The organism is Streptomyces sp. NPDC031340 (assembly GCF_055569945.1).
The window spans coordinates 1-112,539 of sequence record NZ_JBVIIE010000013.1; the positions used below are offsets into that span (position 1 = coordinate 1).

The window sequence follows — 112,539 nt, forward strand, 5'->3', positions numbered from 1 at the left end:
CTCTTCCCCCTTCTTTTCTCCAGGAGGGAGGACAGACACACACCCCAACCCCCCCCCCCCCCCCCCCCCCCCCCCCCCCCCCCCCCCCCCCCCCCCCCCCCCCCCCCCCCCCCCCCCCCCCAGGACGGCTACCAGTTCGGGGGGCTGGTGATCGCCCGCGCCAGCACCTCGTCCAGCACGTGGGCGGTCTGTGCCACGTCCAGCTGGGAGTTGTCGATGATCGGCAGTCCCGAGCCGTACCAGCCCGCCATGCGGCCGTGGATGCGGGCGACCTCCTCGTCGCTGAGGCGGCGGTTGCCGGTGCGCTCGGCGTTGCGCTCCAGGACGACCTCCAGGCCGGGCAGCAGCACCACCGGGAGCAGGCCGGGGCCCACGTGGCGCTTCCAGCCGCCGAGGCCGACGACCGGGCGGTCGGGGAAGACGGCGTCGTCGAGGATGCACGAGATGCCGTTGGCCAGGAAGTTGCGCGCGGCGAACCCGCAGGTGCGGCGGGCCAGGCGGTACTGCGCCTCGGAGTTGTCGTTCCAGCCGGACTGCGGGTCGGCGAAGCCGGAGCGGACCCATTCGCGCACGTCGTCGAGGCTGATGTGGGCGGTGGGGACCCGGCGGTGGTCGGCCCAGTACTTGGCGACGCTGGTCTTGCCGGCGCCCGCGGGGCCGATCAGCAGCACCGCGAGGATCGTGGTGGTCGGATCGGGCGCGGCGGTGGCGGGCGGGACGCTGGGCATGCCGACCGGGCCGCCGGGCGGCAGCGGCACGTGCCCCGTGGTCTCGGGGACCGGCGGGGCCGGGGCCTGGTGCGCGGCGGGCGGTGCCGCGGGCGGCGCGGCGGGGAAGCCCGGTGCCGGGGGCACGGGGGCCGAGCCCTGCTGGGGGGCCGGGGGGTGCTGGCCCGGGTGATGTGCGGCCGACGACCAGCCGGCGGCCGGTCCGTGCCCCGGCTGGTGGGGCGGCGGCAGCGGAGAACCCACTGCGTGCTGCATCCGGTGCCACTCCGTCTCGTACAGGCAATTGGCGCTCGCCGCGGGGCACGCGTTGCGCGGACCCCGCTCGCTACCGAACGGTACCGTCCCCCGCCGTCGTTCGGTGAAACGGCCGGGGACGGTGCGAAGTGCCCGTCGGGGACAGGGGATTTCGGGTGGCCGGTGTTCCGGCCGGGCCTACTGGCCCACTTCGCCGTACGCGGCGACGAGCACGGCCGGGTCGGGGCCCTCCAGAACGGTGGGCTTGGCCAGTCCGTCCAGCACGACGAAGCGCAGCAGGTCGCCGCGGGACTTCTTGTCGACCCTCATGTTCTCCAGCAGCTTGGGCCACTGGTCGTGGCGGTAGTGCAGCGGGAGCCCGACGGCCTGGAGGATCGTGCGGTGGCGGTCGGCGGTGGCGTCGTCCAGACGGCCCGCGAGCCGCCCGAGTTCGGCGGCGAAGTGCATGCCGACGGCGACGGCCGCGCCGTGCCGCCACTTGTAGCGCTCGTTCTTCTCGATGGCGTGGCCGAGGGTGTGGCCGTAGTTGAGGATCTCCCGCAGCCCCGACTCCTTCAGGTCGGCGGAGACGACCTCCGCCTTGACCCGGATGGAGCGCTCGATGAGTTCCGCGGTGTGCGGGCCGGACGGGCTGCGGGCGGCCTGCGGATCGGACTCGATCAGGTCGAGGATCACCGGGTCGGCGATGAAGCCGGCCTTGATGATCTCGGCGAGGCCGGAGACGTAGTCGTTGACCGGGAGGGACTCCAGCGCGGCCAGGTCGCACAGCACGCCCGCCGGCGGGTGGAAGGAGCCGACGAGGTTCTTGCCCTCGGCGGTGTTGATGCCGGTCTTGCCGCCGACCGCCGCGTCCACCATGGCCAGCACGGTCGTCGGGACCGCGATCCAGCGCACCCCGCGCAGCCAGGTGGCGGCCACGAAGCCGGCCAGGTCGGTGGTCGAGCCGCCGCCGACGCCGACGACGACGTCGGTGCGGGTGAAGCCGGACTGACCGAGCGCCTTCCAGCAGTAGGCGGCGACCTCGGCGGTCTTGGCCTCCTCGGCGTTGGGCACCTGGATGGCGACGGCGTCGTAGCCCTGCCCGGCGAGATCGGCGCGCAGCGCCTCGCCGGTCTCGGCGAGCGCCTCCGGGTGGATCACCGCGACCCGCTTGGCCTTGGTCCCGATCAACCCGGCCAGCTCTCCCAGGAGCTGACGGCCCACCAGGACCTCGTAGGGGTCGCTGCCCGCGCTGCCGCCGACCTGGATCCTTGTCACTTCGTTCGCCACAGCGTCCTCCGGCCGGGGGTCCGGGGGTTGCCCCCCGGGAGATGCAGTCAACTCCATTGCGTCCAGGGCGGCTTGGGTGACCTCTTCGGGCGTGCGGCCGTCCGTGGGCACGACGGCCGTGGCGACCTCCTCGTACAGGTGCCGCCGCGCCTCCATCAGCTCCCGCCACTGCTTGCGCGGGTTGACGGCGAGCAGCGGGCGGGCCGCGTTCAGGCCGGTGCGCCGGACCGCCTCCTCGACGTCCATCGAGAGGTAGACGACGCGCCGTCCGGCCAGCAGTTCGCGGGTGTCGGCGTCGAGGACGGCGCCGCCGCCGAGCGCGAGGACGCCGTCGTGCGCGGCCAGCGCGGTGCGCACGGCCTGCTTCTCGAGCGCGCGGAAGGCCTGCTCGCCCTCGTCGACGAAGATCTCGGCGATGGCGCGGCCCTGCTCGGCCACGATGTCGTCGTCGGTGTCCCGGTAGGCCACGCCGAGCCGCTCGGCGAGCATCCGGCCGACGGTGGACTTGCCCACGCCCATCGGCCCGACCAGGACGACCAGCGGCCCGCTCATCGGATCGGCAGGTGGTCGAGGTACGACCGCACGTTGCGGCGGGTCTCGGCCACGCTGTCGCCGCCGAACTTCTCCGCCACGGCGTCCGCGAGGACGAGCGCGACCATGGCCTCCGCCACGATCCCGGCCGCCGGCACCGCGCACACGTCGGAGCGCTGGTGGTGGGCCTGCGCCTGCTCGCCGGTGGCGACGTCGACGGTCTGCAGGGCCCGCGGCACGGTCGCGATCGGCTTCATCGCGGCGCGCACCCGCAGCAGCTCACCGGTGGTCAGCCCGCCCTCGGTGCCGCCGGAACGACCGGACGTCCGCCTGATGCCCTCGGGTGTGGTGACGATCTCGTCGTGCGCCTTCGAGCCCGGCACCCGCGCCAGCTCGAACCCGTCGCCGACCTCGACGCCCTTGATCGCCTGGATGCCCATCAGGGCCGCCGCCAGCCGCGCGTCCAGCCGGCGGTCCCAGTGCACGTGCGAGCCCAGGCCGACCGGCACGCCGTAGGCCAGCACCTCCACCACGCCGCCGAGCGTGTCGCCGTCCTTGTGCGCCTGGTCGATCTCCGCGACCATCGCCTTCGACGCGTCGGCGTCCAGGCAGCGCACCGGGTCGGCGTCCAGCTTCGTGACGTCCGCGGGGGTCGGGTACACGCCGCGCGGCGCCTTCGCCGCCGCCAGCTCCACCACGTGCGAGACCACCTCGATGCCGGCCGTCTCCTTCAGGTAGGAGCGGGCCACCGCCCCCAGCGCCACCCGCGCCGCGGTCTCCCGGGCGGAGGCGCGCTCCAGGATCGGCCGGGCCTCGTCGAAGCCGTACTTCTGCATGCCCGCCAGGTCGGCGTGGCCGGGCCGCGGGCGGGTCAGCGGGGCGTTGCGGGCGAGCCCGGCGAGCACCTCGGGGTCGATCGGGTCGGCGGCCATCACCTGCTCCCACTTCGGCCACTCGGTGTTGCCGACCATGATCGCCACCGGGGAGCCGAGGGTCAGGCCGTGCCGGACGCCGCCGAGGAAGGTGACCTCGTCCCGCTCGAACTTCATCCGCGCACCGCGGCCGTAGCCGAGCCGCCGCCGCGCGAGGTGGTCGGCGACCAGCTCGGTGGTGATCGGCACGCCGGCGGGGAGGCCCTCCAGCGTCGCGACAAGGGCGGGACCGTGGGACTCCCCCGCGGTCAGCCAACGCAGCCTGCTCAACGATGCTCCTCAGTGCTCGCGCCCTGGTACTGCCTTGCGTACGCGCGTCCTCGCGTACGGCGACGGCGCGACCAGGTGCGCGGTCCCGGCCCGCCTTCTCCGATCCTCCCACGTCCGGGCCCCGGACCCGGCCGACGGTCCACAAAGCGGACGCGAGCCGGTCAGGTCACGACCGGGCGGAGCCGTCCTGCGGGCGGGGCCGGGGCGCGTACGCGCCCAGATGATCGGCGCCGCTGCCCTGCTGCCCCGGTGCCGGCGCGTACGCGCCCAGGTGGTCCGCGCCGCTGCCCTGCTGCCCCGGTGCCGGCGCGTACGCGCCCAGGTAGTCGGCGCCCCGCCCCTGCCCGTACTGCGCCGCGGCGTGGATCGGCCGTCCCTCGCGCACCGCGCGCCGGAAGGCGAGCTTCCGTGTGAGCTTGACGACCCACGACGCGACGACCGCGAGCAGGACCAGGCCGATCACGGTGAACTGCACCCAGTCGGGCAGGAACCCGAGCAGGGCCTCGAAGATCTGGCTCTTGGCCGACGCGACGGACATGCCTGCGGACACGGAACGCTTCCCCTCCCCGGCTGCGCCCCCTGCGCGGCCGAGCGGATCCTAGCGGGCGGCCAGGGCCTGCTCGCCGGCTTTTCGCATGGCGGCGACGGGAGCCGGGCTGCGGCCCGTCATCTGCTCGACCTGCAGCACCGCCTGGTGCACCAGCAGGTCGAGGCCGCTGACGACCGCTCCGCCGTACGCCGACCAGCGGGCCGCCAGCTCGGTCGGCCACGGGTCGTAGAGCACGTCGAAGAGGGTGGCGGGCCGCTCGGGGACGGCGGCGGCGAGGGCGTCGGTGGTGCCGGCCGGGGTGGTGGCGACGACCAGCGGGGCGCGCAGCGCGGAGGCGGCGTCCGTCCAGTCCGCGATGCGCACCTGGACGTCGAGCCGCTTCCCCCACTGCCGCATCTCGGCGGCCCGCGCCTCGCTGCGGACGTGGACGACGACCTCGCCGGTGCAGATCCGGGCCAGCGCGGCCAGGGCGGAGGAGGCGGTGGCGCCGGCGCCGAGGATCGCCGCCGAGTCGACCTGCTCGATGCCGCGCTCGCGCAGGGCGGCGACCATGCCGGGGATGTCGGTGTTGTCGCCGAAACGGCGGCCGTCCCCGGTGAGGACGACCGTGTTGACGGCCTCCACGGACGCCGCCGTGTCGCTGATCCCGTCGAGCAGCGGGATGACGGCCCGCTTCAGCGGCATGGTCAGCGACAGTCCGGCCCACTCCGGCCCGAGGGTGTCCAGGAACCCGGGGAGGGCGGCCTCGTCGATCTCGAAGCGGTCGTACGACCAGCCGACCAGACCCAGTTCCCGGTACGCGGCGCGGTGCAGCACCGGGGAGAGGGAGTGGGAGATGGGCGAACCGAGCACGGCGGCCCGGCGGGCGTCACTGGCCCGTGCTGTCATTGAACTTTTCCTTGAGTTTCAGGAATTCCGCGTGGGTCCTGGCGAATTCCGTCTTGTTCACGCCGTCGGTCGCGACGAAGTAGTACCAGCCCTGGTGGGTCGGATTCATTGCGGCCTTCAGCGCGAGGTCGCCCGGATTGTCGATCGGACCCGGCGGCAGACCCTTGTTCGTATACGTGTTGTACGGGTCCTTGTTGCTGTTGATCTCCGACTCGGAGATGTTGATGTTGCTCTGACCCTTCGCGTAATTGAAGGTCGAGTCGAACTGCAAAAGCCCGTACGTCTCGGGGTTGGCGCGATCGAGGCGGTTGTAGACCACCTCCGCCATCTTGCGGTAGTCGTCCTCGGTCTTGCCCTCGGCCTCGACGAGGCTGGCCACGGTGATGAGCTGCAGCGGACTGTCCAGCTTGAGGGCCTCGGCCTTGGCGGCCAGGTCGTACGCGCGGTACTTCCGCGCGGCCTGGGTGACCATCGCCTTGAGGACCGTCTCGGGCTTCATTCCCTTTGCGGCCGGATAGGTGCCCGGGGAGAGGAAGCCTTCGAGCGGGTCCTTTATCTTGCTGTTGTCGTTCGCCCAGTCCGGCAGACCGAGGCTCTTGTACTTCTTCTGCGCGGCCTTTCTGGTGGTGCCGGATTTCAGCTCGAGTTTCTCGTCGATCGCCTTGTAGACGGCCACGTTCCGGTCACCCGGTCTGACCAGGACGTTGTTCTGGCTCTTGGGGTCGAGCATCAATTCCACGGCGCTCGCGGCGGACATCTGCTTCTTCAGCAGATAGGCGCCGGCCTGGATCTTGTTGCCCTCGGGGTTCTTCTGCTGCGCGGACACGAAGGCGTCGACGCTCTTGACGACGCCGGCGTCCTTCAGTCGCCGTCCGATCTCGTAACCGCCCGCGCCCTTGGGGATCTGGACGGTCACCTGCCCGCCGCTGCCGTCTCCGGCGTAGTCCGGCGCCGCGCCGAAACGATCCTGGTAGAACTGGTACCCGAAATATCCGACACCACCGACGCCGCCGCCGAACACCAGCAGCACCACCAGGCAGGCGCATCCGCTGCGGCGCTTCTTGGGCTTGCCGCCGCGGCCCCTCCGGTCGCCGCGGCCGTCCCGCGGGTCGTCGGCCTCGTCGTCAGCGTCATCGTCATCGTCGCCGCCGGCGAAGAACGCGTGCTCGCCCTGGTCGGGGCCGGGGTCCCAGTCGGTCTGCGGCTGGGCTTCGGCCTGCCTGCGGGCGGGCGGCTCCGGCGGCGGGTAGGCGTCCGGAGTGCCGTAGTGGTCGGGCTGGTCACCGCCGTACGCGGCGGGCTGATGACCATAGGCGTCCGCGGGGTCCGCCGGGTAGGGGACCTGCGGCTGCGCCGCACCCCAGCCGCCCTCAGCATACGGCTGCTGTCCCTGGCCGTTGTCGTATCCCTGCTGACCCTGACCGTCGCCGTACGCCTGCTGTCCCTGGTCCGGGTAGTACGGCTGCTGCCCCTGGTGCGGGTAGTGCTGCTGCTGGTCCTGGCCCGGGTAGTGCTGCTGGTTCTGGCCCGGGTAGTGCTGCGGTTCCTGGCCGTCGTACTGCTGTGGCTCCTGCCCTGCGTACTGCTGCTGGTCGTACTGCTGGTCGTACTGCGGGTAGTACTGCTGCGGCGGGTGACCGTATACGGCCTGCCCGCCGTCGTCCCAGTGGCCGTACTGCGTCTGCTGCGGCTGCTGCGGGTAGTGCTGCGGCTGGCCGCCGTGCGCAGCGTGGTGGCCCACCTGGGCCTGCTGCCCTTCCCATCCGCCGTCCCCGTACAGCGGGTCCTCGGGATGCCACGGTTCGGAGCCTGGGCCCCGGCCATACTCAGTCATCGATCCCCTAGAGCCGCGAGGCGGCGGTCAACGCGGCCCGGGAAGATCGGGTTCCCGTCCCGCCTCTCTCTGTGCTCCGGCTGTTCGAACACCGGCGCATCGCGCGGAACGTTACCGTATCGCGATCAGATGACCACTTCGACGCCCTCGCCGGGTGCTTTACCTGACACCCGTTCGGATTCCAGCGCCTGCTGAAGGATGATCACCGCGGCCGCCTGGTCGATGACGGCCCGGCCCTTCTTGGACTTCACGCCGGAGGCGCGCAGTCCTTGGCCGGCCGTCACCGTCGTCATGCGTTCATCGACGAGCCTGACCGGAACGGGCGCGATCATGCGCGCCAGTTCCTGGGCGAAGCCGCGGACCTTGACGGCCGCCGGCCCCTCGCCCCCCTTGAGGGAGCGCGGGAGGCCGACGACGACCTCGATCGGCTCGTACTCCTCCACCAGTTGCTTCAACCGGCGGTGAGCCGCGGGAACGTCCCGGCCGGGGACGGTCTCCACGGGGGTGGCGAGGATCCCGTCGGGGTCGCACGAGGCGACCCCGATACGGGCGTCCCCGACGTCGATCGCGAGTCGGCGGCCCCTGCGCATCGCTGGGCTCACTTGGCGGTTTCCGCCACGAGTCGCTCGACCGCGTCGACGGCCTCGCCGATCGCGGCCGGGTTCTGGCCGCCTCCCTGGGCGACGTCCGGCTTGCCGCCACCGCCGCCGCCGAGCGTCTTGGCGGCGGCGCGGACCAGGTCGCCGGCCTTGAGGCCCCGCTCGCGGGCGGCCTCGTTGGTGGCGATGACGGTGAGCGGCTTGCCGTTGTTGACCGTGAACAGGGCGACCACGGCGGCCCGTCCGCCCTGGATGCGGCCGCGCACGTCGAGGACCAGCTTGCGCAGGTCGTCGGGGGTGGTGCCGTCCGGGACCTGCCCGGTGACGACGGCGACCCCGCGGACGTCCTTGGCGGACTCGGCGAGACCGGCGGCGGCCTGGAGCACCTTCTCCGCGCGGAACTTCTCGATCTCCTTCTCGGCGTCCTTCAGCTTGCCGAGCATGGCGGAGACCTTCTCCGGCAGCTCCTCCGGGCGGCCCTTGAGCAGTTCGGTGAGCTGGTTGACGACCGTGTGCTCACGGGCGAGGAAGCTGTAGGCGTCGACGCCGACCAGGGCCTCGATACGGCGCACGCCGGAGCCGATGGAGGACTCGCCGAGCAGCTTCACCAGACCCAGCTGGGCGGTGTTGTGCACGTGCGTGCCGCCGCACAGCTCCTTGGAGAAGTCGCCGATGGTCACCACGCGGACGCGCTCGCCGTACTTCTCGCCGAACTCGGCGATGGCGCCCTGCTTCTTGGCCTCGTCGATGCCCATGACGTCGGCACGGACGTCGAGGTCGCGGGCGAGCACCTCGTTGATCTTCTGCTCGACGTCGGTCATCACGGCCGTCGGGACGGCGGAGGGCGAGCCGAAGTCGAAGCGGAAGCGGCCGGGCTGGTTCTCGGAGCCGGCCTGGGCGGCCGTCGGGCCGAGGGCGTCACGCAGGGCCTGGTGGGTGAGGTGGGTGGCCGAGTGGGCGCGGGCGATGGCCTTGCGGCGGCGGTTGTCGATGGCGGCGTGCGCCTTGGCGCCCACCGTCACCTCGCCGACCTGGACGACGCCCTTGTGGACGTAGACGCCCGGCACCGGCTTCTGGCAGTCGCGGACCTCGATGACGGCGCCGGAGTCGGTCCTGATGCGGCCGGTGTCGCCGATCTGGCCGCCGCCCTCGGCGTAGAACGGGGTGCGGTCGAGGACGATCTCGACCTCGTCGCCCTCGGTGGCGGCCGGGGAGGACAGGCCGTCGACGAGGATGCCGACGACCGTGGACTCGCCCTCGGTGTCGGTGTAGCCGATGAACTCGGTCGCGCCGGCGGCGTCGGCGATCTCGCGGTAGGCGCCCAGGTCGGCGTGGCCGGTCTTCTTGGCCTGGGCGTCGGCCTTGGCGCGCTCCCGCTGCTCCTTCATCAGGCGGCGGAAGCCGTCCTCGTCCACGGAGAGGCCCTGCTCGGCGGCCATCTCCAGGGTGAGGTCGATCGGGAAGCCCCAGGTGTCGTGCAGCAGGAACGCCTTGTCGCCGGGCAGCACGGTCTGGCCGGCGGCCTTGGTCTCGGTGACGGCGGTGTCGAGGATGTTGGTGCCGGCCTTCAGCGTCTTGAGGAAGGCGTTCTCCTCGGCGAGGGCGACCTTCTCGATGCGCTCGCGGTCGGTGACCAGCTCCGGGTACTGCTGCCCCATCATGCCGATGACGACGTCGATGAGATCCTTGACGACCGGGCCGGTGGCGCCGAGCAGGCGCATGTTGCGGATGGCGCGGCGCATGATGCGGCGCAGGACGTAGCCGCGGCCCTCGTTGCCGGGGGTGACGCCGTCGCCGATGAGCATGGTGGCGGTGCGCATGTGGTCGGTGACCACGCGCAGGGAGACGTCCGAGCCGTGGGCGTCGCCGTAGGCCACACCGGTCAGCTCGGTGGCCTTGTCGATCACGGCCATGGAGGTGTCGATCTCGTACATGTTCTGCACGCCCTGCAGAATCATGGCGAGCCGCTCCAGGCCGAGGCCCGTGTCGATGTTCTTGCTCGGCAGGTCGCCGAGGATCTCGAAGTTGTCCTTGCCGGTGCCCTCGCCGCGCTCGTACTGCATGAAGACGAGGTTCCAGATCTCCACGTACCGCTCGTCGTTGACGGCGGGACCGCCCTCGGCGCCGAACTCGGGGCCGCGGTCGTAGTTGATCTCGGAGCAGGGGCCGCACGGGCCGGGGACGCCCATGGACCAGAAGTTGTCCTTCATGCCCAGGCGCTGGATGCGCTCCTTGGGCACGCCGACGACCTCGTGCCAGATCCGCTCGGCCTCGTCGTCGTCCTGGTAGACGGTGATCCAGAGCTTCTCCGGCTCCAGGCCGTAACCACCCTTGCCCTGGGGCGTGGTGAGCAGCTCCCAGGCGAGCTTGATGGCGCCTTCCTTGAAGTAGTCGCCGAAGGAGAAGTTGCCGCACATCTGGAAGAAGGTGCCGTGCCGCGTGGTCTTGCCGACCTCTTCGATGTCGGGCGTGCGCACGCACTTCTGCACGCTCGTCGCGCGCGGGAAGGGCGGCTTGACCTCACCCAGGAAGTAGGGCTTGAAGGGAACCATGCCGGCCGGGACGAGGAGCAGAGTCGGGTCGTCCGCGATGAGCGACGCCGAAGGGACGACGGTGTGCCCGCGCTCCTCGAAGAAGCTCAGCCAGCGGCGGCGAATCTCGGCCGACTCCATCAGTGGTCCTCATTCCGGTTGTACGAGTACGTCTGGTACGTCGTGTCGTCGACGTGCTTCGGATTGCTGCGGTTCTCGATGGCGGGGTAGCGCCGGGGCGCCGGCAGTTCGGGATTCGCGTCGATCCCGAGCGCGTCGCCCAGTTCGGCCTCCCGCTGCGCCATGTTGTCGCGGACGTCGAGCGCGAAGCCGACCGCGCGGTCCTTGATGCGGTGACCCGCGTCGAGCGCCTTGTTGGCCGCGGTCACGGCGAGGCTCTCCGGGCTCAACTGCTTCAGCTTGCGGTTGACCTTGGTGGTGGCCCACACCCCGGCGGCCACGCCTGTGGTGAACCAGAACGTACGGCGGAACATCCCTGACCTAGTCCTTCTTTCCGCGGAGATTCTCACGGAGGTTCTCGCGGACGTTTCGTCTGCCCCGCCGCGCGGCCGGGACGGTGCGGCCCACGATCACGGTACGCCTCGACGTCCTGGCGGGCACGTCCTCCTTGCCGCCGCCCAGGGCCCGGCGCACCCCGTAGCCGAAGGCCGCGACCTTGACCAGCGGGCCGCCGAAGGTGGAGGCGACGGTGGTCGACAGCGCCGAGGCGTTCGCCGTGACCTCCTGGACGTCGGAGGCGATCGCGTCGACCCGGTCGATCTGGGTCTGCGCGGAACGCACCGCCGCGGAGGCGTCGGCCAGCAGCGGGACCGCCTGATCGGTCACGTCCGCCACGAGCTTGGTGGTCGCCTTCAGCGTCTGGGCCAGCCTCACCAGTGCGGCGGCGAGGAAGGAGACCAGGATCGCCCAGAAGACGGCCACCAGGATCCCGGCCACCTCGCCACCGGACACCGTGTGCACCTGCTCCCTGAAACGTGCCTGAACATCGGGAAAGTCGTACCGAGCCTATCGCGCCGGGGGCGCCGCTCCGTACCGGTTTCCCGCTCGCGGGAGGGCAAGTTGCGCGGCGTGCGGCGGCCCGCGGGCGGGCCGGCCCGGGAGACGCGGGAACCTGCGGTCGCGGGGGCCCTGGAGACGCAGGAACCCGCCGCCTCGCCCACCCGGAGAGGTGGGGAGACGGCGGGCTGAGGTGCTACGGCCTGCCGGTGATCAGCGGGCGTAGTACTCGACGACGAGCTGCTCGTCGCAGATCACCGGGATCTCCTTGCGGTTCGGCTCGCGGTCCAGGCGGAACGCCAGGGCCTTGAGGTTCACCTGGAGGTAGCGCGGGGTCTCGCCGTCGGGGGCGAAGCCGCCCTCGCGGGCGATCGCGAAGAGGGTCTTCTCGCGGCTGCGCTCGCGGACCATCACGACGTCGTCGGGACGGACGCGGAACGAGGGCTTGTCGACCTTCTGGCCGTTGACCTCGATGTGGCCGTGGACGACCATCTGGCGGGCCTGGTAGATGGTGCGGGCGATGCCCGAACGCAGGACCAGGGCGTCGAGACGGCGCTCGAGCTCGATGATCAGGGCCTCACCGGTCTTGCCCTGAACCTTGGAGGCACGCTCGTAGGCGCGGACGAGCTGGCGCTCGGACACGTCGTACTGCGCGCGCAGACGCTGCTTCTCGAGCAGACGGACCTTGTAGTCCGAGTTCTGCTTGCGGCCACGGCCGTGCTCACCCGGCGGGTAGGGGCGGGCCTCGAAGTACTTGACGGCCTTCGGGGTCAGCGCGATGCCGAGCGCACGCGACTTCTTGACCTTGGGGCGGGACTGGTTCGCCACTGTCTCTCTTTTCCTGGTGTTCGGCTTGTCAGAGTCGAGGGAGGTCGCATCCGCAGCCGGGGAGACCCGTCAGGTCCGCGTGGGACCTTGCGGGCAGCCGCTCCCCTGGTCTGGGCACTATGTGCAGCACGCGAGTGGCCCACCGCCCCTCCCGGGATCCCGGGTGGTGGTGGGCTGCCCGCGACACCGTTCGACGGTGCGCGACGCTCCTGGAGCCCGCCCCCGAAGGACCGGGGCTCCGGCTGACTGTCCCGCTCTGACTGCGCGGGACTCAGCGCTACGGCGAATCCTACAGGGCGTTCAGGACCGCTTTCGACCCAGGTGCTTGCGGGTCCACTCGACCGCGTCCGCGTACCGTGCCTCGGCGCCGTGCCGGGTCGGGGTGTAGTACTCGCGGTCCTTGAGGGCGTCCGGGGCGTACTGCTGCTGGGCGATGCCCTCGGGCAGGTCGTGCGGGTACACGTAGCCCTGCGCGTGCCCCAGTTCGGCGGCGCCCTTGTAGTGGCCGTCGCGCAGGTGGCGCGGCACCGGGCCCGCCAGTCCCTTGCGCACGTCGCCCATGGCGGCGCCGATCGCGGTCGTCGCGGAGTTGGACTTGGGGGCCAGGGCGAGGGCGATGGTGGCGTGGCTGAGGGTGAGGGCGGCCTCGGGGAACCCGATCATGGCGACGGCCTGGGCGGCGGCGACCGCGATCGGCAGGGCGTTCGGGTCGGCCAGGCCGATGTCCTCACTCGCGGAGATCATCAGGCGGCGGGCGATGAAGCGGGGGTCCTCGCCGGCCTCGATCATGCGGGCGAGGTAGTGCAGCGCCGCGTCGACGTCGGAGCCGCGAATGGACTTGATGAGGGCGCTGGCGACGTCGTAGTGCTGGTCGCCGTCGCGGTCGTACTTCACCGCCGCCCGGTCGACCGTCTCCTCCAGGGTGCGCAGGCCGATCTCCGTCTCGCCCTTGTCGAGCGTGGCCCCGGCGGCGGCCTCGAGTGCGGTCAGGGCGCGGCGGGCGTCGCCGCCGGCGATGCGCAGCAGGTGCTCCTCGGTGTCCTCGGGGAGCGCGACGGCGCCCTTCAGGCCGCGCTCGTCGCCGACGGCGCGGCGCAGCAGGCCGCGCAGGTCGTCGTCGGTGAGCGGTTCGAGGGTCAGCAGCAGGGAGCGGGACAGCAGCGGGGAGATCACCGAGAAGTACGGGTTCTCGGTGGTCGCCGCGATCAGCGTCACCCAGCGGTTCTCGACCGCGGGCAGCAGGGAGTCCTGCTGGGCCTTGGAGAAGCGGTGGATCTCGTCGAGGAAGAGGACGGTCTCCTTGCCGTAGCCGCCGGTGGCGCGGCGGGCGCCGTCGATGACCGCGCGGACCTCCTTGACGCCCGCGGTGATGGCCGACAGTTCCACGAAGCGCTTGTCGGTGGCCTTGGAGACGACGTAGGCCAGGGTCGTCTTGCCGGTGCCGGGCGGGCCCCAGAGGATCACCGAGGAGGGCCCCGCGGGTCCCACCCGTCCCTCGCCACCGCCCTCGCCGACCAGTCTGCGCAGCGGCGAGCCCGGCTTCAGCAGGTGCTGCTGACCCACCACCTCGTCGAGGGTGCGCGGACGCATCCGCACGGCCAGCGGGCTCGCTGCCGGATCCTTCTCCTGGCGTTCTTCTGCTGCGGCGGTGAACAGGTCGGGCTCCACGTCCCAAACCCTAAATCACCGCACCGACAATCCCTTCGGGCCGGTCAGCTGGTCCAGAAGTCCCACCAGCGGGTCAGGATCAGCATGCCGATGATGCCGATGTGCAGCACCGGCAGGACCCAGGTGAACTCGCCGAAGAAGCCCTTGAGCCATTTCGGCGCGGGCAGGAAGCCGTTGCGCACGTTGAACGAGGTCACGTACCAGAACATGATGATCGTCGCGACCCAGGCCAGGTTGCACCACAGGCACAGGGCGTTGATCCGGTACAGCGACTGGAACATCAGCCAGGCGCAGAAGCCGACGCCGAAGAGGGTGCCGGCGTTGAAGGTGAGCCAGTACCAGCGCGGGAAGCGGGCGCGGGCGAACAGGCTCATGGCGACGCAGATCACGATGCCGTAGCAGACCAGGCCGAGCATCGGGTTGGGGAACCCGAAGGCGGCGGCCTGCTTGCTCTCCATGACGCTGCCGCAGGAGACGACGGGGTTGAGGCTGCAGCCGGGGGTGAAGGTCTTGCCCGCGACCTTGGCCTCGAGGAGCTTGAACTTGTCGATCGTGATGACCCACGAGGCGAGCAGGCCGGCCGCGCCGGTGATCAGCAGCAGGACGGCGAAGGCACGGCTGCCGCCCGCCGTCCGCGGTTCCGCCGCGCTGCGCTCCGCCGGCGGCTCGGGCTCGGGCTCCGTGGAGACGTCTTTGACTGTCGTCTTGCTCATCACGCCGATTCCGTCTGCTCGGGGACTGGACCTTCTTCGGGCAGGGCCATTGTGCCGTACCGCACGCCCCGTTCACCGTTCGGTGGGCATAAGGACGTGCGCGGGCAGGCCCCCGACCGTTCGGTTCCGGCCGATGCCGCAGGGCATCCGGCGCCCGCGCGCGGAATCGGCGGGACCGGCGGGATCATCAGCACGGACGAACCGGCACCCGCGGAGTTGACGTCCGCGGATGCCGCCGTCGCGCCGGAGGGGTCCGTGCTAGCCGAGCCTGGACTCCAGCTCGGCCACGATCTCGTTGACCCCGATCGCCGCCTGCTCGCCGGACTCCATGTCCTTGAGCTGGACGACGCCCTCGGCGAGGTCGCGTTCGCCGGCCACGATCGTGTAGCGGGCGCCGCTGCGGTTGGCGTTCTTCATCGCGCCCTTGAGGCCCTTGTGGCCGTAGGAGAAGTCGGCGGCGATGCCGACCTTGCGCAGCTCGGTGACCTTGCCGAACAGCACGCGGCGGGCGTCCTCGCCGAGCGGGACGGCGAACACGCTGGTGGTGGAGGGCAGCGCGAGTTCCACGCCCTCGGCCTCCAGGGCGAGCACGGTGCGGTCGACGCCGAGTGCCCAGCCGACGGACGGCAGGGCGGGGCCGCCGATCATCTCCGACAGTCCGTCGTAGCGGCCGCCGCCGCCCACCGCGGACTGCGAGCCGAGACCGTCGTGGACGAACTCGAAGGTGGTGCGCGTGTAGTAGTCCAGGCCGCGCACCAGCTTGGGGTCGTCCTCGAAGGCGACGCCCGCGGCGGTGATCAGCTCGCGGACCTCCTCGTGGTACGCCTTGCAGGCGTCGCAGAGGTAGTCGCGCAGCAGCGGGGCGTCGGTCAGCTGCTTCTGCACGTCCGGGCGCTTGTCGTCCAGGACGCGCAGCGGGTTGATCTCCGCGCGGCGCAGGGTGTCCTCGTCGAGGTCCAGTCCGCGCAGGAAGTCCTGCAGCGCGGCCCGGTACACCGGCCGGCACTCCTTGTCGCCCAGGCTGTTGAGCAGGATGCGGAAGTGGCTCAGGCCCAGCGAGCGGTACGCCTGGTCGGCGAGGATGATCAGCTCGGCGTCCAGCGCCGGGTCCTCCGCGCCGATCGCCTCGGCGCCGACCTGGGAGAAGTGCCGGTAGCGGCCCTTCTGCGGGCGCTCGTAGCGGTAGTAGGAGCCGGAGTACCAGAGCTTGACCGGGAGGTTGCCCGCCTTGTGCAGGTTCGCCTCCAGCGCGGCGCGCAGCACGGAGGCCGTGCCCTCGGGACGCAGGGCGAGCTTGTCGCCGCCCTTGGTCTCGAAGGCGTACATCTCCTTGGTCACGATGTCGGTCGACTCGCCGACACCGCGTGCGAAGAGCTCCACGCTCTCGAAGCCGGGCGTCTCGATGTATCCGTAACCGGCGCCGCGCAGGGGCGCGGCGATCGCCTCGCGGACGGCCAGGTACTTGGCGCTGTCCGGCGGGATCAGGTCGTACGTGCCCTTGGGGGCCTTGAAGGTGCTCACGGAAGGTCTCTCGTCACATTCCTCGTCGGGGAGCGGGCTGGGCACCGGGGCCCCGGCTGCCCGCGGCCAGTTGCCGCAGGTACGGGTTGGTGGCGCGCTCCTGGCCGATGGTCGTCTGGGGGCCGTGGCCGGACAGCACCACGGTCGAGTCGTCGAGCGGCAGGCACACGCGGGCCAGCGAGTCGAGCATCTCGGCCATGTCGCCGCCGGGCAGGTCGGTGCGTCCGATGGAGCCGGCGAAGAGCAGATCGCCCGAGAAGAAGACCTGCGGGACGTCCGCGGTCTCGGGCATCCGGAAGGTCACCGACCCCTTGGTATGGCCCGGGGCGTGCGCGACGGAGAAGCCCATCCCGGCGAGCGAGAGCTCCGCGCCGTCGGCCAGCTCCCTGACGTCGTCCGGCTCCCCCACCGTCAGCTCGCCCATCAGCGGCATTCCGATGGAACGGCCGAGCGCCTTCTCGGGGTCGCTCATCATGTAGCGATCCGCGGGGTGGATCCAGGCGGGCACGTCGTGCGCGCCGCACACCGGGACGACCGAGGCCACGTGGTCGAGGTGGCCGTGGGTGAGGACGACGGCGACGGGCTTGAGCCGATGCTTCTTCAGCGCCTCTTCGACTCCCGCGGCGGCCTGGTGGCCCGGGTCGATGATCACGCACTCCTCACCGGCGGCGGGGGCGACGAGGTAACAGTTCGTCCCCCAGGCACCGGCGGGGAACCCGGCAATGAGCACGATCGTCCTTCGTTTGTGTCGGTACGGGGGCGCTTTTCGGTGGTCGCGCCTGTCGTCGAAGCCTACCGGCGCTGCCGAATCCTCAGCGAACCCATATACGGTACGGGGCACACGCAGGCGGTCGGCTCACCAGTCGCACGCGTCCCAGTCGGCGTACCAGACGCATGAGGAGATAACCCCGTGGTCACCCAGGAACAGCGAAAGCGGCAGCTCGCGCGGGAGAAGTTCTTGCGGCAGCAGCAGCGGCGCACGGAGGCGCGGCGCAAGGCGCGCGTCCGCAACTCCGTGATCGCGTCGGTGCTCGGCGTCGTCGTCATCGGCAGCCTGGCGCTGTACACGACCGGGGTCCTGAAGAACGACGACAAGTCCGACGCGAGCTCCAAGGCCAGCCCGAGCGCCTCCGCGCCCAGCAAGGCGCCGGACCCGTGCGAGAAGGCGGCCAAGGGGTCGGTGGAGAAGATGAGCTGGAAGAAGGAGCCGGCCATGACCATCGACGAGTCGGCGAAGTACACGATGAAGCTCGCCACGACGTGCGGTGAGATCGACATCGCGCTGAAGGCGTCGGCGGCCCCGCACACCGTGAATTCCTTCGACTTCCTGGCCGGCAAGGGCTACTTCGACCACACGAAGTGCCACCGGCTCACCACCAACGGCATCTACGTGCTGCAGTGCGGCGACCCGACGGGCAGCGGCAGCGGTGGTCCCGGCTACACCATCCCGGACGAGAACCTGAAGGACAAGAGCCTGAAGAACAACGTCTACCCGGCGGGCACCGTGGCGATGGCGAACACCGGGCAGAAGCACACCGGCGGCAGCCAGTTCTTCCTCGTCTACCAGGACAGCCAGCTCCCGCCGAGTTACACCCCGTTCGGTACGGTTTCGGCCTCCGGGATGAAGGTACTGAAGAAAATCGCCGCGGCCGGCGAGAGCACGGGCGCGGGCGACGGGGCCCCGAATGCGACGGTCGTGATCGACAAGGCGACGGTCACGAAATCCTGAGCCATCCCGACCCCGAAGTGCGGAATTTCGGTCGCGCGGGATGCGGACAGGCAACCCGCCGGTCGCCTATGTTGGCCGTGACGAAACTGTGGACGATGCCCGGGGGCGCTGAGACCTCCCGTCGGCATCATGTGGAGGAGGCGCTGTGAGCAGCGACCCGTGGGGCCGCGTCGACGAGACGGGGACCGTGTACGTGCGTACGGCCGACGGCGAGCAGGTCGTCGGTTCCTGGCAGGCGGGCTCCCCCGAGGAGGCGCTGGCCTATTTCGAGCGCAAGTACGAGGGCCTGGTTGTCGAGATCGGCCTCCTCGAGAAGCGAGTGAAGACCACCGACCTGTCCGCGAAGGACGCGCTGGCGGCGATCGAGCACATCCGTGAGCAGCTCGACGCCCATCACGCGGTCGGTGATCTGGACGCCCTGCGTACGCGTCTGGACGGCCTCGTCCGGACCGTCGAGGCGCGTCGTGAGGAGCGCAAGCAGCAGCGCGCCAAGCAGTCCGACGAGGCTCGGCACGCCAAGGAGGCGCTGGTCGAGGAGGCGGAGCAGCTGGCGCAGTCCGACCAGTGGCGGGCGGCCGGCGAGCGGCTGCGGGCGCTGGTGGACACCTGGAAGGGTCTGCCGCGGCTGGACCGCAAGTCGGACGACGAGCTGTGGCACCGCTTCTCGCACGCCCGGTCGGCGTTCTCCAAGCGCCGCAAGGCCCACTTCGCGTCGCTGGACGCGCAGCGCGAGGACGCCCGCAGGATCAAGGAGCGGCTGGTCTCGGAGGCCGAGGCGCTGTCCGGGTCGACGGACTGGGGGCCGACGGCCGCCCGTTACCGCGAGCTGATGGCGGAGTGGAAGGCGGCGGGCCGCGCCCAGCGCGAGCACGAGGACGACCTGTGGAACCGCTTCCGCGGCGCCCAGGACGTGTTCTTCGCCGCCCGCAGCTCGGTCTTCGCCGAGCGGGACGCCGAGCAGGGCGAGAACCTGAAGCTGAAGGAGGGGCTGGCCGAGGAGGCCGAGAAGCTGCTCCCGGTGACGGATCTGAAGGCCGCCCGCGCCGCCTTCCGCTCGATCAACGAGCGCTGGGAGGCCATCGGTCACGTGCCGCGGGACGCGCGTCCGCGGGTCGAGGGCCGGATGCACGCCGTCGAGCGGGCCATCCAGGAGGCGGAGGACGCCGAGTGGCGCCGGACGAACCCGGAGGCACGCGCGCGTGCCGAGGGCCTCACCGGCCAGCTGCAGGCGGCCGTGGACAAGCTCCGGGGCCAGATCGAGCAGGCACGCGCCCAGGGCAACACGGCCAAGGCCGACAAGCTGGAGCGCGAGCTGGAGGGCCGTCAGGCGCTGCTGGACCAGGCTCTGAAGGGCCTGCAGGAGTTCGGCGGCTGAGCCGCCGGAACACCTGAGGAGGGCGCCCGCACCTGGTGCGGGCGCCCTCTTCGTCGTCTCGTCGCCTGCTTCCGCGTTGTGTGTTTCCGCGTCCTGCTCTACGACCTGTTGCGGGCCGACGTCACCCGGTACACGTCGTAGACGCCCTCGACGCCCCGTACCGCCTTCAGGACGTGCCCGAGGTGCTTGGGGTCGCCCATCTCGAAGGTGAAGCGGGAGGTGGCGACACGGTCGCGGGAGGTCTGCACGGCCGCGGAGAGGATGTTGACGTGCTGGTCGGACAGGACGCGGGTGACGTCCGACAGCAGCCGGGAGCGGTCCAGCGCCTCGACCTGGATGGCGACCAGGAAGACCGAGGACTGCGTGGGCGCCCACTCGACGTCGAGGATGCGCTCGGGCTCCCGGGACAGTGACTCCACGTTGACGCAGTCGCTGCGGTGAACCGATACGCCGCTGCCCCGCGTGACGAAACCGATGATCGGGTCGCCCGGCACGGGCGTGCAGCAGCGGGCGAGCTTGACCCACACGTCCTCGACGCCCTTGACGATGACGCCGGGGTCGGAGCTGGCGCGGCGCTTGCGGCTGCGGGTCGGCGGGACCGACTCGTCGATCTCCTCGGTGGCCGCCTCCTCGCCGCCGAGCGCCTGGACGAGCTTCTGCACGATGTTCTGCGCGGAGACGTGGCCCTCGCCGATCGCCGCGTACAGCGCGGAGATGTCGGAGTAGCGCATCTCGTGCGCGAGCGTGACCAGCGAGTCGCCGGTCAGGATGCGCTGGATCGGCAGGTTCTGCTTGCGCATGGCGCGGACGATGGCGTCCTTGCCCTGCTCGATCGCCTCGTCGCGGCGCTCCTTGGAGAACCAGGCCCGGATCTTGTTGCGGGCGCGCGGCGACTTGACGAAGCCGAGCCAGTCGCGGGAGGGGCCGGCGCCGGCTGCCTTGGAGGTGAAGACCTCGACCAGGTCGCCGTTGTCGAGCGTCGACTCCAGCGGTACGAGGCGGCCGTTGACCCGTGCTCCTATCGTGCGGTGGCCGACCTCGGTGTGGACGGCGTACGCGAAGTCGACCGGGGTGGCCCCGGCCGGGAGCGCTATGACGTCACCCTTGGGGGTGAAGACGAAGACCTCGTTGCGGGACAGGTCGAAGCGCAGGGACTCCAGGAACTCGCTGGGGTCCTCGGTCTCCTTCTGCCAGTCCAGCAGCTGCCTCAGCCACGCCATGTCGTTGATGGCGTCCTTGTCCTTGGCGGACGTGCGGGGCGCGTCGGTGCGCACCTTCGAGGCGCCGGCGACGGCCTCCTGCTTGTACTTCCAGTGCGCGGCGATGCCGTACTCGGCGCGGCGGTGCATGTCGAACGTGCGGATCTGGAGTTCGACCGGCTTGCCGTTGGGGCCGATCACCGTCGTGTGCAGCGACTGGTACATGTTGAACTTGGGCATCGCGATGTAGTCCTTGAACCGCCCCGGAACCGGGTTCCAGCGGGCGTGGACGGTGCCCAGTGCCGCGTAGCAGTCGCGGACGGTGTCGACGAGGACGCGGATGCCGACCAGGTCGTAGATCTCCGCGAAGTCGCGGCCGCGGACGATCATCTTCTGGTAGACGCTGTAGTAGTGCTTCGGGCGGCCGGTGACGGTCGCCTTGATGCGGGCGGCGCGCAGGTCCTGCTGCACCTCGTCGGTCACTATGGCGAGGTACTCGTCGCGCTTGGGGGCGCGCTCGGCGACCAGGCGGACGATCTCGTCGTACATCTTGGGGTAGAGGATCGCGAAGGCGAGGTCCTCCAGCTCCCACTTGATGGTGTTCATGCCCAGGCGGTGGGCGAGCGGCGCGTAGATCTCGAGGGTCTCGCGGGCCTTCTTCTCCTGCTTCTCGCGCTTGAGGTAGCGCATGGTGCGCATGTTGTGCAGGCGGTCGGCGAGCTTGATGACCAGGACGCGGGGGTCCTTGGCCATGGCGACGACCATCTTGCGCACGGTCTCGGCCTGGGCGGCCTCGCCGAACTTGACCTTGTCCAGCTTGGTGACGCCGTCGACGAGGAGGGCGACCTGGTCGCCGAAGTCGCGGCGCAGCTGGTCGAGGCCGTACTCGGTGTCCTCGACGGTGTCGTGCAGCAGGCCCGCCATCAGGGTGGCCGGATCCATGCCCAGCTCGGCGAGGATGGTGGTCACCGCGAGCGGGTGCGTGATGTACGGGTCGCCGCTCTTGCGCTTCTGTCCGCGGTGCCAGCGCTCGGCCACCTGGTAGGCGTTCTCGATCTGGCGGAGCGTGGCCGTCTCGATCTTCGGGTCGTTGCTGCGCACTATCCGCAGCAGCGGCTCCAGCACCGGGTTGTAGGGGTTGGAGCGCTGGACTCCGAGGCGGGCGAGGCGGGCGCGGACGCGGTTGGAGGAGCCGCTGCGGGCGGGCGGGCCGGCGTTCGGGCGGACGGCGGGGGCCGTCTGGGTGCGCTCCGCGGGGGCGGGCTTGGGGCGCGCGTGGTCGGCCGGCTTGTCGACGGGCGTGACGGCGCCTTCGACCGGCCCGCGGGTGTCGTTCTTCGCGTGCGGCGTGTTCGGCGCGGGCTTCGCCGCGGCTGCCGAGGCGGACTCGGGCTTGGCGGCGGTCAGGTGCTGGGCCTCGTCTGGCAAGAGGACTCCTCGTGCGCGATCCGGGTCCCCGGTCAGGCTCCGGAGATCCCATGGTAGCGATCCTGGGCCTGAGGATCGCCGTCAGGCCACTGTGAGGGCCGTACACCAGGGAAACGCACGGGGCGGGCGCCGGATTCCTCCGGCACCCGCCCCGTTGCCCGGCAAGGGCGTTCAGACCACGAGCAGCGCCTCCAGCGGAGCGCTGCCGAGCGCGGGCTCCAGGCGGGTGCGGCCGCCGAGGAAGCCGAGCTCCATCAGGACGGCGAGGCCCGCGACCTCGGCGCCGGCCCTGCGGATGAGCTGGATGGACGCCTCCGCGGTGCCGCCGGTGGCGAGGACGTCGTCGACGATCAGGACGCGGTCCTCGGCGGTGAGGTCCTCGGCGTGCACCTCGATCTCCGCCGAGCCGTACTCCAGCTCGTAGGACTGGGCGAGGGTGGCCCCGGGGAGCTTGCCCGCCTTGCGTACCGGGACGAAGCCCAGGCCGGCGCGGACGGCGACCGGGGCGCCGAGGATGAAGCCGCGGGCCTCCAGGCCGACGACCTTGGTGGCGCCGGTGCCGGAGGCGAACCGGGCGAGGGTGTCGGTGAGCGCCGTGAAGGCCGCCGGGTCCGCCAGGAGCGGGGTGATGTCCTTGAACATCACCCCCGGCTCCGGGTAGTCGGCCACGTCACGGATGCGGCTCAGCAGCAGTTCCTCGATGCCGGTCATCGGCGCTTGCCCGAGGAGCGGCCGCGGCCCCGGGTGCGGGACGCGGGCTGGTTGCGCGGGCCGACGACCGCCGGGGCGGCGTCCTCGGGCTCGTCGTCGTGGAGCGCGCCGCCGTCCTCGGGCTCCAGCGGCTCGCCCTGCGCGGCGGCCTGGGCGCGCTTGGCGAGGACGCGCTTCTTGAGCGCCTTCATCTGCGGCTCGCGCTCCTTGAGGTCGGCGACCAGGGGCGTGGCGATGAAGATCGAGGAGTACGCGCCCGCCGCGAGACCGACGAACAGCGACAGCGAGATGTCGTTCAGCATGCCCGCGCCGAGGACGCCGCCGCCGATGAACAGCAGGCCCGCGACCGGCAGCAGCGCGACCACCGTGGTGTTGATGGAACGCATCAGGGTGCCGTTGATGGAGCGGTTGGCGACATCGCTGTACGTCCAGCGGGTCTGCTTGGTGATGTCCTTCGTCTGCTCCTTGAGGCTGTCGAAGACGACGACCGTGTCGTAGAGCGAGTAACCGAGGATCGTCAGCAGACCGATCACCGTGCCCGGCGTGACCTCGAAGCCGACGAGGGCGTAGATGCCGGTGGTGATGGTGATGTCGTGGATCAGTGCGACGAGCGCCGCGACCGCCATGCGCCACTCGAAGGCGATCGCCAGGTAGATCACCACGAGGATCATGAAGATCGCCAGGCCCTGCCAGGCCTTGTTGGCGATCTGGTCGCCCCAGCTCGGGCCGACCAGGTCGGCGTTGATCTTCTCCGTGTTGACCTTGAGGTCCTTGGCCAGCTGGTCCTTGATGCGGTCCGACTTGTCGGTGTCGATGCCGGCGATCTGGATGCGCAGGCTGCCGTCGCCGAGCTTCTGGACGATGGCGTCGTGACCGGAGGCGTCCTGCGCGAACGTCTCGGTCTGGGCGACGGAGACGCTCATGTTCTTGGGCGTGGTGAAGACCGCGCCGCCCTGGAACTCGATGCCCATGTTCAGGCCGCGCACCGCCAGGCCGAGGACGGCCGTGATGGTGATCAGGATCGAGATGCCGTACCAGAGCTTGCGGTTGCCGACGAAGTCGTAGCCGACCTCGCCGCGGTGCAGTCGGGCGCCGAGGCTGCCGAGCTTGGACATCTCACGCCTCCTTCGGGTCGGCGGGGCGGGCGGGACGACGGGTGCGGCGCAGCGGCGCCTTGGCGCCCAGGGCCTTGGGGTCCAGGCCGGAGAGCTTGTGGCCGTTCGCGAAGAACTTCCGGCGCGCGAGGATCGTCATCAGCGGCTTGGTGAACAGGAAGACGACGACCACGTCGAGCACGGTGGTCAGGCCGAGCGTGAACGCGAAGCCCTGGACCTTGCCGACGGTGACGATGAACAGCACCGCGGCGGCGAGGAACGACACGAAGTCGGAGACCAGGATGGTGCGCCGGGCACGCGGCCAGGCCCGCTCCACGGCCGGCCGCAGCGAGCGGCCCTCGCGGATCTCGTCGCGGATGCGCTCGAAGAACACGATGAACGAGTCCGCGGTGATGCCGATGGCGACGATCGCGCCGCAGACGGCCGGCAGGTTCAGCGCGAAGCCGATGGCCGGGCCGAGCAGCGTCATGATCACGTACGTGAGGAGCGCGGAGACCAGCAGCGAGGGGATCGCGATGACCGACAGGCCGCGGTAGAAGACCAGCAGGTAGACGACGACCAGGGCGAGGCCGATGGCGCCCGCGATCAGACCGGCGTGCAGCTGCTCACCGCCGAGCGCGGCGGTCACCGTGGTGACGCTGTCCTCCTTGAAGGTCAGCGGCAGGGCGCCGTACTTCAGCATGTTGGCGAGGCTCTGGGCCTCCTCCTGGCTGAAGTTGCCGGAGATCTCCGCGTTGCCGCCGGTCAGCGCCTCGTTGACGCGGGGGTCGGAGACGACGTCGCCGTCCAGGACGATGGCGAACTGGTTCTGCGGGGGCTGGTTCTTGGCCAGCTTGCCGGTGACGTCGCCGAACTTCTTGGTGCCCTTGGACGTGAAGTCCATGGTGACGGTCCACCCGGCGGCGGTCTGCGTGTTGAAGACGGCCTGCGCCTTCTTGACGTCGGTGCCGTCGACCTCGGCGGGGCCGAGGACGTACTTCTGCCACTGGCCCGGCGAGGTCTCGCCGCAGGCGACGGTGGGCTCGGTGGGCTTGGCGCCCTTGCCGGCCTTGGCGCGGACGGACTTCTTGCTGCAGTCGAGCGCGGCGTACTGCGCTTCGAGCTTGCTGGTGGCTGTGCTGCCGCTCGCGGACGGAGAGGCGCTGGAGGACGCGCTCGCACTCGCGCTGGCGCTGGCGCTCGGGGACGAGTCCGCCTTGAGCGCGTCGGTGACGGCGCGGCCCTGGGAGGTCGAGGAGGCCGAGGGAGTGGCCGACGAGGTGGACTTGTCCGTCGCCTTTTCGGTCGCCTTGCCCGAGGCGCTGCTGGAGACGCTCGGCGACGGGCTGGCCGTGGCGGCGCCACCGGAACTCTCGGTCGCGATCACCGGGCGGAAGTACAGCTTGGCGGTGGTGCCGACCTGCTGCCGTGCCTCCTTCGAGTTCGTGCCCTTGGGGATGTTGACGATGATGTTCTTGTCACCCTGGGTCTGAACCTCGGCCTCCGAGACGCCAAGACCGTTGACACGGCGGTTCATGATCTCCACCGCGGTGTCCATGTTGGTCTTGTTGATCGCGGACGCCTGGCCCGGCTCGGCGACCGCCCGCAGCGTGATGCTCGTGCCGCCGGCCAGGTCGATGCCGAGACGCGGGGTGGTGTGCCCGGAGGCGAACATCCCTGCGGTGAGCGCCACGATGGCGATCAGGATGAGGGCTAGCGAGCGCCATGGTTTGCTCTGGGCGCTCGCGATACGGCCCCTCTTAGGTGCTGCCACCTTCTCGTACTCCCTCTCGGGCCGCCGCGCGCCGGATCTGCGGGCGGGCGGCCATGACATGGTGTCGGGATCCCGTGCGAGCCGCGCATGATCCGGGGCGCGCGGTGCCTGTCCGCGCGCCCCGGGGCACGGCTACTTCGCGTCGGAGTCGCCGTCGGTCTTCTTCGGATCGTCCGACTTCGCCTCGGCGGCCGGGGTCTCGTCGGCCGGCTCCTCGGGCGCGTCCTTCTTGCCGAGGTCGACGGACTTGTCGTCGGAGGCGGCGGCAGCTTCGTCGGCGGAGTCGTCGGTCTCGGTGAGGGAGGAGGCGTCGTCGGGGACGACGTCGGCGTCGGACTTCAGGTCGTGCTCGATGCCGTGGACGATGCGGTTGTACTCGTCGTCGGTGAGGACGGCACCGATGGAGTTCTTCGCGAAGAGGAGCTCGACGCCCGGACCGGCGTCGAGGAGGACGGTCTCCTCGTTGACCTCCTTGACCGTCGCGTACATGCCCCCGATGGTGCGGACGCCGCTGCCGGGCTGCATCTCGTTTCGCATCTGCGCGGCCTGCTGCTGCTTGCGCTTGGCCGAACGGGTCATGAGGAACATGGCCCCGATGAGCACGATGAACGGGAGGAGCATGCCGATGTTATTCACGGGACGGAATTTCCTTCGCACGACCGCGGCGGACAGCGGCCTGTTGGATGGGGGTATGTATGCCGTCGACAACGGCGGCATCGGCGGAGTCTAAGCGAGTCCACGCGCAGGGAACAACGCTCAGCATGGCACCTGGGTTCCTGCTCCGGCCAATGCCCGCGCCGTGAGAAAGGCGTCACGTCCCGAACAGGTCCTGTTGTCCGTTTCCCACGGTCGACGAGCCGGGCGGGGTGAGGCCGAGATGCGCCCATGCGGCGGGCGTCGCGACCCGTCCGCGCGGGGTGCGGGCGAGCAGGCCCTCCCGTACCAGGAAGGGCTCGGCGACCTCCTCGACGGTCTCCCGCTCCTCTCCCACGGCGACGGCGAGCGTGGACAGGCCGACGGGGCCGCCGCCGAACAGCTTCAGCAGCGCCTCCAGCACGGCGCGGTCGAGGCGGTCGAGGCCGCGGGCGTCGACCTCGTAGACCGCGAGGGCGGCCGCGGCGATGTCCCTGGTGACCAAGCCGTCGGCCTTGACCTGCGCGTAGTCGCGCACGCGGCGCAGCAGGCGGTTGGCGATGCGGGGCGTGCCGCGGGAGCGGCCGGCGATCTCGGCGGCGCCGGGGCCCTCGATCTCGACGTCGAGCAGGCCGGCCGAGCGGTGGATGACGCGCTCCAGTTCGGCGGGCTCGTAGAACTCCATGTGCGCGGTGAAGCCGAAGCGGTCGCGCAGCGGGGGCGGCAGCAGGCCCGCCCGGGTGGTGGCGCCGACCAGGGTGAACGGCGGGAGTTCGAGGGGGATGGCGGTGGCGCCGGGGCCCTTGCCGACGATGACGTCGACGCGGAAGTCCTCCATCGCCATGTACAGCATCTCCTCGGCGGGCCGGGACATGCGGTGGATCTCGTCGAGGAAGAGGACCTCGCCCTCCTGCAGGGAGGACAGGATCGCGGCCAGGTCGCCGGCGTGCTGGATGGCGGGGCCGGAGGTGATGCGGATGGGGGCGCCCATCTCGGCCGCGATGATCATGGAGAGGGTGGTCTTGCCGAGGCCGGGGGCGCCGGACAGCAGCACGTGGTCGGCGGTGGCGCCACGCGCGCGTGCCGCGCGCAGCACGAGGTCGAGCTGTTCGCGGACCTTCTCCTGGCCGATGAACTCGCCCAGGTCCTTGGGGCGCAGGGCGGCCTCGACGGCCTGGTCCTCGCGATCGGCGACGGAGGCCACCAGCCGCTCGGGGGCGGCGGCGTCGGTCGGGTCGTCCCAGTTCATGTGGTGTGCCTCGGGGTCGGGTCGGTCAGCGGGCTCGGTTCAGGGTCTGCAGGGCGGCTCTCAGCAACTGGCCGACCTGCGGGGCGCCCTCGGCGGCCTCCGCCTGCGGGGTCACGGCGGCCACCGCCTCGTCGGCCTCACGGGTGGCGTACCCGAGGCCGACCAGCGCGGCGTGCAACTGGTCGCGCCAGCCGACGCTGCCGGCCGTGGTGCCCGCGGCCGGGGCGCCGACCGGCTCACCGAGGCGGTCCTTGAGCTCCAGCAGGAGTTTCTGGGCGCCCTTCTTGCCGATGCCGGGGACGGCGGTGAGTGCCTTCTCGTCGCCGGTGGAGACGGCCCGGCGCAGGGCGTCCGGGGAGTGCACGGCCAGCATCGCCTGGGCGAGGCGGGGGCCGACGCCGCTCGCGGTCTGCAACAACTCGAAGGTCTGGCGCTCGTCGTCGTCGGCGAAGCCGTACAAGGTGAGCGAGTCCTCGCGGACCACCAGGGAGGTGGCCAGCTTGGCGTGCTGGCCCGCGCGCAGCCCGGAGAGCGTGTTCGGCGTGCACTGGACGGCGATGCCGATCCCGCCCACCTCGACGACCGCGGAGTCGGGGGCGAGGGCGGCGACCGGTCCGCTGACGAAGGCGATCATGCGCTACGGCCTTTCGATGCTCTGGCCGCCTGCAGGGCGACGGCCTGCTGCAGCCGGTTCTGGGCGGGGGCGCGCCAGATGTGGCAGATGGCGAGGGCGAGGGCGTCGGCGGCGTCGGCGGGCCTGGGCGGCGCGTCGAGCCGGAGCAGCCGGGTGACCATGGCGCCGACCTGGGCCTTGTCGGCGCGGCCGGAACCGGTGACGGCGGCCTTGACCTCGCTGGGGGTGTGCAGGGCGACGGGGATGCCGCGGCGGGCGGCGCAGAGCATGGCGACGGCGCTGGCCTGGGCGGTTCCCATCACCGTGCGCACGTTGTGCTGGCTGAACACCCGCTCCACGGCGACGTATTCGGGCCGGTGCAGATCCAGCCATTCTTCGAGGCCCTGCTCGATGGCGACCAGGCGATGGCCCAGGTCGGCCTCCGGCGGTGTGCGGACGACGCCGACGGAGACCATGGTGAGCGGCCGGCCGGCGACCCCCTCGACCACGCCGACACCGCACCGGGTCAGTCCCGGGTCGACCCCCAGTACGCGCACGCGCCCTCCCTTCGCCCGCCTGTTCGTGCAGGCTATCGGGTGCCACCGACAACGCGGCGGCCCGACATGAAGGGAGGACGGACGAGGTCCACGACGACGAGCGAGGAACGCGCCTCGGCTCAGGCGTCGACCTTCTCCATGATCTCGTCGCTGACGTCGAAGTTGGCGAAGACGTTCTGCACGTCGTCGCTGTCCTCCAGCGCGTCGATCAGCTTGAAGATCTTCTTGGCGCCGTCCTCGTCCAGTTCGACCTGGACGGACGGCACGAAGCTGGACTCCGCGGAGTCGTAGTCGATCCCGGCGTCCTGGAGGGCGGTGCGGACCGCGACCAGGTCGGTGGCCTCGCTGATCACCTCGAAGGACTCGCCGAGGTCGTTGACCTCCTCGGCGCCCGCGTCCAGGACGGCGCCGAGCACGTCGTCCTCGGTCAGCTCGCCCTTGGGGACGATGACGACACCCTTGCGGCTGAACATGTACGACACCGAGCCCGGGTCCGCCATGGAACCGCCGTTGCGGGTCATGGCGACGCGGACGTCGGAGGCGGCCCGGTTGCGGTTGTCGGTGAGGCACTCGATGAGCACCGCGACGCCGTTCGGGCCGTAGCCCTCGTACATGATCGTCTCGTAGTCGGCGCCGCCGGCCTCGAGACCGCCGCCGCGCTTGATCGCGGAGTCGATGTTCTTGTTCGGGACCGACTGCTTCTTGGCCTTCTGGACGGCGTCGTAGAGCGTCGGGTTGCCGTCCAGGTCGACGCCGCCCATCCGCGCCGCGACCTCGATGTTCTTGATCAGCTTCGCGAAGAGCTTGCCGCGCTTGGCGTCGATCACGGCCTTCTTGTGCTTCGTCGTAGCCCATTTAGAGTGGCCGGACATCTGCCTGTCTCCTTCGCGTAACCATCCACATGACGAACTCCCCCAGGCCTTGAGGGCCCGGGGGGACCCCCCGAGATCCTACAAGGACTCCGCTGCCCGGTTCGCGCGCACCATGTCGACGAAGAGCCCGTGCACGCGGTGGTCGCCGGTCAGTTCCGGGTGGAAGGACGTGGCCAACGCGTTTCCCTGGCGGACGGCGACGATGTGGCCGTCGTGCTCGGCGAGCACCTCCGTCTCGGCGCCGACGGACTCGACCCAGGGGGCGCGGATGAAGACGCCCTCCACGGGATCCCCCGCGACGCCCTTGACGTCGACCGCCGCCTCGAAGGACTCGTTCTGGCGTCCGAAGGCGTTGCGGCGCACGATCATGTCGATGCCGCCGATGGTCTCCTGGCCGGAGCGCGGGTCGAGGATCTTGTCGGCGAGCATGATCATGCCCGCGCAGGTGCCGTAGACGGGCATGCCGGCCCGCACGCGGGCGCGCAGGGGCTCCATCACGCCGAAGAGGACGGCCAGCTTGGAGATGGTGGTGGACTCCCCGCCGGGCACGACCAGGCCGTCGACCTCGGCGAGTTCCTCGGGGCGCCGCACCGGCCTGGCCACAGCGTCGGCCGCGGCCAGGGCGATGAGGTGCTCCCGTACGTCGCCCTGGAGGGCCAGGACGCCGATGACGGGCGCTTCGGATGAATCCGCCATGGTGACTACCAGCCGCGGTTGGCGTAGCGCTCGGACTCGGGGAGGGTGTCGCAGTTGATGCCGACCATGGCCTCGCCGAGGTTGCGGGACGCGTCCGCGATGATCTTCGGGTCGTCGTAGAAGGTGGTGGCCTTCACGATGGCGGCGGCACGCTTGGCCGGGTCGCCGGACTTGAAGATGCCGGAGCCGACGAAGACGCCCTCGGCGCCGAGCTGGCGCATCAGGGCGGCGTCGGCGGGGGTGGCCACGCCGCCGGCGGAGAACAGCACGACCGGCAGCTTGCCGAGCTCGGCGACCTCCTTGACGAGCTCGTAGGGGGCGCGCAGCTCCTTGGCGGCGGCGTACAGCTCGTTGTTGTCGTAGCCGCGCAGGCGGGCGATCTCGTTCTTGATCTGGCGCAGGTGGCGGACGGCCTCTACGACGTTGCCGGTGCCGGCCTCGCCCTTGGAGCGGATCATGGCCGCGCCCTCGGCGATGCGGCGCAGGGCCTCGCCGAGGTTGGTGGCGCCGCAGACGAAGGGGGTCGTGAAGGCCCACTTGTCGGAGTGGTTGACCTCGTCGGCCGGGGTGAGGACCTCGGACTCGTCGATGTAGTCGACGCCGAGGGACTGCAGGACCTGGGCCTCGACGAAGTGGCCGATGCGGGACTTGGCCATGACCGGGATCGAGACGGCCTCGATGATGCCCTCGATCATGTCCGGGTCGGACATGCGGGCCACGCCGCCGTCCTTGCGGATGTCGGCGGGGACCCGCTCCAGTGCCATGACGGCGACGGCGCCCGCGTCCTCGGCGATCTTCGCCTGCTCCGGCGTGACGACATCCATGATCACGCCACCCTTGAGCTGCTCGGCCATGCCGCGCTTCACGCGGGCGGTGCCGGTCTCGGGGGCCTGGTTTTCGGAGAGCGTGCTGGACACGGGTTTACCTCACTCGGTGAAAGAGGGTTGCTGCGAGCACCGAGGAAACGCGAGTGGACCAGTCCACAGCAAGGGCCAATGGCAAGCCGGTGGATCCTTTTCTCCGCGCGGAGGGGGGCGGCTGCTGTCGCGCAGGGGTGCGGCTGCTCGGCGCAGAAGGGTGCGGCGGGCCCGCGCAGGGGGTGCGGCAGATCCGCGCGCAGGGATGCGGCAGGCCCGCGCGCAGGGATGCGGCAGGCCCGCGCGCAGGGGATGCGGCAGATCCGCGCGCAGGGGATGCGGCAGATCCGCGTGGAGGGGTGCGGCGGTCGCCGGTCAGGTCTGGGCGGCCCGGTCCGCCAGCGCCGTCGGCGGCTCGTCGTCCATCTCGAACGCCATCGGGAAGGGGGCGTGGCCGGCCAGCCGGAACCAGCGGACCTTGCGGTGCTCGCGCAGCCGGCGCACGGCTCCCACCGCGTCGTTGTAGAAGCGCCGGGCCATCGGGACGCGCCGCATCGCCTCGGTGAGCTCGTGTGCGGCCTCCTCGCCGCCGGGCGCCGCGCGCACCGCCTCCACCTGGGCCGGCTCGGCGAACACGGCCCGCAACGCCTGGCTGAGCTCGCTCTCGGCGACCTCCCGCTGGTCCTCCTCGGCCTGCCGGGCGGCATGCGCGGCCTCGTACAGGACGATCGAGGCGGCCGGGTCGAGAACGCCGGAGGTGGCGAGTTCCTGGGCCACGGAGGCCCGGCGCAGCAGTTGCGCGTCGAGCGCGGCGCGGGCCGCGTCGATCCGGGAGTGCAGCCGGTCGAGCCGGCCGGCCGTCCAGCTCAGGTACAGGCCGATCGCGACGAGGACGACGAGGGTCCAGATGAGGGTTGCGGTCACGGGCGGCAAGATTACGCGCCACCGGCCCCGCCGGGTCCCACGGTGCGGGACGGTCGCCCGAGAACGCCGTCCGGGCCGGACGGCCCGGACTCGGGTCCGGGTCCGGTCCCGCGAACCGCCACTTCACCGGCGCCGGGGGACGGCCGTCCCCGGGAGCCGTTGCCCGCCGGACGCAGGCAGCCGCGCCCGAGCCACCGCTCCCGCACTCCCAAGGCGTCGACCACCGGACCCGCCCGTCAGGAACCCCGCCGCACGAGGCCCAGCCCGTCAGGCAGCCGACCGGCGACCTGAATCCGGCCCAGCCACGCCCACCGCCCCACTGAGGCCCACCGCACCCCAGCGGCCGCCGCAGACCCCACCCCGCGAGGCCCACACCCAGCGGGGCCGAACCGCGCCGGAAACCGGCCGACGCACGCCCGGCCGGCGACTGCTGGGCCAGGGACCGGCCGGGCGCATACCCGTGCCCGCGACCGCGAGGCCCGGAGCGGGGCCGGAAGCCGGCCCGGCGTATCCCCGCGCCCGCCAGACCGGAGCTGCGCCGGGGACCGGCCCGGCGATACCCGTGCCCGTCGGGCCGAGCCGGGGCCGGGGACCGGTCCGGCGCGTGACCGCGCGCCCGTCGGGCGGCGGGGGTGCCGGAGGCCGGGGATTCGCGGTGCGGGGGGTCAGTCTCGGGCCAGGCCGAAGCGGGCTCGTAGGCCGGGGGTCCGGTCCTCGTCGGCCGCCGCCACCGCCGATGTGCCGTCGGTCACCGTCTCGTACACCGACAGGATGTCCGCGCCGACCGTCGACCAGTCGAAGCGGCGTACGTGCACGCTCCCCCGCTCCCGCAGCTCGGCCCGGCGGGCCGGGTCCGCGAGGAGGCGGACGGCCGCCTCGGCGAGGGCGTCGGAGTCCTCGTTGGGGAACAGCTCCCCCGCCGTGCCCTGGTCGAGGACCTGGGCGAAGGCGTCGAGGTCCGAGGCGAGCACGGGGGCGCCCGCCGACATGGCCTCGACGAGGATGATGCCGAAGCTCTCGCCGCCGGTGTTCGGGGCGACGTACAGGTCGACGCTGCGCAGGAAGCGCGCCTTGTCCTCGTCGCTGATCATGCCGAGGAACTCCACCCGGGAGCGCAGCTCGGCGGGCAGCGACCGGACCGCCTCCTCCTCGTCGCCCCGGCCCGCGACCAGCAGCCGGGTCCGCGGGCGGGCGGCGAGGATCTTCGGCAGGGCCTTCATCAGCACCGGCAGGCCCTTGCGGGGCTCGTCGATGCGGCCGATGAAGCCGATCGTGCCGCCCTCGCCTTCCCCGGGTTTCCCGGAGCCGTGCCCGGCCGAGCCCCGTGCCTCGTCCGACTGCCACTCGGGCCTGGGCTCGGCGCGCGCGAAGAAGTCGACGTCGACGCCGTTGGGGATGACGACCGCGTCGCCGCCGAGGTGTTCCACGAGCGTGCGGCGGGCGTACTCGCTGACCGCGATCCGGGCGCTGATCTTCTCCAGCGCCGCCTGCAGGATGGAGTACGCCGCGAGCATCGCGCGGGAGCGGGGGTTGGACGTGTGGAAGGTGGCCACGATCGGGCCCTGCGCGGCCCAGCAGGTCAGCAGGCCCAGCGACGGCGACGTCGGCTCGTGGATGTGCACCACGTCGAAATGGCCGTCGTGCAGCCACCGGCGCACCCGCGCGGCGCTGAGGAAGCCGAAGTTCAGGCGGGCCACCGAGCCGTTGTACGGCACCGGGACCGCGCGCCCGGCCGAGACGACGTACGGCGGCAGCGGGGTGTCGTCGTCGGCCGGGGCCAGCACGGAGACCTCGTGGCCCAGGCGGATGAAGTACTCGGCGAGATCCCGGATGTGGAACTGGACGCCGCCGGGCACGTCCCACGAGTACGGGCAGACGATGCCGATCCTCACGGGCGCTCCCCGTCCGACGGGCGGGGTTCCAGGTCCGCCAGCCACAACCGCTGCAGCATGTGCCAGTCCTCCGGATGTTCGGCGATCCCCGTGGCGAAGGTGTCGGCCAGCGCCTGTGTCATGACAGACGTCTTCTCCGCCCGGGTACCTGACTCGGGGACCTCGACCGGCGGGTGCACACGCCCCCGCATCACCGGCGAGCCGTCGTACCAGAGGGTCACCGGCAGCAGCAGCGCGCCGGTCTGCTGGGCGAGCAGCGCGGGCCCCGCGGGCATCCGGGTGGCCTCGCCGAAGAACGTCACCTCGACGCCGGAGGAGGACAGGTCGCGCTCGGCGACCAGGCAGACCAGGCCGCCGTCGCGCAGCCGCCGGGCCAGCGTGCCGAAGGCGGTGCCTCCGCTGTGCGGCAGGACCTCCATGCCGAGGCCCTCGCGGTAGGCGACGAAGCGGTCGTAGAGCGTCTCGGGCTTCAGGCGTTCGGCGACCGTGGTGAACGGCGTGCCGAGCGCGGTGGTGACCCAGGCGCCGGCCAGGTCCCAGTTGGCCATGTGGGGCAGCGCGATTATCACGCCGCGGCCGGTGGCGAGCCCGTCGGTCAGGTGGTGCAGGTCCTTCGGGGTGAAGCCGTTCCTGATGCGCTCGGCGCTCCAGGCGGGCAGCCGGAACGACTCCATCCAGTAGCGCAGGTACGAGCGCATGCCGGCCCGGGACAGCTCGGCCAGCCGCTCGGGGCTCGCGCCCGGCAGCACGCGCGCGTAGTTGCTCTCCAGCCGCCGCACGCCCTTGCCGCGCTGCTTCCAGGCGAGGTCGGCGATGCCGCGTCCGAGGCGCACTGCGACGGGTTCCGGGAGCTTCTTGACCACGCCCCAGCCGAGGCCGTACAGCCCGTCCGTCAGCCGGTCACGGGCGGTCACTTCGCCGCCTCGCGACCCTGCGCGCTGCGCCCGTCCGCGGCTTCCGCCTCCGCGGACTCCCGGCGGACGGTGACGACCCGCTGGATCAGCGTGACCAGGCTGCCGACGGCCACGATCCACAGGGCGACGGGCAGCAGGTACTGGATGCCGGGGACACCGAACTTGTGCAGGCCCGCCAAGCCGGCCGCGACGAGGGAGATCACCAGGCGTTCGGCGCGCTCGACCAGGCCGTTGACGGCGACCGGCAGGCCGATCGACTCGCCGCGGGCCTTGGTGTACGACACCACCTGACCGCTGGCCAGGCAGAAGATGGAGACCGCGCACAGGACGTCGTCGTTCCCGCCGCCCGCGTACCACAGGGCGAAGCCGCCGAAGATCGCGCCGTCGGCGACCCGGTCGAGCGTGGAGTCGAGGAAGGCGCCCCAGCGGCTGGAGCGGCCCAGCTGGCGGGCCATGTTGCCGTCGACGAGGTCGGAGAACACGAACAGCGTGATCACGACCGTGCCCCAGAAGAACTCTCCCCTGGGGTAGAAGACCAGCGCGCCCGCGACCACTCCGGCGGTGCCGATGAGGGTGACCGTGTCGGGGCTGACGCCCCGTCGGATCAGAAACGCGGCGAACGGTGTGAGGACACGCGTGAAGAATGCACGCGCGTACTTGTTCAGCATGGCCTTCCCGAGGGTCGGTGTGGCCGCGCGGCCCCTGCTGGCCACCGGCTGGCCCATCGTAGCCACGCGCGCTCGGGTGCGAGGGCCGGGCACTCGCACGGGGGACCGGCGGCCGCTTGCGCAGGGACCTACGGGCACGATCACTCCCGTCGTATGGACGCACCGTGACGGGAGTGCAAAGCTCGAATGACCGCGGGCGTCACCGGAGCCGTCACCGCCGGGGCACCTCCCGGATGAGTCCGGGCAGGCTCCGCATGTCCGCGCCCACAGTGACCTCACCGTCACGGGAGGCAGGATCATGGGCGACAAGGCGAACCCACACCCCGGAGCCGCCGGCAGGGCTACAGCGGCCGACCACCCCGCGTCCGTACGGAATGTGGTGCTGGTCGGCCACAGCGGATCGGGCAAGACCACGTTGGTGGAGGCTCTCGCGCTCACGGCGGGAGCGGTGAACCGGGCGGGCCGCGTGGAGGACGGCGGCACCGTCTCCGACTACGACGAGATCGAGCACCGGCAGCAGCGCTCGGTGCAGCTCTCCCTGGTGCCCGTCGAATGGGACGGCATCAAGATAAACCTCCTCGACACCCCCGGATACGCCGACTTCGTCGGGGAGCTCAGGGCCGGTCTGCGAGCGGCGGACGCGGCCCTTTTCGTCGTCTCCGCCTCCGACGGGGTGGACGGCTCGACGCGGATGGTGTGGGACGAGTGCGCGGCCGTCGGCATGCCGCGGGCGATCGTGATCACGCACCTGGAGGCCGCGCGGGCGGACTTCGAGGAGATGACGCGGACCTGCGCGGAGGCCTTCGGCGGCGACGACCCCGACGCCGTGCTGCCGCTGTACCTCCCGCTGCACGGCCCGCAGGGTCCCGACGGGCACGCGCCCGTGACCGGACTGAAGGGCCTGCTGTCGCAGCGGCTGTTCGACTACTCCACCGGCGAGCGCAAGGAGTCCGAGCCGGGCGAGGACCGGCTGCCGCAGCTCGAGGACGCCCGCAACCGGCTGATCGAGGGGATCATCTCGGAGAGCGAGGACGAGACCCTCATGGACCGCTACCTCGGCGGTGAGCAGATCGACGTCAAGACGCTCATCGAGGACCTGGAAAGGGCCGTCGCGCGCGGGGTGTTCTTCCCCGTGCTGGCCGCCGCGCCCGCGGCCGAGGGCGCCCGGCAGGGGCTCGGCACCGTGGAGCTGCTGGATCTGATCACCGGTGGGTTCCCGACGCCGTTCGAGCACCCCACGCCGGGCGTCACCACGATCGACGGCAAGCGGCGCGAGCTGAAGCCGTGCGACACCGGTGGACCGCTGGTCGCGGAGGTGGTCAAGACGTCGTCAGACCCCTACGTCGGCCGCCTCTCGCTGGTCCGCGTCTTCTCCGGGACCCTGCGCCCCGACGAAACGGTGCACGTCTCCGGCCACGGCCTGGCCGACCGCGGGCACGAGGACCACGACGTCGACGAACGCATCGGCGCGCTGTCCACCCCCTTCGGCAAGCAGCAGCGCCCGGTGACGCACGCCGTCGCGGGCGACCTGGTGTGCGTGGCCAAGCTCGGCCGCGCGGAGACCGGGGACACGCTCTCCGCCAAGGACGACCCGCTGCTGATGGAGCCGTGGGAGATGCCCGACCCGCTGCTGCCGCTCGCCATCCAGGCGCACAGCAAGGCGGACGAGGACAAGCTGTCCCAGGGCCTGGCCCGGCTGGTCGCCGAGGACCCGACGATGCGCCTGGAGCAGAACCAGGACACCCACCAGGTGGTGCTGTGGTGCCTGGGCGAGGCGCACGCGGACGTCGCGCTGGAGCGGCTGCGCAGCCGCTACGGCGTCCAGGTCGACGTCGTCCCGCACAAGGTCTCCCTGCGCGAGACGTTCGCCGGGAAGGCCGGCGGGCGCGGGCGGCACGTGAAGCAGTCCGGCGGGCACGGGCAGTTCGCCATCTGCGAGATCGAGGTGGAGCCGCTGCCGGGCGGTTCGGGCATCGAGTTCGTGGACAAGGTGGTCGGCGGCGCGGTGCCGCGGCAGTTCATCCCGTCGGTCGAGAAGGGCGTGCGCGCCCAGGCGGCCAAGGGGGTCGCGGCCGGCTATCCGCTGATCGACGTCCGGGTCACGCTGCTCGACGGCAAGGCGCACTCGGTGGACTCCTCCGACGCCGCGTTCCAGACGGCGGGCGCGCTCGCGCTGCGGGAGGCCACGGCCGACGCGAAGATCCATCTGCTGGAGCCGGTGGCCGAGGTGAGCGTCCTGGTCGGCGACGACTACGTGGGCGCCGTGATGAGCGACCTGTCGGGGCGGCGCGGCCGGGTGCTGGGCACCGAGCAGACCAGCGGCGGCCGCACGGTGGTCCGGGCCGAGGTGCCCGAGATCGAGATCGGGCGGTACGCCGTCGACCTGCGCTCCCTCTCGCACGGGACCGCTCGGTTCAGCCGCCGTTACGCGCGGCACGAGCCGATGCCCGCGCAGGTCGCCGAGAGGATCCGTCAAGAGGCGCGCGCCTCCGCGTAGTCGGCGCCGGGCGCTCCCGGGCGCCCGGCGGAGCGCTCCCCCACCGCGTCGGCGGGCGGCTTCGGCCGTCCGCCGACGAACGTGCGGTGCCTGCGGATACTCTGACGACCAACTGATCAAGTTGTCACTGGACACCATGACGACCTGATCAACAGGTGTGCGGAGCAAGGAAGTCGGGAAGAGCCGCATAGGCGACAACGCGCGGCGATCGGGGGCGGGAATGACCGTTGACGCGATTTACTCGGACTTTTTCGGTCCGCAGGAGCCGCGGACGGGAGGGAGTCTGACGGCGACCTTCGCGCTTGCCTCTGCGGCCTACCGGGACGGGCCGATCGAGGAGATCAAGAAGGCCGACAACGAGTGGCATCAGACGACGGTCAGCACGGGACGCCCCTGGGCGAAGATCTTCCGCCCCAATCTCGGTGAGGCGTTCTCCCAGGCGGTGATCAGCCGCATGCTGGGAGCCGGCCGCAAGCCCCTCATACAGTCCTTCGGCATGGAGCCGCAGGTGGTCGTCGACCACTGTCTGGCCGCCAACCGCATCCGCCGTGACCGGGACCGCAAACTCACCGCGATCATGCTGCTGTGCGGGGTGCTGTTCCTGCCCGGCCTGCTGGTCTGGCTGCTGGTGTTCCAGCTGCGGGCCACCATGGCCCGGCAGGAGGACAAGCGGGTCTCCGGCATGGCCACCGTCCTGCTCGTCGCGGTGGGGGGGCTGGCCGTGCTGTTCCTCTTCCGGCTGCCGTTCGGCGGCTTGTGGGGGTGGTACGCGCGCGGGGCGGTCGTCGCGCCCGTGATCGGCTGGTTCCTGGCGAAGCAGATCTGCGAGCGGACCGCGAAGGACCTGCGGGAGCGGTGGAACGGCCTGCTGTCCGGCAGCAACGTCGGCGCCGCCGTCCCGGAGGCCGTACCGACCAAGCCCGACGAGACCGCGGCCGAGCAACTGCGGCAGTCGCTGGCCAAGTTGAACGCCGAGCAGCAGTCCAACTCCGTCTTCTACGCCGGCCGCAAGGGCATACTCGGCATGGGGACGCGCTGGGGCGCCTGGCACCTCGCCGAGGAGCTGGAGCCGGCCGACCCGGACAAGGCCATCCACGAGTTCCGCAGCTGGACGGTCGTCCGCGCCATCCACGACGAACTGAAGCTGCTCCCGCGCCAGCGCCTGAAGACGGGCGGTTTCCCGCCGCCCGACGTGCGGGACTGGATCGTCACCCCGATAGGCCCGGACGCCAAGGAGGTCTCCCGGCCCGAGGGACCGGACGTGGAGGGGTACCAGGTCAAGCCCAGCGCCATGGAGAGCATCTGCAACCACAAGCAGTTCGACAGCGGCGACCGGCACTACCTGGGAGTGCAGTGGGCCCTGTGGGACAGCCAGTTGATCATCACCATGATGATCACCGTCACGGTGCTCAAGGAGACGCTGCGCATAGAGGTCACCGGCCATGCCCTCGGCCCGGTGAACGGCCTGTTCTACGGCAAGCCCGCGGCCCCCACCAAGGAGGTCGCCAAGACCGTGAAGTTCTGGGAGACCCGGAAGGTCAACCTGCCGCTGATCACTCCGGACGAGGTCGTACGGCTGTCCGCCCGGGCCGCGATGCGCTGGAACCCGTCGCTGCTGAACTGGCTCGGCGGCTCCATAGGCCTGCCCGAGCCGTTCGGTCTGCGGCACGCCTGGGCCGACCAGCCCTGGGGCAACCGCTTCATGAGCGACGACGTGCTGCGCGCGGCCACGCCGGTCCTCAGGCGGGTCCACCACGCCGCGCTGCAGGTGCTGCAGGAGCACCGGGTGAACATCGAGAAGTTCAAGTCGCGGTCGTCGGCCCTCAGCGGCGCGGTCCAGGAGGCGACGCCGAAGAAGGCCGACACCTACGACGCCTGACGGCCGGGACGGCCGCGGCTGTCCGGGTCCGTCAGGCGGCCCGGGCGGGCCAGGCGTCCGCCAGCATCTTCCGCGTGTCGGCCAGCAGCTGCGGCAGCACCCTGGTGTGGCCGACCACGGGCATGAAGTTCGTGTCCCCGCCCCAGCGGGGCACGATGTGCTGGTGGAGGTGGGCCGCGATGCCGGCCCCGGCGACCGAGCCCTGGTTCATGCCGATGTTGAAGCCGTGGGCGCCGGAGGCGGTGCGCAGCGCCGTCATCGCCTGCTTGGTCAGGGCGGCGAGCTCGACCGTCTCCGGGTCGGTGAGGTCGGTGTAGTCGGCGACGTGACGGTAGGGGACGACCATCAGGTGGCCACCGTTGTACGGGTACAGGTTCAGCACCGCGTAGACCTGCTCGCCGCGCTTGACGATCAGGCCGTCCTCGTCGGACTTGGCCGGGATCGAGCAGAAGGGACAGCCGTCGCCGGCACCCGGGCCGGTCGGCTTGTTCTCACCCTGGATGTAGGCCATCCGATGAGGCGTCCACAGGCGCTGGAAGGCGTCCTGGGTGCCCACTCCCCACTGCTGCTCGGGCTCACTCGTCATGCAGTGCAGCATATGGCGTCGCCCGATCGGAGCGTGTCGCCGGGGGCTGCCGGAGCCGGCCGCGGGCCAAGCTGGGCCGGTGGACGACGACAGCCGCACGGCCCGCTGGGAGAGGCGCACCGGGGTGCCGCTCGCCGTGGCGTCACTGGTGTTCATCGCCTCGTACGCGGTCCGTGTCCTGGACAACGGCCTGCCCGCCGTCTGGCTGGACCTGTGCCTGGCGCTCACGCTGGGTTCCTGGGCGCTGTTCGCCGTCGACTACGCGGTGCGCTGGCGGCTGAGCGGGCAGGGGCCGCGCTTCCTGCGGACGCACTGGCTGGACACCGTGGTGCTGGTGCTGCCGCTGCTGCGTCCGGTGCGGGTCGTCAGGCTGTACGAGGGCGTGCAGCAGCGGGGCGGGCGGCCGCGGCTCGCCCTGCACGCGCGCGTCATGGCCTACGCGGGGATCTCCGTCACGCTGCTCGGCTTCGGCGGCGCCCTCGCCGTCTACCAGCAGGAGCGCGGTGCGCCGCACGCGACCATGCGCACCTTCGGCGACGCCGTCTGGTGGACGTGCTCCACCCTCGCGACGGTCGGCTACGGCGACATCGCGCCGGTCACACCGCTGGGGCGGGTGATCGCGGTCGGGATCATGCTGATCGGTGTGGCCCTGCTCGGCGCCGTGACCGGCACCTTCGCGTCCTGGCTGCTGCACGTCTTCGCCCGCGAGGGCGAGGAAAGGCCCCCGGGGAGCTGACTCCCCGGGGACCTCCCGCATGCGGATCAGACCTGGGCCCGCTCCTGGACGATCTTCTCGATCTTCGCGATGGCCTCGTCGAACGGGATGCCGTTCTCCTGGGAGCCGTCGCGGTAGCGGAAGGACACCGAACCGTTGGACATGTCCTCGTCGCCCGCGATGACCATGAAGGGCACCTTCTGCTTCTGGGCGTTGCGGATCTTCTTCTGCATGCGGTCGGAGGAGGAGTCCACCTCGACGCGCAGGCCCCGCTTCTTCGCCGCGGCGGCGAACTTCTGCAGGTACTCCACGTGCGCGTCGCCGATCGGGATGCCGATCGCCTGCACCGGGGCCAGCCAGGCCGGGAAAGCGCCCGCGTAGTGCTCGAGCAGGACGGCGAAGAAACGCTCGATCGAACCGAACAGCGCGCGGTGGATCATGACCGGGCGCTGCTTGCTGCCGTCGGCGGCCGTGTACTCCAGGTCGAAGCGCTCCGGCAGGTTGAAGTCGAGCTGGACGGTCGACATCTGCCAGGTGCGGCCGATGGCGTCCTTGGCCTGGACGGAGATCTTCGGACCGTAGAAGGCGGCGCCGCCCGGGTCGGGGACCAGCGGCAGGCCCTGCTTCTCGGCGACCTGGCGGAGGGTCTCGGTGGCCTCCTCCCACACCTCGTCGGAGCCGACGAACTTCTCCGGGTCCTTGGTGGACAGCTCCAGGTAGAAGTCGGTCAGGCCGTAGTCGCGCAGCAGGTTCAGCACGAAGGTGAGCGTCTTGTCGAGCTCGTCCGCCATCTGCTCGCGGGTGCAGTAGATGTGCGCGTCGTCCTGGGTGAAGCCGCGGGCCCGGGTCAGGCCGTGCACCACGCCCGACTTCTCGTACCGGTACACGGTCCCGAACTCGAAGAGGCGCAGCGGCAGTTCGCGGTAGGAGCGGCCGCGCGCGTCGAAGATCAGGTTGTGCATCGGGCAGTTCATGGGCTTGAGGTAGTAGTCCACGCCCTCGTCGAGCTGCATGGGCGGGTACATGCCGTCGGCGTACCAGTCCAGGTGGCCCGAGGTCTCGAAGAGCTTCCCCTTCGTCGCGTGCGGGGTGTAGACGAACTCGTAGCCCTCCTCCTCGTGGCGGCGGCGCGAGTAGTCCTCCATCACGCGGCGGACGATGCCGCCCTTGGGGTGGAAGACGGCGAGGCCGGAGCCGATCTGCTCCGGGATGGAGAACAGGTCGAGCTCGTTGCCCAGCTTGCGGTGGTCGCGCTTCTCGGCCTCGACGAGGAAGTCCAGGTACTGCTTCAGCTCGTCCTTGGACGGCCAGGCGGTGCCGTAGATGCGCTGGAGCATCGGGTTCTTCTCGCTGCCGCGCCAGTAGGCGGCCGCGTTGCGCATCAGTTTGAACGCCGGGATCAGGCGGGTGGAGGGCAGGTGGGGGCCGCGGCAGAGGTCCTTCCAGCACAGCTCGCCGGTCTTGGCGTCCAGGTTGTCGTAGATCGTCAGCTCACCCGCGCCGACCTCGACGTCCGCGCCGTCGTCGGAGGAGGCCGAGCCCTTGAGGCCGATCAGCTCCAGCTTGTACGGCTCGTCCGCGAGCTCCTCGCGGGCGGCCTCGTCGGTGACGACCCGGCGGGCGAACTTCTGCCCGCGCTTCTGGATCTCCTGCATCTTCTTCTCGACGGCCTTGAGGTCCTCGGGCGTGAAGGGCCGTTCGACGTCGAAGTCGTAGTAGAAGCCGTCCTTGACGGGCGGGCCGATGCCCAGCTTGGCCTCGGGGAACAGCTCCTGCACGGCCTGCGCCATGACGTGCGCGGTGGAGTGGCGCAGGATGTTCAGACCGTCCTCGGAGGAGATCTCGACGCCCTCCACGGTCTCGCCGTCCGCGGGCACGTACGACAGGTCCTTGAGCTCGCCGCCCACGCGTACGGCGATGACCGACCGCTCGCCCGCGAAGATCTCGGCGGCCGTGGTGCCCGTCGTCACCACGCGCTCTTCCCGCTCGGAATCGCGTTGGATGATCACACGGACGTCTGACACCGGTCTCTCCTGCCTGAAGGTGGTTGCGGCGCCATACCAGGAGCGCGCGCACTACCGGATCGTACCGACCCGGCCCCCTCCTTAGCGAAATCCTTCCTTCCCGCCGGCCTCGGCGACCGGGTCCGTTCCCTCGTGCACCGCCTTCATCAGCCGGTCCCGCTCCGCCTCGTCCACCTGCACCGGAACGACCCCGTGGGCGCCGGTCAGCCGCCGGAAGCCGCCCCTGCTCTCCAGTCGCCCCGCCACCCGCACCGGCACCCCGTCGAGATGCGCCTGCCCGGCGGTGCGGTAGTCGTCCTCCCGCAGGGTCAGCCGGACGTGCGCGACCTCGGCGCCCGCGAGCACGCGCAGCCGCACGCTGCCCTCGCCGCGCGGCCCCGGCCTGCGCATCCGGACCACCGCGCCGGTGATCCGCACGGGTTCGGCCGGCTCCCGGCGCAGATACCGGGCGCCGGCCTCACGCAGCACGGGCAGGTCGCCCGGGGAGAACTCGACCGGTCCGGCGTCGGGCGCGCCGTCCTCCGGGGCCCCGGCGGCGGGCGCCCATTCGACGGCGATCCGGGCGCCCTGGGTGCCCCGCACCAGGACGATCAGCGCCTCGGTGAGCTCACGGCTGACGCCGGCCCGCACGGCGCCGTCGAAGGCGTCCATGGAGCCGGTGGCCCGCCGGTGGTCGACGGCCTCGCGGGCCGCGTGCAGGGCCTGGCTCAGGCGCACGGCGAGCGGACGCCCGGCGTGGACGGGCAGGAAGGCGGTCAGCCGGTCTCCGCCCGCCGCGGGACCGACCAGCACGTGCTCCAGCAGGGCGGCGGCGGAGCGGCGGTGCCGGGCGCCGTGGTAGCCGGTACGCGCGCGTGCGGCGAGGGCGCCGGCGAGCAGTGTCCGGCGGGCGGCGGCGCGGAGTTGTTCCTCGGCGGTCCAGTGGGCGGCGCCGGCGGGCCCGGCCGGCACGTCGCGCCACCAGCGGACCTCGTCGCTGGGCACGGCCAGCGCGAGCAGCACCTCACGGGCGGACGGCGCGGCGCTGCGGGTCAGCGCGAGGAGCGCCTCGGCGAGCAGGTCGTCGCTGTCGGGGAAGGCGCGGCTCACCGGCACCAGCAGGCTGGTGCCGCCACCGGGACCGGGTGAGGTCCAGCGGCCGTACCGTCCGGCGGCTCCGCCGCGCCGCTGCCAGCCGTGCCGGCGCAGCAGGGCGCCGAGCACGGCGGGGTCGACCAGGCCGGGTTCCGGGGGCCGGGGCCATGCCGCCTCCGCGGGATGCGGTCGCACGAAGCTGAGCGGCCCCTCGGCCGGACGGTGCGTCACGGTCTGCCTCCCGTCCCGACCCGCGTCATGATCTCGCACAGCGCACGGTCGTCGAAGATGCGTGAGGTCGGTATCCGCACGGTGGTCCGGGTGCGGCCGGTGACGGGGTGGCCGGCGAGGTTGACCCAGTAGCAGCAGTGCCTGAGGTCGAGGCGGTCGTGGCCGGCCCGCAGCCAGTCCTCCCGGGCTCTGGGGACCAGCATGACGACCAGGATCTTGTGCACCGAGACCGGGGTGCGCGCGAGTTTGCGCAGATGGTCGTTGGCGAGCGAGAAGGAGAAGAAGCGGCCCGGGGGGTTCGGCGGGATCTGGTACGTGCACTTCAGCTGGACCTTGATGGTCACCTCGTCGTCGACGGTGTGCCCGGGCGCGCTGTGGCTGACGTGCCAGTCGATGCCGTTGTCGGGGAACGGCTGGGACAGCGAGCAGCCCGCGGCCGCCGCGACCGCGTGCAGATAGCCGACCTGCAGTGTCTCCATGCAGGCGGTGGTGGCGAGGGTGCCGCGATGAGGGCCCGCGTGGCCGGGCAGCAGCCCGCCCCGCTCGGGCTGCGCTGTCGCCATGACCAACAGCCTTCCGTGCCGGGGGTTTCCCCGCTTCAGGCCTCTGAACTGCAAAGACCGGTACTCCTGTTGTGTCCTCCCGGCGTACTGCGCAAACAGCCCGGGTATCACCGAAACGGCAGAAGACGGAACGTCAGCGGTGCCGCGGAGCGAGGAGTTGAGCAGTCATGACGTACTGGTACGAGGGGGCGCTGGCCGCCTTCGACACGGAGACCACGGGCGTGGACGTCGAGACCGACCGGATCGTGTCGGCTGCCGTCGTGGTCCAGGACGCCCCGGGCGCGCGGCCCCGCGTGCGGCGCTGGCTGGTGAACCCGGGGGTGCCGGTGCCCGAGTCGGCCACCGCGGTGCACGGGCTGACCGAGCGGCACCTGCAGGCGAACGGCCGCTGGCCGGCGCCGGTGGTGTACGAGATAGCCGAGGAACTGGCCGAACAAACCTCCAAAGGACGCCCGTTGGTCGTCATGAACGCGCCGTTCGACCTGACGCTGCTGGACCGCGAGCTGCGCCGGCACCGCGCCTCGTCCCTCGGCCGGTGGCTGGAGCCGTCACGGCTGTGCGTCCTGGACCCGCGGGTGCTCGACAAGCACCTCGACCGCTACCGCAAGGGCCGCCGCACCCTGACCGACCTGTGCGCGCACTACGACGTCACGTTGGAGGGCGCGCACGACCCGGCGGCGGACGCCCTGGCGGCACTGGAGGTGGTGCGGGCGGTGGGGCGGCGTTTCGCGGCCCGGCTGGAGCGCCTGTCCCCCGCCGAGCTGCACACCCTTCAGGTGACGTGGCACGCGGCGCAGGCGCGCGGGTTGCAGGCGTGGTTCGCGCGCAGCGGCACCCCGGAAGCGGTGAGCACCGACTGGCCGCTGCGCCCGGAGCTGCCGGCGGCGGCCGCGTAGGCGCCCGGCGAGGCCGCGCGGGGAACAAGAAGGCCGGTCCGCCTTGGCGGACCGGCCTTTCCCGGTGGGCGATACTGGGTTCGAACCAGTGACCTCTTCGGTGTGAACGAAGCGCTCTCCCACTGAGCTAATCGCCCGGGAACGCACTGAACAATACAGGCCCCCGCCGGGTTCCTTCAAACCGCTTCCAGGTAGGCCGCCAGCCCCCGCCGCCCGTCCCGCATCATCAGCCGGTGGTTGGCCCGGAACAGCGGCCGCCCCGCTACGGCGAACCGCCTGAGCAGCGGCTTGTTCACCACGACGAGCTGGTCGTAGCGGGCGAGGGTGCCGGCCGCGTCCGCGCGGAGCGTCCAGCGCGCCCAGCCGTCCAGGTCGCCGGTCATGGAGATCTCCAGCACCCCCGCCTCGGGGTCGCGGCGGGCCGCGCGGGCGGTGAACGTCAGGTCGTAGGGCAGGACCGATCTGACGCGCAGGACGCCGCTGGTCTCGTCGATCCTGGTGACCTCGCGGATCTGGGGCCACCAGCGCGGATAGTCCTCGGCCCGCTCCAGCACCCGGTACACGGTGGCGGGCGGGGCGGGCAGGCGCCAGAAGCTGCGGAAGCGGTAGCGCGTCCAGTCCATGGGGGCAGTGTGCCCACGCGGGCGCGTCCTGCGCCTGGTCTGAGTACGTCCCTGAGTACTCACGCTCATGCCCCGGGCCGTGGCCCGGACCACACTCCAGAGCATGACGCACCTTCCACCTCCGGCGGAGGAACTGAGGCTGCTCGACGCCGAGCTGTGGCAACTGGACGCCCGGCGGGCGCAGTTGCTGGCCCGTCGCGCCTGGCTGGTCGCCGCCCTGCGGCCGGTATCACCGGCTGAGCCCGCTCCGCAGCCCCGGTCCCGGTCCGAGGCCGGCGCGCCGCGGGTGCAGAACGTGCTGCTCCTGCTGGGCGGCGTGCTGCTGGTCATCGCCGCGATGGCGTTCACGCTGGTCAGCTGGGGGCATCTGGGCATCGTCGGGCGGGCCGCCGTGCTCGGCGCGGTGACGCTGGCCGCGCTGGCGGCGCCCGCGCCGCTGGTGAAGCGGGGGCTGCGGTCGACGGCCGAGTCGGTGACGGGTCTGGCGCTGGCGCTGACGGTGCTGGACGCGTACGCGCTGCACGAGGCGGCGCTCACCGGCACCGACGGCACCGGGTACGCGGCAGCCGCCTCGGGGGTGCTGGCCGTGCTGTGGGCGGCGTACGGGCTGCTGCCGGGCACCGCCGGGCTGCGTCTGCCGGGTCCGGCCGCGCTGGTCGCGGCGCAGGTCACGCTTCCGCTGTGGGCGGTCGCGGCCACGGCGGGCCCGTACGGCGTCACGGCCGCCCTGCTGGTGACGGCCGGGTTCGACACCGCCCTGGCGCTGCGGGCGACCGGCCGGGCCGTGCGGCTGACCGCCGTCTGCGGCGCGTACGGCGTGGGCGGCTGGGGTGTGACGGGGGCCCTCTGGCTGTCCTGGAGCGCGACCGGTCCGGGCGCCGCCACGCGTGCGGCGGCGCTCCTGGTCCTCGCGGCGGCGATCGCCCTCGGCTCCGCCCTGCGGCCCGTGAAGCCGCTCCTCGCCACGGGGAACGCCCTGCTGGGCGGCCTGCTGCTGGTCGCGGCCCTCGGCGGGACGCTGCGGCCGGCACTGCCGGACGACTGGACGGTGCCCGCCCATCTGGCCTTCGGGGTCGCCCTGCTGGCAGCCGTGCGGGCGCCGCTGCCCGAACCGGTGCGGCGCGGCCTCGCGGTGGCCTCGGCCGGCGTGCAGGGCCTGGCGCTGCTGTGGGCCCTGCCGGTGGTGGCGGTGGCGCTGCTGGGGCCCGTCTCCTGGGCGGGACGGGTGTGGTCCGGCGCGCCGTCGGACGCCCGCGCCGCCGTCACGGCCGACCTGCCCTGGCCGCCGCACGCGGTGGCGGCGCCGGTGGTCCTGGCGGTCGTCGCAGCGGTGGCGGTGTCGGTGGTCCGTGACGCGACCTGGCGGCCACGCGCCCTGGCCGGCGCCCTGACGCCGGCGTGGGCGACGGCCCTCGTCCTCCCGGCCGTGCTCCAGGTGCCGTACCCGGCCGGGCTGTTGCTGCAGGGGCTGGTCGCGGCGGGAGCCCTGGCGGCGGCCGAGCTCACCTCCGCGCGACGCACCGCGACCGTTCTCGCGCTCGTCACCTCGCTCGGTGTGGCCTTCCTGTCCCTGGCCTCCCGGACCCCGACCCTGACCGTCCTGTCCCTGCTGGCGGCGCTGTTCGCGGCGGCCGCCTGCCGGTCCCGGCTCGCCCCCGTCGCGGCACCGGCCGCGCTCGCCTTCGCAGCCGCGGTCACCTGCGCGGTGGGTGCCGCCGCCGGGTGGCAGCCGCAGCACACGGCCCTGCTGGTGCTGGCGGTCCCGGTGGCGGCGGCGCTGTTCGCCGCGGGGCTGGGCGGTTCGTGGGCGACCGTGCCGATCGAGGTGGCGGGAGCGGCGACCGGGCTGCTCGCGATCGGGCTCGCGGCCGGCGACGCCCCGATGCTCGCCCTGGTGCTGGCCCTGTGCGGAGTGATCACGGCGGGCACGGCGCTCCGCCCCGAGCGGCGTCACGCGGGCTACGCGGCCGCCGTGCTGTTCGTCCTGGCCGGCTGGGTCCGTCTGGCGGCCTGGGACGTCACGGCGCCCGAGGCGTACACGCTCCCGGTCACCGTCCCGGCGCTGGTCGTCGGCGTCCTGCGCAGGCAGCGCGATCCGCGGACCTCGTCCTGGACGGCGTACGGCCCGGGTCTCGCCGCCACGCTGCTGCCGTCGCTCGCCGCCGCGTGGGCCGACCCGCACGTCACCCGTCCGCTGCTGCTGGGCACGGGCGCGCTGCTGGTCACTCTGGCCGGCGCCCGGCACCGGCTCCAGGCGCCGCTGCTGCTCGGCGGCTCGGTGCTGGTGCTGGACGCGCTGCACGAACTCGCGCCCTACGTGGTGCAGGTGACGGACGCGCTGCCCCGCTGGGTGCCGCCCGCCCTCGCCGGCCTGCTGCTGCTCGCGCTCGGCGCGACGTACGAGAGCCGCCTCCGGGACGTCCGGCGGGTGCGGGATGTGCTGGGGCGGATGGATTAGGGGCTGTCCGGTCCCTGCCCGGTGCCGGCCCGGTCCGGCAGCGGGCAGGCACCGGGTCGCTACTACGGCATCTTGTCGCCGAGCAGGGCCAGGTTCTCGATGGCGGCGAGGCCGTAGAGCGCGGTGTCGTTGGTGGCCACCCAGCTCGCCTCGCTCCCCGCGACCAGGGTGGCCGGGCCGCTGAGCCGCTCGGTCTTCCACGGCGAGGACTCGGTGTAGCCGTCGGAGGCGAAGAACTTGCTCCACGCGCGCTTGGCGAGGGCGTCGTCGCCGGTCTGCACGGCGGCGTAGGCGTCGAGGCGCGAGTGGCCCTGGAACAGCAGCAGCGTGCCGAAGTTGGAGCCGTAGCGGGCGGCCTGCTCGGCCTTGGTGGCGTTGAAGTAGCGGCAGTAGTCCAGGTAGGCGTCCTTGAACTGCGGCATGTCGACGAGGTAGATCAGCTCGGCGCACAGCTCGTTGAGGCCGAAGACGGCCGAGAGGTGGGACACCGACACCACGGGCTTGTCGGCGACGGCGAACTCGCCGGTGTCCAGGTCGTACAGGCCGCTGCCCTGGACGAAGCCGTTGGGCTGGGCGGCGATGCCCTTCATCGTCGACAGCACGCGCGCCTTGGCCTTCTCCCACTTGGGGCCCTTGCGTTCCCACTCGGTCAGCCAGGCCGACACCAGGCCGCTCCAGTCGGTGCCGAAGCCGATCGACAGGGCGTGCCGGTCGGGCGTGTAGGGGTCGGTGCGCACCTTGCGCAGCGGGTCGAGGACGAGGAAGGTCTCGTCGGAGTCGACGTTGGCGTGCATGAGGTCGCCGACGCGTTCGTCGGCGGTGAGGAAGTAGTAGAAGCGCCGGTAGGTGGTGTTGGCGATGCGCTGCTGCTTGGCGCTGTCGGCGTAGTGCTGGACGCCGTGCCGGGTGCCGAGGCCCGCCCACTTGCCGAGGTGGTAGACGTCGACCTCGCCGGTGTGCCGGGTCATGGCCTCGGCGAAGCGGAAGATGTCGGCGCGGCCGCTTCTGAGGTAGGCGTACCAGAGCCAGAGGTCGGGCGAGAGTTCGGAGTTGTCCCAGGCGTAGCCGCCGATGTCGTACCGCCACACGTGCCGGACGGTGTCGTAGGTGTGCATGATGTCGCCGTAGTCCCAGAAGCCGTACCAACGGCGCATCTCCACCTGGTCCTTGTAGTAGGTGAAGAGGAAGTCGAGGTGGTCCTCGATCTTCGCCTTGGCCGGGGTGGAGCGGTCGGGTTCGGCGAACAGGCCCGGGCCGAACACCTTCGCCTTGACCATCTGCCTCGGCTCCGCGGCGAGTTGCGGCAACGTCCGCACCGCCTGCACCTGTTCGGCCAGGGTCTCCGCGCTCGGGGTCGACTCGTTGGCCCAGAAAAGGAGTTCGGAGGTGCGGGCGATGCCGTAGGGGGTGCCGAAGCCCGGCTCGTAGTCCTCGTAGGTGATGTTCAGGCCCTCGAGCTGTTCGGCGTAGGTGTCCTGGCCCATGCCGTCGTGGTAGAAGCGCAGGTCCATGGGCTGCGCTTCGGGCGACCAGAGCCAGAGGGTGACCTCGGCCTCGTCGGTGTGGGCGTCGCGGATGTCGAGCTGGGCGGGGAACTTCTCCCAGAAGTCCCGCAGCCCGAAGGAGAGTCCGCCGCTCGCGCCGCCGACGTAGCCGAAACCGGAGGCGCGCCCGCCGCCGCCGGCGCCGATCCAGCCGTGGCCCTTCTTGGTCCGCTTGCGGACGGTGAAGCCGTCGGCGGAGAGCTGGGAGAGCGTGTAGTCGCCCCACTCGGGGATGTACTGCAACCGGGTGGTGACGCGCTGGTCCCAGGTGGACGGGTCGGGCAGCTTTTGGCCCGCGTACTGCGCGGCCTGCACGGCCGCACCGGGGTCCCGGCGCAGGCCGGTGATGCCCTTGACGGCCTCGCGCAGCAGGCCGGTGCCCTCGCCGCCGATGCGGACGTGCCGGTCGTAGGCCGCGTCGCGCATCGGCACGGTGAAGCGGACGCCGAGGCCGCGGATGAAGTCGCCGCTCGCCTTGCCGGGCTCCTGGGTGCCGTCGTAGGTGATCGTGTGCACCATGCGGAAGGATTCGGCGCCGGCGTAGAAGTACAGCCGGATGGAGAACGGCAGCCAACTGCGGCTTCCCTTACGGTGCTTGCCGTCGATGCGGACCACGGCGCGGACCGGTCCGTCCTGCTCGACGGTGACCTCGTCGATGGCGCTCTCGAAGCGCTCGTACTTCACCGTGCCCTGGTCGCCGTCCTCGATCTCCGGCTGGCGCAGCAGCACGAGCCGGCCGTTCCTGGCGATCTCGGTGGAACCGCGGGTCACGGACTTCACCAGCGTGGCGCCGGACTTGCCGATCTTCGCCGTGATGACGCCGGTCGAGACGTCGATCGTGCCGCCGCCGCTGTCGACGGTGACCTTCTCGGCGGGGGCGGCGGGGGCGCCGGTGGTCAGGGTGAGCTTGCCGGAGCCGGAACTGACGGCGTGGGCGGTCCACTTGAGCGAACCGTCGGGCCAGTAGGCGAGGGGCCAGGTCTGCACGGGCACGGCCTTGCCGTCGGCGTCGGCCAGCGCGAAGGTCTGGTCGGCCTGGTGGACGCCCTTCGGCCAGGGGACGCCGACGGTGGAGCCGGGCGCGGCGCCCAGTCCGCCGTCCTCCAGCCAGTCCAGGGTCACGGGCTCGGCGTCGGCGGCCGCGGCTGTCGGCGCGGCCTGCGCGTCCTTGGCGCCCAGGGCCCAGCTGAACTGGGCGACGGCTCCGGCGACCGCGGCCGCCTTGAGAAGGGACCTGCGGGGGATCGAGGACATGGCCTTTCCTTTCCGTGCGGGTGGCTTCGTGCAGTGCGTGAGGCTCGTTGCGGGGCGGGGGTCTCATCGCGGGGCGAGAGGCCTGTTGCGGGGCGGGGGCTCGTGCGAGGCGGGGCGCTCGTGCGGTGCGGAGGGCTTCGTGCTGGGCGGGGGTTCCACGCACGAGGTGGTCAGGGGCATGACAGGGTGAGGCGCGGCGCCGTGGGCGCCGACCCGGTAGGAGGGGCCGCCGTTCAGCGCCGGCGGCAGCGCTCCTCCACGGCGACGGCCGCCGCCGCGACGGCGCCCAGGACGGGGACGGCCAGCGGCGCGACGAACCAGCCGGACAGCACCACCAGCACCAGCCCGCCGACCAGCAGGAAGGACCCGGCCGGGTCGAGGACCGTACGGCGCCCGGCTCCCGCCAGCAGGGACCGCCAAGCGGCGCCGGGCTCCCAGACCGCCGCCGCGCGCAGCCCGGCGACGACGGCGCCGAGCACCGCGAACAGGCCGACGGCCCCGGCGAGCGGCCCGCCGGGCAGCCCGGCCCGCACGGCCTGGACGTCGGTCCAGGCCACGCCGGCCGCTGCCCACCCGGCGGCCCCCACGATCCACCCGCCGCGCACGGCGGCGCCGAAGTCGGCGGCGAACTCCCTTACGCCGCCGCCCTGGTGAGCCGTCCGCCGGCGAAGGTGCCGGGCGCCGGCGGCGAAGGCGGCCGGGTAGGTGACGACGCCGAGCGAGGCGACCGCGATCCACACCCCGGTGAGCAGACACTCGGCGAAGAGGGCGAACCGGTCGGCGAGGACGGACTCCTTGCGCGCCTTCACACGTGCCTGGGCCATGGTGACCGCCTCAGCCCTTCAGTCCGGAGGTCGCCATGCCGTCGATCAGGTACCGCTGGAAGGCGAGGAAGAACAGCAGCACGGGCAACAGCGCGACCAGCGACATCGCGATCAGGCCGCCGTAGTTGGCGGCGACGCCGTCGGAGTCGCGGAACATCATCATGCCGAGGGAGACGGTGTACTTGCCGGGCTCGTTGAGGTAGATCAGCGGGCCCATGAAGTCGTTCCAGGCGTTGATGAAGGTGAAGATCGCGCTGGTGATGAGCGCGGGCCGGCACAGCGGCAGCACGATCGACCAGTAGGTGCGCAGGTGCCCGCAGCCGTCGATCCGGGCGGCCTCGTCCAGTTCCTTCGGCAGATTGCGCATGAACTGCACCATCAGGAAGACGAAGAACGCCTCCGCGGCGAGGTACTTGCCCAGCAGCAGCGGCACGTAGGTGTTGATGAGCTCCATCTTCTGGAACATCACGTACTGCGGGATGAGCAGTACGTGGTACGGCAGCAGCAGCGTGCCGATCATCAGCGAGAACAGCAGGTTGCGTCCGGCGAACCGGATCTTGGCGAAGGCGTAGGCCGTCAGCGAGCAGGAGATCAGGATGCCGACGACGGAGCCGCCCGCGTACAGCAGGGAGTTCTGGAAGAAGGTCCAGATGGAGATGTCGGCGATGCCGTTTGCGAGGCCCTTGAAGTTCTCCAGGACCGGGTGGGCCGGGAACAGCTGCAGGCTGTTGACGATGTCCTTGCTCGGCTTGAACGAGGCGCCGATCACCCACACCACGGGATAGAGGACGACCGCCAGGATCAGCAGTGAGCCGATGTGCCAGGCGAGCGAGCCGGTCCGCTTGCGGCTCAGCGGCAGGGGTTTGGTGGTGGTGGATGGGGGTGCCCCCGGCTCGAGCGAAGCCGAGAGATTGGGGGAACTCATCGGGCGTCCTCCTGGTAGTGCACCCACTTCTTCTGCGACCAGAACAGGACGGCGGTCACCAGGGCCACGGCGAGCAGCAGCATCCAGGCCATCGCGGAGGCGAAGCCCATCTGCGCGTTCTTGAAGCCCTGCTGGTACAGGTAGCAGGTGTAGACGAGCGTGGCGTCGGCCGGGCCGCAGGAGGTGTTGGAGACGACGTAGGCCGAGCCGAAGATCTGGAAGGAGTGGATGGTCTCCAGCAGCACGTTGAAGAAGAGGACCGGGGAAATCATCGGCAGGGTGATGTTCCAGAACTTGCGGAAGGCTCCGGCGCCGTCCAGTTCCGCGGCCTCGTACAGCTCCTTCGGCACCTGCTTGAGGCCGGCCAGGAAGATGACCATGGGCGCGCCGAACTGCCAGACGGTGAGCGCCACCAGGCAGTAGAGAATCCAGTCGGGGTTGCCGACCCAGCCCCCGGCGTGGATGCCGACGGCGGACAGGGCGCGGTCCACCACGGCGTCGTCGGAGAAGATCGACCGCCACACGAAGGCGACGGACACGCTCGCGCCGATCAGCGAGGGGGCGTAGAACGCGGCCCGGTAGAAGGCCTGTCCGCGCCGGCTCTGGGCGAGCAGCAGCGCGACGCCGAGCGCGAGCAGCAGTTTCAGCGGGGTGCCGATGACCACGTACTTGGCCGTCACCTGCACCGACCTCTGCCAGCGGGGGTCGTCGAACATCTTGGTGAAGTTGTCGAGACCGACCCACTTGGGGCTGTTGAAGAGGTTGTAGTCGGTGAACGCGAAGTAGAGCGAGGCGATCATGGGGCCCGCGGTCAGCAGCAGGAAGCCCGCGATCCACGGGGACATGAAGAGGTAGCCGGCGAGGTTCTCCCGGCGGCCCCGCCGCGTTTCGGCGGCGGGGGCGGCGGAGCGGGCCTTCCGGGTGGCGGGCGGTGAGTCCTTGACGAGCGTCACGGGAGTTCCCAATCGGTTCCGGTCGGTCCGGTCAGGCCTGGAAGGCGGCCTGCGACTCGTCGAAGAACTGCTTCACCGCGTCCGCGACCTTGACCTTGCCCAGGCCCAGGTCGCCGCCGATGCGCAGGAAGGCGGCCTCGATCGTGTCGGCGCCGGACGGGTGCGGGGTGATCGTGCCGAGGACGCCGGCCTTGGCGGTGTCGGTCTCGTACTGCGCGATCTCCTTGCTGACCGCGTCGGCCGGCTTGAAGGCGTCGTACTGGTCGGTGCTGGCGAGGATGCCCCGGTCGTACCCCATGATCTTGCCGACCTCCGGGTCGTGGACCATGAAGTCGATGAACTGCGCGACCTCCTTGGGGTGCGAGGTCCGCGCGGAGGCGCTGAGCATGAGGGACGCCAGGTACTGCCCGGTGTGCTTGCCGTCCATGGTGGGGATGGGCGCGAGGCCGTACTCGCTGTCGCCCTCCGCCGAGTAGCGGACGGTGAAGTTGTCCCAGGTGAACTCCGACGCCCCGTGTCCGGCGGAGAGCGAGGACTTGGGACGGTCCTGCGCGACGATCTTGGGGTCGGTGACCAGGCCGGCCTTCACGCGGTTGTAGCCGTCCTGCCACCACTCCGTCAGGTCGGCCTTGTCGAAGCCCAGTCCGTCCTTGGTGTAGAACGCCTTCCCGTTCTGGCGCAGGTACAGGTCGTACAGGTACATGATGCTGAAGTAGCCGGTGTCGCCCGGCACCTTGGTCTTGTCGTAGATCGTCTTGAGGGCCTTGAAATAGTCGTCCCAGGTCCAGCCCGTCTCCGGCTCGACGCCCGCCTTCTGGAAGACCTTCTTGTCGATGACCAGGGCCATGGTGTTGGAGCCGACGGGGATGCCGAGCTGCTTGCCGTCGACCTCGCCGACCTTCGTGACGCCCGCGCGGAAGTTGTCGAGGCTCAGATTTCCCGCGTCGATCTGCGACTTGAGGTCGAGCAGAACGCCTCTCTTGTCGTACTTGCGGAGGAAAGTGACGGCGTTTTGGAAAACGTCCGGGGGATTTCCGCCGGAGGCCTGCGTCTGGAACTTCTCCCAGAAAGAGACGTAGTCCTGGAAGTCCGTCTTGACCTTGATCTTCGGATACTTCTTCTCGAAGAGGTCGATGCTCTGATTGATCTTCTTGGCCCGCTCGTCGGCGCCCCACCACGAGTAACGGATCGTCACCGTCCCGTCGGCCGACGTCCCGCTGTCGCCGCCGCAGCCCGTCGTCGCGGCGAGGCCGAGAGCGGCCGCACCGGCGCCGGCCGCCTTCAGGATCGTTCGCCTCTCAACATTCCCGCTGGTTCCCACAGTGGGCCTCCCGACTTCTTCTTGCCGCGTGCATGAATCGTTTCAAGTAAGCGCTTGCTGGCACAAGTTACGGAGGGGCTGGTGGTGCGTCAATGATTCGGACAGGATTTTCTTCTCCGCCCGCGGGTCCGCTGCGCGGCGCGAGGGCGGCGGACTGTACGGCGGACCGGGAGACGTCGCAGGTGAGGGCCACGCGATCGACGGACCGAACGGAGCGACGCCGCCCGGACTCGAGTGGATCCCGGCCGGAATCCGCCGCGGCGGGGCGAGGGCTGGACGGGGTCGGCCCTCGCCCGTCGGAGCGGGGGCGCGCCGGGGCCCCGGGCGCTCGGAGCGGGATGGACGGATGCGCGTCCGCCGGACGCCGGACCGGCCGCGCCGAGCCCCGCCTCCGAGGCGGCGCGCCTCCCGCCTCCCGCCTCCCGCCATGCGGCACACCGGGCACACCGGGCACACCCGGCACACGGACGGACGGCGGGACGGGGGCTCACCCCGCCCGGCCGTCGGCGACGGCTGCCTCCGGGCGGACACCGGGGCGCGACGCCCGGCCGACGCGGAACGACGGCGCGTGGCGCCCAGCGCGCCCGACGACGCGCGCCCGGCCATCGGCGACGACGAGCCGGCGCTTCCGGCGCGCGGCGCAGGACGGGCCGTGGGCCGGTGCGACGCGCCCTGCCGGGCCCGTCAGCGGCACTTTCCTCAGAGCGGTGAGGGCCGGCAATGCGGCGGCCCTCCAGGCATCCCGAGACACCCCTCGCGCCTTCCGAATCGCGGTCCGGCAGCGCCCCGAAGGCGCGGGGAACTGCGCGACCAGTCACGGCGGCGCGGCAGACGGCGGTTTCCAGCCTTGCCGCCTCCGAGGCGCTCTCCAGGCGCGCCTGGAGGCCACCTCGCGGACTTGGTGACCCGGACGGCGCCGGCACCGACCGGCCGCGCGTCAGTGGTGGAGTGGATCGCGTCCGCCGACGTTCTGAGACGCGCGGCGCGAGGCGCAAGCCGCGAGGACGCCACGTCGAGCGGCAGGGGTCGGCGGGGCTCTCGACCAGCCACGGTCGCCGCCGGTCGCCGCCGTTGCGGCGTCCCACAGCGCGCCACCAGCCGGGCCGGGGCGCCTGCGGCCGCCCCTCCGCGCGCGGGCCGGACACGACGGCGGCCCACCTGCGCTGACGCAGGTGGGCCGCCGTTCCGGGTGGGCGATACTGGGTTCGAACCAGTGACCTCTTCGGTGTGAACGAAGCGCTCTCCCACTGAGCTAATCGCCCGGACGCAGGAAGAACATTACCCCATGTCAGGGGGTCCCTGTGACCAGCGGTGACAACAGCGAACGCCGCGACCGGGGCGACGGTCCGCCCGGCGGACGGTGACACCGGTCACCGTCCGTGACAGACGGTGACCGCGGTCTTCCAGGGCGGGCGCGGCGGGCGTCCCCGCCGCGGATCACTGGTCCTTGATCTTCCAGGGCATCACGACGCCGAACTTCCACAGGTAGATCCCGCCCAGCACCGCCACGATCACCAGGCCGATCGCGGTCAGTGTGAGATTGCGGCGCCGCACCCTGGGGTCGAGCGCCCGCTGGGCCGCTTCGGTGACCTTGCGTTTGGTCCAGCGCAGCACCAGCTGGGCCCAGACGAACTCGGTCGCCCAGATGGCCATGCCGGCGAAGATCACCACCCAGCCCGGTCCGGGCAGCGGCAGCATCACGATGCCCGCGCCCACGACCGCGAGCCCGATCAGGAAAACGCCGACCTGCCAGCTCAGATGCAGCACACGGCGCGCCTTGACGAATTCGGGGGCCCGCGAGCCGAGTCCCTGCTCGGCCTCCGCACTGCCCGCGTTCATCCCGTCCGCCGCCACGGCGATCTCGCCGGACCCGTCACTCCCCGTATTCATACGACCAAACTCTACCCGACAGAAACGTGTCACCGTAATGGCCGTACCGTGGCAAGGGGTTCTCGGCCGGAAGAGTTACGTAAAGCAACGCAAAACCCTCAGAGGGGTTTACAACGGCACCGTAGGTGGCATGTCGATTTCGCCGACGTGCGAATCCCCGAGCGCACACTGAGCGAAAGGCCCTGGCGCTTATGAACACCACGGTCAGCTGCGAGCTGCACCTGCGCCTCGTTGTGTCGAGCGAGTCCTCCCTGCCTGTCCCCGCAGGCCTGCGGTACGACACGGCCGACCCCTACGCCGTGCACGCCACTTTCCACACCGGAGCCGAGGAGACCGTCGAGTGGGTGTTCGCCCGCGACCTCCTCGCGGAAGGCCTTCACCGGCCCACGGGCACCGGCGACGTACGTGTCTGGCCGTCGCGCAGTCACGGTCAGGGCGTCGTGTGCATCGCCCTGAGCTCTCCGGAGGGCGAGGCCCTGCTGGAGGCCCCGGCACGGGCGCTGGAGTCCTTCCTGAAGCGGACGGACGCCGCCGTTCCCCCCGGCACCGAACACCGCCACTTCGACCTCGACCAGGAGCTCTCCCACATCCTGGCGGAAAGCTAGACGACCCTCACGAAGCCGCCCGGCGCCGTCGACTCGGGGTGACGGAACGGGCCAGGACAGCGACATACGGTATGCCGCACCGACGCCGTCGCCGCGATTTCGTCGCGGGACGGCGCCGGCGCGCGCGCCGCGACGGCACCAACCGGTACGGCACGCTCCCGAGCCACTACCATCGGCCAGCATCAGGCGGGTCCCACACCCGACCGACCCCCAGGGCAGGGAGCGAAACGTGCTGATCACCCACGACACCCGGTGCGCGCTGGACACCGTGGTGGATCTGGTGAACACCGCGCCGGAGGAGGACGCGGCCCCGGACGCGCTGCCCGATGTCGCGGCCCTCGAGGATTTCGTACGAAACCACGAGATCAGCGATGTCGGAGTGCTCTCGGAGTTGGACCTCTCGGCGGTGCGGAAGGTCCGCGGGCGGTTCACGGCGGTCTTCGGGGCCCCCGACGCACGGACGGCCGCCGGGCTGATCAACGAGCTGGTCGCCGCGGCGGGCACCACCCCCCGACTGACGGACCACGACGGCTACGACTGGCACGTGCACTACTTCGCCCCCGGCGCCTCGGTCGCCGATCACCTGGCGGCCGACTGCGGGATGGCGCTGGCGTTCTTCGTGGTGGCCGGGGAGCAGGAACGGCTGCGGCGCTGCGAGGCACCCGACTGCCGGCGCGCCTTCGTCGACCTCTCCCGCAACCGGTCGCGCCGGTACTGCGACAGCCGCACCTGCGGCAACCGCCTGCACGTGGCCGCCTACCGCGCCCGGCGCAAGGAGGCCGCGGGCTGACGGCGGAGCCGGACAACGGCGTCGACGTGGTCCCCGGCGGGTGGCGCCGGGGGCCACGGGTACGGCTCACAGCAACAGCAGGTCGTGCAACGAGGCCATGAGCAGCAGACACCCGATCACCGCAAGGAAGATCATCAGCGGTGGCTGGGAAAGGGCGAAGAGGCATCCGCGGGGCTCGTCCTGAGACGGAGGCGCGGCATCGCTCTGTTTCGTGTCCAGCATCTCGCGGCCGATGATGGCGCAGATGAGACCCCCGACGCGATCAACACGCCCGAAAAGACCGGCAGTTCGCCGAATTCCGTGATGTCCGGTACGAGCGTGATCACTTCAGGACAGGGCGCTGATCCACTGTGTCGTTTCGGTCGTCATGGCCGGGTCATATGCCGTGCTTCTTGAGGATGGCCTCGATGTCGCTGAAGTCGTCCGCGGAATCCGTGCGGGGCGCGCTCGCCGGCCTGGCAGCCGGGCGCGCCGACGGCCCCAGGGCCGGTGCGGACGCCTCCGGGGCGGCCGTCTCGCGTCGCTGCGCGGCCCTGGCCTCCCTGCGCTCCTTGCGGGTGCCGCCCCGGCGCCGCTCCACGGCGCGGGTGGAGGCGAACAGCAGCCAGGAGGCGCCGAGCAGCCCGAAGCCCGCCCAGGCGGTGGGGCTGAACGCGGTGTCCGCCAGCCAGTTCACGAGGCCGGTCATCACCAGAGCGACGGGCACGAGCGCGTAGGCGGCGATGCGGGCGGCCGCGAGGAAGCGCTTGCGGTACGCCGTCACCGCGGCGATGCCCAAACCGGCCGCGGAGACGGCGGAACAGACGGTCTCGGCAATCATCCGGTCCTCCAGGCAGGGCTCGGTCGGGCAGGGCGCTTCGTCCCTTCCATCCTGCACCGTCCGAACCCCGCCGGGCCATGCTCCGACGGGGACATCAGGGAGATCTCCGGGTCGGCTTCCGCGCGGGTGCCGGACGCGGCCCCTGCCGCCCGCCGCCCCGTAAGGGCCCGGTCGGGTCGCGTAGGGCCCGGCCGGGTCGCGTAGGGCCCGGCCGGTCGCGCAAAAGCCCGGTCCGGTCGCGCAAGGGCCCGGTCGAGTCCCGCAAGGGCCCGATTGGGTCGCCGGTGTCCGGCCTGGGAGACTGTCGGCCATGAGCGACACCTCCCCCGCATCTCCCGCCGCGCCCGTTGTCCTCGACGTCTGGTGCGAACTCCAGTGCCCCGACTGCCGCACCGCCCTGGAGGACCTGCGCGCCCTGCGGGCCCGCTACGGCGACCGGCTGGAACTGCGGCTGCGCCACTTCCCGCTGGAGAAGCACAAGCACGCCTTCGCCGCCGCGCAGGCCGCGGAGGAGGCCCTGGTACAGGGGCAGGGCTGGCCCTACGTCGAGGCGGTGCTCGGCCGGGTGGACGAGCTGACCCGTGCGGGAGAACCCTTCCTGGTCGAGGTGGCCCGCGAACTCGGTCTCGACGCCGAGGAGTTCGACACCGCGCTGATTGACGGCCGGCACATCCTGATCGTCGACGCCGATCAGGCCGAGGGCAAGGCGATCGGCGTGACCGGCACTCCGACGTACGTCATCGGCGGGGAGCGCCTGGACGGCGGCAAGAGCCAGGAAGGGCTGCGCGAGCGGATCGAGGAGATCGCGGACCGGCTGCTGGCCGCGCAAGGCTGAGGTCAGAGCAGGTTCTTGTAGAGGGAGTACCGCGTCGTCTCGTAGCCGAGCGACTCGTAGAGGCGCTCGGCCGGGGTGTTGTCGGCGAAGACGTTCAGTCCCAGGACCCCCTTGCCCGCGGCGATCGCCTGCGCCTCCGCGAGGAGCATGAGCGTACGGCCGTGTCCGTGCCCGCGGTGGGCCTCCTCGACCTCGACGTCGTAGACGAAGGCGTTCTCCTCCTGGAGGGCGACCCACAGCGTGCCCACCCGCGTCCCCTCGTGCTCGAGCACGCTGATGAGCGTCCCGTCGGTGGCCATCCCCCGCGGCAGCAGGGTCTCGTGGTCGTGCCGTGACTTGGCGTACGCCTCCCGCTCGGGCACGCCCCGCTCCATCCAGACGCGCGCGTAGTCCTCCGACTGGTGGACGAACCATTCCTCGAACTCGGCCTCGGTCATGGGCCGGGCCACGCTGCCGGCGGGCAGTGCGGGCGGGGTGCGGCCGAGCCGCTTCTCCATGCCCCGGCTGCGTGGGACGTAGCCGAGGGCCCTGACCAGCCGCAGGGCGGCCTCGGCCTCGGCGGGGACGGCCACCTCGATCTGCCGGCTGCCCCATCCCCGCGCCACCTCCTCGGCGGCGAGCGCGGCCACCGTGCCGCGGCCGCGGCGGCGGTCCGGTTCCTCGATGCGCAGGTCCAGTATCCGCGCCACCGCGTCGCCGAAGGCGGCGGTGGTGCCGAGGTGCAGGGTTCCGACGGGGCGGCTGTTCACGCACACCTGGTAGTGCCGTGAACGCGCTCCGTCGGCCGCAAGTTGAAGCGGCTCGGTCGGCCGCAGGGTCGTGGTCATCAGGGGAGTTCTACCCGGCGCACGGGCCCCCGTCAGCCGATTTTCGGCGGAAGGTCACGGATCCAGGTCGTCACCGGACCGCTCGTCGAAGATCCGCATCGCCTTGGCGGTCACCGGGCCCGGCGCGCCCGCGAGTTCACGGTCGTCGACGCGGTGCACGGCCTGGACGTCGCGCAGGGTGGAGGTGAGGAAGACCTCGTCCGCCCGTCGCAGGACGTCCATCGGCAGGTCGGTCTCCTTCGCGCCGGTCCACTCGACGGTCAGCGCGCGGGTGACGCCCGCGAGGCAGCCGGAGGCGAGCGGCGGGGTGTGGATCTCGCCGTCGAGGACGACGAAGACGTTGGAGCCGGTGCCCTCGCACAGCTGCCCGACGGTGTTGGCGAACAGCGCCTCGGAGGCGTGCTCCCGGTGGGCGCGGGCGAGGGCGACGACGTTCTCGGCGTACGAGGTGGTCTTCAGCCCGGTCAGCGCGGAGCGCTCGTTGCGCGTCCACGGGACGGTGACGACGGCGGTGGAGTCGGGACGCCGGCCGGTCTCGCCGAGGGCGACCACGAGGGTCGGCCCCTGCTCCCCCCGGTCCGAGCCCAGCGGGCCGTGACCGCCGGTGTAGGTGATGCGCAGCCGGCCGAGCGGCATCGGGTTGGCCTCGAGGACGGCGGCGCAGGCCCGGCGGACCTCGTCGAGGTCCGGGTCGGGCAGCCCAAGGCCCCGCGCCGACCGGGTCAGCCGGTCCAGGTGCCGGGTGAGCGCGAACGGGCGGCCGTCCGCGGCCTTCACCGTCTCGAAGACGCCGTCGCCCACGGTCAGCCCGTGGTCGAAGACGGAGACACGGGCGGAGTCGGTGTCCCGCAGCCCGCCGTCGAGCCAGATCTTCACGTCAGTCCCTCTTCCCTCACGTCGTGCCCCCCGACGCTATCGCGAGCAGCCTGGCCGCCTTCAGTTCGGTCTCCCGCCACTCCGCCTCGGGGTCGGAGCCCCAGGTGATGCCCGCGCCGGTGCCGAACCGCAGGACGCCCTCGCGGCGGTCGGCCCAGAAGGTGCGGATCCCCACGGCCAGCTCGCCGACGCCCCGGTCCGCGTCGACCCAGCCGACGCCGCCGCAGTACGGCCCGCGGGGCGCGGTCTCCAGGGCGTCGATGATGCGCAGGGCGCTCGACTTGGGCGCGCCGGTGACCGAGCCGGGCGGGAAGGCGGCGCCGAGGAGTTCGGGCCAGCCGGCGTCCGCGCGCAGCTCGCCCCGCACCGTGGACACCAGGTGCACGAGGCCCGGATGCTTCTCGACCGCGCACAGGTCGGGCACCGTCACGCTGCCCGTGGCGCAGACCCGGCCGATGTCGTTGCGCACCAGGTCCACGATCATCACGTTCTCGGCGTGGTCCTTCTCCAGGAGGTCCGCCTCGGTGCGCCCGGTCCCCTTGATCGGTCCGGACTCGACGACCCGGCCGTCCCGGCGCAGGAACAGCTCGGGCGAGGCGGTGGCGATCTCGACCCCGTGCCCCGGCAGCCGGATCGTTCCTGCGTACGGCGCCGGATTGCCGCGCGCCAGCAGCGAACTCAGGGCGTCCACGTCCGCGTCGGCGGCGACCGGCGCGGACAGCACCCGGCACAGGTTCGCCTGGTAGACCTCGCCGGCCGCGATGTGCTCCCGGATCCGCCGCACGCCCGCGGTGTACGCGGCGCGGTCCAGCGACGACGACCAGTCGCCGGCCGCGGGACCCCGCCACGCGCCCGGCACCGGGGCGGGCACCGGTTCGCGTCGTACGTCGCGGAAGCGGGCGCAGGTCAGACGGCCCTCGAAGTCGGCGCAGACGGCCCAGAAGCCGCTGGAGTCCAGGGCCGCGGGGTCGTCGGTGACGTCGCGGAGCCCGCTGGCGACGCGGTCGCCGAACCGGGCGAGAGGAGGCAGGTCGAGCACCCGTCGAGTGTAGGGCGCGGGTCCGTTCACGGGCCCTGACCAGGTGCAGCGCAGCACGCTGCACAAACGCGTTTTTGTGCTGGCCGGGGAATCCGCTAGAGTTCAACACGTCGCCGGGACGCGAGAGCGTACCGAAACGACAGGCGGACGTAGCTCAGTTGGTAGAGCGCAACCTTGCCAAGGTTGAGGTCGCGAGTTCGAGCCTCGTCGTCCGCTCGAAGGAACGAGGGGATCTCCCGACCCCCTCCACTCCTGGTGGAGTGGCCGAGAGGCGAGGCAACGGCCTGCAAAGCCGTCTACACGGGTTCAAATCCCGTCTCCACCTCCAAGGACGATTAGCTCAGCGGGAGAGCGCTTCCCTGACACGGAAGAGGTCACTGGTTCAATCCCAGTATCGTCCACTGGATCTTCGGATCCCCCGCGCGATTAGCTCAGCGGGAGAGCGCTTCCCTGACACGGAAGAGGTCACTGGTTCAATCCCAGTATCGCGCACGCAGTGATCTTCGGATCATGAAGGACGATTAGCTCAGCGGGAGAGCGCTTCCCTGACACGGAAGAGGTCACTGGTTCAATCCCAGTATCGTCCACGCACCGAAGCCCCCGGCCCAGCGGCCGGGGGCTTCTTCGTGGTCGACTGCTGACAGCTGCGGTCAGCTGTTCAGATGTGGTCAGCTGGAGAACAGCATGCGGCCGAAGCTCTTGTGGCGGTGGTGGCCGCCGTAGTGCCCGTGCCCGCCGCCGTGTCCGCCGCCGTGCGGGGCGCCCCAGGCCGGGGCGGCCGGGTACGCCTGCGGGGCGGCCGGGGGCGGCGGCGCCGGCTGGGACCACTGGGACTCCAGGCGGGTCAGGGCCTCCAGCTCGCCGTAGTCGAGAAAGATCCCGCGGCAGCCGCTGCACTGCTCGATCTGGACGCCGTTGCGGTTGTACGTGTGCATCGGCGCATGGCACTTCGGACACTGCATCGTCGGCTCATCTCCTCGCCCGTGGTTCGCGTATCGCCAGGACAGACTCCGTCCGGCTCCGGTCGGTTGCACCTTACGTCGGGTTTCCGGGAACGGGCTCCGCCGGGAGGCCGCTCATCCTGGCGCAGGCGTCGACCGTGCACACCTCCACCTCGTCCAGGGGGCGGTCCTCCGCCACGGCCTTGGCGATGGCGCGGGCGGCGGTCTGCACCGTCAGGGCACGGGCCGGCACGTCCAGGGCGCCCCAGGGATCGCCGTCGGCCGGCACGGCGGGACCGCCGGCCAGGCGGTAGGCGGCCAGGAAGCGGCCCCATTCCTCTCCGGGCAGCAAGCCGCAGGCGTACCAGGCCGCGGGCCGCGCCAGGTCCCACGCCGGGACGCCCGCGCCCAGATCGTCGACGTCGATCAGCAGCCACTCCCCCTGGTGCCGGACGAGCTGGCCGAGGTGGAGGTCGCCGTGGCAGAGGGCGCCGGTGTCCGGCATGGGCGCCTCGGCGCGCGCCCAGGCGGGCAGGCGCTCCCAGGCCCGCAGCACGGGCGCCACGGCGGAGTGGGAGACGCCGGTCAGCCGCCCGACGGCCCGCGCGGCCTTGGCGGGCCCGCGCATGACGGGCAGGCCCCGCGCGGACACCCGGTGCAGCCGGGCGAGGAGCGTGGCGGCGGCCTCCCAGGGGGCGGCGTCGGGATCGTCCGGGTCCACGGGACGCCCGTACGGCCAGCAGGTGACGGGCCGCCCGTGCAGTTCCACGGGATCCGGCCCGAGCGGCGGCAGCAGCACTCCGGTGAGCCGCGCGGCCACGCCGAGACGGACCGCCAGACCGTCTCCGGCGTCCACGGCATGGGCCTTGGCGACGACGCCGCCATGACGGACGACGGTCGCGTCCTCACGGTCGGCCAGCGTCACGGTGTCCGCGGTGCAGCGGGCCGGCGCACCCGCGTGGGCGGCTCGCTCGGCGAGCTCGGCGAGCGCGGCAAGGTCGGTCACGGTTCTCCTGATGACGTGCTGGTCTGCGCCGAGCGTACGCACGCGGCAGCCGCGCGTCTCGGGTCCCCGCGCACCCGTGTGCGCGGCGTGACCGACAGCCTCGCACTGGCCGCGGCGGGCGCTCCCGTCACCCGCCGCACAGAAAGAGCAATGCCGGCGCAGCTCCCCAGCTGCGCCGGCATCTGTGCCGTCCGCCGCACCCCCGTCCCCACGGGGTTTCATGGGTGGATGTCCCCGCCCGGACCGCTCTTCCGGGCCTGGGGTCGCCGCTCAGCGCCCCAGCATCACGCCCACGGACGACGCTTGTGTGGCCACTGTCTCCCAGCCGTCGAAGACCAGGAGCAGCAGCGCCGCCAGAGGAAGGGCCATGAGCGTCGCCACCAGTGGGTGGCGGCGGCCCGTACGGCGGGGGCGCTGGAAGCGTCCCTGCGTGCGGAGCAGTGTCCGCGGTGCCGTGTGGGCCATGGTCCCTCTCCTGACCGTTCTCGGTTGTCGTGGAGCGGCGGGTGTCTGACCTCGGGGGACGAGTGCTGCACCCGCCGCTTGACCTCAAATCTAGGCGTCCGGCCCGCACCGCACGTCATGCCCTCGTACCGATTGCCGGGCCTCCCCGAGGATGAGCCGTGACCTGCCGAGTACTCCCCTGGGTGGAGACGTGGACCTACGACTCGGGGTCTTCCCGGAGGGGGCGCCCGGTGTGCCCCGCCTTTTCCGAGCTGTCCTCCCGCGGTACCGGCTGCTCGACCAGCGCCAGCACCCGGTTCGCCATGAACCGCGCTGTTCGCACCACCGATCCGTTGCGGGTGACTTCGCTCACTTCGACCACCCCCCGCCGTACCGCCGTCTCCACCCGGCGACCGGCCCTGCTCGCGACCACCTCGTACGTCCGCGTCGTGTCCCCGGCATCCACGACGATCTCCACGCGATCACCCTTCATGGACCCAATCCCCCATCCTTCTCAGGCGGTTGGACGTGGTGGCAGGGCGAATGCCCGCTGTCTGCGGCGTCCCTGACCACTCTTCAAGTCTCCCACCAGGCACTGACAATCCGTCCCCGCCGGAGGGCGCGGCCTATGCCCGCCGGCGGCCGTGGAAACGTAAGCTGTGGCACGTCAGACGGACCGGGCAGCGGGGATGAACATGGCGATGATGCGCCTGAGGCGCGAGGACCCGCGCGTCGTCGGCTCGTTCAGGCTTCACAGACGGCTCGGCGCGGGCGGCATGGGCGTGGTGTACCTGGGGTCCGACAAGAAGGGCCAGCGGGTAGCACTGAAGGTCATCCGGCCTGACCTGGCGGAGGACCAGGAGTTCCGCTCGCGCTTCGCCCGCGAGGTCTCGGCGGCCCGGCGCATCCGCGGCGGCTGTACGGCACGGCTCGTGGCCGCGGATCTGGAGGCGGACCGGCCCTGGTTCGCGACGCAGTACGTGCCGGGCCCGAGCCTGCACGACAAGGTCGCCGACGAGGGGCCGCTGGGCGCGGCGGAGGTCGCCTCGATCGGGGCGGCTCTGTCGGAGGGCCTGGTCGCCGTCCACGAGGCCGGTGTCGTGCACCGGGACCTCAAGCCGTCCAACATCCTGCTGTCCCCGAAGGGGCCGCGGATCATCGACTTCGGCATCGCCTGGGCGACGGGCGCCTCCACCCTCACGCACGTCGGCACGGCCGTCGGCTCGCCCGGCTTCCTCGCGCCGGAGCAGGTGCGCGGCGCCGCGGTGACGCCCGCCACCGACGTGTTCTCGCTCGGTGCCACGCTGGCGTACGCGTCGACGTCGGACTCGCCCTTCGGGCACGGCAGTTCCGAGGTGATGCTGTACCGCGTGGTGCACGAGGAGCCGCAGTTGCACAGCGTCCCGGACGCCCTGGCCCCGCTGGTGCGCGCGTGCCTGGCGAAGGACCCGGAGGAGCGGCCCAGCACGCTGCAGCTGTCGCTGCGGCTGAAGGAGATCGCCGCCCGCGAGGCGCAGGTGCTCACCGACGTGCGCCCGCCCGCGCAGCGCACCGGTGGGGCGGACCGGCCCACCGGACGGCTCGCCGACACCTATCCGGAGCAGCAGCGCACCCTGCGGCAGCCGCAGGGGACCCCTCCCCCGCGTGGCGCCGCATCAGGTTCCCGGGGTGCCGCGCCGGCCCGCGGCGGGGTGCCGTCACGGGGCGGCGGCGGCTCGCGCGGCGGTTCCACGACGTCGCCGCGGACCGGTGGCCGGCCGGCGCCCGCCCAGCGCCGCGGCCCGGGCTCCGCCGGCGGAGGCCGGCCGGGTCCGCGCAGCGGCACCGGCCGCCCGGCGCCCAGGAACACGGGAACGGGACGGCGGCCGGCGAACCCGCGGCTGCTGCGGCAGCGGCTGGTCGTGTTCGTCGTGGTGACGCTGCTGGTGGCGCTCGGCATCGCCGCGGCGCAGGGCTGCGAGGGGCCGTCGCGGGGACTGGGCGGCGACGGCGGCGGCATCGGCGGCGGCAGCGTCGTATCGCAGCACCAGCAACAGCAGCAGCCGGAACCGGGCCGCGCCCCGTCGAGCTAGCCGGTCGCGGTCCCGGCCGGTTCCGCCGGGGTCACGCCCCCGGACGGCCCGTGGCCACCGCGTAGAAGGCGACCGCGGCCGCGGCGCCGACGTTGAGCGAGTCCACCCCGTGCGACATGGGGATGCGGACCCACTCGTCGGCGGCCACCAGCGCCTGGGTGGACAGGCCGTCGCCCTCGGCGCCGAGCATCAGCGCGACCCGGTCCATCGTGTGCGGGGCGGCCTCGTCGAGGGTCCTGGCCTTCTCGTCCGGGGTGAGGGCGAGGAGCGTGAAGCCGGCCTCGCGGACCGACTCCAGGCCCTTGGGCCAGGTGTCCAGGCGGGCGTACGGCACCGAGAAGACCGCGCCCATGGAGACCTTGACGCTGCGCCGGTAGAGGGGGTCGGCGCAGTCCGGGGAGAGCAGGACGGCGTCCATGCCGAGGGCGGCGGCGGAGCGGAAGATCGCGCCGATGTTGGTGTGGTCGTTGACCGACTCCATGACGACGACCCGGCGCGCGGTCCGCAGCAGGCCGGCAGCCGTCGGCAGCGGCTTGCGCTGCATCGACGCGAGCGCCCCGCGGTGGACGTGGTAGCCGGTGACCCGCTCGGCGAGTTCGGGGCTGACGGCGTAGACGGGTGCGGGAAGTTCGTCGATGACGTCGCGCATGACGTCGATCCACTTCGCGGAGAGCAGCATCGAGCGCATCTCGTAGCCCGCTTCCTTGGCCCGTCTGATGACCTTCTCGCCCTCGGCGATGAACAGGCCCTCGGCGGGTTCGCGCTTGCGGCGCAACTCGACGTCGGTCAGGCCTGTGTAGTCGCGCAGGCGCGGGTCGGCGGGGTCCTCAACGGTGATGAGATCGGCCACAGGGGTGATACTGCCTTGTCCTGGGAGCGGTGCCAACGGCTGGGAGCGGGTCGTGTTACCCGGGGTTACTCGTGATCAAGCGGACGCTTCGGGGCCCACGTTCACGACCTCGCCCACGACGATGACCGCGGGCGGCCGCACGTCCTCGGCGCGTACGGTCTCGGCGACCGTGGCGAGGGTCGCGTCGACGCGGCGCTGCGCGGCGGTGGTGCCCTCCTGGACCAGTGCTACCGGGGTGTCGGGCGACTTGCCGTGCGCCACCAGCGTCTCCGCGATCTTGCCGATCTTGTCGACGCCCATGAGGATCACGAGGGTGCCGGTCAGCTTGGCGAGCGACGCCCAGTCGACCAGGGAGCGCTCGTCGTCGGGGGCGACATGGCCGCTGACCACCGTGAACTCGTGGGCGACGCCGCGGTGGGTGACGGGGATGCCGGCCGCGCCCGGCACCGAGATGGAGCTGGAGATGCCGGGGACCACCGTGTACGGGATGCCCGCCTCGACCAGCGCCTGGGCCTCCTCCATGCCGCGGCCGAAGACGAAGGGGTCGCCGCCCTTGAGCCGGACGACGGCCTTGCCCTGCTTGGCGTGCTCGATGATCGCGTTGTTGATGGCCTCCTGGGCCATGTAGCGGCCGTAGGGGATCTTCGCCGCGTCGATCACCTCGACGTGCGGCGGGAGTTCGGCGAGGAGGTCGCGCGGGCCGAGACGGTCGGCGATGACGACGTCGGCCTCGGCGAGCAGCCGGCGGCCGCGGACCGTGATCAGGTCCGGGTGGCCGGGGCCGCCGCCGACGAGGGCGACGCCGGGCGTGCGGGTGCGGTGGTGCGGGGCGACGAGGGTGCCGTCGCGCAGGCCCTCCACGACCGCGTCGCGGATGGCGGCGGTGCGGCGAGGGTCGCGGTCGCGCGCCTCGGTGGTGAGGACGGCGATCGTGACGCCCTCGCTGTGGCCGGTGGCCGGGGTCCAGGCGGTGGCCCGGTCGGCGTCGTCGGAGCGCACGCACCACACGCGGTGCCGCTCGGCCTCGGCGGACGCGGCGGCGTTGGCGGCCGGGTCGCTGGTGGCGATCAGGGCGTACCAGGCGTCCGCGAGGTCGCCTTCGGCGTACGGCCGCCGCTCCCAGGTGATCTCTCCGGCGTCCGCCATCGCCTCGACGGAGGGGGTCGCCTCCGGCGACACCAGGAGGACGTCCGCGCCCGCCGCGACGAGGGCCGGCAGGCGGCGCTGGGCGACTTGGCCGCCGCCGAGCACGACCACTTTGCGGCCGGTGAGGCGGAGGCCTACGGGGTAGGCGGGGTGTTCGGCCATGGAGGTGCGGCTCCTCGTCCAGGCGGGGCGGTGGGCGCTACGGCTCTGGAGCTGCCCTGACGTGCGGATTCTAGGTGCGTATCAGCGTACGGCCGGGGTGGGCCGGCGTGACGGTGTGCTTGCTCACCCCACCCCGGTCCCCGGGCCGTCGCGGTCTACTTCTCGGTGACGCCCGCCGAGTCGAACGTGGCCACCTCGTGCATCGCCCGGGCCGTGCTCTGCACCAGCGGCAGGGCCAGCAGGGCGCCGGTGCCCTCGCCGAGGCGGAGGTCGAGGTCGACCAGGGGGCGCAGGCCCAGCTTGTTGAGCGCCGCGACGTGGCCCGGCTCGGCGCTGCGGTGGCCCGCGATGCACGCCGCGAGGACCTCGGGGGCGATCGCGCGGGCGACCAGCGCGGCGGCGCCGGCGCTGACGCCGTCGAGGATCACCGGCGTGCGCAGGGAGGCGCCGCCCAGCAGCAGGCCGACCATGGCGGCGTGCTCGAAGCCGCCGATCGCGGCGAGGACGCCGATGGGGTCGGCCGGGTCCGGCTGGTGCAGTTCGAGGGCGCGGCGGACGACCTCGGTCTTGCGGGCCAGGGTCTCGTCGTTGATGCCGGTGCCGCGGCCGGTCACCTCGGCCGGGTCGGCGCCGGTGAAGACCGAGATGAGGGCCGCCGACGCGGTGGTGTTCGCGATGCCCATCTCGCCGGTCAGCAGACCCTTGTTGCCGGCCGCCACCAGGTCGCGGGCCGTCTCGATGCCGACCTCGATGGCCCGCTTGGCCTCTTCGCGGGTCATCGCCGGGCCGGTGGTCATGTCGGAGGTGCCGGCGCGGACCTTGCGCGGCAGCAGGCCCGGCGTGGCGGGCAGGTCGGTGGCGACGCCCACGTCGACGACGCACACCTCGGCGCCCACCTGGCCGGCGAAGGCGTTGCAGACCGCGCCGCCGCCGAGGAAGTTGGCCACCATCTGGGCGGTGACCTCCTGCGGCCAGGGGGTGACGCCCTGGGCGTGCACGCCGTGGTCGCCGGCGAAGATCGCGACGGCCGCGGGCTCCGGGATCGGCGGCGGGCACTGGCGGGACAGGCCGGACAGCTGCGCGGAGATGATCTCCAGCATGCCGAGCGCGCCGGCCGGCTTGGTCATGCGCTTCTGCCGCTCCCACGCCTCGCCGAGCGCCTTGGCGTCCAGCGGGCGGATCTGGGCGACGGTCTCGGCGAGCAGGTCGTGCGGCTCCTCGCCGGGCAGGGCGCGGCGGCCGTACGTCTCCTCGTGCACCACCCAGGACAGCGGGCGGCGCTTGGACCAGCCCGCCTGCATCAGCTCGGGCTCGTCCGGGAACTCGTCGACGTAACCGACGCACAGGTAGGCGATGACCTCGAGGTGCTCGGGCAGGCCGAGGGCGCGGACCATCTCGCGCTCGTCGAAGAAGCTGACCCAGCCGACGCCGAGGCCCTCGGCGCGGGCGGCGAGCCACAGGTTCTCCACGGCGAGCGCGGCGGAGTACGGCGCCATCTGCGGCTGGGTGTGCCGGCCGAGGGTGTGGCGGCCGCCGCGGGTGGGGTCGGCGGTGACGACGATGTTGACCGGGGTGTCGAGGATGGCCTCGATCTTCAGTTCCTTGAACTGCTTCGCCCGGCCCTTCGGCAGCGACTTGGCGTACGCCTCCCGCTGGCGCATGGCCAGTTCGTGCATGCTGCGGCGGGTCTCCGACGAGCGGATGACGACGAAGTCCCACGGCTGGGAGTGCCCGACGGACGGGGCGGTGTGCGCGGCCTCCAGGACACGCAGCAGCACCTCGTGCGGGATCGGGTCGCTGCGGAAGCCGTTGCGGATGTCGCGCCGCTCGCGCATGACCTTCAGAACGGCCTCGCGCTCGGCGTCGTCGTAGGGGGGCGCGGCCGGGCCGGTGGACTGGCGGGCGGGCGTCGTGGCCGTACCGTCCTCTTCCTGGTCGGCGGCCCGGGTCTCCAGGCCCTCCCCGTTCTGCACGGCTTCGGGACCGGGCTCCGGCGGGGCGGGGACGGGCGCGACGGACTCCGCGGCCTGTGCTTCCTCCGTGGGGAGGGTGACGGCCTGCGGCGGGGCCGGCGCGAGGTTCGGTGCGGTGGGCACCGAGCCCTCGACGGGAACGAACTGCCCCAGCACCTGATCCGGTACGGGCTGGTTCTGGAGGAGTTGATCCTGGACGGGCTGGTCCTGGACGGCCTGCGGGAAGGCGGCGGCCTCGCCCTGCACGGGCTCGGCGACGGGGACCGTGGCCGGGTCGGCGGGCACGTCGGCGGACTGGATCTGCGGGCCGGCGGGTGCGACGACCGTCGGCTGCGGCGCCGGGGCGGCCGGGGTGTCGGCCGGCGGCGCGGGCTGCGGCCCGGCCGGGATCGCGGCGTCCTCGGCGACGCTCTCGGCGAGGGGCTGCTGCGGGCTCGCGGCCGGGTCCACCGGCTGCGCGGAGGGGACGGCGTCGGCGGGCAGTGCCTCGTACGGGGGCTGCGGCACCTCCGGCGCGGGGGCCGCGGCTGCCGGGTCCACCTCCGGGACGGCCGCGGTCGGCTCGGCGGCGGGCTGCGCGACGGCGGCCGCCACGACCGGCTGGGCGCCGGGGATCATCTGCTCGGCCTGCTCTTGGATCGCCTGCTCCTGGACTGCCTGTTCTTGGACTGCCTGCTCCTGGACTGCCTGCTCCTGGACTGCCTGCTCCTGGACTGCCTGTTCTTGGACTGCCTGTTCGTGGACCGGCTGCTCGACGGGAGCGTCCACGGCGGGTGCGGCGGGGGCGGGCTGCACCGGGGCGGGGTGGACGGCGTCAGCGCCCGCGGCCACGGGGGCCACCGGAGCCATGGGGGCCACGGGCTCGGCGGCCTGAACGGCCTCGGGGGTCGCGTCCACGACGGGCGCCTCGGCGGCGACCGCCTCCGGGGCACCTGCCTCCACGGCAACGACCTCCGGAGCGACCGCCTCGGGAGCCTCTTCCGGAGCAACCGCTTCCTGAACGACCGGCTCCGCGGCGATCGCCTCGGGCGTCGGCTCCGCCGCGGGGGCGGCGTCGGCGACGGGCGCGTTCACGGGGTCGGACGGTTCGACGACGGGCGCGCCCTCGAACGCCGGAACGGCACCTTCCGCGGGGACGGCAGCCTGCGCCGGGACAGCACCCTCCGCGACGACGCCTCCGTCCGCGGGCACCGCGCCGTCCGTGGCGGGCGCGGGCGCGGCAGCGTCCGGGGCGCCCGCGTCGGGAGCCCCGGCCGGGAGGCCGCCCTCCGCGGCGACGGGGGGCACGCTCACCGGAGCCGGTGCGCCGTACGTGCTGTCCTGCGCCTGCGCCTGGGCCGGCACCGGGGCCTCGCCCGCCGGCGCGGGGAAGTATCCGTTCGCCGGGCCGGCCGTTTCGGCGGTCGCCGCCCCCACGGCCACCGGCACCTGCACCGCGGTCTGCGGCGGAGCACCCCAGGGCGTCGCGCCCTGCGGGGCCGGCTGGTGGGCGTCGAGGTACTCGGGGGCGGAGGGCACCGACGGGGCGGGCTGCCGCACCGGCGCGCCGGCGGGGCCGCGGTCGGCCAGGGAGCGGACCGGGCTGGCGGAGGCGTCGGGGATGGGCGGGCCGAGGTGCAGCGGGCGGCGCGGCGCGACCGGCACCGACGGCGCCGGGTCGGGCAGGCGGACTCCGCCGAGGTCGACCGAGCCGGTGTCCCGGCCGTCCGTCTCGTGCGGGCCGGGCTCGTGCACGGCCTCGACGACCGGTTCCGGCGCGGGCGGGGCGACCTCGTTGCCCCACGCGCCCTGGGCGCCCGGCAGCAGCAACAGGTCTTCGTCCTGGGCGGTGGTCTCGGAGAGGTAGGTGTACGAGCCGTGCGCGGGTACGCCCGGCTGCTCCACCATGCCTGCGTTCTCCGGCAGTCCCTCGCCCGGGACCTGGCCGGTGTCGGTCATGCGTACCCCTCGCCCATCGGTTAGTGCTTCTACGACCAGCTCACCGGGGACGGCGCACCGACCGTCCCGCAGTGAAGAACGAGCGTGCGTGCCCAGCGGCACGAACAGCCTGTCCACAAAGACGACAAAGCCATTGATTGGCATTGTCGCGGCCGTTCCCCCGTCGCGACAGCGTGATCCGCGACAGCCCGCTGTGGACTGCGCCACGTTGCGCGTCCTCCGGTTCTGCCGTACCACACCCGCCCCAAACGGGGCGCGTTTTCCGGACATTGACGAACGAAATGCCGGGCCGCACGGTGCGGTACAACGGTCGGCCAGCCTACCGCGCGTGGTGCGACTACCGGATCACCGGGATGGCGGAAAACAGGATCACTGGGACGAGAGCGGAGTCACGGGGCGCGATCGGGGAGCACGCCGCTGAGCAGGAACGCCACACTGCGCTCCGTCTCCGTCCAGGCCCGGGTGTCGAGTTCCACGGACTGCAGGAGGGCGCACTCGACCTGGTATCCGTGCTCGGTCAGGTCGCGGCCGACGAGTTCGGCGGCGTCGCGGGTCGCCGCGTGCGTGACGATGCGCTGCGGACGGCGGTCGGCGACCGCGGAGACCACGGCCGCTCCCCCGCCGCCGACACGCACGACGTCCGGCTCGGGAAGCCTCTCCAGGACGTGCGGGGCGGTGCCGTGCACGATCTGCGGCTGGACGCCGAAGCGGCGGGCGGCGATCTCGGTGCGGCCGCACGCCGCCACGTCCCGGTCGACGGCGATGACGGCGGCGCCGGCCCGCGCGGCCTCGGCGGCGAAGGCGCCGCTGCCGCAGCCGATGTCCCACACCAGGTCGCCGACGCGCGGGCCGAGGCGGGCGAGCTGGGCCGCGCGCAGCAGGTCCGTCTCGCCCTCGCCGAGCGGGCCGTAGGTCTCGCCGGGCTGCGTCCAGCCGCGCGGGCCGGCGCCGGGGTCGCGTCCGGCGATCCAGCCGCCCTCCGCGGACGCGCCGGGCTGGACGGGGCCGCCGATGACGATGACGACGTTCGGGTCGCGCCAGGTGTGGTCGGCCGCCTTGTCGGAGGTGACGACGGAGACTCGCTCGCGTTCGGTGCCGAGTTCCTCGCAGGTGACGAAGGTGCGGTGGACGCCGTCAAGGAGGAGTCCGAGTTCGGCGGGGCCGGCGCCCGGCGAGGTGAGGACGGCGACCTTGGGGTGAGCTCGGCACACGTTCACCGCGCGGCGCAGGGTGCGGCGGTGTGCGACCACCACTTGTGCGTCGTCCCACGGCATGCCGGCCCGGGCGAAAGCGGCGGCCACCGAGGAGACGGCCGGGACGACTTCGACCTCCAGGCCGAACTCGGGCGCGCGCAGGGTGCGTACGACGCCGAAGAAGCCGGGGTCGCCGTCGGCGAGCACGACCGCCGTGCCGCGGTGGGCGGCGATGCGGCGGGCGGCGAGGGCGACGCTGCCGAGGCGGATGCGCTCGGCGGTGGGCGGCACCTCGGGGAGCGCCAGGTGGTGCGCGGCACCGGCCACCAGAGTGGCGGCGCCCAGGGCCGCGCGCGCCGCCGCGGTCAGCGGCGAGCCGTCCCAGCCGATCACCGTGACGCGGTCGGCCATCGTCGTCAGTCTCCAGGGGTTTCTCGGGATCGGGCAGCCCGGGCGGGCTCCGTGAGGGTATCCGGTGGATCGCGCGGGGTGGCAGCGGCATGGCCGCCCCCTGACTTCAGTTCCAGTCGGGGTACGCGGTGAAACCGCCGGTGTCGGACAGTTGTTCGCCGGCGCCGTCGAGGTCCTCGGGCAGCAGGCTCCACACGATGAAGTCGGTGCGCATGTCGGTCCAGGTGCCGTCCTCGGTGCGGACGTGGACTATGCACGCGTTGCGCAGGACACCCTCGCTGATGCAGCCGATCTTCTGGGCGACCTGCTGGGAGGCGGCGTTGTCGGCGGCGGTGCGCAGCTCGATGCGCTCGAACTTCTGGTCGCCGAAGAGCCATTGGGCGGTGGCGAGCGCGGCCTCGGAGGCGTAGCCCTCGCCGCGTGCCCAGGGGGCGATGATGTACGACAGTTCGGTGGACCGGATGTGCCAGTCGGTCTTCGTCAGCTGGACGATGCCGACGAGGCGCTGGGTGAGGAACTCGGTGACGGCGAGGTCCAGACCGCGCCCCCCGGCGCGTTCGGCGGGCGCCCACTCGGTGATCCAGTGGCGGGCGCCGTCCTGGGTGAAGGGCTGGGGGACGTCGGTCCAGGCGCCGACCTGCTCGTCGTTCATCATCTCGGCGAGTGCGGGCACGTCGTCCTCGTCGAGGGGACGCAGCACCAACCGCTCCGTGCTGATGGAGATGTTGGGGAAGGTGCTAGTCATGCGCCGCTCCGTAGACGTCGGAATGGATTCGAGATGCGTCAGGGCCTGTCGAACTGCCCAGCATGCAGCATGAAAGCACTGAACCGCACCGTGGGGTTCACTCCGGGCGATGGAGTGAACCCCGTCGGTGCGGGCGAGTTGGCCGCGAGTCGGCTCAGAAGGAAGCGATGACCGAGCCGTCGTACTTGTCCTCGATGAACTTCTTGACCTGGGGGGAGGTGAGGAGCTTCGCGAGCTTCCGCACGCGCGGGTCGTCCTCGTGACCCTTCTTGACGGCGAGGAAGTTGCCGTAGGGGTTGTCCTTCGCGGACTCCAGCACGAGGGCGTCCGCGGACGGCTTGAGGCCGGCCTCGATGGCGTAGTTGCCGTTGACGACCGCCGCGTCGACGTCGTCCAGGGAGCGCGGGGTCTGGGCCGCCTCCAGCTCCTTGAACTTGAGGTTCTTCGGGTTCTCGGTGATGTCGGAGGGGGTCGCCTCGTTGCCCACGCCGTCCTTGAGCGTGATGAGCCCCTTGGCAGCGAGCAGCTTCAGGGCCCGCGCCTCGTTGACCGTGTCGTTGGGGACGGCGACGGTCGCGCCGCTCTTGAGGGCGTCGGCGCTCTTGACCTTGTGGGAGTACAGGCCCAGCGGCTCCAGGTGCACGGTGACGACGGGCACGATGTGGGTGCCGTTCTTCTTGTTGAAGTCGTCCAGGTAGGGCTGGTTCTGGAAGTAGTTGGCGTCGACGTCGCCGTCCTCGGTCGCCGTGTTCGGCGTGACGTAGTCGGTGAACTCCTTGACCTCCAGGTCGAGGCCCGCCTTCTTCGCCAGGTGGTCCTTGACGTAGTCGAGGATCTCGGCGTGCGGGGTGGGGCTCGCGGCGACGACCAGCGGTCCGCTGCCGTCGGAGGCCGAGTCCTTGTCCGAGCCGCAGGCGGTGATCCCGAAGGTGAGGGCTCCGGCGGCGAGGACGGCGGTGGTGATCTTGGCGGTGTTGCGCACGAAAAGTGCCTTTCCTTTTGGGTGGAGCTGTCCCGTCGGGGTGGACGGGGGTTCTCGGTGGCTCTTGAGGGTGGTCGGGAAGCCCGGGGTTCTCAGGCGGTCTCGCCCGCCGCGGTCCGGGACTTCAGCAGCCGGAGCTTCGGCGCGGGGCCCGACCGGCCGCCCCGGCGGTGCAGCGAACGGGCCGCGTGGTCGCCGGCGAACTGGATGAGCGAGATGACGACGGCGAGGATCGCGACGGTGATCCACATGAGCCCGGTCTCGAAGCGCTGGTAGCCGTACCGGATGGCGATGTCGCCGAGCCCGCCGGCGCCGACCGTGCCGGCCATCGCGGAGTAGCCGATGAGGGCGACGATCGTGGTGGTGGTGGAGGAGACGAGGGACGGCAGGGACTCGGGTACCAGCACCTTGCGCACGACGGTCCAGGTGTTGCCGCCCATCGCCTGCACGGCCTCCACGAGCCCGCCGTCCACCTCGCGGACGGCCGTCTCGACGAGGCGGGCGAAGAAGGGGATGGCGCCGACGGCCAGCGGCACGATGGCGGCCTCACGGCCGATGGTGGTGCCGGTGACGGTCCGGGTGAAGCCCATCAGCGCGACCATCAGGATGATGAACGGCATCGAGCGGGCGACGTTCACGACCTGGCCGATGACCTTGTTGGCGACGACGTTCTGCAGCAGTCCGCCCTTGTCCGTGAGGACGAGCAGGACGCCGAGCGGGAGTCCGCCGACGACGGCGATGAGTGTGGACCAGCCCACCATGTAGAGGGTGTCCCAACACGCCTGCGACAGCAGCGGCTGCATCTCGGTCCAGGTCACCGGGCACCTTCCTTCACCAGCGTGGTCTGTTCGCCCGGCACGTCGACGTGCAGGCCCTGTTCGCGCAGGAAGCCGATCGGCACGACGTTGTCCTCGTAGCGGCCGGGCAGTTCGATGCGCATGCGGCCGACCTGCAGGCCGCCGACGGTGTCGATGGCGGCACCGAGGATCGATATGTCGATGTTGTAGGTGCGCGCGAGCCGGGAGACGACCGGCTGGGTCGCGGCCTCGCCCTGGAAGGTGACGTCGACGACCGTGCGGTCGGCCCCGGACGCCTCGCCGCCCACCGGGAAGAGCGCGGAGGCCAGTTGGGAGCCGGGCGTCGCGAGCAGTTCGCTCACCGTCCCGGACTCGACGACGCGCCCCCGCTCCATGAGCGCGGCCGAGTCGCAGATGCTCTTGACCACGTCCATCTCGTGCGTGATGAGCAGGACGGTCAGGCCCAGCTGCCGGTTGAGGTCGCGCAGCAGCTGGAGGATCGAGCGGGTGGTCTCCGGGTCGAGGGCGCTGGTCGCCTCGTCGGAGAGCAGCACCTTGGGGTCGCCGGCCAGGGCGCGGGCGATGCCGACGCGCTGCTTCTGGCCGCCGGAGAGCTGGGCGGGGTAGGACTTCGCCTTGTCGGCGAGGCCGACCAGGTCCAGCAGTTCCAGCGCCTTGCGGGAGCGGTCCCGGGCCGGCCGGCCGAGGATCTCCAGCGGCAGCTCGACGTTGTCCTGGACGGTCCGCGAGGAGAGCAGGTTGAAGTGCTGGAAGACCATGCCGATCCGGCTGCGCGCCCGCCGCAGCTCCCGGCCGGCGCGCGGGCCGCGCCCGGCGAGGGCGGTGAGGTCCTGCCCGGCCACGGTCACCGTCCCGGCGGTGGGCCGCTCCAGCAGATTGACACAGCGGATGAGCGAGGACTTGCCGGCGCCGGACTGGCCGATGACGCCGTACACCTCGCCCTCGCGCACATGCAGGTCGACGCCGTCGAGGGCGGTGACCTCACGGCCGTGTGAGCCGTGGGACCGGTAGACCTTGGTCAGGCCCGATGTGGTGATCACTGGGGTTTTCCGTCACTGTCGAGTGCGCGGGCGTGGGTGTGCCCGGGCACGGGTGCATTCGTTGCATTCGTTCAGGACGCGACACGGTTCTCGCGGTGGCGAGAGAACCGGGGAGAACGGCATGTGCGCGTCGAAGCTCGGTCCCGCGTCGGTCGTCCGACGCGGCCGGGGCGCTGCGGGGCCTTCCAGCCTTCTTCTAGCAGGCGCACATTCGACACATACAACGAGCACCGGGCGTCATGGTCGCCTCGGTCGCAGAAATGCGGCAGCTCGTCGTGGTCATGCGATCAGTAAAACATGCGTACGGTCCTGACACGGCACCGGTGTCCGCATCATGGACACACGTGGACACCGGTCGGCCGCGACCCGAGGCATCCCCGGCACCCCCGTTGACCTGCGCGGACAGGGCCGGAAGGTCCCGCGCCACCCGGCCGGCGCCGCGTTCGTGCGCCTGGCGGATTGTGGTCGACGCCACGGTGATCGACGCCGCGGTGGTTCACGGTGGTCGACGCCACGGTGGTCGGGCCGACGCCGCGTCCGCGGACGGTGGGGAGACGGGCCCGGGCGCGGGGGTGGGGCGCGGGGGTGGCGGCAGCAGGGGTTTTCGGCCGTAATAAGGTCGCTGCATGCTTGATGCCCTGACGCTCGTGACAGGCGTCGCCGCGCTGTTGCTCGCCGCCTGGTGCGGCTGGGCCGCGTACCGTGACCAGCCGACCAAGGACTGGCATTTCATCGGCATGGCCGTGGTGTCGCTGCTGGCCGTGGCGCAGCTGGTGATCGGTGTCGTGCAGCTGGCGCGGGGCGAGAAGGCGGAGCAGGGCACGACGATCTTCGTGGCGTACCTGATCGGCGCCTTCGCCTGTGTTCCGGCGGCGGGCTTCATGTCGCTGGCGGAGCGCACCCGGTGGGGATCGGTGACGGTGGCCGCGGGCGCCGTCGTCCTCGCCGTTCTCGAGGTGCGGCTGTACGACATCTGGGGAGGCTGACGTGACCACCGTGGACGACAAGCCGAAGCGGCTCATCAGCGGCCCCGGCATGCTGCTGGTCTGGTTCTACGGCGTGATGGTCGTCGGCGCGGTGTCGCGCTCGGCGTACCAGATCGCCACCGAGTTCGACCGGGCGCCGCTCGCCTACTCCCTGTCGGCGGTGGCCGGCGTGGTGTACGGGTTCATCACGTACTCCCTGGTGCGCGGCGGTGAGCGGGCCCGCCGGGCGGCGCAGGTGTGCTGCGCCGCCGAACTCGCGGGTGTGCTGATCGTGGGCACCTGGACCCTGGTCGAGCCGTCGGCGTTCCCGGACGCGACGGTCTGGTCGGACTACGGCATGGGGTACGTCTTCATCCCGGTGCTGCTGCCGCTGTCCGCGCTGTACTGGCTGCGCCGCGACCGCGCCGTCACGCCGTAGCGGCGAACGTCCCGGCCGGCTTCTCCAGCACGATCATCGGAACGCCGTCCGCGCCCTCGGAGGTGCCCACGGTCTCGTAGCCCACCCGGCGGTACAGGCGCAGGTTGCCCTCGCTGCGGTGGCCGGTGAACAGGCGGAACCTCGTCGCGCCGCGCTCCTCGGCGAGGGCCGACTCCGCGGCCCGCAGCAGGCGGGCGCCGATGCCGTGGCCCTGGAGGCGGGGGTGGACGCAGAGCCTGCCGATGGAGGCGGAGCCGTCCTCAAGGACGCGTCCGCGCACCGAGCCGACCACCTCGTCACCGAGCCGGGCCACGTACACGCAGTCCGCGGCCACCTCCTGGCGGACCGAGTCGAGGCTCTGGACGAGCGGGTCGATGCGGTAGTTGCCGTACAGCGCCGCCTCGCTCTGGAAGCACAGGTACTGGAGCTTGAAGATCTGCTCCGCGTCCTGCTCGGTCGCCACCGAGATGGTCACGCTCATGCCCATGTGCGCACGCCTCCCGCTCACCTGATCGCCGGTCGTCCCTCACTCCTATCCCCGCACTTCACGGGCCGCAACCTCCCCTGTGAGCAAACGTCGCAGACATCCCAGACATCTGGAACGTTCCGGTCCGAGACTGCCCTGTGAGATACCCAACTCCCCCGCGATCTCCCGGTAGGTCGGGTCCGTCGGGGACAGCAGCGCCGCCAGCAGCCGGGGGCAGCGGCCCGGCAGGCGGCGGACAGCGTCGTGCAGGGCCCGGTGGCGGGCGGCCGCGAGGGCGGCCCGCGCGGGATCGCGACCGGGGTCGTCCACCGGCTCCACGGTGTACGGCTGCTCGCTGCGGGCCGTGCGCAGGGCGTGGCGGGCCTCGCGGCGGACGGCCCGGCGCAGCCAGCCGGGCGGGTCCTCCGGAGGCGCTTCCGCGTGGAGGCGTTCGAAGAGGCGCAGCCAGACCGCCTGTTCCAGGTCGCCCGGCTCCACGCCGCGGGCGTGCGCCTCCGCGGCCGCCTCGGCGGCGAGCAGCGGGCGCAGGGCGGCGATCAGGTCAGGGGGCACGACGGCCGGGTCGGGAGTGGCGACGGCAGGGTCATGCGTGAGGGCGGCGGGGTCAGCGGTCAGGACGGCCTCGGGGGTCATACGGCAGACGACGCGGCCGCCCGGCGTCGGGTTGCCGGGCGGCCGTTCCGTCACCCCATCCGGGGCGGGGGCGTCAGCCGTTGACGAAGTCCTGGCGGGCCAGCAGGCCGGTGTCGGCGTTGTCGGTGAAGACGCCGTCGATGCCGGTCGCGAAGTACGTCTTGAAAGCGCCGAAGACGTCTCCGTAGCCGTCGGGGTCCGTGCCCTTGCGGAAGCCCGCGGGCAGGAACGGGTTCTCGTTGCGCATGGTGTAGGGGTGCAGGATCAGGCCGACCGCGTGGGCGTCCTTGACCAGGGTGGTGGGCGTGGTGAGGTTGCCGCTCGCGTCCTTCGGGATGACCAGGTCGAGGGTGGGGCCGATGCCCTGCGCGTATCCGGCGATCTCCCGCAGGCCCTTCGGCGTGATCAGGTCGGCGACGGTGCGCGGGTCGCCCGCCTCGACGAAGTCCCAGGGGCGGCTGCCCGCCGAGGAGAGCAGGACGACCAGGGGGTTGTCGACCAGCGTGTTCAGGCGCTGGATGCTGGTCGGCTCGAAGGACTGCAGGATGACCGGCGAGTTCCGCTTGTCCTTGCCGTACTTGTGGAGCAGCTTGGCGACCCGCTCCTCCAGGCCGAGGCCCAGCTTGCGGAAGTAGGTGGGGTGCTTGGTCTCCGGGTAGATCCAGACCTGCCGGCCGCGCTTGCGGGTCTGCTCGTCCTGCCACTTCAGGACCTCTTCGAAGGTGGGGATCTCCCAGCGGCCGTTGTAGAGGGTGTTGTGCGGGCGGTTGGCGGGGATGCGCTCGACCGCGCGGAGGGTCTTCAGCTCGGCGAGCGTGAAGTCCTCGGTGAACCAGCCGGTGGTGGAGACGCCGTCGATGACCTTGGTGGTCCTGCGGCCGGCGAACTCGGGGTGGTCCGCGACGTCGGTCGTGCCGCCGATCTCCGGCTCGTGACGGCAGACCAGATGGCCGTCCTTGGTGGGCACCAGGTCGCCGGCCTCGACGATGTCGGCGCCGAGGTCGAGGGCGAGCTGGTAGGAGCCGAAGGTGTGCTCCGGGCGGTAGCCGCTGGCGCCGCGGTGGCCGATGATCGTCGGCACGGGCAGGCTGCGGAGGCCGCCGGTGCCGTGTCCGGCCGCCTCGGCGGCCCGCGCCGTACCGGACAGGGACAGGACCGCCCCGCCCGCACCGAGCACCGCCGCGCCGAGGAGCGCCCTCCGCCCGGTCCCGCCCGTCTGCTTGTCCGACCCCTGCGTTGTCATGACGCCTCCTGTTTCGGCCCCTCGCCGTTGATGCCGGCCGATCGTAGGTGTGCGTCGGTGACCGGAGGGATACCCCGGGCGGAACGCTCGGGTGACGGGGGATGGTCGTCCGGGAACACCTGTCTGACGACTCGTCGGTTCGCCTCGGCGCGCCGGGGTGCCGGGGTGCCGGGGTGCCGGTCGTGGGCGACGGCCGGCGGGGGCCGGCGGGCCGCTCACCCGCCGGCCCGCGCGACCTCCGTCACATCGTTCCGGCGGGATTACCGCGGTGCGACACGGCGCGCCCGCAGGTGAGGACGGGTCAACACTGTGTAAGACCTGAGTGAACCGGCCGCGCCCGATGTGCGCGACGACCATGACCGCGAGTATCGTCCTCACCTGCACAGACTTGTACCGCATCCCTTGACTCCGGAGGGCCCGTTGTCCCGCTTCGCGCTCATCAAGGCAGTGCTCGGACCGATCATGCGCCTGATGTTCCGCCCACGGGTGGAGGGCGCGGAGCACATCCCCGGTGACGGCCCGGTCATCCTGGCCGGCAACCACCTCACGTTCATCGACTCGATGATCCTGCCGCTGGTCTGCGACCGGCAGGTCTTCTTCATCGGCAAGGACGAGTACGTCACCGGCAAGGGGCTCAAGGGCCGGCTGATGGCCTGGTTCTTCACCGGCGTCGGCATGATCCCGGTCGACCGTGACGGCGGCAAGGGCGGTGTCGCCGCGCTGATGACCGGGCGTCGGATCCTCGAGGAGGGCAGGGTCTTCGGCATCTACCCCGAGGGCACGCGGTCACCCGACGGGCGGCTGTACCGGGGCCGTACCGGCATCGCCCGGCTCACCCTGATGACGGGCGCGCCGGTGGTGCCGTTCGCCATGATCGGCACGGACAAGATCCAGCCGGGCGGTGCGGGGATGCCGCGGCCCGCGCGGGTGACCGTCCGCTTCGGCGAGCCCATGGAGTTCTCCCGGTACGAGGGGATGGACCGGGACCGGTACGTGCTGCGGGCGGTGACCGACTCCGTGATGACGGAGGTCATGCGGCTGTCGGGGCAGGAGTACGTGGACATGTACGCGACCAAGGCCAAAGCGGCGTAGGTCTCCGACGGTTGGCGGGATTTTTCGTGCGGGTCGGAGGGGCTCTGTGCGCGGTTCCTCGCGCCCCTGAGGGTGGGCGCGGGGGCGCGGGATTTCTCGTGCGGGTTGGATGGGGCTCTGTGCGCGGTTCCTCGCGCCCCTGAGGGTGGGCGCGGAGGCGCGGGATTTCTCGTGCGGGTTGGATGGGGCTCTGTGCGCGGTTCCTCGCGCCCCTGAGGGTGGGCGCGGGGGCGTCGGATTTCTCGTGCGGGTTGGATGGGGCTCTGTGCGCGGTTCCTCGCGCCCCTGAGGGTGGGCGCGGGGGCGTCGGATTTCTCGTGCGCGTTGGATGGGGCTCTGTGCGCGGTTCCTCGCGCCCCTGAGGGGGCGTCGGGGAGGGGGTTCAGGGTTGGGTTTCCAGGTGTTGGTCTCTTAGGAGGAACCAGGACGCGGCCGCTGTTGCCAGCAGGACGGCGGCGCCGGTGCCGGCTGCCAGTGTGAGGCCGTGCACGAAGGCGTCGCGGGCCGCCGACAGGGCCTGCTCCGCTGCCGCCGCGGGCATGTGCGCCGTCGCCTCCAGTGCTCCGCCCAGCGACTCGCGCGCCGCCGCGGGGGTGCCCACCGGGGCCGGGAAACCGCGGTAGACGCCCGTCACGATGGAGCCGAGCAGGGCGATGCCCAGGGCGGCGCCCAGTTCGTACGCCGTTTCGGAGACGGCGGAGGCCGCGCCGGCCTGTTCCTTGGGGACGCTGGAGAGGATCACGTCGGCGGTGACGGTGAACGAGAAGCCGGCGCCCACACCGACCACCAGCAGGGCCGCGCCGAGCAGCGGGTAACCGGTCGAGCGGTCCAGCGTGGTCAGCACGGCCAGCGCCAGGCCGACCGCCGCGAGTCCGCCGGAGACCACCGCCCGTACCGAGAAGCGGCGGGCCGCCCGCCCGGCGACCAGACCCGCCGCCACCGCGCCCACCGCGGCGGGCAGTTCGGCCAGGCCCGCCTCGAACGGAGGCCGCCCCTGCACGAGTTGCAGGTACTGGGAGAGGAAGAACACCAGCCCGGACAGGCCGAGCACGGTCAGCAGGTCGGCCAGCACCGCGGCGCTGAAGCCGCGGTTGCGGAACAGGCGCACGTCCAGCAGCGGTGCCGGGGAGGTGAGCTGGCGCCGTACGAAGCCGTACAGGGCCGCCGCGCCCAGCGCGCCGGAGACGAGCGGCGCCCAGGCGAGGCCGTGCGCCGCGGTCTCCTTCACGGCGTAGACCACGCCGATGACGCCGACCAGCGACAGCACGACGCCGGGCAGGTCCCACGGACCGGGGTCCGGGTTGCGTGACTCCGGCAGGGTGCGGATACCGACGGCTACCAGGACCGCCATCACCGGCAGGTTGATCAGGAAGACCGAGCCCCACCAGAAGTGCTGGAGCAGGAAACCCCCGACGATCGGGCCGACGGCCGTGCCGGCCGAGGCGGTGGCGCCCCAGATGCCGACGGCGAGGCTGCGTTCGCGCGGATCGTGGAAGAGGTTGCGGATCAGCGCGAGGGTGGCGGGCATGAGGGTCGCGCCCGCGACGCCGAGCAGGGCGCGGGCCGCGATCATCGTCCCGGGCCCGGTGGCGAAGGCGTTCAGCAGCGACACCGCGCCGAACGCCGCCGCGCCGCCGAGCAGGACGCGCTTGCGGCCGACGCGGTCGCCGAGGCTGCCCATCGTCACCAGCAGACCGGCGATGACGAAGGAGTAGACGTCGCCGATCCACAGCAACTGGGTGCCGGAGGGCTTCAGGTCCTCACTGATGTAGGGGGTCGCGAGACCGAGGACGGTCGCGTCGACGGCCACCAGCAGCACGGCGAGCACGAGGACGGACAGCGCGAGCCAGCGGCCCGGGCGCTTCACCGCCTCGGTCGTGTTCTCCCCGGTGCTCTCGGCCTCGGCCGGGCAGGGGGCGCCCCCGCGCTGCAGGGTGCTGGTCATGATTCCTCTCTTCGTGATGCGTCTTGTCGTAGTGCGCCGCCGAGCAGCAGCTCGGCGATCATGCGGGTGAAGTCGTTGCGGGCCACCCGGCCGTCCTGGACGGCCCAGGCGCAGGAGGCAATGAGCCCGTAGAGCGCCTCGGTGAGCCAGGCCGGGCTGAGGTCGATGCGGAACTCGCCGGCCTGCTGGCCTCGTACGAACACGGCGCCGATGCGGGCGTCGAGCCGCAGCCAGCCGTCGTTCGGGCCGGCTTCCCAGAGCTGGTTCTCTCCGTAGAGGAAGGCGAGCAGTCCGGCGGCGGGCTGGATCTCGCGCACGAGCCTGCGCACCGCCTCGGTCGCGGTCCCCTCGTCCAGGCGGGCCGCGTCCAGGGCGGCGTCGCACTCGGCGATGCCGAGGGATTCCAGCGCCCGCACGAGCGCGTCGCGCCCGGCGAAGTGCCGGTGCAGGGTGGCCCGGCTGATCCCGGCGGCCTTGGCCACCTCGTCCATGGTGGCGGTGGACTTGCGGGTCAGCAGCGCGGCGGCAGTGCGCAGCACGTGGTCACGATCGACAGCCATGAGACGAGCATAGACCATGTGAGACATTGATGTCTCATACTGGATGCGTGTGACTCAGGGCTGTGGGTCGACGGGGAATGACCGGGTACCGGGTTGCTCAGTGCCAGGCGAGACCGGCGCGCCGCTGCCAGTACGCGCGCGGGTGCTCCGCCTGCGCCGCCAGCCGGGTGAGCCGGTCGTCGTCGAGGTCCACGACGGGCGCGTGCAGGTTGGACGCGAGCTGGCCGAGCGTCGCGGCGCCGGACAGGACGACACCGGCCCAGGGCCGGCGCAGGACGAAGGCGAGGGCCACCGCGTCGCAGCCGAGTCCGGTCTCGGCCGCCACGGCCTGCAGCGCGTCCGGGGCGTGGGGCGCCGCGAGGCGTCCGTTGGCCATGCCCTCCTTGACGATCACCGTGAGCCCCGCGTCATGCGCCTCGGCGAGGGCGGGGGCGGCGGACGTCTCCAGCACGTTGTAGGTGGCCTGGACGGTGCGGAAGAGGGGTTCGCCGTCGACGGTCACGGCGAGCGCGGCGCGGATCGTGTCGGCCTGGGCCGGGCCGCTGGCGGAGAAGCCGACGCTGAGGCCCTGGGCGGCCGCCTCGGCGAGCCTGGCGTGCAGTTCCTTGTCGGTCAGGGCCGGGCTGTCCGGGGTGACCGAGTGGATCTGGTAGAGGTCGAGCCGGTCGCCGAGCACTCCGGCGGTCTCGGCGCGCTGGCGCTCGTACGCGGCGAGGCTGTGGTCCTTGACCTCGTGGACCTCGGCGTCGGTGGTCCAGCCCGCGGTGTAGGTGTAGCCCCACTTGCTGCCGACCACCACGTCTGCGGCGTCGGGGCGGGCGGCGAGCCAGTCGGCGAGGAACTCCTCGGAGCGTCCGTAGGAGCGGGCCGCGTCGACGTAGCGCACGCCCTGCGCGTAGGCGGCGTCCAGGAGTTCGTGGGTACGGCGGCGCATCGCGTCGACGTCGCGGCCGGCCGGGAGGTCCTCGTCCCGGCCCAGGTTGATGTAGCCGGGGCGGCCGACGGCGGCGAGACCGAGTCCGATGTGGCAGGTCGGGGTCGTTGCTGAGGCCAGTCGGGCGAAGGGCATCGCGGGCTCCGTTCGGTCGGCTCCTTGCGGCGGAGGAACCAACGTAACCGCGATGCCCGCCCTGCACGCGCGCGTGGCGGCGGCAGGGCGGGCAGGGCGCCGTTCACGCGCGTGGCGGCGGCAGCGCGGGCGGGCGGCGCGTGTCCGCGCGGAACCGCGTGTCACGCGCGCGTGGGAGCGGCGGCTCCCACGCGCGCGTGGCGGTCACTTCGCGTTCTTGGCGGTGGCCCAGGCGTGCTGCGCCGCCACGTCCGCCTTGACCTCGGCCAGCTGGACGGCGACCGCGCTCGGCGCGGTGCCTCCGCGGCCGTCGCGGGAGGCCAGGGCGCCCGGCACGCTGAGGACGGAGCGGACCTCGGGGGTCAGGTGCGCGCTGATCTTCGCGAACTGCTCGTCCGTCAGCCCGTCGAGCTCCTTGCCCTCGGCCTCGGCGGCCTTCACGCACTCGCCGGCGACCTCGTGCGCCACCCGGAACGGCACGCCCTGCTTGACCAGCCACTCGGCGATGTCGGTGGCGAGCGAGAAGCCGGCCGGGGCCAGTTCCTCCATGCGCTCGCGGTTGACGGTGAGCGTCGCCATCATGCCGGTGAAGGCGGGGAGCAGGACCTCGAGCTGGTCACAGGAGTCGAAGACCGGCTCCTTGTCCTCCTGCAGGTCGCGGTTGTACGCGAGCGGCAGCGCCTTGAGGGTGGCGAGCAGTCCGGTCAGGTTGCCGATCAGACGGCCGCTCTTGCCGCGCGCCAGCTCGGCGATGTCCGGGTTCTTCTTCTGCGGCATGATCGAGGAGCCGGTGGAGAAGGCGTCGTGCAGGGTGACGAAGGAGAACTCCTTCGTGTTCCAGATGATGACCTCCTCCGCGATCCGGGAGAGGTTCACCCCGATCATCGCCGTGATGAAGGCGAACTCGGCGACGAAGTCGCGGGACGCGGTGCCGTCGATGGAGTTGCCGACGCTGCCGTGTTCAAAGCCGAGGTCCTTCGCGACCGCCTCCGGGTCCAGGCCGAGGCTGCTGCCGGCCAGCGCGCCCGATCCGTACGGCGACACGGCCGTCCGTTCGTCCCACTGGCGCAGCCGCTCGGCGTCCCGGGACAGGGCCTGCACATGGGCGAGGACGTGGTGGGCGAACAGCACCGGCTGGGCGTGCTGGAGGTGGGTGCGGCCGGGCATGGCCACGTCCGGGTGGGCTTCCGCCAGGCCGATCAGCGCGTCCTGGAGGTCGGCGATCAGGCCGCCGATGACGCGGGCGTGGTCGCGCAGGTACATCCGGAAGAGGGTGGCGACCTGGTCGTTGCGGGAGCGGCCCGCGCGCAGCTTGCCGCCAAGGTCGGGGCCGAGGCGTTCGAGCAGGCCGCGCTCCAGGGCGGTGTGCACGTCCTCGTCGGCGACCGTGCCCACGAAGTCGCCGGAGGCCACGTCCGCCTCCAGCCGGTCGAGCCCGGCGATCATCCGCGTCAGCTCGTCGTCGGTGAGCAGGCCCGCCTTGTGCAGCACGCGCGCGTGCGCACGCGAGCCGGCGATGTCGTACGGGGCGAGCCGCCAGTCGAAGTGGACGGACGCGGACAGCTTAGCCAGGGCCTCGGCGGGACCGTCGGCGAAACGGCCGCCCCAGAGCCGTACGTCACCGCTGTTGCTGCTCACGTGGGTCGCTCCTAGAGAGATACGGATGTGCCGCCGCCTGCCGTTGCTGCCCACAGCGTCTGCTGCGGAGTGCACGAGCAAGGTGTGCATGATTATGCAGAGCTCTGCATGATTCGTCAATCTGAGGCGGTCGCACGGAGATTTCCAGAATGCCGTTGAACACACGCAACCGCTTTCGCGTACTCCCCACCGAACGCTCGCCGGCGCTGCGTTTGTCAACCGCTCCTGACCCAAGTGAGGCATCCGCATGTCCAGGGCTCTTCCGAAGTACAACAAGCGTCGCGTCGCGGTCATCGGCGGGGCTGCCGCCGTGGTGCTGTCCGGGGCCGTGATCGCCGGTTCCGCTCTCGCCGGGGAGACGTCCAAGAGCAACTCCGGCAACTCCGCCAACGCCCGCACCTTCGCGAGCCCGGGCACCATCACGTGCCCCGACGTCGCCTCGAAGCTGCCCGCGGTCCCCGCCGCCGCCAAGGCCGAGGTCGACCGCAACCTCGCCCTGCTCAACACCCAGATCCAGGAGGCCAACAAGCGCCTGGTCGACACCGTGGGCCAGGGCGGCCCCAACTTCGTGAACAACGCCATCCTCGGCCCGCTCAAGGACAAGCGGAAGTCGACCATCGACCGCATCGCGATCTCCATCGGGCGCAGGGCGGCCAAGCCGACCGGCCTGGACTCCCTGGCCGCCTGCACGCTCAACGCGGGCGGTGTGACCGGCAACGGCAACGCGGGCAACGCCGGCAACGCGGGCGGTGCCGGCACCGCCACGCCCGCCGCGACCGCCGCGGCCGGCCAGCAGTCCGGCGCGAACAATTCCGCGGTCGGCACCATCACGTGCCCCGACGTCGCCTCGCGGCTGCCCGCGGTCCCCGCCTCCGCCAAGGCCGAGGTCGACCGCAACCTCGCCCTGCTCAACACCCAGATCCAGGAAGCCAACAAGCGCCTGGTCGACACCGTGGGCCAGGGCGGCCCCAACTTCGTGAACAACGCCATCCTGGGCCCGCTGGCGGACAAGCGGAAGTCGACCATCGACCGCATCGCGATCTCCATCGGCCGGACGGCGGCCAAGCCGACCGGCCTGGACTCCCTGGCCGCCTGCACGCTCACCAAGTGACGTGACAGGCGCCGCGGCCGCCCCGAGTCATGCGCCGGCCGGGGCGGCCGCGGTCGGAACCGGACCCCGGCCGGAGCGGCAGCAGTGGTCCCGGCTTCGGCCGGGACGGCCGTGAGGAAACCGGCGGCCTCGGCCCGGCGGCCGCGAGAAAACCGTCGGCCCCCGCCGGGCGGCCGTGAGGAAACCGGCCGGACCGCGCAATTCCTTAGACAGTCAAAAGAAACGCGGTCATAATCGTCAGCCGTGGGAAAGACTTATGAGCGCATAGACGGCAGGCTCCGCACGTTCATCGAGGCCCAGCCCCTCTTCTTCACGGCGACCGCCCCGCTGTCCGGCGACGGCACGGTCAACCTCTCCCCCAAGGGCCTCAAGGGCTCCTTCGCGGTGCTGGACGAACACACCGTGGCCTACCTGGACTTCGCCGGGTCCAACGCCGAGACGATCGCGCACCTGAGGGAGAACGGCCGGATAACCCTGATGTGGTGCGCCTTCCAGGGGCCGCCGAACATCGTGCGGGTGCACGGCCGCGGGGAGCCGGTCTTCCGCGACGACCCGCGCTTCGCGGACCTGCTCGCCCGCTTCCCCGGCATCGACCCGGCCCCGCACGGCCTGCGCGCGATCATCGTCGTACGGGCCGACCTGGTCCGCGACACCTGCGGCTACGCGGTCCCCTTCATGACCTACGAAGAGGACCGCGACCTGCACGGCAAGCGGTTCGCGCGCGAGGACGACGCCTCGCTGAGCGAGTACTTCGCCAAGAAGGAGCACGTGGCGACGAGCATGGACGGTCTGCCCGGTCTGCCGCTGCCGCTGCCACCCACGGCGGACCCGCGATGATCAGGCGGTCCTGAGCCGGACCGTGAACGTGGTCGACCCCGGGCGGCTCTCCAGGGCAACGCTCCCGCCGTGCGCCTCCGCCACCGCGGCCACGATGGACAGCCCCAGGCCGGCGCCGCCGCCGGGGGCGTCGGTGCGACGGCGGTCGGCGCGGGTGAAGCGCTCGAAGACGCCGGGCTGGACGTCCTCGGGCACGCCGGGCCCGTCGTCGTGGACCTTCAGCACGGCCCAGGGCCCGTCGGTGTCCAGGGACACCGTGACCTTCGTGCCCACGGGTGTGTGCACACGCGCGTTGGTCAACAGGTTGGCCAACACCTGTTGCAGCCGGTGGGCGTCTCCGGTGACGGTGACCGGCTCCTCCGCCAGCTCCATGGTCCAGCGGTGGCCGGGGCCGGCCGCCCGGGCGTCCGTGACCGCGTCCAGGACCAGCATGGTCAGGTCGACCGGGAGGCGTTCCAGCGGGCGGCCCGCGTCCAGACGGGCGAGCAGCAGCATCTCGTCGACCATCTCGCCCATGCGCGCCGACTCCGCGGCGATGCGCTCCAGGGCGCGGGTCACTTCCGGCGGCACCGGCCCGGGATGCAGCAGGGCGAGTTCGGCGTGGCCGCGGACCGAGGCGACCGGTGTGCGCAGCTCGTGGCTGGCGTCGGCGGCGAAGCTGCGCAGCCGCTCCTCGCTGGCGTGCCGCTTGGTGAGCGCGTCCTCGACGTGGCCGAGCATGCGGTTGAACGCGCCCGCGACCTGGCCCACCTCGCTGCGCGGGTCCGCCTCGGGGGCGCGCGGCGGCAGGGCCACCTCCCCGCTGGCGAGCGGGAGTTCGCTGACCCGGGTGGCGGTCGCCGCGACCCGGCTGAGCGGACGCAGTGACCAGCGCACCCAGAACGCGCCCGCGACGCCGGTGACGGTGAGGGCGAGCCCGAAGACGATCCCGGCGACCACTACCAGGCGGTGGGCCGTGGCCTGCACGGGCTCCAGCGGCAGGCCGGTGATCAGCACGTCGTCGTCGACGCCCCGCCACGCCCTGACCCGGTAGTGGTCCAGCGCGGAGAGCTCGACGGTGTGGCCCCTGCCGTCGGCGGGGACGGCGACGAGCTGCCGCTTGTCGCGGGAGGTCATCGGTACGGTCTTGATGCCGGTGGAGCGCACGACGGCCGCGTGGGTGGGGATGCCGTCGACCAGCCGGGCGCCGAAGGTGCCCGTGGCCTGTCGGCGGGTGTCGCCGTGCTCGTCCCCGTCGCGGTCGTCGGGCAGCCGTGTCTTGTGCTCCAGGCTCTCCGGGAAGCGGACGCCGACTTCGCTCAGCTGCTCGTCGAGCCGGCTGGTGAGGAAACCGTTCACCCCGATCACCGCGGCCACGCCCACCGCGGCGCAGCTGACCGCCAGCAGCACCACCAGGCCGAACGTGAGACGGGCCCGGAGCGTGTGCAGCCCGGGGAACCGGAAGAACCGGAGGAAGCGGAACAGCCGCCGCCCGCGTGGCCTCATCGGCTCACCGGCTTCAGCACGTACCCGGCGCCGCGCACGGTGTGGATCATCGGTTCGCGACCGGCGTCCACCTTCTTGCGCAGGTAGGAGATGTACAGCTCGACGACGTGGGCGCGGCCGCCGAAGTCGTAGGACCAGACCCGGTCGAGGATCTGGGCCTTGCTGAGCACCCGGCGCGGGTTGCGCATCAGGAAGCGCAGCAGCTCGAACTCGGTCGGGGACAGCTCGATCAGCTCCCCGCCGCGGGTCACCTCGCGGGCCTCCTCGTCCATGACCAGGTCGCCGACGATCAGCCGGGGGCCGTCCTCCTGCTGCCGGGCCATGCCGGCGCGGCGCAGCAGTCCGCGGACCCGGGCGACGACCTCCTCCAGGCTGAAGGGCTTGGTGACGTAGTCGTCGCCGCCCGCGGTGATCCCGGCGATGCGGTCCTCCACCGCGTCCCGGGCGGTCAGGAAGAGCACGCAGACGTCCGGCTTCACGCCGCGCAGGGAGCGCAGGACGGAGAATCCGTCGGTGTCGGGGAGCATCACGTCCAGGACGACGGCGTCGGGCATCAGCTCCCGCGCAGCGGCGGCGGCCGAGGAGCCGTCGCCCGCGGACCGGACCTCCCAGCCCTCGTAGCGCAGGGCGCCGGACAGCACCTCGGCGAGGTCGGGGTCGTCGTCGACGACGAGGACGCGCAGCGGCGTGCCGTCGGGACGGGTGAGGGCCGGGCGGCCCGAGCGGGTGGTGTTCATGGCCCTACCAGGATCCACCCTCCCCCGGCCGGCGGTCGACGGGCGAGGCTCTGAGTTTCCTCTGAGTGAGCCGGCGAAGCCTCTTTTCAGAGGGTGCTCAGAGGTTGCCGCTGCACTGTTGTGGCCCGGACAGCGAAAGGACGCAATCCATGACGACCGTGTACGAGCGGCGCACGGCACCGGCGGTGCCGCTGACCACGCGACGCTCCCCGGCGGGCGTCGTGCTCACCCTGTTGTGGGCGGGCGCGGCGGCCGTGACAGCCATGTGGTGGGTGGACACCGGCTCCGTGGTCGGCGCGGCGGGCTGGCTGACCGGGGCCGGGCGGATCGCCGGGCTGCTGAGCGGGTACGCCTGCGCGGTGCTGGTCGGGCTGATGGCCCGGGTGCCGCTGCTGGAGCGGCGGATCGGCTCCGACCGGGTGGCCCGCTGGCACGCGATGGCCGGCCGCTACACGATCTCCCTGCTGGTCGCGCACGTCGTGCTGATCCTCGCCGGGTACGCCGCCCAGGACCACGCCTCGCTCTGGCACGAGACGCTCACGGTGATCCTCGACTATCCGGAGATGCTCAAGACCACCGCCGGCACGGTGATCCTCTTCGCGGTCGGCATCACCTCGGTGCGGGCGCTGCGCCGCCGGACCAGCTACGAGTTCTGGTACTACGTCCACCTGCTCACCTACGCCGCCGTGTTCCTGGCCTTCAGCCACCAGCTGGTGCTGGGCAACGACTTCAACGGCCACCCGGTGGCCACGGCCGCCTGGTACGCGCTCTACCTGGGCGTCGCGGCCCTGGTGCTGTGGTACCGCGTCCTCGGTCCGGTGCGGCTGAACCTGCGCCACCAGCTGCGGGTGCAGTCCGTGCACCGGGAGGCGCCGGGCGTGTACTCGGTCGTGATGCACGGGCGGCGGCTGGACGAGATGGGCGCGGAGCCGGGCCAGTTCTTCCGCTGGCGGTTCCTCGGCGAGGGCCTGGGCTGGACGTCGACGCCGTACTCGCTGTCGGCCCCGCCGCGCCGGGACGTGCTGCGGGTCACGGTCAAGGCGCTCGGCGACCACAGCGCGGCCATCGCCCTGCTGCGCCCCGGTACCCGGGTGTGGGCGGAGGGGCCGTACGGGGCGATGACCCAGGACCGGCAGACCTCCCACAAGTCCCTGCTGATCGGCGCCGGCGTCGGCATCACCCCGCTGCGCGCCCTGTTCGAGACCCTGCCGGGCCAGGTCACCCTGCTGTACCGGGCGCGCGGCGCCGAGGACCTCGCGCTGGGCGGCGAGCTGGAGGCGATCGCGCGGTGGCGCGGCGCGAAGGTGCTGTACGCGCTCAACGGGGCGGACGGGCGGCGCCCGGACCTGTCGGCGCGGTCGCTGCGGTCGGCCTTCCCCGACCTCGCCGAGCACGACGTCTACATCTGCGGTCCGCACGGCTTCGCCCTGGACGTGTACGAGGCGCTGAAGGACGCCGGCGTCCGGGACAGCCGCATCCACCACGAGTCGTTCGAATTCTGAGAGTCTGTGAGGAAGATACGTGCACGCCCTGAAGAAGAACCGTCCGCTGCGCCGCATCGTGCTGGCCGGTGCCGCCACCGTCTCCGGATTCGTGCTGCTGCTGTCGATGAAGCCGCACACGTCGGCGGAGACCGCCGTCGCGGTGCCCGCCCCCTCCAGCAGCTCCAGCAGCTCCAGCAGCTCCGGCGGATCGAGCAGTTCCAGCGGGTCGAGCAGTTCCAGCGGGTCGAGCAGTTCCAGCGGGTCGACCAGCACCGGCACGAAGACCGTCACGGGTGACACGGTGCAGACCCGCTGGGGTCCCGTCCAGGTGCGGATCACGCTCAAGAACGGCAAGCTCACCGAGGTGGAGGCGGTCTCCTACCCCTCGGACAACCCGCGGGACCAAGAGATCAACAGCTACGCCATCCCGCAGCTGCGCAGGGAGGCCCTCGCCGCGCAGAGCGCGAACATCGACACCGTCTCCGGCGCCACCTACACCAGTGACGGCTACCGCCAGTCGCTGCAGTCCGCGCTGGACTCCGCGAGCAGCTGAACAGACCGGTGCCGGGACACGTATCTCAGGGCCAAGGGACCACGCCATCCCCCCTTGCCCCCGCCCCCGGAGGAACCGTGACCACCACGCTCGCAGGCGGCCGCGCCGCCCGCCGCCAGACGATGCGCCGCATCCGTCCGCGCCGCTCCCCGGCGACCGCCCTGCTGCTGGCCGTATGGGCCGGTGCGGCCGGCGTGCTGTGGCTGTGGTGGCACGACACTCCGTCCATCGCCGACGACAACGGCAAGGTCCTCAACGCGGGCCGGATCACCGGCCTGCTCGCCGGGTACCTGATGGCGCTGGTGGTGCTGCAGATGGCCCGGGTGCCCGCGCTGGAGCGCCGGGTCGGCTCCGACCGGGTGGCCCGCTGGCACGCGATGACCGGCCGCTACACGATCTGCCTGGTCCTCGCCCACGTCTTCCTCACCATGTGGGGCTACGCTCTGCAGGCGGGCAAGTCGCTCGGCGGGATCGTCCAGCAGACGATCGACTCCGTGAATCAGCTGCCGGACATGGGCAAGGCGGCCATCGGCACCGGCCTGCTGTTCCTCATCGGGTTCATCTCGGTCGGCGGGATCCGCCGCCGCCTGCCGTACGACGCCTGGTACCACGTGCACCTGCTCACCTACGCGGCGGTGTTCCTGACCTTCTGGCACCAGATCACCACCGGCAACGACTTCGCCCTCGAACCGACCGCGAAGACCTTCTGGTACGGCCTGTACGGCGGTGTGACCGCGCTGGTGCTGTGGTACCGCGTCCTCACCCCGATCCGGCTCAACCTGCGCCACCGCATGCACGTCGAGGCCGTGATCGAGGAGACGCCGGGCATCGTGTCGGTGCTGATCGGCGGGCGGAAGCTGCACCGGATGGGCGCGGAGGCCGGCCAGTTCTTCCGCTGGCGGTTCCTCGCGCCGGGGATGCGGTTCAGCTCGCACCCGTACTCGCTGTCGGCCGCGCCGCGCCCGGACATGCTGCGGATCACGGTGAAGGCGATCGGCGACCACAGCGCCCGGCTGCGCGAGCTGACGCCCGGCACCAAGGTGTGGGCCGAGGGCCCGTACGGCGCCCTGACCGCGCAGCGGCGCAGCCGCGGCAAGGTGCTGCTGGTCGCGGGCGGGGTCGGCATCACGCCGATGCGGGCACTGTTCGAGACGCTGCCCGGCGCGGCGGGCGACATCACCCTGCTGTACCGCGCCAACAGCACCCAGGACCTGGCACTGTGGGACGAGCTGGCCGCGATCGCCGAGGAGCGCGGCGCCCGGCTGATGTACGCGGTCAACAGCCCGGACGGGGAGCGCCCCGACATCTCGGCCGATCGGTTGCGCCAGAAGCTGCCGGACATCGACAAGCACGACGTCTTCATGTGCGGGCCGGCCGGGTTCGCGCAGACCGTGTACGAAGCACTGCGCGGCGCGGGAGTGCCCGCCCGCCGCATCCATCACGAGTCGTTCGAGATGTGAGCGACGGGACTTCAGGAGCTGTAGGAACGATGAGGAAGAGTCATCCCATCCGGCGTGTCGTGCTGACCACCGCCGCCACCGTGTCGGGAGTCGTGCTGCTGCTGTCGCTGAAGCCGGCGACCGACCCGGGCGCCACGGCGGCGGGCGTGGTGCCCCAGCAGACCGCGGGAGCGCAGCAGGCGCCGCAGGGCGGGGCGACGGCCGCCGCCGGCAGCGGCACGGTCACCGGTGACGCGGCCCAGACGCAGTACGGCGCCGTCCAGGTGCGCCTGACCGTGAGCAACGGCAAGATCGTCAAGGCCGAGGCGGTCCAGGCGCCCCAGGGCGGCGAGAGCAGCCAGAAGACCGCCCTGGCCGTGCCCAAGCTCAACCAGGAGGCCGTGGCCGCGCAGAGCGCCGCCATCGACGCGGTGTCCGGGGCGACGTACACCAGCAGCGGATACAAGCAGTCGCTGCAGTCGGCGCTGGACAAGGTGAAGGCGAGCGCCGGCTCGTCGCAGGGCAGCGGTTCTTCGCAGGGCAGCGGTTCGTCGTCCGGCGCCGGCTCCTCTTCTGGCAGCGGCTCTTCGTCCGGCGCCGGTTCGTCGCAGGGCGGCGGCGGGCAGTCGTCCTCCGGCGCCGCCCAGGCCAGGACCGTGACCGGCAGTGTCGCGCAGACGCAGTACGGTCCCGTGCAGGTGCGCGTCACCGTCAGCAACGGCAAGATCGTCAAGGCCGAGGCCGTGCAGGCGCCGCAGGGCGGCACCAGCGGCCAGAAGACCGCCCTGGCCGTGCCCAGGCTCAACCAGGAGGCGGTGGCGGCGGGCAGCGCGGACATCGACGCGGTCTCCGGCGCCACCTACACCAGCACCGGGTACAAGCAGTCGCTGCAGTCGGCACTGGACCAGGCCGGTGGCTGAGCCGGTGCCCGAGCCCGCTGAGGTTCCCGCCGCGGTGCGTCACGCGGAGGAGGTCATGGGGACCGTCTTCTCCTTCGACGTCCGCGGCGGGGAAACCGATGCCGTGCACGCGGCGCTCCAGGACGCGGTCGCCGGACTGCACCGGGTCGACGAGGTGTTCAGCTCCTACCGGGACGACAGCCAGCTCTCCCGGCTGGCGCGCGGCGAGCTGACCGTCGAGGACTGCGATCCGGAGGTCGCCGAGGTGCTCGCCCTGGGCGCCGAGGCGGAGCGGGTGAGCGACGGCTGGTTCAGCATGCGCTACGAGGGCCGTCTCGATCCGACCGGCATCGTCAAGGGCTGGGCCGCCGAACGCGCGGCCCGCCGGCTGGCTGCCGTGCCCGGGGTGAGCGGGGTCAGCATGAACGGCGGCGGCGACGTCCAGCTGCTCGGGACGCCCGGCCCGCAGCGGCCGTGGCGGATCGGGGTGTCGGACCCGTTGCGTCCGGGCGGGCTGGCCGCGGTGATCTCGGCGGCGGGCGCGGCGGAACTGGCGGTGGCCACGTCCGGTACGGCGGAGCGGGGCGCCCACATCGTCGACCCGCGCACCGGCCGCTCGGCGGTGACCGACCTGGTGGCGGTGACGGTGGTGGCTCCCAGCCTGACCTGGGCGGACTGCTGGGCCACGGCCGCCTTCGCGATGGGCTCCCGGGAGGGCCTGCGCTGGCTGGAGTCCCTGCCGGACGTGGAGGCACTGCTGATCACGGCGGGCGACGAGGTCCGCTGCACCGGCGGCCTGCCCTCCCACCTGGGCTGACTACCCACGACCGGCCCGAGCGGGCCGGTGCGCCCCGCAGCCCGCCCCTCCACGCCCGAGCCGAGGGGGCCGCGTCGGGGCCGAACACCTGGCATGACCGAACGGCCTGGCCTTCCGCCGTGGCGGAGGGGGCGGGCTCAGGCGCACGGCTGGGCCGGGGGCCGACAGGGCCGGGCGCGACCTGGCCTCTCGCCCGAACCGAGGAGCCATCGGCGGGACCAAGGGCACGGCGGGACCGCGGGACCGGCGGGGCCAAGGGCACGGGACCGGCGGGACCGCGGGCACGGCGGTCCCGAACGGCCCGGCCCCTGGCGAGGCGGAGCGGTGCGGCCTCCCGCCCGTCCCGCCCGAGCCCACGACGCCGGCGGTCCCGGCGCGACCGGGCCCGGCGTCCGCCGTGGCCGGCCGGGGGAACCTCGGCAAGCTGACTGCCCGGCAGGCCGAACAGCCCGCTCAACCCGGCGAGGCCGAGGGCCCCTGCCAGGATGAGCGACCTGAACTCCCACCGGAATTAGGGGTGTTGGGCTCCGGATCCGAGCAGGCTGCCGTTCCGCCTGTGGGCTGAGACTCCGGCGGGGCTGAGCATCGCGAGGGGCGGGCACGCGGTGATCGCGCGCCCGCCCCTCGCGGTGTGCGGGTCCGTCCTCGCGGTGTGCGGGTCCGTCCTCGCCGTGTGCGGGTCCGTCCTCGCCGTGTGCGGGTCCGTCCTCGCCGTGTGCGGGTCCGCCCTCGTCGCCGTGGGCGGGTCCGCGGGGCGGCTCAGTGGCCGTTCTGGGCCAGTCTCAGCAGGTGCTCGGCGAGTGCCTGGCCGCCCGTCGGGTTCCGGCTGATCAGCAGCAGCGTGTCGTCACCGGCGATGGTGCCGAGGATGTCCTGCAGTTCGGCCTGGTCGATGGCGGAGGCGAGGAACTGCGCGGCGCCCGGCGGGGTCCGCAGGACGACGAGGTTCGCGGACGCCTCGGCGGAGATCAGCAGTTCCTGGGACAGCCGCCGCATCCGCTCCTCCTTCGCCGACTCGCCCAGCGGCGCGCGCGGGGTGCGGAAGCCCCCCTCGCTCGGCACCGCGTAGATCAGGTCGCCGTCGGTGTTGCGGATCTTGACCGCGTTCAGCTCGTCCAGGTCCCGCGACAGCGTGGCCTGTGTGACGGAGAGTCCGTCGTCGGCGAGGAGTTTCGCCAACTGGCTCTGCGACCGCACCGGTTGCCGGTTGAGGATGTCCACGATCCGCCGGTGGCGTGCGGTGCGGGTCTGCGGCACGGCAGGCCCGGCGTTGTGTGCGTCGTCCTGCGGCTGGCTCATCGTCGTCCCATTCTCCGGATCATCCGTCCCCCTTGGCCACGTCGAGGATGCCGGGCAGCGCCCGCAGGAAGGCGTCCACCTCGTCGTCGCCCAGATTCAGCGCGGGCATCAGCCGTACGACGTCGGGGGCGGGCGCGTTCACCAGGATTCCGGCCTCCTGAGCCGCCTGGCGCACCTGCGGTGCGAGCGGCTCGGTGAGCACGATACCCAGCAGGAGCCCGGTTCCCCGGACGTGGTCGATCAACGGCAGGCCCAACGACTCGATTCCGTCGCGCAGTTTCCCGCTCTGCCGCTTGACGTTCTCCAGCAGGCCCTCGTTCTCGATGGTGTCGAGGACGGCGAGTCCGGCGGCGCAGGCGACCGGGTTGCCGCCGAAGGTCGTGCCGTGCTGGCCCGGTTGCAGCAGTTCGGCCGCACGGCCGAAGGCGACGGTGGCGCCCAGCGGCAGGCCGCCGCCCAGTCCCTTGGCGAGGGTGACGACGTCCGGCAGGACGCCGTCGTGGGCCTGGTACTCGAACCAGTGCCCGCTGCGGCCGATGCCGGTCTGCACCTCGTCGAGGACGAGCAGCGCCCCGGTGGCGGCGGTGATCGCGCGGGCGGCCTTGAGGTAGCCGGCCGGCGGCACGACGACGCCGATCTCGCCCTGCACCGGCTCCAGGACGACCAGCGCGGTCTCCTCGGTGACCGCGGCGGCCAGCGCCTGCGCGTCGCCGTAGGGCACGTGCGTGACGTCGCCGGGCAGCGGCAGGAAGGGTTCCCGCTTGCCCTGCTGGCCGGTCATCGCGAGGGCGCCCATGGTGCGCCCGTGGAAGGCGCCGTCGGTCGCCACCACGTGCTTGCGCCCGGTCAGCCGGCCGATCTTGAAGGCGGCCTCGTTGGCCTCGGCGCCGGAGTTGCAGAAGAAGACCTTGCCGTCCCGGCCGAAGAGCCGCAGGAGCCGTTCGGCGAGCGTGACGGTGGGGTCGGCCATGAAGAAGTTGGAGATGTGGCCGAGGGAGGAGATCTGCCGGGTCACCGCCTCGACGACGGCCGGGTGGGCGTGCCCGAGGGCGTTGACCGCGATGCCGCCGACGAAGTCGAGGTACTCCTTGCCGTCGGCGTCCCACACCCGGCTGCCCTCGCCGCGTACCAGGGGCAGCAGCGGGGTGCCGTAGTTGTTCATGAGCGCGCCCTGCCACCGCGCCGTCAGTTCCTGATTGTCCGTCATGCGGCGCCCCCCTCGGTCCCGTCCGGCACGACCATCGTGCCGATGCCCTCGTCGGTGAAGATCTCCAGCAGGATCGAGTGCTGGACCCGGCCGTCGATGACGCGGGCGGTGTGGACGCCGTTGCGCACGGCGTGCAGGCAGCCCTCCATCTTCGGCACCATGCCGGCCGACAGCTCCGGCAGCAGCTTCTCCAGCTGGGAAGCGGTGAGGCGGCTGATCACCTCGTCGGAGTTCGGCCAGTCCTCGTACAGGCCCTCGACGTCGGTGAGGACCATGAGGGTCTCCGCGTCCAGGGCGGCGGCGAGCGCCGCGGCCGCCGTGTCGGCGTTGACGTTGTAGACGTGTCCGTCGTCCTGGCTGCGGGCGATCGACGACACCACCGGGATGCGGCCGTCGGCGAGCAGCGCCTCGATCGCGCCGGTGTCGATCGCGGTGATCTCGCCGACCCGCCCGATGTCGACCAACTCCCCGTCGATCTCGGGCTGGTGCTTGGTGGCGGTGATGGTGTGCGCGTCCTCGCCGGTCAGTCCGACGGCCAGCGGGCCGTGCTCGTTGAGCAGGTTGACCAGCTCCCGCTGCACCTGTCCGGCCAGCACCATGCGGACGACGTCCATGGCCTCTTCGGTGGTGACGCGCAGGCCGGCCTTGAACTCGCTGACGATGCCGTGCTTGTCGAGGGCGGCGCTGATCTGCGGACCGCCGCCGTGCACGACGACGGGCTTGAGGCCGGCGTGGTGCAGGAAGACGACGTCCTGCGCGAACGCGGCCTTCAGGTCCTCGTCGATCATGGCGTTGCCGCCGAACTTGATGACGACGGTCTTGCCGTTGTGCCGCACCAGCCACGGCAGCGCCTCGATGAGGATCTGGGCCTTGGGCAGGGCGGTGTGCTTCCGCGTCGGACTGCTCATGAGCTGTAGGCGCTGTTCTCGTGGACGTACTCGGCGGTGAGGTCGTTGGTCCAGATGGTGGCGGTCTCCGCGCCCGCGGCCAGGTCGGCGACGATGTGCACCTCGCGGTAGCGCATGTCGACCTTGTCGCGGTCCTCGCCGACGCCGCCGTTCTTGCACACCCAGACGCCGTTGATGGCGACGTTGAGCCGGTCAGGCTCGAACGCGGCCTTCGTGGTGCCGATCGCGGACAGCACGCGGCCCCAGTTGGGGTCCTCGCCGTGCACGGCGCACTTGAGGAGGTTGTTGCGGGCGATGGTGCGGCCCACCTCGACGGCGTCGTCCTCGGTCGCGGCGTTGATCACCTCGATCCTGATGTCCTTGCCGGCGCCCTCGGCGTCGCGGATGAGCTGCCGGCCGAGGTCGTCGCAGACCTGCCGTACGGCGTCGGCGAACTCGTCGTAGGCCGGGGTGATGCCGGAGGCGCCGGAGGCGAGCAGCAGGACGGTGTCGTTGGTGGACATGCAGCCGTCGGAGTCGACGCGGTCGAAGGTGACCCGGGTCGCCGCGCGCAGCGCCCGGTCCAGGGTGTCGTCGTCGAGGTCGGCGTCGGTGGTGAGGACGACGAGCATGGTGGCCAGGCCCGGGGCGAGCATGCCGGCGCCCTTGGCCATGCCGCCGACGGTCCAGCCGTCCTTGGTGACGACGGAGGTCTTGTGGACGGTGTCGGTGGTCTTGATGGCGATGGCGGCCTTCTCGCCACCGTGCTCGGAGAGCTGCGCGGCCGCGGTCTCGATGCCCGGCAGCAGCTTGTCCATCGGGAGCAGCACGCCGATCAGGCCGGTCGAGCAGACTGCGACCTCGATGGGAGCGCGCCCGAGGACCTCGGCCGCCTTCTCCGCCGTGGCGTGGGTGTCCTGGAAGCCCTTGGGGCCCGTGCAGGCGTTGGCGCCGCCGGAGTTGAGGACGACGGCGGAGACCTGGCCGCTCTTCAGCACCTGCTCGGACCACAGGACCGGCGCGGCCTTCACGCGGTTGGAGGTGAAGACGCCGGCGGCGGCGCGGCGGGGTCCGTCGTTGACCACGAGGGCCAGGTCCGGGTTGCCGTTCTGCTTGATCCCGGCGGCGATGCCCGCCGCCGTGAATCCCTTTGCTGCCGTCACGCTCACGGCGCAACTCCGATCGTCGTCAGCCCGGTGGTCTCGTCGAGCCCCAGGGCGAGGTTCATGCTCTGGACGGCACCGCCCGCGGTGCCCTTGGTCAGGTTGTCGATGGCGCTGATCGCGATGACGCGGCCCACGGCCTCGTCGTACGCGACCTGCACCTGGACGGCGTTGGACCCCTGGACGGAGGCCGTGGCGGGCCACTGCCCCTCGGGGAGGAGGTGGACGAAGGGTTCGTCGGCGAAGGCCTTCTCGTAGGCGGCGCGGACCGACTCGGCGGTGACGCCGTCCCTGGCCTTGGCGCTGCAGGTGGCGAGGATGCCGCGGGGCATCGGCGCGAGGGTGGGGGTGAAGGAGACGGAGACCCGCTCCCCCGCCACCGCGCTGAGGTTCTGGATCATCTCGGGGGTGTGCCGGTGGCCGCCGCCGACGCCGTACGGCGACATGGAGCCCATCACCTCCGAGCCCAGCAGGTTCGGCTTGGGCGCCTTGCCCGCGCCGGAGGTGCCGGACGCGGCGACGATCACGGCCTCGTTCTCGACGAGCCCGGCGGCGTACGCCGGGAAGAGCGCGAGCGAGACGGCGGTCGGGTAGCAACCGGGCACCGCGATGCGCTTGGACCCCTCCAGCGCGGCGCGGGCGCCCGGCAGTTCGGGAAGGCCGTAGGGCCAGGTGCCGGCGTGCGCGGAACCGTAGAAGCGCTCCCAGTCGGCGGCGTCCTTCAGCCGGAAGTCGGCGCCCATGTCGACGACGAGGACGTCCGGGCCGAGCTGCTCGGCGACGGCGGCGGACTGGCCGTGGGGCAGGGCGAGGAAGACGACGTCGTGTCCGGCGAGCGCCGCGGCCGTGGTCTCCTCCAGCACGCGGCCGGCCAGCGGCAGCAGGTGCGGCTGGAGCGCGCCGAGCCGCTGGCCCGCGTTCGAGTTGCCGGTCAGGGCCCCGATCTCGACCTCGGGGTGCGCCAGGAGCAGACGCAGGACTTCACCGCCCGCGTATCCACTCGCTCCGGCCACCGCCGCACGTACCGCCATGGAATCCTCCTCTTGGATGGCATGACTATACGTATCGCTGCACGTTTATGCAATCCATCGGGGGTCGGCCCGCGCGGCCGGATCGCGGCCGTGACACGGCTGGCGCATCGGGCCATCGATCATCCCACTGCCCGTAACTTGTCGGACCAATGGCACTCCGATGGAGCCACGAAACCTTTACAGGCGCGTGATTTCGCCGGTATAACTCCCGCAGAGGTAGAACCACTTGCGCGAATCCGGCCTCTACGAGCGGCCGACAGCCCCTTCCGGTTCAGCTCGGACCTCCCCCCGCACCACCTCGCCCCCACCCCTCGAGGAGAATTCGTGCGCCTGCTGGCTTCTTCCCCTGCCGCCGGTGGCCCCGGCCGCCCGCCGCGGCCCCGCCGCAAGACGCTGAACCGCGCGGCTGCCGCGATGTCGGTGTTCCTGGCCGCCGCCGTGGTGTCGCTGTCGCCGTCGTCCCTCACGCCCGCCGCCGCGGCCACCCGGACCGAGGTCGCGGCCTGGAGCACCGGCCTCAACCAGGGCGGGCCGGGCTTCTCGAACCAGACGATCCGCGAAGTGGTGCACCTGTCCTCGGGCGGGTCGACGGTGCGGCTGCAACTGTCCAACCTGAGAGGCACGTCGGCGCTCACCGTCGGCCACGTGGACGTCGCCGTGCAGTCCAGCGGCGGCGTGCCCGTCGCGGGCACCCATCACACCGTCACCTTCGGCGGATCCACCGGGGTCACCCTCGCCGTCGGGGCGGAGCAGGCCGGCGACGAGGTCGCCATGACCACGACCGCCGATCAGAACCTGCTCGTCAGCATCTACGTCTCGAACACCGTCGACACGTCGAGCTGGCACCCCAACGCCCAGGCCACCACCTACATCTCGTCGTCCGGCGATCACGCCGCCGACGACACCGTCGCCTCATACCCGACGCACACGTACGCCTCCTACCTGCTCGGCGGGGTGTGGGTGAACTCGGCCACCGCCACGGGCACGCTGGTCACCTTCGGGGACTCGATCACCGACGGCGTCAAGTCCACCGTCAACGCCGACCGGCGCTACCCGGACGACCTGGCCCGCCGCCTCGCGGCCGTCACCGGCGGCCCGCGCCTGAGCACCGCCGACGTCGGCATCGGAGGCAACCGGGTGCTGGCCGACGGCAGCGCCAACTCCGGCCTCAGCGCCCTCCACCGCTTCGCCCACGACGCCCTGGCCCAGCCGAACGTGAAGACCGTCCTGCTGCTGGAGGGGATCAACGACATCAGCTACAACAGCGCTTCGGCCTCGTCGATCACCTCCGGCTACCAGACGCTGATCACGCAGGCGCACGCCGCGGGTGTCCGGGTCGTGGCCGCGACGGTGATGCCGTTCAACGGCACGGCGAGCTACACCGCGGCACGGGAGACCATCCGGCAGCAGGTGAACACCTGGATCCGGACCTCCGGCGCCTTCGACGCCGTGCTCGACTTCGACCTGGCGGTCCGCGACCCCGCCGACGCCACCACGCTGCTCCCGGCCTACGACAGCGGCGACCACATCCACCCCAACGACGCCGGCTACCAGGCGATGGCCGACGCCGTGCCCCTCTCCGCCCTGGGATGAGCCCCGAGACCGGCCACGCCGCCGCTAAGCCATCGCCCCGTCGAGGCGGAGGTTCCAGCGGCGGGCGTGGCCGGTGACGGTGACGGCCGACAGGGGGCGCACGTCGATGCTCCAGTAGGCCGACGGCGGCGCCTTCAGGGCGTACAGCAGGGCCGCGCGGATCACGGACGGTTCGGCCACGGCGACGATGCGGCAGCCGTCCTCGTAGGGCCGGGTGTCGAGCCAGCCGCCGACCCGGGAGACGAAGGCCGGCAGCGACTCGCCGCCGTGCGGGGTGGCGTGCGGGTCGGCCAGCCAGGCGTCCACCAGCTCCGGCTCGCGGGCCATCGCCTCGCCGAGCGTCAGCCCCCGCCAACGCCCCATGTCGCAGTCCCGCAGGGCGAGTTGGACGAGCGGCGCGTAGCCGAGGGCGTCGCCGGTGGCGCGACTGCGGGGCGTGGGCGAGCAGTAGCGCAGTTCGGACGCCGCCAGCGGGACCAGGGCGGGGGCGGCGCGCTGCACCTCGTCCCAGCCGGCCTGGTCCAGCGGGCGGTCGTCCTCGAAGCGCTCGGCGAGCGGCGGGGAGCTGCGCGCGGCCGCGACGAATGTGACCCTCAGCTGCATGCGGCGATGGTGAGCCGCGGGAGCGGGCAGGTCAAGGGATGTTACCTACGAGTCACCCAGGGTGCGTGAACCCTCACCTCCGGGTCGGGATCTGCCGGACAAGTCACCCCACAGCAAGCGGCTCGCCCTCCCACGAACGGCTCACCCGAAGGCGAGCACCATCCACTGCTCGGGCCGCTCCAGGGCGGTGAAGCCGACCTTCTCGTACACCCCGTGGGCGTCGTGCGTGGCGAGCAGCAGGCGCCGCAGCCCGTACGGAAGCAGGTGCTCGCGCACGGCCGCGACCATGGCGGTGCCGATCCCCTTGCCCCGCACGGACGGGTCGACGTAGACGTCGCACAGCCAGGCGAAGGTCGCCCGGTCGGTGACCACCCGCGCGTACGCGACCTGCTCCCCCGACGCCCTGTCGTACACACCGAAGTTGAGCGAGCCCTCGATCGCCCGCTCCAGCTTCTCCCGCGGCCGCCCGAGCGCCCAGTACGCGTCGGTGGACAGCCAGCGGTGCACACGATCGACGTCGACACGTCCGGGATCGGCGGAGAACTCGTAATCGTCGGGAAGGCTCGGGAGGTCGTTCATGGCGGGAGATTCACAGGTCGGGCCGCGGTTTGTCGAACCGTTTTCCCGATTCCGGCTCTCCCGTTTCGCCGCACCCCCACCGCACGGACCCGGTGCGCTACAGCACCTCGTCCGCGGCGGTCCGCAGCCGCCGTACCCCTTCCGTGATCTCCTCCGCGCCCGCCACCGCCGCGAAGCTCAGCCGCAGGTGGCCGGCCGGAGGCTCGGCGCCGAAGTACGGGCGGCCGGGCGTGACGGCGACGCCGGCGCGGAGGGCTGCGGCCGTCAGGGCCGCCTCGTCCGTGCCGTGGGGAAGGCGCAGCCACAGGTGGTAGCCGCCCGACGGGATGTACGGCAGGGCGAGTCGGGGCAGTTCCCGGCGCAGGGCCGCCGTCATGACGTCGCGGCGGGCCTTCAACCGCGCCGACAATGACCGCAGATGACGCGGCCAGGCGGGCGAGCCGACGAGTTCGAGCGCGGCCTCCTGCAGAGGCCGGGGCACGAAGAAGGTGTCGACGATCTGGATGGCGCGCAGGCGTTCCAGGACCGGGCCGCGGGCGGCCAGGGCGCCGACCCGGAAGCTGGGCGAGGTGGCCTTGGTCAGCGAGCAGACGTGGACGACGACGCCGTCGGGGTCGTCGGCGGCGAGCGGCCGGGGCAGCTCTCCCGCGTCCTCGTGCGCGAGCCGCCTGACGAAGTCGTCCTCGACGACGAACGCGCCGGCCTCCCGGGCGGTCCGCAGCACGTCGGCGCGCCGTCCGGGCGCGAGCACCGCGCCCGTCGGGTTCTGGAACAGCGGCTGGCAGACGAAGACGCGGGCCCCGGTCGCCCGGAAGGCGTCGGCGAGCAGGGCCGGTTTCACCCCGTCCGGGTCGACGGGGACCGGGACGGGCCGCAGACCCGCCGCGCGGGCGATCGCCAGCATGCCGGGGTAGGTGGGCGATTCGACCAGCACCGGCGCCCCGGGCGGGGCCAGCGCGCGCAGGGCGGTGGTCAGCGCCGACTGGCCGCCCGCGGTGACCAGCACGTCCGCGGCGGTGACCGTCGCGCCGATGCTCCGGGCGAACCACTCGCGCAGCTCCGGCAGTCCCTCCACCGGCGGCCGCCCCCAGGCGCCGGGCCGACGCCCGGCGCGGGACAGGGCCGCCGCCATGGCCTGCTCCGGCTGCAGCGAGGGATGCAGGTAGCCGCCGTTGAACTCGACGACGCCGGGCGGCGGACCGGCCAGCGAGACCAGCACGCCCGAGGCGTCCACCGAGCGCGGGACGAGGTCGGTGGCGCCGTCCGCGCTCAGTGCCACCTCCTGCCACGAGGTGTCCCCGGCGGCGACGGCGCTCGCGCGTGGCCGCGCCCGGAAGGCGCCGGCGCCGGGCCGGGTGACCACCAGCCCCTCGGCGGCGAGCTGGGCGAGGGCCCGCGAGACGGTCACCGGGCTGACCCGGAAGCGCTCGACCAGCGCCCGACTGGACGGCAGCTTCCCTTCCGGAGGGTAGCGGTCCAGCTCCTGCCGCAGCCGTTCCGCCAGTTCGCCCACACTGCTACGCTCTTGCATGAGAGAACAGAGTAGCGCTACTACCACCGCCTCGATAGCGGTCGGCACCTCCGGGACAGCGCGGGGAACCGCGGCGGGCCCAGCGCCACGGACGACGGCGGAGTCGACGGCCGGGACGACGGCCGGGTCGACGACGGCGACGCATCCGAAGACGTCGGCGGCGGCACCGGCCGTGGCGGACCGTCGCGTCGGCACCCTGCAGGCGGGCCTGGGCGTCGTCGCCTTCTCCCTCACCTTCCCCGCGACCGTCTGGGGGCTGGAGGGCTTCGGGCCCTGGGCGCTGGTCGCCGTCCGCAGCGTCCTCGCCGCGCTGATCGCGGGCGGCTGCCTGCTGGCGCTGCGCGTGCCGGTGCCGGGCCGGGCGCACTGGCCGGGCCTCGCGGTCGTCGCCGTCGGCGTCGTCGTCGGGTTCCCGCTGCTGACGACGCTCGCCCTGCGGACGTCCAGCACCGCGCACGCGGCCGTGGTGGTCGGCCTGCTCCCGCTCACCACCGCCCTGCTGTCCGCGCTGCGCGTCGGCGTCCGCCCCTCCCGGACGTTCTGGGCGGCGGCGGTCGCGGGGGCGGCCGCGGTGGCCGTGTTCACCGCCCAGCAGAGCGGCGGCGCGCTGACCGCCGCCGACCTGTACCTCTTCGCGGCGCTGCTGGTGTGCGCCGCCGGTTACACCGAGGGCGGCCGGCTGGCCCGGATCATGCCGGGCTGGCAGGTCATCGGCTGGGCCCTGGTGCTGTGTCTGCCGCTGACCGTGCCCGCCGCGGTGGCCGCCCTGGCGCTGCAGCCCGCGCACCTGACCGCGCACAGCGTCGCCGGACTGCTGTGGGTCGCGGCGGGCTCGCAGTTCCTGGGGCTGGTGGTGTGGTACCGGGGCATGGCCGCGGTCGGAATCCCCAAGGCGAGTCAGTTGCAGTTGGCGCAGCCCCTGCTCACACTGGTGTGGTCGGTGCTGCTGCTGGGGGAGCACCTGACGGTGGCCGCGCCGTCGACCGCCGCGGCGGTGCTCGTGTGCATCGCCGTGACCCAGCGGGCCCGGGGCTGAGGACCGTTCGGCCCGCTTCCGGCCGGCATCCCACGCCCTGGACCCAAGGCCACGGAACGCCGCTCCGCACCAGGTGAGGAGGCCGCACAGATGCGCGCAACCAAGGGCGACCAGCTTGTCCAGCACGGCAGGGTGGTCGGCCAGCAGGACAAGGTCGGCGAGATCGTCGAAGTGATGGGCCAGGAGGGCAACCCTCCCTACCGCGTCCGCTTCGAGGACGGGCACGAGGGCGTGTGCTCGCCCGGCCCCGACACCGAGATCCGCCACCGGGAGAACCGGTAGACCGTCCGGCAGATCCTCCGGTGGATCAGCGCGGGGGCATCGCCGGCTGCGTGTAGTGGTCGGCGACCACCCGTGCCATCGCCCCGATCGGATCGGCCGCCACGTCCTTGGCGGCGAAGAAGACGTGCCCGCGCACCTGCGGATACTCCTCGGCCAGCGCCAGGTGCCGGGACAGTTCCGCCGGGTCCTGCCAGGCGGCGGGCTGCGCGGGGTCGCCCGCCTTGTACAGCGCCTCGCCCAGGTACAGCCTCGTCGCGGTGTCCCGCGCCACGTCCGCCCACCAGGACACCAGCGTGGCGTAGTCGGCGGCGCCGAACCCGATGTTCCAGTACAGCTGCGGGCAGATGTAGTCGATCCAGTTCTCCCGCACCCACTTCCGCGTGTCCGCGTACAGGTCGTCGTACGTCTCCACGCCCGCGCGCGTGCCGGAACCGCGGGAGTCGGTCGTCGCGTTGCGCCACACTCCGAAGGGGCTGATCCCGAACTGCGTGGCGGGCCGGATCAGCCTGATGCCGGCCGCGGTCTCCTGGATCAGCTTGTCGATGTTGGCGCGCCGCCAGGCGGCCCGGGTCGGGTAGCCGGCGCCGTGGCGCTCGTAGGCGGCGGTGTCGTCGAAGGTCCGGCCGGCCACCGGGTAGGGGTAGAAGTAGTCGTCGAAGTGCACCGCGTCGACGGGGTACCTGCGCACCGCGTCGAGCATGGACTCCCGGACGAAGGCGCGGACCTCCGGCAGCCCCGGGTCGTAGTACAGCTTCCCGCCGTACGGCACCACCCAGCCCGGGTGCTCGCGCGCGGGGTGCGAGGCGGCCAGCCGCGCCGGGTCGGTGTGGTTGGCGACGCGGTAGGGGTTGAACCAGGCGTGCAGGGCGAGACCGCGGGCGTGCGCCTCCTCGACCGCCGTCCCCAGCGGATCCCAGCCGGGATCCTTGCCCTGGGTGCCGGTGAGGTACTGCGACCAGGGCTCGTACGGCGACGGCCACAGCGCGTCGGCGGTCGGGCGCACCTGGAGGATCACGGTGTTCAGGCGGTCGCGGACCGCGCGGTCGAGGTGGGCGATCAGCTCGGCGCGCTGCCGCGCGGCGGTCAGCCCCGGCCGGGAGGGCCAGTCCCGGTTGGCCACGGTCGCCACCCACACCCCCCGCATCTCCCCGGCCGCGCGCCGCCGGCCCCGACCCGGGCCGCCCGTCACCGCACCGGCGTCCGCACCGCCCGTGCGCGCACCGGCCGTGCGCGCACCGGCCGTGCGCGCACCGGCCTCCGCCACGCCGCCCGCCGCCGCACCGCCGCCCGCCATGAGCGCCGACAGGGCGGTCACCGCGAACGCCCGGCGCGACAAGGGTGCTGTCCTCCGTGTCCTCACTGCTGCCTCCGTGCGTGTGTCTCCGGCGCCGGGCCGCCTCGCGGCACCCCGGTGATCGATCAACGATCGCCGAAGGTAACGTGCAGGGTTGGAGCAGGGACCGAAACACGGCATACCTGCCACGGATGGATCAGTGAAGGGGACGATGTGACGGACATCCCGGCTGGAGACATCGCGCGCGTCGGTGTGGTGGGCTGCGGCCAGATGGGAGCGGGCATCGCCGAGGTGTGCGCCCGCGCCGGACTGGACGTGAAGGTCGCCGAGACCACCGGCGAGGCCCTGGAGATCGGCCGCACCCGGCTGTTCGGCTCCCTGGCCAAGGCCGCCGAGCGCGGCAAGATCAGCGAAGCGGAGCTGGCGGCGACGCAGGCCCGGCTGAGCTTCACCACCGACCTGGGCGAGTTCGCCGACCGCGACCTGGTGATCGAGGCCGTCGTGGAGAACGAGCAGGTCAAGACGGAGATCTTCCAGGTGCTCGATCAGGTCGTGACCCGGCCCGACGCCATCCTGGCCTCCAACACCTCCTCGATCCCGCTGGTCAAGCTGGCCGTGGCGACCTCGCGCCCCGACCACGTCATCGGCATCCACTTCTTCAACCCGGCCCCGGTGCAGAAGCTGGTCGAGCTGATCCCCGCGCTCACCACCTCCGAGGGCACGCTCGGCCGGGCCCACCTGTTCGCGGAGAAGCTGCTCGGCAAGCACGCCATCCGCGCCCAGGACCGCTCGGGGTTCGTGGTGAACGCGCTGCTGATCCCCTACCTGCTCTCGGCGATCCGGATGTTCGAGTCGGGCATCGCCAGCCGCGAGGACATCGACAACGGCATGGAGCTCGGCTGCGCCCACCCGATGGGCCCGCTGAAGCTGTCCGACCTGATCGGCCTGGACACGGTGGCCTCGGTGGCGCAGAGCATGTACGAGGAGTACAAGGAGCCGCTGTACGCCGCTCCCCCGCTGCTGCAGCGGATGGTCGACGCGGGCCGGCTGGGCCGGAAGTCCGGGTCGGGCTTCTACGTCTACGGCTGACACCACACCGCACCGGCGGTCGCACAGTGCCCGTTGCAGGGTGCCGGTCACACAGTGCGACGACCATGGGCCCGGCACTCTTCCGAGTGCCGGGCCCACGCGTTTCACACACCGTGTGCGCGCCGGGCACGCATATGCCCCACGCACACTCTCCCCACGCGCCCACCAGGCGAGTTCACTCGTCATGCGCATGCAAGGGATGTGCCGACTACGGAAAGGAGCGGACTCGTGACCGCCGACCCGGAGCATCCCGTGGTCCATGGAGAACTCGCAGAGTTACGCCGGCGCCTCGACGTGGCGTACGCACGCGTCGAGGGTGGGCTGGCTCTGCTCAGTCACCGAACGGAGGAGACGGACAAGGAGATCGACGAGCTGAGCGCCCGCATCGTCGCCCTGGAGCACAGCCGCTGGCCGTTGCCCGCG

Annotated in this window: 102 protein-coding genes and 7 tRNA genes (1 of these 109 only partly in view); 31 read left to right on the top strand and 78 right to left on the bottom strand. The window is 72.1% G+C overall.

From position 1 onward, the window contains the following. Window positions 1-128 precede the first annotated feature (128 nt). The 15 genes from ACZ5GT_RS12025 to ACZ5GT_RS12095 form a co-directional block, all read right to left on the bottom strand. Window positions 129-983, bottom strand: coding sequence for a Pro-rich N-terminal domain-containing protein (locus tag ACZ5GT_RS12025; RefSeq protein WP_469019705.1), 855 nt, complete (start codon window positions 981-983; stop codon window positions 129-131). Between the two features lie 177 nt (window positions 984-1,160). Continuing rightward, a complete protein-coding gene (gene aroB, locus ACZ5GT_RS12030; protein ID WP_469019710.1) occupies window positions 1,161-2,804 on the bottom strand; it encodes a 3-dehydroquinate synthase in 1,644 nt (547 codons plus the stop codon). Further along, window positions 2,801-3,985 (bottom strand): chorismate synthase, encoded by a 1,185-nt coding sequence (aroC, locus tag ACZ5GT_RS12035; RefSeq protein WP_469019716.1) that lies wholly within the window; start codon window positions 3,983-3,985, stop codon window positions 2,801-2,803. The genes aroB and aroC overlap by 4 nt, the downstream gene beginning before the upstream one ends. A 166-nt stretch (window positions 3,986-4,151) precedes the next feature. After that, window positions 4,152-4,535, bottom strand: coding sequence for a hypothetical protein (locus tag ACZ5GT_RS12040; protein ID WP_469019718.1), 384 nt, complete (start codon window positions 4,533-4,535; stop codon window positions 4,152-4,154). Window positions 4,536-4,583: 48 nt separating this feature from the next. Further along, on the bottom strand, window positions 4,584-5,423 hold the full coding sequence (locus tag ACZ5GT_RS12045) for a shikimate dehydrogenase (protein WP_469019721.1): 840 nt from the start codon (window positions 5,421-5,423) through the stop codon (window positions 4,584-4,586). Continuing rightward, window positions 5,404-7,257 carry an endolytic transglycosylase MltG gene (gene mltG / locus ACZ5GT_RS12050; RefSeq protein WP_469019724.1) on the bottom strand — a complete coding sequence of 618 codons (1,854 nt, stop codon included), beginning with the start codon at window positions 7,255-7,257 and terminating at the stop codon, window positions 5,404-5,406. Before mltG ends, ACZ5GT_RS12045 begins: the two co-directional genes overlap by 20 nt. A gap of 125 nt (window positions 7,258-7,382) precedes the next feature. Then, window positions 7,383-7,847, bottom strand: coding sequence for a Holliday junction resolvase RuvX (ruvX, locus tag ACZ5GT_RS12055; RefSeq protein ID WP_469020298.1), 465 nt, complete (start codon window positions 7,845-7,847; stop codon window positions 7,383-7,385). 8 nt (window positions 7,848-7,855) lie between these two features. Next, on the bottom strand, window positions 7,856-10,528 hold the full coding sequence (gene alaS / locus ACZ5GT_RS12060) for an alanine--tRNA ligase (protein ID WP_469019727.1): 2,673 nt from the start codon (window positions 10,526-10,528) through the stop codon (window positions 7,856-7,858). Then, on the bottom strand, window positions 10,528-10,881 hold the full coding sequence (locus tag ACZ5GT_RS12065) for a hypothetical protein (protein ID WP_469019729.1): 354 nt from the start codon (window positions 10,879-10,881) through the stop codon (window positions 10,528-10,530). Before ACZ5GT_RS12065 ends, alaS begins: the two co-directional genes overlap by 1 nt. A gap of 7 nt (window positions 10,882-10,888) precedes the next feature. Next, window positions 10,889-11,368, bottom strand: a complete 480-nt coding sequence (locus ACZ5GT_RS12070; RefSeq protein ID WP_469019732.1) for a DUF948 domain-containing protein — start codon at window positions 11,366-11,368, stop codon at window positions 10,889-10,891. A 249-nt stretch (window positions 11,369-11,617) separates the two neighbouring features. Then, window positions 11,618-12,232, bottom strand: coding sequence for a 30S ribosomal protein S4 (rpsD, locus tag ACZ5GT_RS12075; RefSeq protein WP_324788627.1), 615 nt, complete (start codon window positions 12,230-12,232; stop codon window positions 11,618-11,620). A 300-nt stretch (window positions 12,233-12,532) separates the two neighbouring features. Continuing rightward, window positions 12,533-13,900 (bottom strand): replication-associated recombination protein A, encoded by a 1,368-nt coding sequence (locus ACZ5GT_RS12080; RefSeq protein WP_469019737.1) that lies wholly within the window; start codon window positions 13,898-13,900, stop codon window positions 12,533-12,535. Window positions 13,901-13,944: 44 nt separating this feature from the next. Then, on the bottom strand, window positions 13,945-14,613 hold the full coding sequence (locus ACZ5GT_RS12085; RefSeq protein WP_469019739.1) for a vitamin K epoxide reductase family protein: 669 nt from the start codon (window positions 14,611-14,613) through the stop codon (window positions 13,945-13,947). A gap of 258 nt (window positions 14,614-14,871) precedes the next feature. Beyond that, entirely contained in the window at window positions 14,872-16,134 is a 1,263-nt protein-coding gene (gene hisS / locus ACZ5GT_RS12090) for a histidine--tRNA ligase (RefSeq protein WP_351884458.1), read from the bottom strand. 13 nt (window positions 16,135-16,147) lie between these two features. After that, window positions 16,148-16,864, bottom strand: coding sequence for an MBL fold metallo-hydrolase (locus tag ACZ5GT_RS12095; RefSeq protein WP_469019742.1), 717 nt, complete (start codon window positions 16,862-16,864; stop codon window positions 16,148-16,150). A gap of 180 nt (window positions 16,865-17,044) precedes the next feature. On the opposite strand from ACZ5GT_RS12095, the gene ACZ5GT_RS12100 reads away from it, so the two are divergent. Then, window positions 17,045-17,863: a peptidylprolyl isomerase gene (locus ACZ5GT_RS12100; RefSeq protein WP_469019745.1), complete on the top strand. Its 819-nt coding sequence runs from the start codon at window positions 17,045-17,047 to the stop codon at window positions 17,861-17,863. Between the two features lie 145 nt (window positions 17,864-18,008). Next, the gene (locus tag ACZ5GT_RS12105) at window positions 18,009-19,238 is read left to right on the top strand and encodes a DUF349 domain-containing protein (protein WP_469019748.1); all 1,230 of its coding nucleotides are present in this window, start codon (window positions 18,009-18,011) and stop codon (window positions 19,236-19,238) included. 98 nt (window positions 19,239-19,336) lie between these two features. Here the strand turns inward: ACZ5GT_RS12105 and ACZ5GT_RS12110 are convergent, their stop codons facing one another. The 15 genes from ACZ5GT_RS12110 to pgsA all read right to left on the bottom strand — a co-directional run bounded on the left by ACZ5GT_RS12110 (window position 19,337) and on the right by pgsA (window position 35,376). Further along, the gene (locus ACZ5GT_RS12110; RefSeq protein WP_469019753.1) at window positions 19,337-21,865 is read right to left on the bottom strand and encodes a RelA/SpoT family protein; all 2,529 of its coding nucleotides are present in this window, start codon (window positions 21,863-21,865) and stop codon (window positions 19,337-19,339) included. A gap of 171 nt (window positions 21,866-22,036) precedes the next feature. Beyond that, window positions 22,037-22,576, bottom strand: a complete 540-nt coding sequence (locus ACZ5GT_RS12115; protein WP_324788635.1) for an adenine phosphoribosyltransferase — start codon at window positions 22,574-22,576, stop codon at window positions 22,037-22,039. Further along, window positions 22,573-23,691 (bottom strand): protein translocase subunit SecF, encoded by a 1,119-nt coding sequence (gene secF / locus ACZ5GT_RS12120; RefSeq protein WP_469019757.1) that lies wholly within the window; start codon window positions 23,689-23,691, stop codon window positions 22,573-22,575. The genes ACZ5GT_RS12115 and secF overlap by 4 nt, the downstream gene beginning before the upstream one ends. A 1-nt stretch (window position 23,692) precedes the next feature. Then, the gene (secD, locus tag ACZ5GT_RS12125; protein ID WP_469019759.1) at window positions 23,693-25,444 is read right to left on the bottom strand and encodes a protein translocase subunit SecD; all 1,752 of its coding nucleotides are present in this window, start codon (window positions 25,442-25,444) and stop codon (window positions 23,693-23,695) included. Window positions 25,445-25,576: 132 nt separating this feature from the next. Continuing rightward, window positions 25,577-26,065: a preprotein translocase subunit YajC gene (gene yajC / locus ACZ5GT_RS12130; RefSeq protein WP_469020302.1), complete on the bottom strand. Its 489-nt coding sequence runs from the start codon at window positions 26,063-26,065 to the stop codon at window positions 25,577-25,579. Between the two features lie 190 nt (window positions 26,066-26,255). Then, entirely contained in the window at window positions 26,256-27,326 is a 1,071-nt protein-coding gene (ruvB, locus tag ACZ5GT_RS12135) for a Holliday junction branch migration DNA helicase RuvB (RefSeq protein ID WP_469019762.1), read from the bottom strand. A 25-nt stretch (window positions 27,327-27,351) separates the two neighbouring features. Next, window positions 27,352-27,960, bottom strand: a complete 609-nt coding sequence (gene ruvA / locus ACZ5GT_RS12140) for a Holliday junction branch migration protein RuvA (protein WP_469019765.1) — start codon at window positions 27,958-27,960, stop codon at window positions 27,352-27,354. Further along, window positions 27,957-28,496 carry a crossover junction endodeoxyribonuclease RuvC gene (gene ruvC / locus ACZ5GT_RS12145; protein WP_469019767.1) on the bottom strand — a complete coding sequence of 180 codons (540 nt, stop codon included), beginning with the start codon at window positions 28,494-28,496 and terminating at the stop codon, window positions 27,957-27,959. The genes ruvA and ruvC overlap by 4 nt, the downstream gene beginning before the upstream one ends. A 119-nt stretch (window positions 28,497-28,615) precedes the next feature. Beyond that, window positions 28,616-29,368 carry a YebC/PmpR family DNA-binding transcriptional regulator gene (locus ACZ5GT_RS12150; RefSeq protein ID WP_324788641.1) on the bottom strand — a complete coding sequence of 251 codons (753 nt, stop codon included), beginning with the start codon at window positions 29,366-29,368 and terminating at the stop codon, window positions 28,616-28,618. Window positions 29,369-29,446: 78 nt separating this feature from the next. Further along, window positions 29,447-30,064, bottom strand: a complete 618-nt coding sequence (gene pdxT, locus ACZ5GT_RS12155; protein ID WP_469019772.1) for a pyridoxal 5'-phosphate synthase glutaminase subunit PdxT — start codon at window positions 30,062-30,064, stop codon at window positions 29,447-29,449. Window positions 30,065-30,069: 5 nt separating this feature from the next. Continuing rightward, window positions 30,070-30,981 carry a pyridoxal 5'-phosphate synthase lyase subunit PdxS gene (gene pdxS, locus ACZ5GT_RS12160; protein WP_324788643.1) on the bottom strand — a complete coding sequence of 304 codons (912 nt, stop codon included), beginning with the start codon at window positions 30,979-30,981 and terminating at the stop codon, window positions 30,070-30,072. A 315-nt stretch (window positions 30,982-31,296) separates the two neighbouring features. Beyond that, window positions 31,297-31,845: a LemA family protein gene (locus tag ACZ5GT_RS12165; RefSeq protein WP_469019784.1), complete on the bottom strand. Its 549-nt coding sequence runs from the start codon at window positions 31,843-31,845 to the stop codon at window positions 31,297-31,299. A gap of 665 nt (window positions 31,846-32,510) precedes the next feature. Further along, a complete protein-coding gene (locus tag ACZ5GT_RS12170) occupies window positions 32,511-33,737 on the bottom strand; it encodes a glycosyltransferase family 4 protein (protein WP_469019787.1) in 1,227 nt (408 codons plus the stop codon). Next, the gene (locus ACZ5GT_RS12175; protein WP_469019790.1) at window positions 33,734-34,651 is read right to left on the bottom strand and encodes a phosphatidylinositol mannoside acyltransferase; all 918 of its coding nucleotides are present in this window, start codon (window positions 34,649-34,651) and stop codon (window positions 33,734-33,736) included. The genes ACZ5GT_RS12170 and ACZ5GT_RS12175 overlap by 4 nt, the downstream gene beginning before the upstream one ends. Further along, a complete protein-coding gene (gene pgsA, locus ACZ5GT_RS12180) occupies window positions 34,648-35,376 on the bottom strand; it encodes a phosphatidylinositol phosphate synthase (protein ID WP_469020306.1) in 729 nt (242 codons plus the stop codon). Before pgsA ends, ACZ5GT_RS12175 begins: the two co-directional genes overlap by 4 nt. Before the next feature lie 241 nt (window positions 35,377-35,617). On the opposite strand from pgsA, the gene ACZ5GT_RS12185 reads away from it, so the two are divergent. Together ACZ5GT_RS12185 and ACZ5GT_RS12190 are read left to right on the top strand one after the other, a co-directional pair. Then, window positions 35,618-37,816, top strand: a complete 2,199-nt coding sequence (locus ACZ5GT_RS12185) for an elongation factor G-like protein EF-G2 (protein WP_469019794.1) — start codon at window positions 35,618-35,620, stop codon at window positions 37,814-37,816. A gap of 220 nt (window positions 37,817-38,036) precedes the next feature. After that, window positions 38,037-39,695, top strand: a complete 1,659-nt coding sequence (locus ACZ5GT_RS12190) for a hypothetical protein (protein WP_469019797.1) — start codon at window positions 38,037-38,039, stop codon at window positions 39,693-39,695. Between the two features lie 31 nt (window positions 39,696-39,726). Here ACZ5GT_RS12190 and ACZ5GT_RS12195 read toward each other — a convergent pair whose 3' ends face one another. Beyond that, window positions 39,727-40,293, bottom strand: coding sequence for an HIT family protein (locus ACZ5GT_RS12195; protein WP_469019804.1), 567 nt, complete (start codon window positions 40,291-40,293; stop codon window positions 39,727-39,729). Window positions 40,294-40,360: 67 nt separating this feature from the next. Here ACZ5GT_RS12195 and ACZ5GT_RS12200 point away from each other — a divergent pair, with 67 nt between their 5' ends. Then, entirely contained in the window at window positions 40,361-41,017 is a 657-nt protein-coding gene (locus tag ACZ5GT_RS12200) for a potassium channel family protein (RefSeq protein WP_469019809.1), read from the top strand. Window positions 41,018-41,043: 26 nt separating this feature from the next. Here ACZ5GT_RS12200 and thrS read toward each other — a convergent pair whose 3' ends face one another. The 3 genes from thrS to ACZ5GT_RS12215 all read right to left on the bottom strand — a co-directional run bounded on the left by thrS (window position 41,044) and on the right by ACZ5GT_RS12215 (window position 44,888). Next, entirely contained in the window at window positions 41,044-43,020 is a 1,977-nt protein-coding gene (gene thrS, locus ACZ5GT_RS12205; protein ID WP_469019814.1) for a threonine--tRNA ligase, read from the bottom strand. 81 nt (window positions 43,021-43,101) lie between these two features. Then, entirely contained in the window at window positions 43,102-44,325 is a 1,224-nt protein-coding gene (locus ACZ5GT_RS12210) for a hypothetical protein (protein ID WP_469019817.1), read from the bottom strand. Next, a complete protein-coding gene (locus ACZ5GT_RS12215) occupies window positions 44,322-44,888 on the bottom strand; it encodes a DUF4365 domain-containing protein (RefSeq protein WP_469019824.1) in 567 nt (188 codons plus the stop codon). The genes ACZ5GT_RS12210 and ACZ5GT_RS12215 overlap by 4 nt, the downstream gene beginning before the upstream one ends. 167 nt (window positions 44,889-45,055) lie before the next feature. On the opposite strand from ACZ5GT_RS12215, the gene ACZ5GT_RS12220 reads away from it, so the two are divergent. Beyond that, a complete protein-coding gene (locus ACZ5GT_RS12220; RefSeq protein WP_469019831.1) occupies window positions 45,056-45,784 on the top strand; it encodes an exonuclease domain-containing protein in 729 nt (242 codons plus the stop codon). A 65-nt stretch (window positions 45,785-45,849) separates the two neighbouring features. On the opposite strand, the gene ACZ5GT_RS12225 is transcribed toward ACZ5GT_RS12220, so the two are convergent. Together ACZ5GT_RS12225 and ACZ5GT_RS12230 are read right to left on the bottom strand one after the other, a co-directional pair. Further along, a tRNA-Val gene (locus tag ACZ5GT_RS12225) sits at window positions 45,850-45,921 on the bottom strand. Window positions 45,922-45,960: 39 nt separating this feature from the next. Then, window positions 45,961-46,407, bottom strand: coding sequence for an SRPBCC family protein (locus tag ACZ5GT_RS12230; RefSeq protein ID WP_469019839.1), 447 nt, complete (start codon window positions 46,405-46,407; stop codon window positions 45,961-45,963). Between the two features lie 67 nt (window positions 46,408-46,474). Here ACZ5GT_RS12230 and ACZ5GT_RS12235 point away from each other — a divergent pair, with 67 nt between their 5' ends. Continuing rightward, window positions 46,475-48,865 (top strand): SCO7613 C-terminal domain-containing membrane protein, encoded by a 2,391-nt coding sequence (locus ACZ5GT_RS12235; RefSeq protein ID WP_469019844.1) that lies wholly within the window; start codon window positions 46,475-46,477, stop codon window positions 48,863-48,865. A gap of 62 nt (window positions 48,866-48,927) precedes the next feature. On the opposite strand, the gene ACZ5GT_RS12240 is transcribed toward ACZ5GT_RS12235, so the two are convergent. The 7 genes from ACZ5GT_RS12240 to ACZ5GT_RS12270 form a co-directional block, all read right to left on the bottom strand. Continuing rightward, window positions 48,928-51,663 (bottom strand): exo-rhamnogalacturonan lyase family protein, encoded by a 2,736-nt coding sequence (locus tag ACZ5GT_RS12240; protein WP_469019848.1) that lies wholly within the window; start codon window positions 51,661-51,663, stop codon window positions 48,928-48,930. A gap of 233 nt (window positions 51,664-51,896) precedes the next feature. Continuing rightward, complete coding sequence (locus tag ACZ5GT_RS12245) at window positions 51,897-52,487, bottom strand: hypothetical protein (protein ID WP_469019854.1); 591 nt, start codon at window positions 52,485-52,487, stop codon at window positions 51,897-51,899. A gap of 10 nt (window positions 52,488-52,497) precedes the next feature. Next, the gene (locus ACZ5GT_RS12250; protein ID WP_469019858.1) at window positions 52,498-53,412 is read right to left on the bottom strand and encodes a carbohydrate ABC transporter permease; all 915 of its coding nucleotides are present in this window, start codon (window positions 53,410-53,412) and stop codon (window positions 52,498-52,500) included. Beyond that, on the bottom strand, window positions 53,409-54,365 hold the full coding sequence (locus ACZ5GT_RS12255; protein ID WP_469019865.1) for a carbohydrate ABC transporter permease: 957 nt from the start codon (window positions 54,363-54,365) through the stop codon (window positions 53,409-53,411). The genes ACZ5GT_RS12250 and ACZ5GT_RS12255 overlap by 4 nt, the downstream gene beginning before the upstream one ends. Window positions 54,366-54,396: 31 nt before the next feature. Further along, window positions 54,397-55,686, bottom strand: coding sequence for an ABC transporter substrate-binding protein (locus tag ACZ5GT_RS12260; RefSeq protein ID WP_469019873.1), 1,290 nt, complete (start codon window positions 55,684-55,686; stop codon window positions 54,397-54,399). 1,190 nt (window positions 55,687-56,876) lie between these two features. After that, window positions 56,877-56,948, bottom strand: a tRNA-Val gene (locus ACZ5GT_RS12265). Window positions 56,949-57,123: 175 nt separating this feature from the next. Beyond that, a complete protein-coding gene (locus ACZ5GT_RS12270; RefSeq protein ID WP_469019879.1) occupies window positions 57,124-57,576 on the bottom strand; it encodes a TIGR02611 family protein in 453 nt (150 codons plus the stop codon). A 191-nt stretch (window positions 57,577-57,767) separates the two neighbouring features. On the opposite strand from ACZ5GT_RS12270, the gene ACZ5GT_RS12275 reads away from it, so the two are divergent. Together ACZ5GT_RS12275 and ACZ5GT_RS12280 are read left to right on the top strand one after the other, a co-directional pair. Continuing rightward, window positions 57,768-58,181: an SsgA family sporulation/cell division regulator gene (locus ACZ5GT_RS12275; protein ID WP_004002642.1), complete on the top strand. Its 414-nt coding sequence runs from the start codon at window positions 57,768-57,770 to the stop codon at window positions 58,179-58,181. Between the two features lie 229 nt (window positions 58,182-58,410). Then, window positions 58,411-58,971, top strand: a complete 561-nt coding sequence (locus ACZ5GT_RS12280; protein WP_469019886.1) for a CGNR zinc finger domain-containing protein — start codon at window positions 58,411-58,413, stop codon at window positions 58,969-58,971. Window positions 58,972-59,037: 66 nt separating this feature from the next. Here the strand turns inward: ACZ5GT_RS12280 and ACZ5GT_RS12285 are convergent, their stop codons facing one another. Beyond that, window positions 59,038-59,193: a hypothetical protein gene (locus ACZ5GT_RS12285; protein ID WP_360756377.1), complete on the bottom strand. Its 156-nt coding sequence runs from the start codon at window positions 59,191-59,193 to the stop codon at window positions 59,038-59,040. A 154-nt stretch (window positions 59,194-59,347) separates the two neighbouring features. Then, window positions 59,348-59,791, bottom strand: coding sequence for a hypothetical protein (locus ACZ5GT_RS12290; RefSeq protein WP_469019893.1), 444 nt, complete (start codon window positions 59,789-59,791; stop codon window positions 59,348-59,350). Window positions 59,792-60,101: 310 nt separating this feature from the next. Between ACZ5GT_RS12290 and ACZ5GT_RS12295 the strand changes: the two genes are divergently transcribed. Further along, window positions 60,102-60,626 carry a DsbA family protein gene (locus tag ACZ5GT_RS12295; protein ID WP_469019898.1) on the top strand — a complete coding sequence of 175 codons (525 nt, stop codon included), beginning with the start codon at window positions 60,102-60,104 and terminating at the stop codon, window positions 60,624-60,626. 2 nt (window positions 60,627-60,628) lie between these two features. Here ACZ5GT_RS12295 and ACZ5GT_RS12300 read toward each other — a convergent pair whose 3' ends face one another. Genes ACZ5GT_RS12300 through ACZ5GT_RS12310 form a run of 3 tightly spaced genes read right to left on the bottom strand, consistent with a single transcriptional unit; the run spans window position 60,629 to window position 63,368 of the window. Then, the gene (locus ACZ5GT_RS12300; RefSeq protein ID WP_469019904.1) at window positions 60,629-61,453 is read right to left on the bottom strand and encodes a GNAT family N-acetyltransferase; all 825 of its coding nucleotides are present in this window, start codon (window positions 61,451-61,453) and stop codon (window positions 60,629-60,631) included. Between the two features lie 54 nt (window positions 61,454-61,507). Beyond that, window positions 61,508-62,329, bottom strand: a complete 822-nt coding sequence (locus ACZ5GT_RS12305; RefSeq protein WP_469019909.1) for an aminotransferase class IV — start codon at window positions 62,327-62,329, stop codon at window positions 61,508-61,510. A 16-nt stretch (window positions 62,330-62,345) separates the two neighbouring features. Then, window positions 62,346-63,368, bottom strand: coding sequence for a chorismate-binding protein (locus ACZ5GT_RS12310; protein WP_469019912.1), 1,023 nt, complete (start codon window positions 63,366-63,368; stop codon window positions 62,346-62,348). A 143-nt stretch (window positions 63,369-63,511) separates the two neighbouring features. Between ACZ5GT_RS12310 and ACZ5GT_RS12315 the strand changes: the two genes are divergently transcribed. The 5 genes from ACZ5GT_RS12315 to ACZ5GT_RS12335 all read left to right on the top strand — a co-directional run bounded on the left by ACZ5GT_RS12315 (window position 63,512) and on the right by ACZ5GT_RS12335 (window position 63,955). Next, a tRNA-Gly gene (locus ACZ5GT_RS12315) sits at window positions 63,512-63,584 on the top strand. A gap of 38 nt (window positions 63,585-63,622) precedes the next feature. Next, window positions 63,623-63,696, top strand: a tRNA-Cys gene (locus ACZ5GT_RS12320). Between the two features lies 1 nt (window position 63,697). After that, window positions 63,698-63,769 (top strand) — tRNA-Val (locus tag ACZ5GT_RS12325). Between the two features lie 19 nt (window positions 63,770-63,788). Further along, window positions 63,789-63,860, top strand: a tRNA-Val gene (locus tag ACZ5GT_RS12330). A gap of 23 nt (window positions 63,861-63,883) precedes the next feature. Further along, window positions 63,884-63,955: transfer RNA gene (locus tag ACZ5GT_RS12335), tRNA-Val, on the top strand. An 81-nt stretch (window positions 63,956-64,036) separates the two neighbouring features. Here the strand turns inward: ACZ5GT_RS12335 and ACZ5GT_RS12340 are convergent. From ACZ5GT_RS12340 to ACZ5GT_RS12355, 4 genes are all read right to left on the bottom strand, one after another. Continuing rightward, a complete protein-coding gene (locus ACZ5GT_RS12340; protein WP_469019915.1) occupies window positions 64,037-64,330 on the bottom strand; it encodes a TFIIB-type zinc ribbon-containing protein in 294 nt (97 codons plus the stop codon). Window positions 64,331-64,403: 73 nt separating this feature from the next. Continuing rightward, on the bottom strand, window positions 64,404-65,315 hold the full coding sequence (locus ACZ5GT_RS12345; protein ID WP_469019920.1) for a phosphotransferase family protein: 912 nt from the start codon (window positions 65,313-65,315) through the stop codon (window positions 64,404-64,406). A 270-nt stretch (window positions 65,316-65,585) separates the two neighbouring features. After that, window positions 65,586-65,780 (bottom strand): hypothetical protein, encoded by a 195-nt coding sequence (locus ACZ5GT_RS12350; RefSeq protein ID WP_469019926.1) that lies wholly within the window; start codon window positions 65,778-65,780, stop codon window positions 65,586-65,588. 196 nt (window positions 65,781-65,976) lie between these two features. Beyond that, on the bottom strand, window positions 65,977-66,252 hold the full coding sequence (locus ACZ5GT_RS12355) for a hypothetical protein (protein ID WP_469019928.1): 276 nt from the start codon (window positions 66,250-66,252) through the stop codon (window positions 65,977-65,979). A gap of 196 nt (window positions 66,253-66,448) precedes the next feature. On the opposite strand from ACZ5GT_RS12355, the gene ACZ5GT_RS12360 reads away from it, so the two are divergent. After that, window positions 66,449-67,831 (top strand): serine/threonine-protein kinase, encoded by a 1,383-nt coding sequence (locus ACZ5GT_RS12360; RefSeq protein ID WP_469020309.1) that lies wholly within the window; start codon window positions 66,449-66,451, stop codon window positions 67,829-67,831. A 31-nt stretch (window positions 67,832-67,862) separates the two neighbouring features. On the opposite strand, the gene ACZ5GT_RS12365 is transcribed toward ACZ5GT_RS12360, so the two are convergent. From ACZ5GT_RS12365 to ACZ5GT_RS12400, 8 genes are all read right to left on the bottom strand, one after another. Further along, window positions 67,863-68,681, bottom strand: a complete 819-nt coding sequence (locus ACZ5GT_RS12365; protein ID WP_469019930.1) for a TrmH family RNA methyltransferase — start codon at window positions 68,679-68,681, stop codon at window positions 67,863-67,865. 75 nt (window positions 68,682-68,756) lie between these two features. Then, window positions 68,757-69,989, bottom strand: coding sequence for a uroporphyrinogen-III C-methyltransferase (gene cobA, locus ACZ5GT_RS12370; protein WP_469019935.1), 1,233 nt, complete (start codon window positions 69,987-69,989; stop codon window positions 68,757-68,759). A 155-nt stretch (window positions 69,990-70,144) separates the two neighbouring features. Further along, a complete protein-coding gene (cobT, locus tag ACZ5GT_RS12375) occupies window positions 70,145-73,900 on the bottom strand; it encodes a nicotinate-nucleotide--dimethylbenzimidazole phosphoribosyltransferase (protein ID WP_469019942.1) in 3,756 nt (1,251 codons plus the stop codon). A 389-nt stretch (window positions 73,901-74,289) separates the two neighbouring features. After that, window positions 74,290-75,504: a precorrin-6y C5,15-methyltransferase (decarboxylating) subunit CbiE gene (gene cbiE, locus ACZ5GT_RS12380; protein WP_469019948.1), complete on the bottom strand. Its 1,215-nt coding sequence runs from the start codon at window positions 75,502-75,504 to the stop codon at window positions 74,290-74,292. Window positions 75,505-75,610: 106 nt separating this feature from the next. Further along, window positions 75,611-76,249 carry a GNAT family N-acetyltransferase gene (locus ACZ5GT_RS12385; protein WP_469019951.1) on the bottom strand — a complete coding sequence of 213 codons (639 nt, stop codon included), beginning with the start codon at window positions 76,247-76,249 and terminating at the stop codon, window positions 75,611-75,613. A gap of 154 nt (window positions 76,250-76,403) precedes the next feature. Further along, complete coding sequence (locus ACZ5GT_RS12390; RefSeq protein WP_469019955.1) at window positions 76,404-77,231, bottom strand: MetQ/NlpA family ABC transporter substrate-binding protein; 828 nt, start codon at window positions 77,229-77,231, stop codon at window positions 76,404-76,406. A 92-nt stretch (window positions 77,232-77,323) separates the two neighbouring features. Beyond that, window positions 77,324-78,049: a methionine ABC transporter permease gene (locus tag ACZ5GT_RS12395; RefSeq protein WP_469019961.1), complete on the bottom strand. Its 726-nt coding sequence runs from the start codon at window positions 78,047-78,049 to the stop codon at window positions 77,324-77,326. Beyond that, window positions 78,046-79,089, bottom strand: coding sequence for a methionine ABC transporter ATP-binding protein (locus ACZ5GT_RS12400; RefSeq protein WP_469019964.1), 1,044 nt, complete (start codon window positions 79,087-79,089; stop codon window positions 78,046-78,048). The genes ACZ5GT_RS12395 and ACZ5GT_RS12400 overlap by 4 nt, the downstream gene beginning before the upstream one ends. A 626-nt stretch (window positions 79,090-79,715) precedes the next feature. On the opposite strand from ACZ5GT_RS12400, the gene ACZ5GT_RS12405 reads away from it, so the two are divergent. Together ACZ5GT_RS12405 and ACZ5GT_RS12410 are read left to right on the top strand one after the other, a co-directional pair. Next, window positions 79,716-80,075 carry a hypothetical protein gene (locus ACZ5GT_RS12405; protein WP_469019967.1) on the top strand — a complete coding sequence of 120 codons (360 nt, stop codon included), beginning with the start codon at window positions 79,716-79,718 and terminating at the stop codon, window positions 80,073-80,075. 1 nt (window position 80,076) lies between these two features. Continuing rightward, window positions 80,077-80,493 carry a hypothetical protein gene (locus ACZ5GT_RS12410; protein WP_469019972.1) on the top strand — a complete coding sequence of 139 codons (417 nt, stop codon included), beginning with the start codon at window positions 80,077-80,079 and terminating at the stop codon, window positions 80,491-80,493. On the opposite strand, the gene ACZ5GT_RS12415 is transcribed toward ACZ5GT_RS12410, so the two are convergent. From ACZ5GT_RS12415 to ACZ5GT_RS12425, 3 genes are all read right to left on the bottom strand, one after another. After that, entirely contained in the window at window positions 80,483-80,980 is a 498-nt protein-coding gene (locus ACZ5GT_RS12415) for a GNAT family N-acetyltransferase (protein ID WP_469019978.1), read from the bottom strand. The two genes, ACZ5GT_RS12410 and ACZ5GT_RS12415, sit on opposite strands and share 11 nt — an antisense overlap. A 45-nt stretch (window positions 80,981-81,025) precedes the next feature. After that, the gene (locus tag ACZ5GT_RS12420; protein ID WP_469020311.1) at window positions 81,026-81,532 is read right to left on the bottom strand and encodes an RNA polymerase sigma factor; all 507 of its coding nucleotides are present in this window, start codon (window positions 81,530-81,532) and stop codon (window positions 81,026-81,028) included. A 154-nt stretch (window positions 81,533-81,686) separates the two neighbouring features. Then, window positions 81,687-82,856: a glycerophosphodiester phosphodiesterase gene (locus tag ACZ5GT_RS12425; RefSeq protein ID WP_469019983.1), complete on the bottom strand. Its 1,170-nt coding sequence runs from the start codon at window positions 82,854-82,856 to the stop codon at window positions 81,687-81,689. Between the two features lie 420 nt (window positions 82,857-83,276). Here ACZ5GT_RS12425 and ACZ5GT_RS12430 point away from each other — a divergent pair, with 420 nt between their 5' ends. Further along, window positions 83,277-83,948: a lysophospholipid acyltransferase family protein gene (locus ACZ5GT_RS12430; RefSeq protein ID WP_469019988.1), complete on the top strand. Its 672-nt coding sequence runs from the start codon at window positions 83,277-83,279 to the stop codon at window positions 83,946-83,948. A gap of 382 nt (window positions 83,949-84,330) precedes the next feature. Here ACZ5GT_RS12430 and ACZ5GT_RS12435 read toward each other — a convergent pair whose 3' ends face one another. From ACZ5GT_RS12435 to argH, 4 genes are all read right to left on the bottom strand, one after another. Then, window positions 84,331-85,893, bottom strand: coding sequence for an MFS transporter (locus ACZ5GT_RS12435; RefSeq protein WP_469019994.1), 1,563 nt, complete (start codon window positions 85,891-85,893; stop codon window positions 84,331-84,333). Then, complete coding sequence (locus ACZ5GT_RS12440) at window positions 85,890-86,453, bottom strand: TetR/AcrR family transcriptional regulator (RefSeq protein WP_469019999.1); 564 nt, start codon at window positions 86,451-86,453, stop codon at window positions 85,890-85,892. The genes ACZ5GT_RS12435 and ACZ5GT_RS12440 overlap by 4 nt, the downstream gene beginning before the upstream one ends. Before the next feature lie 97 nt (window positions 86,454-86,550). Beyond that, window positions 86,551-87,522: an aldo/keto reductase gene (locus tag ACZ5GT_RS12445; RefSeq protein WP_469020003.1), complete on the bottom strand. Its 972-nt coding sequence runs from the start codon at window positions 87,520-87,522 to the stop codon at window positions 86,551-86,553. 204 nt (window positions 87,523-87,726) lie between these two features. Further along, window positions 87,727-89,160: an argininosuccinate lyase gene (gene argH, locus ACZ5GT_RS12450; protein ID WP_469020006.1), complete on the bottom strand. Its 1,434-nt coding sequence runs from the start codon at window positions 89,158-89,160 to the stop codon at window positions 87,727-87,729. 247 nt (window positions 89,161-89,407) lie between these two features. Here argH and ACZ5GT_RS12455 point away from each other — a divergent pair, with 247 nt between their 5' ends. Then, window positions 89,408-90,271 (top strand): hypothetical protein, encoded by an 864-nt coding sequence (locus ACZ5GT_RS12455; RefSeq protein WP_469020009.1) that lies wholly within the window; start codon window positions 89,408-89,410, stop codon window positions 90,269-90,271. A 243-nt stretch (window positions 90,272-90,514) separates the two neighbouring features. Then, entirely contained in the window at window positions 90,515-91,108 is a 594-nt protein-coding gene (locus ACZ5GT_RS12460; RefSeq protein WP_469020012.1) for a pyridoxamine 5'-phosphate oxidase family protein, read from the top strand. On the opposite strand, the gene ACZ5GT_RS12465 is transcribed toward ACZ5GT_RS12460, so the two are convergent. Both ACZ5GT_RS12465 and ACZ5GT_RS12470 read right to left on the bottom strand, forming a co-directional pair. Then, the gene (locus tag ACZ5GT_RS12465) at window positions 91,109-92,593 is read right to left on the bottom strand and encodes a sensor histidine kinase (protein ID WP_469020017.1); all 1,485 of its coding nucleotides are present in this window, start codon (window positions 92,591-92,593) and stop codon (window positions 91,109-91,111) included. After that, complete coding sequence (locus ACZ5GT_RS12470) at window positions 92,590-93,330, bottom strand: response regulator transcription factor (RefSeq protein WP_469020019.1); 741 nt, start codon at window positions 93,328-93,330, stop codon at window positions 92,590-92,592. Before ACZ5GT_RS12470 ends, ACZ5GT_RS12465 begins: the two co-directional genes overlap by 4 nt. Before the next feature lie 149 nt (window positions 93,331-93,479). Here ACZ5GT_RS12470 and ACZ5GT_RS12475 point away from each other — a divergent pair, with 149 nt between their 5' ends. The 5 genes from ACZ5GT_RS12475 to ACZ5GT_RS12495 all read left to right on the top strand — a co-directional run bounded on the left by ACZ5GT_RS12475 (window position 93,480) and on the right by ACZ5GT_RS12495 (window position 98,522). Further along, window positions 93,480-94,832 (top strand): ferredoxin reductase family protein, encoded by a 1,353-nt coding sequence (locus ACZ5GT_RS12475; RefSeq protein ID WP_469020024.1) that lies wholly within the window; start codon window positions 93,480-93,482, stop codon window positions 94,830-94,832. Window positions 94,833-94,851: 19 nt separating this feature from the next. Continuing rightward, a complete protein-coding gene (locus ACZ5GT_RS12480; RefSeq protein WP_469020030.1) occupies window positions 94,852-95,367 on the top strand; it encodes an FMN-binding protein in 516 nt (171 codons plus the stop codon). Window positions 95,368-95,444: 77 nt separating this feature from the next. Further along, window positions 95,445-96,827, top strand: coding sequence for a ferredoxin reductase family protein (locus tag ACZ5GT_RS12485; RefSeq protein ID WP_469020033.1), 1,383 nt, complete (start codon window positions 95,445-95,447; stop codon window positions 96,825-96,827). A 29-nt stretch (window positions 96,828-96,856) separates the two neighbouring features. Next, window positions 96,857-97,726, top strand: a complete 870-nt coding sequence (locus tag ACZ5GT_RS12490; RefSeq protein WP_469020038.1) for an FMN-binding protein — start codon at window positions 96,857-96,859, stop codon at window positions 97,724-97,726. 55 nt (window positions 97,727-97,781) lie between these two features. After that, window positions 97,782-98,522 (top strand): FAD:protein FMN transferase, encoded by a 741-nt coding sequence (locus ACZ5GT_RS12495; RefSeq protein ID WP_469020041.1) that lies wholly within the window; start codon window positions 97,782-97,784, stop codon window positions 98,520-98,522. A gap of 759 nt (window positions 98,523-99,281) precedes the next feature. Here the strand turns inward: ACZ5GT_RS12495 and ACZ5GT_RS12500 are convergent. Genes ACZ5GT_RS12500 through argC form a run of 5 tightly spaced genes read right to left on the bottom strand, consistent with a single transcriptional unit; the run spans window position 99,282 to window position 104,109 of the window. Beyond that, window positions 99,282-99,821, bottom strand: coding sequence for an arginine repressor (locus tag ACZ5GT_RS12500; protein WP_324788693.1), 540 nt, complete (start codon window positions 99,819-99,821; stop codon window positions 99,282-99,284). A gap of 19 nt (window positions 99,822-99,840) precedes the next feature. Continuing rightward, entirely contained in the window at window positions 99,841-101,028 is a 1,188-nt protein-coding gene (locus tag ACZ5GT_RS12505; RefSeq protein ID WP_469020046.1) for an acetylornithine transaminase, read from the bottom strand. Then, on the bottom strand, window positions 101,025-101,936 hold the full coding sequence (gene argB / locus ACZ5GT_RS12510; protein ID WP_469020048.1) for an acetylglutamate kinase: 912 nt from the start codon (window positions 101,934-101,936) through the stop codon (window positions 101,025-101,027). The genes ACZ5GT_RS12505 and argB overlap by 4 nt, the downstream gene beginning before the upstream one ends. Next, a complete protein-coding gene (gene argJ / locus ACZ5GT_RS12515; RefSeq protein ID WP_469020051.1) occupies window positions 101,933-103,084 on the bottom strand; it encodes a bifunctional glutamate N-acetyltransferase/amino-acid acetyltransferase ArgJ in 1,152 nt (383 codons plus the stop codon). Before argJ ends, argB begins: the two co-directional genes overlap by 4 nt. Continuing rightward, window positions 103,081-104,109: an N-acetyl-gamma-glutamyl-phosphate reductase gene (gene argC, locus ACZ5GT_RS12520; protein ID WP_469020056.1), complete on the bottom strand. Its 1,029-nt coding sequence runs from the start codon at window positions 104,107-104,109 to the stop codon at window positions 103,081-103,083. The genes argJ and argC overlap by 4 nt, the downstream gene beginning before the upstream one ends. A gap of 324 nt (window positions 104,110-104,433) precedes the next feature. Here argC and ACZ5GT_RS12525 point away from each other — a divergent pair, with 324 nt between their 5' ends. Beyond that, on the top strand, window positions 104,434-105,702 hold the full coding sequence (locus ACZ5GT_RS12525) for an SGNH/GDSL hydrolase family protein (protein WP_469020061.1): 1,269 nt from the start codon (window positions 104,434-104,436) through the stop codon (window positions 105,700-105,702). Window positions 105,703-105,726: 24 nt separating this feature from the next. On the opposite strand, the gene ACZ5GT_RS12530 is transcribed toward ACZ5GT_RS12525, so the two are convergent. The 3 genes from ACZ5GT_RS12530 to ACZ5GT_RS12540 form a co-directional block, all read right to left on the bottom strand. Beyond that, window positions 105,727-106,305 carry a histidine phosphatase family protein gene (locus ACZ5GT_RS12530; RefSeq protein WP_469020064.1) on the bottom strand — a complete coding sequence of 193 codons (579 nt, stop codon included), beginning with the start codon at window positions 106,303-106,305 and terminating at the stop codon, window positions 105,727-105,729. A 141-nt stretch (window positions 106,306-106,446) separates the two neighbouring features. Further along, window positions 106,447-106,884: a GNAT family N-acetyltransferase gene (locus ACZ5GT_RS12535; protein ID WP_469020067.1), complete on the bottom strand. Its 438-nt coding sequence runs from the start codon at window positions 106,882-106,884 to the stop codon at window positions 106,447-106,449. A gap of 97 nt (window positions 106,885-106,981) precedes the next feature. Beyond that, window positions 106,982-108,415: an aminotransferase-like domain-containing protein gene (locus ACZ5GT_RS12540; RefSeq protein WP_469020070.1), complete on the bottom strand. Its 1,434-nt coding sequence runs from the start codon at window positions 108,413-108,415 to the stop codon at window positions 106,982-106,984. On the opposite strand from ACZ5GT_RS12540, the gene ACZ5GT_RS12545 reads away from it, so the two are divergent. Further along, window positions 108,414-109,451 (top strand): DMT family transporter, encoded by a 1,038-nt coding sequence (locus ACZ5GT_RS12545; RefSeq protein WP_469020072.1) that lies wholly within the window; start codon window positions 108,414-108,416, stop codon window positions 109,449-109,451. The two genes, ACZ5GT_RS12540 and ACZ5GT_RS12545, sit on opposite strands and share 2 nt — an antisense overlap. Window positions 109,452-109,541: 90 nt before the next feature. Beyond that, the gene (locus ACZ5GT_RS12550) at window positions 109,542-109,733 is read left to right on the top strand and encodes a DUF1918 domain-containing protein (RefSeq protein WP_324788703.1); all 192 of its coding nucleotides are present in this window, start codon (window positions 109,542-109,544) and stop codon (window positions 109,731-109,733) included. Window positions 109,734-109,758: 25 nt separating this feature from the next. Here ACZ5GT_RS12550 and ACZ5GT_RS12555 read toward each other — a convergent pair whose 3' ends face one another. Then, window positions 109,759-111,069, bottom strand: a complete 1,311-nt coding sequence (locus tag ACZ5GT_RS12555) for a glycoside hydrolase family 10-like protein (protein WP_469020074.1) — start codon at window positions 111,067-111,069, stop codon at window positions 109,759-109,761. A gap of 171 nt (window positions 111,070-111,240) precedes the next feature. Here ACZ5GT_RS12555 and ACZ5GT_RS12560 point away from each other — a divergent pair, with 171 nt between their 5' ends. Both ACZ5GT_RS12560 and ACZ5GT_RS12565 read left to right on the top strand, forming a co-directional pair. Continuing rightward, window positions 111,241-112,116 (top strand): 3-hydroxybutyryl-CoA dehydrogenase, encoded by an 876-nt coding sequence (locus ACZ5GT_RS12560; RefSeq protein WP_469020078.1) that lies wholly within the window; start codon window positions 111,241-111,243, stop codon window positions 112,114-112,116. Window positions 112,117-112,344: 228 nt separating this feature from the next. Beyond that, on the top strand, window positions 112,345-112,539 hold the 5' portion of the coding sequence (locus ACZ5GT_RS12565; protein WP_469020082.1) for a hypothetical protein. It continues 63 nt past the right edge of the window; only the first 195 of its 258 coding nucleotides appear in the window; the start codon lies at window positions 112,345-112,347; its stop codon lies off the right edge, out of view.

What these genes read in the sequence shown, in the direction of transcription:
- ACZ5GT_RS12025 (WP_469019705.1), bottom strand. Translation starts at nt 983, where the DNA reads ATGCAGCACGCAGTGGGTTCTCCGCTGCCGCCGCCCCACCAGCCGGGG.
- aroB (WP_469019710.1), bottom strand. Translation starts at nt 2,804, where the DNA reads ATGAGCGGGCCGCTGGTCGTCCTGGTCGGGCCGATGGGCGTGGGCAAG.
- ACZ5GT_RS12045 (WP_469019721.1), bottom strand. Translation starts at nt 5,423, where the DNA reads ATGACAGCACGGGCCAGTGACGCCCGCCGGGCCGCCGTGCTCGGTTCG.
- mltG (WP_469019724.1), bottom strand. Translation starts at nt 7,257, where the DNA reads ATGACTGAGTATGGCCGGGGCCCAGGCTCCGAACCGTGGCATCCCGAG.
- ruvX (WP_469020298.1), bottom strand. Translation starts at nt 7,847, where the DNA reads ATGCGCAGGGGCCGCCGACTCGCGATCGACGTCGGGGACGCCCGTATC.
- alaS (WP_469019727.1), bottom strand. Translation starts at nt 10,528, where the DNA reads ATGGAGTCGGCCGAGATTCGCCGCCGCTGGCTGAGCTTCTTCGAGGAG.
- ACZ5GT_RS12065 (WP_469019729.1), bottom strand. Translation starts at nt 10,881, where the DNA reads ATGTTCCGCCGTACGTTCTGGTTCACCACAGGCGTGGCCGCCGGGGTG.
- ACZ5GT_RS12085 (WP_469019739.1), bottom strand. Translation starts at nt 14,613, where the DNA reads ATGAGCAAGACGACAGTCAAAGACGTCTCCACGGAGCCCGAGCCCGAG.
- ACZ5GT_RS12115 (WP_324788635.1), bottom strand. Translation starts at nt 22,576, where the DNA reads ATGACCGGCATCGAGGAACTGCTGCTGAGCCGCATCCGTGACGTGGCC.
- secF (WP_469019757.1), bottom strand. Translation starts at nt 23,691, where the DNA reads ATGTCCAAGCTCGGCAGCCTCGGCGCCCGACTGCACCGCGGCGAGGTC.
- yajC (WP_469020302.1), bottom strand. Translation starts at nt 26,065, where the DNA reads ATGCTCCTCCCGTTCATCGTGCTCATCGGGGCCATGTTCCTCATGACC.
- ruvB (WP_469019762.1), bottom strand. Translation starts at nt 27,326, where the DNA reads ATGAACTGGGACGACCCGACCGACGCCGCCGCCCCCGAGCGGCTGGTG.
- ruvA (WP_469019765.1), bottom strand. Translation starts at nt 27,960, where the DNA reads ATGATCGCCTTCGTCAGCGGACCGGTCGCCGCCCTCGCCCCCGACTCC.
- ACZ5GT_RS12150 (WP_324788641.1), bottom strand. Translation starts at nt 29,368, where the DNA reads ATGTCCGGCCACTCTAAATGGGCTACGACGAAGCACAAGAAGGCCGTG.
- pdxT (WP_469019772.1), bottom strand. Translation starts at nt 30,064, where the DNA reads ATGGCGGATTCATCCGAAGCGCCCGTCATCGGCGTCCTGGCCCTCCAG.
- pgsA (WP_469020306.1), bottom strand. Translation starts at nt 35,376, where the DNA reads ATGGGCCAGCCGGTGGCCAGCAGGGGCCGCGCGGCCACACCGACCCTC.
- ACZ5GT_RS12185 (WP_469019794.1), top strand. Translation starts at nt 35,618, where the DNA reads ATGGGCGACAAGGCGAACCCACACCCCGGAGCCGCCGGCAGGGCTACA.
- ACZ5GT_RS12190 (WP_469019797.1), top strand. Translation starts at nt 38,037, where the DNA reads ATGACCGTTGACGCGATTTACTCGGACTTTTTCGGTCCGCAGGAGCCG.
- ACZ5GT_RS12195 (WP_469019804.1), bottom strand. Translation starts at nt 40,293, where the DNA reads ATGCTGCACTGCATGACGAGTGAGCCCGAGCAGCAGTGGGGAGTGGGC.
- ACZ5GT_RS12215 (WP_469019824.1), bottom strand. Translation starts at nt 44,888, where the DNA reads ATGGCGACAGCGCAGCCCGAGCGGGGCGGGCTGCTGCCCGGCCACGCG.
- ACZ5GT_RS12220 (WP_469019831.1), top strand. Translation starts at nt 45,056, where the DNA reads ATGACGTACTGGTACGAGGGGGCGCTGGCCGCCTTCGACACGGAGACC.
- ACZ5GT_RS12230 (WP_469019839.1), bottom strand. Translation starts at nt 46,407, where the DNA reads ATGGACTGGACGCGCTACCGCTTCCGCAGCTTCTGGCGCCTGCCCGCC.
- ACZ5GT_RS12235 (WP_469019844.1), top strand. Translation starts at nt 46,475, where the DNA reads ATGCCCCGGGCCGTGGCCCGGACCACACTCCAGAGCATGACGCACCTT.
- ACZ5GT_RS12240 (WP_469019848.1), bottom strand. Translation starts at nt 51,663, where the DNA reads ATGTCCTCGATCCCCCGCAGGTCCCTTCTCAAGGCGGCCGCGGTCGCC.
- ACZ5GT_RS12245 (WP_469019854.1), bottom strand. Translation starts at nt 52,487, where the DNA reads ATGGCCCAGGCACGTGTGAAGGCGCGCAAGGAGTCCGTCCTCGCCGAC.
- ACZ5GT_RS12250 (WP_469019858.1), bottom strand. Translation starts at nt 53,412, where the DNA reads ATGAGTTCCCCCAATCTCTCGGCTTCGCTCGAGCCGGGGGCACCCCCA.
- ACZ5GT_RS12270 (WP_469019879.1), bottom strand. Translation starts at nt 57,576, where the DNA reads ATGAATACGGGGAGTGACGGGTCCGGCGAGATCGCCGTGGCGGCGGAC.
- ACZ5GT_RS12275 (WP_004002642.1), top strand. Translation starts at nt 57,768, where the DNA reads ATGAACACCACGGTCAGCTGCGAGCTGCACCTGCGCCTCGTTGTGTCG.
- ACZ5GT_RS12285 (WP_360756377.1), bottom strand. Translation starts at nt 59,193, where the DNA reads ATGCTGGACACGAAACAGAGCGATGCCGCGCCTCCGTCTCAGGACGAG.
- ACZ5GT_RS12290 (WP_469019893.1), bottom strand. Translation starts at nt 59,791, where the DNA reads ATGATTGCCGAGACCGTCTGTTCCGCCGTCTCCGCGGCCGGTTTGGGC.
- ACZ5GT_RS12295 (WP_469019898.1), top strand. Translation starts at nt 60,102, where the DNA reads ATGAGCGACACCTCCCCCGCATCTCCCGCCGCGCCCGTTGTCCTCGAC.
- ACZ5GT_RS12300 (WP_469019904.1), bottom strand. Translation starts at nt 61,453, where the DNA reads ATGACCACGACCCTGCGGCCGACCGAGCCGCTTCAACTTGCGGCCGAC.
- ACZ5GT_RS12340 (WP_469019915.1), bottom strand. Translation starts at nt 64,330, where the DNA reads ATGCAGTGTCCGAAGTGCCATGCGCCGATGCACACGTACAACCGCAAC.
- ACZ5GT_RS12350 (WP_469019926.1), bottom strand. Translation starts at nt 65,780, where the DNA reads ATGGCCCACACGGCACCGCGGACACTGCTCCGCACGCAGGGACGCTTC.
- ACZ5GT_RS12355 (WP_469019928.1), bottom strand. Translation starts at nt 66,252, where the DNA reads ATGAAGGGTGATCGCGTGGAGATCGTCGTGGATGCCGGGGACACGACG.
- ACZ5GT_RS12360 (WP_469020309.1), top strand. Translation starts at nt 66,449, where the DNA reads ATGAACATGGCGATGATGCGCCTGAGGCGCGAGGACCCGCGCGTCGTC.
- cobA (WP_469019935.1), bottom strand. Translation starts at nt 69,989, where the DNA reads ATGGCCGAACACCCCGCCTACCCCGTAGGCCTCCGCCTCACCGGCCGC.
- cobT (WP_469019942.1), bottom strand. Translation starts at nt 73,900, where the DNA reads ATGACCGACACCGGCCAGGTCCCGGGCGAGGGACTGCCGGAGAACGCA.
- cbiE (WP_469019948.1), bottom strand. Translation starts at nt 75,504, where the DNA reads ATGGCCGACCGCGTCACGGTGATCGGCTGGGACGGCTCGCCGCTGACC.
- ACZ5GT_RS12385 (WP_469019951.1), bottom strand. Translation starts at nt 76,249, where the DNA reads ATGACTAGCACCTTCCCCAACATCTCCATCAGCACGGAGCGGTTGGTG.
- ACZ5GT_RS12405 (WP_469019967.1), top strand. Translation starts at nt 79,716, where the DNA reads ATGCTTGATGCCCTGACGCTCGTGACAGGCGTCGCCGCGCTGTTGCTC.
- ACZ5GT_RS12415 (WP_469019978.1), bottom strand. Translation starts at nt 80,980, where the DNA reads ATGGGCATGAGCGTGACCATCTCGGTGGCGACCGAGCAGGACGCGGAG.
- ACZ5GT_RS12425 (WP_469019983.1), bottom strand. Translation starts at nt 82,856, where the DNA reads ATGACAACGCAGGGGTCGGACAAGCAGACGGGCGGGACCGGGCGGAGG.
- ACZ5GT_RS12435 (WP_469019994.1), bottom strand. Translation starts at nt 85,893, where the DNA reads ATGACCAGCACCCTGCAGCGCGGGGGCGCCCCCTGCCCGGCCGAGGCC.
- ACZ5GT_RS12440 (WP_469019999.1), bottom strand. Translation starts at nt 86,453, where the DNA reads ATGGCTGTCGATCGTGACCACGTGCTGCGCACTGCCGCCGCGCTGCTG.
- ACZ5GT_RS12445 (WP_469020003.1), bottom strand. Translation starts at nt 87,522, where the DNA reads ATGCCCTTCGCCCGACTGGCCTCAGCAACGACCCCGACCTGCCACATC.
- ACZ5GT_RS12455 (WP_469020009.1), top strand. Translation starts at nt 89,408, where the DNA reads ATGTCCAGGGCTCTTCCGAAGTACAACAAGCGTCGCGTCGCGGTCATC.
- ACZ5GT_RS12465 (WP_469020017.1), bottom strand. Translation starts at nt 92,593, where the DNA reads ATGAGGCCACGCGGGCGGCGGCTGTTCCGCTTCCTCCGGTTCTTCCGG.
- ACZ5GT_RS12470 (WP_469020019.1), bottom strand. Translation starts at nt 93,330, where the DNA reads ATGAACACCACCCGCTCGGGCCGCCCGGCCCTCACCCGTCCCGACGGC.
- ACZ5GT_RS12475 (WP_469020024.1), top strand. Translation starts at nt 93,480, where the DNA reads ATGACGACCGTGTACGAGCGGCGCACGGCACCGGCGGTGCCGCTGACC.
- ACZ5GT_RS12490 (WP_469020038.1), top strand. Translation starts at nt 96,857, where the DNA reads ATGAGGAAGAGTCATCCCATCCGGCGTGTCGTGCTGACCACCGCCGCC.
- ACZ5GT_RS12495 (WP_469020041.1), top strand. Translation starts at nt 97,782, where the DNA reads ATGGGGACCGTCTTCTCCTTCGACGTCCGCGGCGGGGAAACCGATGCC.
- ACZ5GT_RS12500 (WP_324788693.1), bottom strand. Translation starts at nt 99,821, where the DNA reads ATGAGCCAGCCGCAGGACGACGCACACAACGCCGGGCCTGCCGTGCCG.
- ACZ5GT_RS12505 (WP_469020046.1), bottom strand. Translation starts at nt 101,028, where the DNA reads ATGACGGACAATCAGGAACTGACGGCGCGGTGGCAGGGCGCGCTCATG.
- argB (WP_469020048.1), bottom strand. Translation starts at nt 101,936, where the DNA reads ATGAGCAGTCCGACGCGGAAGCACACCGCCCTGCCCAAGGCCCAGATC.
- argC (WP_469020056.1), bottom strand. Translation starts at nt 104,109, where the DNA reads ATGGCGGTACGTGCGGCGGTGGCCGGAGCGAGTGGATACGCGGGCGGT.
- ACZ5GT_RS12530 (WP_469020064.1), bottom strand. Translation starts at nt 106,305, where the DNA reads ATGCAGCTGAGGGTCACATTCGTCGCGGCCGCGCGCAGCTCCCCGCCG.
- ACZ5GT_RS12535 (WP_469020067.1), bottom strand. Translation starts at nt 106,884, where the DNA reads ATGAACGACCTCCCGAGCCTTCCCGACGATTACGAGTTCTCCGCCGAT.
- ACZ5GT_RS12545 (WP_469020072.1), top strand. Translation starts at nt 108,414, where the DNA reads ATGAGAGAACAGAGTAGCGCTACTACCACCGCCTCGATAGCGGTCGGC.
- ACZ5GT_RS12540 (WP_469020070.1), bottom strand. Translation starts at nt 108,415, where the DNA reads ATGCAAGAGCGTAGCAGTGTGGGCGAACTGGCGGAACGGCTGCGGCAG.
- ACZ5GT_RS12550 (WP_324788703.1), top strand. Translation starts at nt 109,542, where the DNA reads ATGCGCGCAACCAAGGGCGACCAGCTTGTCCAGCACGGCAGGGTGGTC.